Origin of the sequence: Companilactobacillus miaonis (assembly GCF_036913615.1) — a bacterium.
Lineage (GTDB): Bacteria > Bacillota > Bacilli > Lactobacillales > Lactobacillaceae > Companilactobacillus.
The window spans coordinates 57,672-173,014 of record NZ_JAYKTX010000007.1; the positions used below are offsets into that span (position 1 = coordinate 57,672).

Sequence of the window (115,343 nt, forward strand, 5' to 3'; positions counted from 1 at the left end):
AGACGCATCTTAACAGTCGTTTCTGGTAAATTATGTTCGTCCTTTTCGTAACGCTCGAACAAGGTTTCCACTTGTACACCAGTCAGGCGCAAAGAAAGAAATTCATTGAGGGTCACTTGTCGCATATTTCGTTCGCCCAAACTAGGTAGGACTTCGGAAATATAATTACTGAATAATTTATTAGGAGAGAACAAAACAATGTTGTCAGCATTCATTGTTTCTCGGGAGTGATAGAGCAAGTAAGCTACTCGCTGCAGGATAGCTGAAGTTTTACCTGACCCTGCAACACCTTGGACTAGTAAAATATCGGAACGGGTGTCACGGATGATAGTGTTTTGTTCATGCTGAATTGTTGCAACGATATTCTTTAAATATTCGTCGCTATATTCACTTAGAACTGACTGTAAAATTTCGTCGCCAACCGTTTCATTGGTATCGAACATATTGCGGATTTTGTTGTGAACGATTTGAAATTGGCGTTTTTTCTTGAGTTCAACTTCAGCAGTTCCGTTAGGAGTTGGATAGGTCACTTTTCCTAAAGTTCCGTTGTAATAAATTCCGGAAACAGGAGCTCGCCAGTCATAGATTAAGAAATCTCCATCGTCATCTTGTAAAGTCGAAGTTCCGATATAAAGTGTATCGAGCTCACCATCTTCCACGATATCGATACGACCAAAGTAAGGTGAACCTTGTAAGTTTTCTAGTTTTAATTTATTGGAATTTAAAATGTTTTCATTTTCGACAGCCAAGGCAACCAATTGTTTCTGTTGTTGAACAGAAGCGTTAGTTTCCATTTGGTCATCGACTTCAGTAGTATTGACCTTAGTATTTTCACCGTAGTTTCGTTCGATCCGGTGAGTTTCTTTGTGAGCTTGATCAATACTCTGTGTAATTTTTTCGATTTTGTCGTCAATTTTTTCGGCAACAATATCAACGCGTTTTTGTTCGTCTTGTTTAGATTGATTAATCGTCATTAAAAATACCCCTCGTTGACAATTTGTGGTTTTTTCATTATGCTAATAGCAATTAGAGTACATTAAAGCATAATCATTTTTAAGTACTAATTCAAGTAGTTGCTTTCAGAGAATAGCTTCTAGGCTGTAAGAGCTATCGACCTTGTTTTAGGAAATGGATACGGGTAGCTCCCTTAGCGCCAAGAGTGGTAGAAAAATTTCTACAAAACAGGTGGCACCACGTGCAAGCGTCCTATTGTAATACAATGGGCGCTTTTTTTGTACCCAGATTTTGTTTTAGTGAATCAATGGAGGAAAAGACATGAAAACAAATACAATTTTAACAGGTGATCGTCCCACAGGTAAGTTACACATTGGTCACTATTTAGGTTCATTGAAAAACCGTGTTAAGTTACAAAATGAGGGTAAGTACAAGATGTTTATCATGATTGCTGATATGCAGGCTTTGACTGATAACGCTCGTGACCCTCAAAAAGTTCGTAACAGTTTGATTCAAGTTGCACTCGATTATTTGTCAGTCGGTATCGACCCAAGCAAAACTAATATTTTGGTTCAATCACAGATCTCTGCTTTGAACGAATTAACGATGTATTATCTTGATCTTGTCAGCGTTTCTCGTTTGGAAAGAAATCCAACTGTTAAATCAGAGATTAAGCAAAAAGGCTTTGGTCAAAGCATTCCAGCCGGATTCTTAACTTATCCAGTCAGCCAAGCAGCCGATATTACAGCTTTCAAGGCCGATACTGTTCCAGTTGGTGACGACCAAGAACCAATGTTGGAACAAACTCGTGAAATCGTTCGTACTTTCAACAACACTTATGATGTTGATACTTTAGTTGAACCCGAAGGAGTCTTTCCACCAAAAGGTCAAGGACGTCTTCCTGGTATCGATGGCAATGCTAAGATGAGTAAGTCATTAGGTAATTGTATCTACTTGTCAGATACAGCCGATGAAGTGACAAAAAAAGTTATGTCAATGTACACTGATCCCAATCACGTACACGTAGAAGATCCTGGTAAAATTGAAGGCAACACTGTTTTCACATATCTTGATGCCTTCGGTACTGATAAGGAAAAGATTGCTGAACTAAAGGAACACTATCAAGCAGGTGGTTTGGGTGATGTGAAAGTTAAACGTTATCTAAATGATGTTTTACAAGAAATCCTTGAACCAATTCGTAATCGCCGTGCTGAATACGAAAAAGATATTCCTGGTGTTTACGATATTCTTAAAAAAGGTAGCGAAAATGCCAATATTGTTGCTAACCAAACTTTATCTGAAGTTAGAAAAGCCATTGGTGTTAACTATTTCGACTAGTTTCTGAAAATTAAAAACGCTTTTACAGAAAAATGCTATACTTAACTCTTGATTTTATCAAGAGTGGGGTGTAGCATATTTTTTGTTCTAAAATATCAAAAGTTTTTTTAAAGAAAATGAGGTGAAAGAGTGGACGATTATAACTTGGTTGGTTTTGCCATGCGTTACACGATGGTCAAAAAGCGAATTGCGGCTAGTTATTTGAAAAAAGAGGATTTGAATACTTTTGAAAGTATCCTTTTGGCAATTGTGTTTAAACGCGGTAAATGTACCCAAGATAAGCTCGGTGAAATCACTTTGTTCGATGGTGCAAGCATAGCTCGTGCTTTAAAAAAACTAGAGGATCGCGGATTTGTATCCCGGCAAGCTGATCCTAACAATCGTCGTAAGAAAATCGTAACTATTACTGACGCAGGCTTGAAACTTTATGGTGAAGTTCGTGAAGCTTTTCAAGATAGTAATGACATGATTTTTAAAGGCATAACTTCTGAAGAACAAAAAGAATTAGATAGTATTTTGATGAAGGTTTACAAGAATCTTGATGATATTGAAATACCAACTAAATAAATTAAGAGAAGAGGAATATTGTTATTATGGCGAATAATAAAGCAATTGTGGATGCACACGGGAAACCCTTTAACCGTAATCTATTGGTTCTAGTGCTTCTTGTGGGTACATTTTGTACGGTCTTAAACGGTACAATTTTAACTACAGCTTTTCCAACCTTGATGAAAGAATTCAACGTTACAACTTCTGATGTTCAATGGTTAACAACTGGATTCTTGATGGTCAACGGAATTATGATTCCCGTTACCGCTTGGTTGAGTAATAATTTCAGTACAAAAATTTTATATATTATCGCAATGTCGACGTTCTTAGTCGGTACGATCATGGCCTTTGTGGCTCCAACATTTTGGGTGATCTTGGCTGGACGTTTGATTCAAGCGATTGGTGTTGGTATTACCATGCCTTTGATGCAAGTGGTAATGCTGTCGATTTTCCCGGCTAACCAGCGTGGTGCAGCCATGGGATTAGGTGGTCTAGTTATTGGGTTAGCCCCAGCGATTGGACCAACATTATCAGGTTTCATTATTGATAACTTTGAGTGGAGAGCTCTTTTTGGAATGATCATTCCAATTGTTATTTTAGTTTTGATTTTAGCATTTTTCTTCATGCGTCCTGTTATTCAAACACATCGCACTAAGTTAGATGTCTTGTCACTAGTTGAATCAACACTAGGTTTTGGTGCTATCCTTTATGGATTCTCATCCGTTGGTGATAACGGTTGGGGTTCAATGACTGTTATTGCTTCAATCATTGTTGGTGTTATTTTTATTCTCTTGTTTGGTTACCGTCAATTACACATGGACAAACCATTCTTGGAATTACGTGTCTTTACTGAAAAGAAATTTGCGATTGCCGCTGCCTTGTCATCAGTTACTAACATGGCGATGGTTGGTGTTGAAATGGTCTTACCACTTTACCTTCAAATCGTGAAAGGGATGTCAGCTTTCCACTCTGGATTGACTTTGCTCCCTGGTGCTTTGATGATTGGTGTTATGAGTCCAATTACTGGTAATGCATTTGATAAGTATGGACCAAAAGACTTAGCTCGTATGGGAATGTTCCTATTAACAGCTGGTACGATTCCATTCTTGTTCTTAACAAAACAGACACCAGTTTTAGACATCGTTGTTCTTTACATGATTCGAATGTTTGGTATTTCTATGGTCTTGATGCCTGTTACAACTGATGGTATGAACGCTTTGCCATTCAACTTGATGAGTCACGGTACAGCCGTTAATAACACAGTTCGTCAAGTCTTCAGTTCCATGGGTACAGCTATTTTAGTCAGTGTCTTGACTAACGTAACTAACAATTTGAAACCCGGACAATCAGTTCTAAAAGCTACTCCATTGGCTTACCAAGATAAATTCTTCAGTGCTACATTGAGTGGTTATCATGCAGCCTTTGGCGTTGCCATCTTCTTCTGTTTAGTCGGATTCTTGATCACATTTATGGTTAAGAACAGTGCTAAGTCAAAAGAAATTAAAATCGAAAAGACAGAATTGGCAGGTGAAGAATAATGGTCTTAATTTCAATCCTAATTTGTGCAGGACTAGCTTATTTCTTCGCTGTCTTCCTCAAAAATAAAAAAGTCGGTTATGGTCTAAGTTTTACCTTCATCGCTTTGTTCATTGTCGGTTTAGTAATGTTGATTTCAAATGAGTACAATCATTTTGGAATGGAAAAAGTTACGACTGAAAAGACAGAACAAATCCAGTCAGTTCAAAAGAGTGCTAGTTTGTTATTGAGAAAAGATTTGGGCACGAGTGGTAAAGAGAACGTTTATGTTTACCGTACTCCAGCAACAGCCAAAGCTAAGAAACCTCAAACAACAAAAGCTGATTTACACGTGAAAAATATTGTTAAAACAGGCGATTATTCATCAGCAACGTTGACGAAAAAAACAACACGCTGGGAATATAAGAATGGATTTTACTCTTTCTTGTTTGGAATTTCAGACAACAACAAGGAATTCGTTAAACAGACGAACACCTTCAAAGTTGGTCAAGACTGGTTAGTTCTTTCGACTACCCAAGCTAAACAGCTCCAAAAGAAAATGAGTAGTAAATCATTCAAGCAACAAATGAAACAAGAAGGCGAAGCTTACGTTAAGGCAGCAGTAGCTAAAGCAATGCAAGCTAATCCTGCCATGACAAGCAGCCAACAAAAACAAGTTATGCAACAAGCCCAAAAAGAGTTCCAAGCTCAGGCTCAAGCAAAACTAGTTGAAGAAATTACAAAATAAAGAGATAGAGTCAAATACGTTAAGTGTTTGGCTCTTTTTTTGTGGTGTTTGATGCCGTTTCCCAGAGCTGTTGTTCCAGACTGGATTCGGATCTATGCAGTTGATTTGGTAAATTCTGAAATGGATACGATTTTATTTTTAATAGGGAGATGAATAACGTTGATTAAAATATCAAATTCCAAATCAGAATAGAATTGATATTTCTAAATGAACAGAAAGCAAATAACAAAAGGAACTAAAATTCAGTCCGGAATAGCAAAGCCGATTTGGCTCAGTGGTGAAATTTTGACTTGGCGCTTTAGCGCCTAGCCAAAGGTCGAGCTTGGAGACTTTTTCCGGTCTTGAAAAAGGCTTCAAGTCGGCCCACCGCATTCCACAAAATCAGCTTTGCTATGGGGGACGGCATACTTCCCCCAACAAAAAATAGTATTCAATTTTTCATATTGAATTTTAATGTAAACTCTCTCATAATTGTTTTCGAAAGGGGATATTATGGGGATTAAAAAACAATTACTTTTTGCAACTTTGTTTGCATCTAGCTGTCTATTGTCAACAACAGTAGTTAAAGCTGATACGACAACTGTTCAAGAAGAAACTCAACCAACACAACAAGTACAACAACCAGTTTCACAGGCTACACAGGCAAAAACTACATCGGGGGATGTTGTTGAAAGTAGTTCAAAGACTGAGACAGATCAGATTCAGGGTCAAACCAGTGTTCAAGAAAATAAACAAAATAACACTCAAAATGTCTCTACACAGACTGAACAATCTCAAACTGCTTCAGACAAGACACAAGTGGAACAAAGTGCAACTACACAAGCTACTCAGGTTCAAAATTCATATCAAGATACAGCGGTGAATGGTGTCTTTACCATTGGTAATCAAACAGTCACTTTATATGACAATAATGGTAATTTGATTACCAACCGTCGTTTGATGGCTAATACTGCATGGCGGGCTGATTATCATCGCGTTGATAATACCAATGGTAAACAATATTATCGTGTGGCTACAACTGAATACGTTGACGCTACAACGGGAACTTATAAGGATTATGCTCAACCATACTCCGGAGTTGTGACAGTGGTTTATAAAAAAGGTGCCAGTGTTCATGATTTTCAAGGCTATGGAGATAAGGCAGTATATTTAGGAAATACTTTACCAACTGGAAGTAGTTGGAAAGTAAACAGTAAGGCCTAATTTGGTGGTAAGAATTGGTATCAAGTTGGTAAGGATACTTGGGTACCACAAGATTATGTCATTGAAGCAAATGCTCAATATAAACAGGCTGATTGGATCTCGGGTGTTCCTTTGATTTCACAACGACCAGAACTACCAAACGGATGTGAAATTACTGCCGTTACTATGATGTTGCAATATGCCGGTGCGAAAGTTAATAAAATGCAAATGGCTAGAGAAATGCCTCGTAGTGGGGATCCAAACTATGGTTACATCGGACAACCTTGGGACGGAACAGGAATTACAATTTTTCCATCAGCATTGATGAGTCTTGTGGAAAAGTACGCCGGGTCAGCCAAAGATTTAACTGGACAAACTTTTAATGCCGTTAAATATCAAATCAATATCGGCCATCCCGTCGTAACTTGGAATACGCTCCATGGTTTTCCATATCACGCTTTAGTGGTAACGGGTTACGATAAAAATTACGTTTATTATAATGATTGCTGGACAAATCAAACGACCCAAATGGGTATCAACCAGTTTATCAATAATTGGAACACTCAAAGACGACGTGCTATCAGTTATTAAAAAAATGCAGGCACAAGTTGTCTGCATTTTTATGTAAGCTAATAAATAGATTTCATGCAAAGTAATTGTGATAATGATTAGTCGAGAATGATTATAGAGGTGATATTGTGGAAAAAGTTTTTGAGATACGTGATCTATCTTATTCAGTTGGGGATAAAAAAATTCTTAAGCACATCAACTTAGACATTGAAAAAGGAAAATACATTACGATTATTGGACCATCAGGTAGTGGTAAAAGTACTTTGATGAGAATTTTGGCTTCGATGATTTCAGAAACTTCGGGGGAAGTTTTGTTTAATGGTCGAAAAATTGAAACTTACGAACCGACTAAATACCGTCAGCGTGTTTCTTATGCTTTTCAACAACCAACCCTGTTTGGTAAAACAGTACGAGAAAATTTAAATTTCCCGTTTGAAGTTAGGAATCAAGAATTTGATGAAGCTAAAGTTAAAGAATATTTACAGATGGTTAATCTAGATGAAAGCTATGTCGACAAAAGTGTTAACGATGTATCTGGTGGAGAAAAACAACGGATTGCATTGATTAGAAATTTGATTTTTCCACCCGAAGTGTTGATAACTGATGAAGTTACTGCTGGGCTAGATGTGGAAAACAAGACAATAGTCCATGAAATGTTACAACGATTTAATCAGCAAGGAGTAACAATTTTGCGTGTGACTCATGATGAATCAGAAATTGAAGCCTCACACGATACGATTACGATTAAAGATGGGATGGTGCAAAATGTCTAATTTAACAGTGTCTAATTCTACTTTAATGTTAGGTTTTGTTTTGGTTTTAGTAGCTTTGGTAATTGGTTACATTGAAAAATTGCAAATTAATAAAGATATTTTAATAGGTGTCGTTCGTGCTATTGTCCAATTATCAATTGTTGGTTATATTTTAAAATTCGTGATCAAAGCAGACGATATTTGGTTAACCGGAGCTTGCTTTGTAATTATTGTGCTCAATGCGTCTTATAATGCTGGTAAGCGTGGCAATGGTATTCCTAAGGCCTTTCAATCCTCACTACTAGCAATTTTTGTAGGTACCACGATAACGTTAGGAACGTTGGTGTTAACTGGTTCGATTAAATTTATCCCTGAACAAATTGTGCCAGTCACCGGAATGATTGCCAGTAACATCATGGTCGCAATCGGACTCTGTTATCGCAATATGAAGCAGACCTTTACTGACCGTCATCAACAAATCCTTGAGAAATTAGCTTTAGGTGCTGATGTGAAATTAGCGTCACTCGATATTTTACGAGATAGTATCAAAAGTGGTATGCAACCGACGATCGATTCAATTAAAACCTTAGGATTAGTCAGTTTACCGGGTATGATGTCCGGCTTGATTTTTGCGGGTGTTGATCCAGTCAAAGCTATCAAATACCAAATTATGGTCACTTTTATGCTTTTGGCTTCAACTGGTCTAGGTTCAATAATTTCTTGCTATCTGGGCTATCGTCAGTTCTTTAATGAACGAAAACAATTAAGAAATGAACTAATTTCTTAGCTATGTGAAAATAGGTCTACTATGTAGGCCTATTTTTTTATATAATTGATACAATGGGATGTGATGTAATTTGAAGTTAGCAGTTATCGAAATTGGATCTAACTCCATTAGAACATCTGTGTATCGATCTTCGAAAAAGAATCGTTTTAAAACGTTGGATCGTTGGCGTGAACCGGTTAGACTGGGCAAATCTATTACCCAAAGCCGACTTTTGACCAATGAACAGATTGAAGAAACAATCGATGTTCTAAAGAAATTTCAAACACGAATCGAAAGGTACCAAGTAGACCGAACTAGTTTGATTGCTACGGCAGCAGTCAGAATGGCCAAAAATCAAGAACAACTGATTTTTGCCGTTTTAAAAGAAACCGGTCTCCAATTAGAAATCATCAATGAGCAGGAAGAAGCTTATTATGACTATGTGGCAGTCAGAAGCACGATGCGAATTAAAGACGCACTGATTGTCGATGTTGGTGGCGGTAGCAGTGAAATTAGTTTGGCCAAGAAGGGACGCTTAAAGCATGGCTTGAGTATCCCAATCGGAGCCATTTCAATTTCTGATTTGTATTTAGCGAGTGATCCAATTAAACAAGAAAAATTGAAGGCAGCTCGAAAAGATATTAATGAACGACTAGATCGACTAGGCTGGATGAATACTAATGCGACTTTTGTTGGTTTGGGCGGTACATTGCGAGCTGTTACGAGTATTTTGAATCGTGAAAACAAGAAAAAAAAGACGCTTCACAATTCAGTGATCACTACCAAACAAATTGATGAACTTTTCAATAAATTGATTCATTTGTCAATTGAAAAACGTAGTCAGATCAAAGAATTGAGTGATGGACGCTATGAAGTTATTTTAGGAGGGATTTTGATAATTTCTGAAATCATCAAAAAAACCCCCTCGACCGAAATTCGTTTTTCAAACTTCGGCGTTCGAGAAGGCTATGTCTTTAACTATTTTCACAAGATGCATTTAAAAGAGTGAATTAAGCCCGACTTGGAATGGTTATTTGAGCAGAACTCAAGACGTGACCATCCATTTTGTGCAATAATTCATTCATCCAGAAACCATTTTCCAAATCAAGATTATCATCTAGTGCGAACACTTTGAGAATGTAATCATGGGTTTGATCTGGTGGATTTGGACCGTTGTATCCAGTTGGAACATCGGATCCATCAAGCAGAGGACTAGCAGAACTATTCTTCCCTTGAACGACTGGGCTTTTAGCTAACTGACTGAAGTTTTCGGGAATATTGACTTGAGAACTAGGAATGTTAGCAGTAGTCCAGTGAATCCATTCAAATCCACAGACGGGAATTGAATCAGGATCAGTAAAAGTCAAAGCGATAGTTTTTGTTTCTGCTGGAAGATTAGATAATTGGATTGGGAAACTGATAATAGGTTTCCCATTTTTTATTTCTTCAGGAGCAGCGTATTTGCCATATTTATCGGGCAACAAATTATTGGGTAAATCAACTTTGATATCCATATAAAAATCTCCTTTGAATGAGGTGTAGTAAATGAAACAAATAGATAATAACGACCTATCTACTAATATTGTAGAACAGGTACAAAAGATTGAACAAGCTAATAATAAGAAAATCAGTATCTATTCTGATTATTCAAATCAAGATTTCTTAACACTTGATCAAGCTAGTCATGAAATTAAAGGTGACACAATTAAGATCATTATTACGAACGAAAAATTCCGTGATTTTGTTTTAGCACATGAGTTGTATCACATTGATCTAGAATTGTCAGATGAGCCAAGTATTAGTTGTGCCGTGACTTCAGGTAAGCCAGACTACGATGGACGAATTTTGGCCATTGCCAATTCAGTTTTTGAAACATTGGAACATGTCTCAGTTTTGAAGTCACAACAAGCTGACGGAACATATAATGATGAGACTAAGGCGGAATTTTTGAAGGGCATCGATGTCGCTTTGAAGCCTAAGGTACAATTAGATCTGGCTAATATGCGATTCTATCGGACTTTAATTATGTTTGATGGCATTATTTTTAGTGAGCATGCTAAAGATAGTGAATGGAAAGATGAATTTCCTACATCATATAAATATGCTAGCCGGTTGGTCAAAATTGCGGAAGCTAATGACTTATCGGATCCATTCCACTTTAGAAGAGCTTTAGTGAACGCACTTGATACTTATAATGAAGTTATTTTAGAGAACGGTTATGAAGGATTGGGGTACCACGAATTTTTGAATATTACGCCGGTACTTTCAAAGCGCCAATTGCGTTTGGAATTGAATCAGGTTTATCAAGTTAAACATTCAGCTTTCAAAAACCGTGCTACTGGTAAGGATGCCTTTGTTCTATTAGGTATCAACGATGGGCAAAGTGTAACGACATTAGATATTGATCCTAACAAAGTGACACCAGAGTTTTATAAAGCATTCTATCAATATAAAATTGAAGATGTTTTCAAGAAAGAAGAGGTCAGATTCTTAACTAGATAGGAGGAGTTTTTGTGCAGAAGATTGAGGAATTTAAACAATTATTGAAAGAGGCAAAGTTTGTAACATTTCTAACTGGTGCAGGAGTTTCAGTTCCGTCAGGAATTCCTGATTACCGTTCGAAAAATGGGCTCTATAAGCGGGAAAAATTTAATTTTCCGCCAGAGTATATGTTGAGTCACGACAATTTGATCAAGCATCCGGATGTTTTTCACGACTTTGTAGTTCATAATATGTACTTTCCTGATGCACAACCGAATATCATTCATAAAAAAATGGCAGAGATCTCTAATCAAAAAGGTGCAATTGTGACGCAAAATGTTGATAAATTGCATACTAAGGCTGGAGCAAAAAATGTCATAGAATTTCACGGCAACTTGTACGATAATATTCATTGCTTAACTTGTGGCAAAGAGTTCGATTATAAGCAATATTTGAAGGATTATCGACATCACGAAGATAACGGAATTATTCGTCCCGGTACAACTGTCCTGTATGGTGAAAATATTAACCCTGAAAACTTTCAAAATGCCGCCTTGGCGGTTCAAAAAGCTGATCTATTGGTTGTGGTTGGAACTAGTTTCAAAGTTTATCCATTTGCTGGCTTACTAGAATACAGTTCACCAAAGGCTAAATTAGTTGCAATCAATAAGGAAGATTTACATATGGATTCAACAGGTTTAATGATTACAGATGATGCAACGAACGTTTTTTCACAAATATAAAAAAATGCTATACTTAATATCAATTTGAAAGCGGTGGAGGTTAATATATTGACTGAAGATAAAAAAACATTTTACATAACAACTCCCATTTATTACCCATCAGGTAAATTAACAATTGGGAACTCATATACAACGATTGCAGCGGACACATTAGCTCGTTACAAGCGCAATGAAGGCTATGACGTCTTTTTCTTAACAGGAACTGACGAACATGGTCTCAAAATTGAACAAAAAGCCGAAGAAAAACACATGCAACCACAAGAATATGTGGACATGATGGCTAAAGGTATCAAAGAACTCTGGAAGAAATTGGACATTTCCAACGACAAGTTCATTCGTACCACTGACGAATATCACGTTAAGGCTGTCCAAAAAATTATTGAACGTTTAATTAAACAAGGCGATATTTATTTAGGTGAATATGCTGGTTGGTATTCAGTTGATGATGAAGAATACTTTACTGAATCACAATTGGCTGAAGTTTACCGTGATAAGGATGGCAATGTTACTGGCGGAAAAGCTCCATCTGGACATGAGGTTCAACTAGTTAAGGAACCTTGTTATTTCTTTAGAATGAACAAGTACGCTGATCGTTTGTTGCAATATTACAAAGACAATCCAACCTTCATCCAACCAGAAATTAGAAAGAATGAAATGATCAACAACTTCATTAAACCAGGTCTTGAAGATTTGGCTATTTCAAGAACTAGTTTCAACTGGGGTGTTAAGATTCCAAGTAATCCTGAACACGTCGTTTATGTTTGGGTCGATGCATTGTTGAACTATATTACAGCTTTAGGTTATGGCAGTGATGATGATTCACTCTTCAAGAGATACTGGCCTGCTAACGTCCAATTCGTTGGTAAAGAAATTGTTAGATTCCATACAATTTATTGGCCAATTATTTTGATGGCACTAGATTTGCCACTTCCAAAACAAGTCTTTGGCCACGGCTGGTTATTGATGAAAGACGGTAAGATGTCTAAGTCTAAAGGTAACGTCGTTTACCCTGAAATGTTAGTTTCAAGATACGGCCTAGACTCACTTCGTTATTACTTGATGCGTGCTATGCCATTTGGTAATGATGGGGTCTTCACTCCAGAAGATTATGTTGACAAGATCAACTATGACCTAGCTAATGACTTAGGAAATCTTTTAAACAGAACTATTTCAATGATCAACAAGTATGACGATGGCAAGATCGTGACAACAAAAGCTGTTACTGACTTGGATAAGGATTTAGAAAAGACTTATGCTGATACTTTGGCAGAATATCGTCAACACATGAATAAATTTGAATTTCCTGATGCTTTAGCTAGTGTTTGGGCTTTCATCAGTCGTGCTAATAAGTATATTGATGAAACACAACCTTGGGTTCTAGCAAAAGATGACAGTAAGAAAGCTGAATTACAATCAGTCCTTGGTCACTTAGCTGAATCACTTCGTTTGATTGCCTTGTTGATCAGTCCTGTAATGACTCAAGCACCAGTCAAGATGTTTGCTCAATTGGGATTAGATTATGACAAAGATAAGTCACTCGATTTTGGTGAAACAGTTGTCGGTAAGACTGTAACGAAAAAGCCAGAACCAATTTTCCCAAGACTAGATGCTCAAGAAGAAGTCGATTATATCAAGGGTAAGATGGCTGAAGAACAAGCTAAGCATGGTGCTGGTAAGTTGAGTAAATCCGCTCAAGCTAAAGCTAAGGCTCAAAAGGCTGAAGATGATGGTTTCCCAGAAGAAATTCAATTCGATGACTTTGCTAAAGTTAAGATGGTCGTAACTGAAGTTCTAGATGTTAAACCAGTTGAGAATTCAGATAAATTATTACAATTTAAACTTGATGATGGTACTGGTGTTGATCGTCAGATCCTTTCTGGAATGCACAAGTATTATCCAAATTACAAAGAATTGATCGGTAAGAAAATCTTAGCAGTCGTTAACCTCAAACCTCGTAAGATGGTTGGTGAATGGAGTAATGGAATGTTGCTTTCAACTGAAAAAGGTGACGAAGTTAAACTTGCTATTGTCGACAATTCACACAAGAATGGAGCAATCTTAGGTTAATCTATGAAAATATTTGATACGCACACACATTTAAATGACGAAGCATTTGCCGGTCAGACGCAACAGTTTATCGATAATGCCAAAGAACTAGATGTTGTGGAAATGGCAATCATTGGCTCAAATGAAGAATTCAATATTGAGGCAATTCGTCTAGCTCAAAATTATCAACCACTGCATGCTGTTGTTGGTTGGCATCCCGAATTTGCTAAGGAATACAATGAAGAACAGCTCGTGAATCAAATTCAATTGCCTGAAGTAGTTGGTATTGGAGAAATTGGTTTAGATTATCACTGGGAAGAAGATCCTGAACCAGAAATTCAAAAGAAGGTTCTAATTCAACAATTAGATGTGGCTAAGCAATACAATATGCCAGTTTCTATTCATTGCCGTGACGCTTTTGATGACATGTATCAAATTTTGAAAAATCATGATATGTCAAAATCTGGTATCATCATGCACAGTTTTAATGGTGATGTTAATTGGTTGAATAAGTTCTTGGACCTTGGATTGTGGATTTCATACAGTGGTGTGGTTTCGTTTAAAAATGCACCTGAAGTTCATGAATCGGCTAAGAACACTCCTTTGAATCGACTATTGGTGGAAACTGATGCTCCATATTTGACACCGGAACCTTATCGTGGGCATCAAAATCAACCTGCTTACACGAGATATGTGGTTGATGCGATTGCTAAATTGAAGGATATTGATCCATCGGTTGTGGCAGAAGAAACCTTTAATAATGCTCACAAAGTGTATAATTTATGAAAAAAATAAAAGAAATTATTGTCGTTGAAGGCAAGTCTGATACTAATCGTCTGAAAGATTGTTTTGGGGATGTTGATACGATTGAAACGACTGGATCAGCTTTGAATGAAGAAACGATTGAACGAATCAAAATTGCACAAAAAACGCGGGGCGTGATTATCTTTACTGACCCTGATTTTAATGGCAATCGATTGCGGACAATTATTTCTAAAGCTGTTCCCAATGCATTGCAAGCCTTTTTGCCAAGAAACCAAGCCACCCCTAAAAAAAGTGATGGTAGTTTAGGAATTGAACATGCCAATAACGCCGATATAAAAGCTGCTCTTGAGGCGGTTTACACGAAGAGTGACACCAATTTCCAAAATTATGACCATGATGATTTGGTCAACTTGGGCTTGACGGGATTAAGCGATTCGCAGCAAAGACGTGAATTTGTTGGTTCAGAGTTAAAGATTGGTTACACGAATGCAAAGCAATTTTTGAATCGATTGAATATGTTTCAAATCAATCCCGAAGATTTAGTTTCAGCAGTTAAAAAATTTGATGAAGGAAGTACTAATGACACAAAATAGATTAAGTATCGCCGATCCTATTCGGACCAATGACATCATGCGAAAGTACAAGCTGCGTGCCAAGAAAAGTTTAGGACAAAATTTTTTAACGAATGAAAAAGTTTTGGACGGAATTGTTGATGCCAGTGGTTTGCAAGCTGATGAAATTGCCATCGAAATTGGACCTGGTATTGGTGCTTTAACGGAAAAATTAGCGCAAGTGGCACAAAAAGTTTATGCGTTTGAAATTGATGAAAATTTGATTCCAGTTTTGGCTGACACTTTGCAATATTATGACAATATCGAAGTTATCAATCAGGATATTCTAAAAGTTGACCTTGATCAATTTGTCAAAGATCACGGGTTGGAAGGTAAGACTATCAAGGTAGTTGCTAACTTACCTTATTACATTACAACCCCAATCATGTTGAACCTTATCAACAGCGACTATCCATTCCAATCATTAGTTTTGATGATGCAAAAGGAAGTTGCAGAACGAATCACAGCAAATCCAGGTCATCGTGAATATGGTTCATTGACAATTGCGGTTCAAACACAAATGAAGGCGAGAATTGATCGAATCGTTGGACGGAATTCATTTATTCCTAGACCTAAGGTTGATTCAGCGGTAGCAGTCTTGGATCGTTTACCAAAAGAACAAGTTGATATTGCTGATCCTGTCTTCTTCAACAAAGTAGTTCGTTCGGCTTTTGCTCACAAGCGTAAGAGTTTGATGAATAATTTGTTGAATTGGCAAGGCCGGACTGATGAAAGTCGTGAAAAAATCAAAGCGATTTTTGAAAAATGTGGCATCGCTGAGAATGCCCGTGCAGAGCAAGTTTCCATCGCTCAATTCAAACAAATGGCGGAAGAATTTCAAAAATAAAAAACTTGTAAATGAAGATAATCCTTGAAATTTTCAATAAAACGTGGTAAAATTTCACTCCTAAGGAGTGATTATTATAATGCCAACATCATTGAAGACAATCAAGAGTCGTTTAGATTCACACTTAGGTGAGAATTTAACAATTGTCGCACAAGCAGGTCGTAAGAAAGTAATCCGCCGTCGCGGAACTTTGTCAGAAACGTTTCATTCAGTATTTGTTGTAGATTTGGATCAAAATGAAAACTCTTTTGAAAGAGTTTCATACAGTTATGCTGATCTATTAACAAAATCAATTGATATTCACTTTGATAGTGAAGAACCAGCTGAAGAATCAGAAATGGATTCAGAAGCAGAAGCCGAATAATAAGAACTCGTTAGTGGGTAATAACCCAACTTTAAGAAAACAAGCTCTACAAAATAAACCTAAGGCAATCGTATTTTGATTACCTTGGGTTTATTTTTTGGCGTTTTGGTGTTTTGGTGAAGTATGCCGTCCTCCGCAACAAAGCTGATTGGGCTGGAACGCCCTGGGCACGACTTGAAGCTTTTTCAAACCCGGAAAAATCTTCAAGCTCGGCCTTATTCTAAGCAATAAATTGCTAAGAATAATTTCCATCAGCTTTGTTGCTCCGGTGCTGAATAACGGATCTATGTTTTGATTATTTTCCATTTTTTTTAGAAATTGATGTTCTATTGGGATTAACCTATGTTCTTATTTTTATGGAAATGGAATTCTAATTGGTGTCACGCTATTTTTGAAAATGGTTCTTGAAGGATTGGAATAGAATTTCTGTTCTTAAAAAAATTCCTCAATTAATTATGAAGGACAAAGATCCAAACTGGATTCAGAATAGAACGTGATATGCAAACCCTATAAGTTATTACCTCAATAAAAAATAGAATTGTTCTATAGTCTGGAGCACAAAACCTGTGTCGGCAGCGTTTCAGTCCATCACAGGTTTTGTGCGGAAGACGGTAATTAACCACTATCGAAAATAAGTAATAAATCAAAAAAACTTGTTTCACGTTTATAAAGTTAGTAGAATGATACTGTTTACATTCAAAAAAATATGAATTGTTCATTGTTTTGCTTTATAATCTTGTAGAGAGATACGTTTTAGGAGAAAAAAAGATGAAAACACGAAGAAGCGAACGTTTAATTGATATGACTCGCTATTTACTCGAACGACCACATACGCTAATTTCATTGGCGTTTTTCGCTGACCGTTACGAATCAGCTAAGTCATCGATATCTGAGGATTTAGGAATTTTAAGAAGAACCTTTATGATTCGAGGTATTGGAGTTTTAGAAACATTGCCAGGTGCTGGCGGTGGGGTGATTTTTACACCGGGAATTTCTAAAAAAGAAGCGACTGAATTTGTGGAGGAAACTTCAAAGAAGTTAGTTGAACCAAATCGGATTTTGCCAGGAGGTTACTTATATTTAACTGATTTATTGGCTGATCCAGAATTGCTAAGAAATGTCGGTCGAATGATTGCTACACAATATTCGCAAAGTTCAATCGATGTTGTCATGACAGTGGCTACTAAGGGGATTCCAATTGCCCAAAGTGTTGCTAATTTCTTGAACATTCCATTTGTAATCGTCCGTCGTGATTCTAAAATCACTGAAGGTTCAACAATTAGTGTCAACTATGCATCAGGGTCAAGTGACCGGGTAGAAAAAATGGAACTTTCCAAACGTAGTTTGAAGGAAGGCTCCCGCGTTTTAGTAGTTGATGATTTTATGAAGGGCGGCGGTACGATCAATGGTTTGCGTAGTTTGATCTCAGAATTCAACGCAATCTTTGTTGGTGCTACAGTCTTTGCTGAAAATATTAATATCAACAGTCAATTTGGTGATTCAGATGTTACTTCAATCTTTAAAGTAACTAAAATTGATACTAAAAATCGAATTTTAAACGTTGAACCAGGAAATTATTTGACAAATACTGATTTTAGTTATTTTGAATAAATTCTTGATTGAGCAGTTATGTATAATAATGCTATTATATATAAGGATATTTGAATGACTGAAGGGAGTTTCTGATGTCGAATCGTTATGTAATAATTCTTGCAGCCGGAAAAGGCACAAGAATGAAATCGAGACTATACAAGGTATTACATCCTGTTGCAGGTAGAGCTATGGTTGACCATGTTTTGACTCAAGTTGAAAAAATTGAACCCGACTTGATTGAAACAATTATCGGTAATGGTGCTGATAAGGTTAGAGATCTACTTGGTGATAGAACGAAGTATGCTTTACAAGAAGAACAACTAGGAACAGCTAATGCTGTGATGCAAGCTGAAAAAGATTTGGGAAATAAAGAGGGAATCACGCTAATCGTAAATGGTGATACACCACTTTTCACTGCTGAAACTTTTGAAAATTTGCTTGATTATCACGAAAAGCAAGAAGCTGCTGTTACAATTTTGACAGCCCACGCTGACAATCCATTTGGTTACGGTCGTATCGTCCGTGATAATGGTGGCAACGTCGAAAAAATTGTTGAACAAAAAGATGCTTCAAGAAGTGAGCAAGAAATTCAAGAGATTAATACTGGTGTTCTCTGCTTTGACAACAAGTTGCTCTTTGAAAACTTGCACAAGGTTAACAATGACAATGCTCAAGGTGAATACTATTTACCAGACGTGATTTCTCTTTTGAAGGAACAAGGTAAAAAAGTTGCTGCTTATGAGATGGCTGATCTCAGTGAATCACTTGGTGTCAATGACCGTGTTGCTTTGTCACAAGCTGAGAAGATTATGCAAAGAAGAATCAATGAAAGTCATATGCGTGATGGTGTCACAATCGTTGACCCAGATAATACATACATTGATATTGATGTTGAGATTGGTAACGATACTGTTATCGAACCTAATGTTAAGATCTTTGGCAAGACGACAATTGGTTCAGAATGTGTAATCGGTTCAGGCTCAAGAATTTCTGATTCTGAGATTCAAGACAATGTTGAAGTTATTAGTTCAACAATTGAAAGTGCCATTATGCACAAGGGCAGCAACATTGGCCCTAATTCACACTTGCGTCCTAAGGCAGAAATTGGCCGTGATGTTCATATCGGTAATTTCTGTGAAGTTAAGAATGCCAAGATTGGTGATAGAACTAAAGTAGGTCATTTGACATACGTTGGTGATGCAACGCTTGGAACTGACATTAACGTTGGTTGCGGAGTTGTCTTCGTTAACTATGATGGTGTTAAGAAGTGGCACAGTACCATTGGTGACCATTCATTCATTGGTAGCAATTCAAATATTATTGCACCAGTAGAAATGGCTGACCACTCGTTTATTGCAGCGGGTTCAACTATTACAAAAGATATTCCAAAGCATGCGATGGCTATTGCGCGTCAAAGACAAACAAACAAAGAAGATTTTTGGGATAGATTACCACTATCAAAAAGTGAAGAATGGAAATAAGGGTGAATAATTAAATGTCATTTGAAAATAATGAACGACGTATGAAAATTTTTGCATTGAACTCAAACAAGCCATTGGCAGAAAAAATTGCTAAGACTGTTGGAGTACCACTTGGAAAGTCATCAGTTACACGTTTCAGTGATGGTGAAATCCAAATCAATATTGAAGAAAGTATTCGTGGAGCAGAAGTCTTCTTAATTCAATCAACTTCAGCACCAGTTAACGACAACTTGATGGAACTTTTGATCATGGTTGATGCACTTAGACGTGCTTCAGCTAGTGTGATCAACGTTGTGATTCCTTATTATGGTTACGCTAGACAAGACCGTAAGTCTCGTTCACGTGAACCTATCACAGCTAAACTAGTTGCTAACATGTTGCAACGTGCTGGTGTTGATCGTGTGCTTGCACTTGATCTTCATGCTGCACAAATCCAAGGATTCTTTGATATCCCAGTTGACCATTTGATGGGTGCTCCATTATTGGCTGACTATTTCCTAACAAATCATCTTGAAGAAGATGCCGTAGTTGTTTCACCTGACCACGGTGGTGTTACTCGTGCTAGAAAGTTAGCTGAATTTTTGAAGACACCAATTGCTATTATCGATAAGAGAAGACCTCGTGCCAATGTTGCCGAAGTTATGAACATTATTGGTAATGTTAAAGGCAAGCGTGCCATCATCATCGATGATATGATCGATACAGCTGGTACAATTTCACTTGCATCACAAGCTTTGATCGATGCTGGTGCAACTGAAGTTTACGCATGTTGTACACACCCAATTCTTTCAGGCCCTGCTATCGAGAGAATTGAAGCCTCACCAATTAAGACATTGGTTGTAACAGATTCAATCAATCTCCCTAAAGAAAAAGTTATCGACAAGATGGTTCAAGTTTCAGTTGGACCACTTATCGGTGAAGCAATCAAACGTATTTACGACAATGAACCAGTTAGTCCATTGTTTGACACACGTTTCAAGAGCAAGAACTAGAAAGAGAGTGGAACAAGCCGGTTAGGTTCAGACAGATAGCCTAATTTCACGAATTGCACGCCGGTTTTGCGTGTGATTTGGGAAATGTAGCTATATGGCTGAACCTGGCTTGTGTAACTCGTTTAAGTTAGAGAGTGAAACAAGCCTGGCTTGGGTAACTCATTTTAGAAATGTTATAAAAAGAGTCACTTTGTAAAAAGTGGCTCTTTTTTGCTGCTGTTTTTGATTTAAAGGCCTATAAGTTCGTGATATTATGAGCAATAGAAAGGGCCGATTAAGACCAGTGGGAGTGATATTTATGAAACAATACAAAATTATCGTTTGGGGCTTAGGAAACGTTGGTAGAGCAGCCATCAGAATGATTCAAGAAAAAGAATCTCTGAAATTAGTTGGTGCTGTTGATGTTGATCCTAAGAAAATTGGTAAAGATGCCGGTGAGATTTTTGATTTTCCAAAGACTGGTATCACTGTAACTGATAATATTGATTCAGCTTTAAAGCTGGATGCTGATGTAGTTTTAGATTACACACCTTTGGTAAGAGATGAAAAAGGCGGCTTTACTCCAAGTGCAGAAGATATTTGTAAAGTTTTAAAGGCAAAGAAGAATGTAATTACAACCTTGCCAATATATTATTCACAAGCAACGACTCCAGATTTGTATAAAATGATCAACGATACAGCCAAGGAAAATGGTGTTTCGTATTTGCCAACGGGATTATTACCGGGAGCATACGCTTCATATATTCCGACTGTTTTGGCAGGTTTAATGGGTCGAGTTGATAAAATTACGGTTCAGTCCGGAGAAGACGATCAACACAACTATTCTAGCTGGGTCAAAGTTTTCGGTTATGGCATGGATCCTGAGAAATTTCCTCAAGATAAATTAAAGTTAGGAATCGCCTCATACTATATCTCAGGAGTTTACGAGATGGGTGATCGCTTAGGCTTCAAGTTTGATGATATGCAGATTGAGCATACGTGCTATACCGCTCAGGAAGATTTGCATCCAATTTTTGGTACGGTCAAAAAAGGTACCATTGCGGGACACAAATTTGTTATGAGTGGCATGGTCAATGGTGAGGCCAAAGTCAGTTTGATTTATGTACATAAGATTTGTGATGATGTTAATAAGACCCCAGCCATTGACAATAAGATCCATATTGAAGGTATGCCGAAATCACTCGACATAAGTATCAATGGGATGATGCCACTAGACGAAAGTTACGTAACAAGTGCTGCGCCAAGTGTTAATGTAATTCCAATGGTAGTCGATGGTCAGAGCGGATTTTTACAAGCTTTGGATTTGAAAGTTGTTACGCCACTGAAATAAAGCAAAATAAAAACAGAGATTTATTTTATGACGAAAGTCTTAATAAATCTCTGTTTTTTTAGTTAATAACGATTGTTGTTGTTATGTCTTTGTTGATATCTTAGTAAATCACGGATTTGTTGTAAGTATTCAGTTTGTGGATCAGGTATTTCCTCACCATTTTGGTCAAACTTACTACGAGAGCCATCACGACGCATGCGGTTCATCATTTTAACGATTAAGAACACGACGAACATGATGATTAGGAAATTGATTATGGCATTGATTAGGTCACCGATTAAAAAGGTTGCGCCTAATACTTGAAACTTCATGTCAGACAAGTCAATTTGCCCAATGATGAGTCCAATTAGCGGATTCAAAAGATAGGTGGTGATTGCTGATACTAAACTATTAAAAGCCGCACCAACGATAACACCGACAGCTAAGTCAACAACAGTACCACGGGAAATGAACTCTTGAAATTCCTTTAACATTCGACTGATCTCCTTCATTGATTTTTACAAGTACAAACTTCACTTTACTATATTTTGAAAAAAATGAAAGAGTAATTTTATTTTTATGATTTTTAAGGATGCCGTCCTCCATAGCAAAGCCGATTTTGGCTGGAACGTGGTGGGCCAACACCAACACTACTTAAATAAAGAGAAATACACTAATTCTTTTTATATTCAGCATACTTCTTCTTAATAGCACTCAAATCAGTCAAAGCTAATTTTTGATTGACTTCATCAGTCATTGCTTCCTTAGTGGCGTCATCCCATTGATAGAACTTTGCCATATACTCGATTACATTTGTTTTAATTGATTTCATGTGTTTCAAATCAAATAACATTTGGCTGCTGCGACGTAAGAGAAAATCGATTGGATGCTCGACCATTTCATTTTGTAAGCCATACTCTAACATGGCCCAATCGACTCTTGGTAGGCGTGCTTTGGTATGTGTCTCGGGTAATAATTTGTAAATACTTTCGACGTTTGAACCATAACGTTGAACTAATTTCTCAGCATCTTCACGGTCCAAATCAAAATTGACGATTCCTTCATGAACTTCTTTGTCGAAGAAATTCATCCAGTTTTCACTGCCGCCAACATCACCACCGCCAAGGGTTAAATCTCTTGTCTGAGCAGGTTGGAAATCATAATTGCTTTCAACGCTCAGTTGCTGTGCGACGCGGTCGACAATTTTTTCAGCCATTTTACGATAGCCAGTTAACTTACCACCAGCAATGGAAAGTAGGCCACTGTCTGATTGGAAAATTTCATCTTTTCGAGAGATTTCAGAGGGACTTTTACCTTCTTCTTGAATCAAAGGTCTGACTCCACTCCAGCCGGTTTCAACATCGTCAGGTGTTAAGTACTCTGGTAAATCAAACATTTGATTTGCGGCGGCTAAAATATACGTTACATCGGTAGCTGTAATTGAAGGCTCTTTAGGGTCGTCAGTCCAAGTCGTGTCAGTTGTTCCGATATAAGTCTTGCCTTCACGAGGAATAGCGAACATCATTCTGCCATCGTGGAAAGGAGTATCAAAGTATACAGAATTAGAGATTGGAAACTTTTCGTGATCAATAACTAAATGAACGCCTTTGGTTAAGTGTAGGTGTTTGCCTTTGTCAGAGTCATCCATCTTTCTAATTTCATCGACCCAGGGACCTGCGGCGTTGATAACTTTTTTAGCATGAATTTCACCAATATTACCAGTGATTTGATCTTCAAAAGTAACGCCGACTACTTTGCCAGATTCATATAATAAACCAGTTACTTTGACATAGTTAGCAATTTGAGCTCCCAAGTCGTTAGCTTTTTTCAAAACTTCTAGAGTTAACCGAGCATCATCAGTTCGATATTCGACATAAACTCCAGAACCTTTGAGATTTTCCGATTTCAAATAAGGTTCGCGTTCAATCGTGTCACGAGCGTTTAACATGTATTTTCTTTCGGAGTATTTAACTTCAGCCAAACGGTCATAGACATCCAAACCAATTGCAGTGGTGAAAGGTCCGAAAGTTCCACCTTCGTAAAATGGCAACATCATTTTGACAGGGGTAGTGATTTGAGGAGCGTTGTTATAAACAATTGCACGTTCACTACCAACTTCGTGAACTTCTTTAATTGCAGCCTGTTTTAAGTATCTCAAACCTCCATGAACTAACTTGGTTGAACGGCTAGAAGTACCAGAAGCAAAATCACGCATTTCAAGTAGTCCAGTCTGAATGTGTCGACTTTGAGCGTCTATTGCTATGCCGCTACCAGTAATACCACCACCAATGACTAGTAAATCCAGTTCTTGATCTTGCATAGCTTGTAGGTTCTTTGTTCTTGTTTGATTTGAAAATTCTTTCATGAAATCCTCCAATCGCTCAAAATTGGTTCATTGAGCTAAATAAGAAATACAATTTTGAATACTTGCTATTACTTATTTTAATAAAATTAATGGCCATTTGAAAGCGCTGCAACTTTAAATAATTTTATCATTGTGAATATGCTGTTGAAATTTGTCGTATTCGTCGCTGAAAATGTCGTCTGAGTGCTTGATCAACATGGATTTGGGGAAATAAAAACGTTCATCCCCAGAAATTTTTCCAGTCAGAGCATTTACTAAACGACTGATAGTAGATAATTCGATCAAAGAACCGTCCGCTTGCATGATCTCAATTTGAGTTTTACTTTTGCTGGAATTAGGATTGTAAACGTCATAAGGTAAGTCGTAACTAGTATTAGTGTCAGTATAATAGCGTTTTTGGAAACCAACACTTTCGACGATATCCGCAATTTCAGGTAGTAGATGCTTTGTTTTGTGGTCGTATTTGGCTGATTTAAAAGGCTTTCTCGATAAGAAACGGTAGGCTAAGTCTTTCAGGATTTCATCGGGATAACTTTGCCAAAGCGTGAAGTAAGTATTGAGAATGCCATCGTCTAGTAACAAATAATCATCGATATTGACTTTTTCTTCAAAGAAAGGAATCAATAAACTTGGCATTTCAAAACCATTCATGTGATTGTGCTCATACAAATCCTTGGCCCGTTGCAAAAGTTTCGTCAAAACGACTTCCATACCACGAGAAACCGGGTGGAAATAAACTTGTTGGTACATTTGGAAACGACTTAAAACGTAGTCTTCAACCGCATGCATTCCGTCATAATCAAAGGCAATGCCACCCTTATAAGGACGCATAACCCGTAAGATCCTCGTTAGGTCAAACATGCCATACTTGGTACCTGTGAAATAAGCGTCACGCAACAAATAATCCATTCGGTCGGCATCGATTTGGCTAGAAATCATTTGTACGACTTGGGGATTAGGATAAGTGTGAGAAATAACACTAGCAACTTTCTCAGGAAAATCATCGGAAACTTGGCGCAAAACGTGATTGATTTCTGTTTCTGGAGATGTAATAATTTTTTGAGTCCACATTTCATGATCAGTGTTAAAGATGTGTTCAAAAGTGTGTGAATAAGGACCATGACCGACATCGTGGAGTAAAGCGGCACACAAAGCAACAATGCGTTCGTTGTCGTCCCAAAGCCCGTCACCAGGCTCTTTAGTTGAATAATTTCTTTGGAAGTTATCGCAGATTTGGCGAGTGATTTCATAGACTCCAATACAGTGTCCAAAGCGAGAATGTTCAGCGCCGTGGAAAGTAAAAGATGAGGTTCCTAGTTGCTTGACTCGACGCAAACGCTGAAATTCTTTAGTATTGATCAAATCAAGAATCACTTTATGTTGAACGTGAATGTAATTATGGATTGGATCACGAAAAACCTTTTCGCGTGGTAGCATTTCAATATTGTAGGTCATGATTTTTCCTCCAATTTTTGGTTTCGTTTTAATAGATCGGTTAAAGTATGATTATAAGCGTCTTGATAAGGCTGCGACTTTTGAATAATAAAAAAAGTTTTTTTATCAAGGTCATATTGTTGAGAAATTACGTCTAAAATTTGTTTTTTAGCTTGGTCAATCGATAATTCTTGATTTAATAAAACATCTAAATTTTCCATCGTATGGATATCGATTTCTGGATAAGCGAAGTTAGTAGCTTTAGGGAAGTTGCTAACTTCATAGAAATCTTTCATTAACTGACTACGTTTTTTTTGATCTCCATTGATGCTAATATAGGCCATGATAGCCACACCATTACCGGCACGACGTTGTGAAATTCCAGCAAATTTTTGGCCATTGATACTGAGGTCATAAGTTCCAGGACAGTATGAAGTGGAAATTTCACCCGTTTTAACTTGAGAGGAAAAAGCTTTCTTGAGGACTGTAAACATTTTTTCGTAAGCATCATCTATCAGAAGATTGTTCTTATCAGGTAAAAAAATGGTGAAATTTAAAATACCACTGTCAGTCACCACGCCTAAACCTCCTGAGTTGCGAAGGTAATAAGCGTAGTCTAAGTCGTTGAATAATTTTAAACCGGCTTGAAGGTTCTTGAGACGATTGTCTTGCATCCCTAAAATAACTGTTGGTGGTGTGACCCAAAAATGAATCACGGGTTGATTAGTGGCAGAGACAAATTTTAAAATGGCTCCGGTATCAGAAAAAGGTACGAGCATATCTTTATTTGAGCTAATTGTTTGGTCGTATAATATAATAGTATTGTTCACTTAATCACTTCTTTTAATTAATTAATATAATTTTATCATGTAGAGGCGGCAAGGATTGGAAAATAATAGTATTGATATAAATGTAAATTTGAGTATCGAAACTTTTCAAGAGGGTAATTTAACACATACAAAAATTGCCGAGCCCGGAAAGTTTACTCAAATTGGAAATTCGATTTATTTACGTTTTAATGAAAGCTTGGAAAATAATGCCACAGCTTCAATCTTGGTTAAAGTTGGTGGCGATGGTGAAATTCATGTCAAGCGTGTTGCTAAAGATACCAAATTATCATCACTCTTGTATTTCACGCATCAAAAGCACAACACCGGTCAATTGGAAACTGAATATGGCGTTTTGCCATTAGATACTTTTACCAAAGATTCTAAAGTTGAAATTGTTAGTAAACCACTTTCTGGTAAAATAAATATTGATTATGACTTGGTTTACGATAATAATGTAATAGGTAATTACAAGTTTAGATTGATTTTTGGCGTATAGGTAGATATGATTATAAGTAAGACGCTGCGAAAGGACGTGTACACGTTTGAAGTTTGATAAATTCAAGGATCAAAATAAAGACGAACTCTCATTGATTGAGGTAGCATACGAGATTCTTAACGAAAACAAGAAGGAAGTTATGAACTTTTCTGATATCGTTAATGAAATGCAAGACTACTTGGGCAAGTCAGATGAAGAGATCAAGGAAGCACTTCCACAATTCTATACTGATTTGAATAATGATGGTAGTTTCCTTTCATTGGGTGAAAATGTTTGGGGACTTCGTAAATGGTATCCATACGATTCTGTTGACGAAGAAGTAAACCACCCTGAAGATAACGGAACAGAAAATGCTCATAAAGCTGCTCAAAAGGTTAATGCCTTCTTGAGTGACGATGATGAAGACGATGACGTTGTTGATTATGATGACGATAGTGATTTAAATGTATCTGATATGGACGATGATGATGACAGTGATGGCTCAGATAATGGTCCTGACTTGTCTAAATTCACTAATTCTGATTTAACATCTGTTGATGGCGATGACGATGATGCCCGTGATGAAGGTTTAGATGACGGTATCGAAGGTCAATTATCTGAATTTGACGCTGATGATGACGATGAGGATATCGATCTCAGTGACGACGATGACGATGATGATGAAGACGACGATGACGAAAATTAATTAAAAAATTGAATTAAAAGTTTGACGACTCGAACATATCACGGTATTATATAGTTCGGGCTCTATTAGATAGACAACTTTAAGTTCCCTGTTCATGCTGAATAGGGGACTTTTTTATTTTTGTGAGTAAGAAATCCCTAGAATTAATATGTGGAGGAAGTTATGACTAAATACATTTTTATTACAGGTGGAGTAGTTTCATCATTAGGTAAGGGAATCGTTGCCGCATCCCTTGGTAGATTATTAAAGAACCGCGGCCTAAAAGTTACAATGCAAAAATTCGATCCATATATCAATGTGGATCCTGGAACAATGAGTCCATACCAACACGGTGAAGTTTTTGTTACTAACGATGGTACAGAAACTGACCTTGACCTTGGACATTATGAAAGATTCATCGATAACGATTTGAACAAGTATTCAAACGTTACAACAGGTAAGATTTATTCCGAAGTAATTCGTCGCGAACGTCGTGGTGATTATAACGGTGCAACTGTTCAAGTAATTCCACATATTACAGATATGATCAAACAAAAGATCATGCGTGCAGCTACAACAACTGATTCAGACGTTATCATTACTGAAGTTGGTGGTACTGTTGGTGATATCGAATCACAACCATTCTTAGAAGCATTACGTCAAATGAAAGCAGAAGTTGGTTCTGAAAACGTAGTTTACATTCACACTTCATTAGTTCCTTATTTAAAGGCAGCCGGTGAAATGAAGACTAAACCTACACAACACAGTGTTAAAGAATTACGTGGAATTGGTATTCAACCTAACATCTTAGTAGTTAGAACAGAACTTCCAATGCCACAAAGTATGAAAGACAAGATTGCATCATTCTGTGACGTTGATCCTGAAGCAGTTATCGAATCACGCGATGCTAAGTCATTGTACGATGTGCCTTTGAACCTTCAAGCACAACACTTTGATGACATCGTTTGTCGTTACTTACATCTAAATACACCAGAAGCTGATATGTCAGATTGGCATAAGTTGGTTGATCGTGTAAACAACTTACAACATAAGACAAAGATCACTTTAGTTGGTAAATATACTAAGTTACAAGATGCTTATATTTCTGTTACCGAAGCTCTTCGTTCAGCAGGTTACGCATACAATACTGAAATCGAAATCGAAAAGATCTCAGCTGACTTGATCAATGACGACAACGTTGCTGATTACTTGAAAGATTCAGACGGAATCCTTGTTCCTGGTGGATTTGGAAGTCGTGGACTTGAGGGTATGATTGCTGCTATCAAGTATGCTCGTGAAAATGACGTTCCATACCTTGGACTATGTTTAGGTATGCAAATGGCAAGTATCGAATTTGCTAGAGACGTTGCTGGTATCAAGGATGCTACAACTGGTGAAATTGATGAAAATGCTCCACACAAGATCATTGATATCATGGCAGACAAAAAGGATATCGAAGATCGTGGAGGTACTTTACGTTTGGGTGCATATCCATGTAAACTAAAACCAGGTACAAAAACAGCCGCTGCTTACGGTAATCAATCAGTTATTCAAGAAAGACATCGTCACAGATATGAATTTAACAATGAATATCGTAAACAATTTGAAGACCTTGGTTTAGTATTCTCAGGTGTTTCACCAGATAATCACTTGGTTGAAGTTATTGAAATCCCTGAAAACAAGTTCTTCATTGCCGCTCAATACCATCCAGAATTCTTATCAAGACCAACTAAGCCAGAAGGCTTGTTCAAAGGCTTTATCGGTGCAGCTTCAGGACTTGACGAAGATAACATGTAGTCTGTTTAGTTAAATATAGTTAGGAAAAAGCTTATGCAAAAACTTGTAATCAACGGTGGAAAGAAATTATCAGGTGAAGTAACAATTGGCGGGGCTAAGAACAGTACCGTAGCCTTGATTCCAGCTGCTATTTTGTCTGAGACACCAGTAGTGTTAGATTCGGTACCACAAATTAGAGATGTAAAAAATTTGTGTTCAATTTTAAAAGATATGAACGTTACTTCTGAAATGAATAATGATGTATTAAAAATTGATCCAACAAAAATCCAATTTGCTGAATTACCTAGTGGAAAAGTTAGTAGTTTAAGAGCTTCGTATTACTTTATGGGGGCAATGCTAGGTCGTTTTGGCAAGGCTGTCGTTGGTTTTCCGGGTGGGGATGACATTGGTCCACGTCCAATTGATCAACACATCAAAGGATTTGAAGCACTTGGTGCACACGTTGAGAACAGACACGGGCAAATCATTATCACAACTCCTGAAGAAGGTCTTAAAGGAGCCAAGATTTTCTTAGATATGGTTTCAGTTGGAGCAACGATCAACGTTATTCTGGCAGCTGTAAAAGCTAAGGGAACAACGATTATTGAAAATGCTGCTAAAGAACCAGAAATCATTGACTTAGCAACATTCTTAAATAACATGGGTGCTGTTATTCGTGGAGTCGGAACGGAAACTATTCGTATTGAAGGTGTTGATACGCTTCGTTCCAACAATGCTCATACAATTATTCCTGATCGAATTGAAGCAGGAACGTATTTAAGTTTGGCTGCTGCTAATGGCGGCGATATTTTAGTTAAAAATATTATTAGTGAACATTTGGATGCCTTTTTAGCTAAATTGGATGAAATGGGCGTTAATCTAGAAGTTGGCGAAGATAGTATTTACGTTAAACCATCACCACATTTGAAAGCAGTTAACATCAAAACGATGCCATATCCAGGTTTTGCTACTGATTTGCAACAACCTATTACACCGTTGTTGATGAAAGCTAGTGGTGAGGCAATGATTATCGATACGATTTATCCTAAACGAGTAAAACACATCGCCCAATTAACTAAAATGGGTGCCAATATTACTAGTGAAAACGACCTGATTTTTGTACATGGTGGAACACACTTAAAAGGTGCCAATGTTTCTGCTGAAGAAATCAGAGCTGGAGCTTGCTTGATGATTGCCGGACTTCTAGCTGATGGACAGACCGTTATCGATCATGCAGAAAACATTCTGCGTGGTTATGATCAAGTTGTTTGGAAATTGCACTGTTTAAATGCCGATGTTAAGCTAATTGGCAAAGATGATTTAGTTTAGTCTTGACTTTCTGAATTTAAGTTGGTAATTTATAAGTAATTTAATACGAGAAAGGAAGTGCGCCGTTGAGAAATTAAGTTAGAGTTTTAAATTATACAAATATAGAAATATATGGTGTGTAGTTTAGCTCGGCTTAAATTCTCAACAGTGCTTCCTGTAAAAAGGGAGGACGCTGTTTAGCGTTCTTTTTTTGTGCGCTTAAGTCGACTAACTGACACCTTGTGAGGTGTTGTTTTATGGGAACAATTCAAATAGAAAATGTAAGTTTCAAATATGATCAAATGATGGACAATCTCTTCAATTCCCTGAATTTGAAAATCGATGAGAGCTGGAAACTTGGTTTAATTGGTCGAAATGGCCGCGGCAAGACAACCTTGTTGAAAATGTTGTTAGGTCAGTTGAAATACAGTGGACAAATAATTTCCAACCTGAATTTTTATTATTATCCACAGACCGTTGTGAACAAAGATTTATTGACCGTCGATGTGGTAAAAGAAATCACGCAATTAGAAGACTATGAACTTTGGAGAATAGAAGTCGAATTAGGCAAGTTAAAAGTCGACCAAAGCGTTCTAAAACAGCAGTTTTCAACCCTAAGTCCTGGGGAACGGACCAAAGTCTTATTGGCGATTCTCTTCATTGATGAATCAGGCTTTCAACTGATCGACGAACCAACTAATCACTTAGATATTGAGGGACGTCAAATTGTTGCCGATTATTTAAAGAGTAAAAAAGGTTTTATTGTCATTTCTCACGATAAAAGTTTCTTGAATCCAGTCATCGACCACGTTATTTCTATAGATCGAAATGACATTTCAGTCTACAAAGGAAACTTTGACACTTGGCAAACGCAATGGGAACGACAAAATCAACATGAAGCGGATGAAAAAGAGCAATTACAAAAAGACATCAATCGTTTGCATGAGATGGCTGTTAAACGTGAAAACTGGTCACGTCAAACTGAAGCACATAAGAACCGTAAACAGTATCATGAAAAAGTCCATCTCGATAAAGGTTTTATCGGAACCAAAGCGGCCAAGATGATGAAAAAAGCTAAGACGGCTGAGAATCGAGTTAATTCTGCAATCGACGAAAAAAAGGCACTATTAAAAAATATCGAGATTGAAGCACCACTAGAATTAAATTACGAAAAAAGAAATCATCCTGACGTGTTTGTTCAAGTGGAAAATTTAATTTTAAAACATGATGAAATAAAAACTCCCAAAGTGAGTTTTAAAGTTAAACGAGATCAAGTGGTTGCGCTGACTGGACCAAATGGGATTGGTAAGACGACCATTTTTAGACAAATCCTCGGTTTACCACAACCTTTTACACAGACAGGCAGTATTAACGTGGCAAATAATTTAAAAATTTCTTATTTGCGACAAGACAACGAATTAAAAGGAACCATCCGTCAGTTGGCGGAACAAAAACAAATTGAACCTGAATTAGTTTTTTCAAATCTGCGAAAATTAGGCTTTGAGCGCTATCTCTTCGAACAGCCAATTGAACAGATGAGCCAAGGACAAAGACGTAAAGTTGCCTTAGCAGTCAGTCTTTCAGAAGAAGCCAATCTCTATTTCTGGGACGAGCCGTTGAATTATTTAGACGTCATCACTCGTCAACAGATTATCGAGGCAATAAAAAAACAACACCCAACGATGTTGTTGATCGACCATGATCAGGACTTGATTGATTCAGTTTCTAGTAAAAGGATTGAACTACATAAATAATTATGTGGAAACGAAAGGGGATTTTAAAGTTGAGAAAAAAATTCTTTAATTCATCATATAAATTTATGTAGTCCAAGTAAATTCTTGACTACATCGGGGGTATTTTTCTTGTGGGAACAATACAAATAAAAGATGTTAGTTTTAGATATGATCAAATGGCAACAGATCTTTTCAGCAAAATTAATTTGAAAATAGACGAGTCGTGGAAATTGGGTCTGATAGGTCGTAACGGCCGAGGTAAGACAACCTTGTTAAAGATGATAATGGGGCAATTAGATTTTTCAGGTGAAATAATTTCTAACCTGAACTTTTATTATTATCCACAGACGGTTGTTGATAAGAATGTGCTAACTATTGAAATTGTTAGGAATTTAGCACATTTAGAAGATTACGATCTTTGGAAAATTGAAATTGAATTAGAAAAGTTGCAACTGAATGCCGATATTTTGCAACGAAAATTTTCTAATTTAAGTCCTGGTGAACAAACTAAAGTGTTATTGGCTATTCTGTTTCTCGATGAATCAGGTTTTCAATTGCTTGATGAACCGACGAACCATTTAGATATTGAAGGTCGAAAAACAGTGGCCAAATACTTAAAGGGTAAAAAAGGATTTATAGTTATAAGCCATGATAAAAGTTTTTTAAATCCAGTGATCAATCACGTAATATCAATTGATCGAAACGAAATTTCGGTTTATAAAGGAAATTTTGATATTTGGCAGCAGCAAAAAAATTATCAGGATGAACGAGAGTTATCTCAAAAGAGACAGTTGCAAAAAGATATTAATCGTTTAAAAGTTACGGCGAATGAACGAAGAAATTGGGCATTGGAATCGGAGGTTAATCCTGATAGTACTGCTAGAAAGATGATGAAGAAGGCCCAACATGTTCTGAAACGAATTGACAAATCAGTAAGTGAGAAGCAGTCTTTATTGAAGAATATTGAAATTGAAGATCCATTAAAATTTAATTATCAAGAATTAAAGTATCCTAAGGTTTTTCTGCAAGTAATTGATTTATCTTTAGAAAAAGGTGAAATAATTGTTCCTAAAGTCAATTTTAAAATAGAAGTGAATCAAGTCGTTTCACTTATAGGACCCAATGGAATTGGAAAAAGTTCAATTGTCAAAAATATCTTAGGATTGTCTCATTTTTTTGAACAGAGTGGAGATGTCCAATTAGCCAAAGGCTTAAAAATTTCTTATTTGCGACAAGACAATGAATTGCAAGGAACCATCCGTCAGTTGGCGGAACAAAAACAAATTGAACCCGAATTAGTTTTTTCAAATCTGCGAAAATTAGGCTTCGAACGCTATCTCTTTGAACAACCAATTGAACAGATGAGCCAAGGACAAAGACGTAAAGTCGCCTTAGCGGTCAGCCTTTCAGAAGAAGCCAATCTCTATTTCTGGGACGAGCCGTTGAATTATTTAGACGTCATCACTCGTCAACAGATCATTGAGGCAATAAAAAAGCAACATCCAACGATGTTGTTGATCGACCATGATCAGGACCTGATTGATTCAGTTTCTAGCCTGAAAGTCAACTTGCATTATTAGAAATGGTATTGAATAATTAACAAACTCATGATATTATTAAACACTGTTAGTAATTTAATCTATATTTCCGTAATGGACTTATGGCAAAGGAGCGACATAGAATGAAACAAGGAATTCACCCAGATTACCATGAAGTTGTTTTTATGGACTCATCAACAGGTAAGAAGTTCTTAGCTGGTTCAACAGTTCAATCAAAAGAAACAACAGAATTTGAAGGTAAAGAATACCCATTGATTCGTGTTGAAATTTCATCAGACTCACATCCTTTCTACACTGGTAAACAAAAGTTTGCTCAAGCAGATGGACGTATCGATCGTTTCAACAAAAAATATGGTTTGCAAAACAAGTAAAAAAATTCAGTCATCCATTGGATGGCTCTTTTTTTTGCTTTATTTTTTGGTGAAGTATGCCGCTCCTCCGCAACAAAGCTGATTGGGCCGGAACGCCCTGGGCACTATTTTGAGCTTTTGCACAGTTCGCAAAATCTCAAAACTAGGCCTTATTCTAAGCGCTGAAGCGCTAAGAATAATTTCAGGGCTGAGCCCATCAGCTTTGTTGCTCCGGTGCTGAATATTGGATCTATGAATTAGGTAATTTCCGTTCTTATAGAAATAGATATTCTATTGGAATTAACCTATGTTCTTATTTTTATGGAATTGGATTGTTGATTTTGTGTCACGCTATGTTTGAAAACGTGTCTTTGAGGACGAATCAAATCAGCCTTGTTATTCCGGACTAAATAACGGAGTTATTAATTATTTGCTTTTCATTTATTGAAAGAATAGTAATTCTATTCAGATTAATGTTTTTGTATTGTACCCCCTTATTTAAAATTGGGATAAAAACGGCAAAAGAAAGAGGATCTTACTTATTATTGCAGCAATTTACTGCAGTTTTAGTAAGATCCTCAATTATTTTTCTATTAAATCAATTAAAATATTGAAATCTAATAACGTATTCAGACTAAAAATAATTTCCCATTAATCTTGAATAGAACTTATATCCAATTCAGAATCCATTGAAATAACGCATAGATCCGCACTCTAGTCTGGAGCAACAGCTCTGGGAAATTCAGCTGCGAAATTCTTGTTAATGCTTTAGCATTTACAAGAAGACCAATCTTGGAGACAATTCCCGCTTTTGGAATTGGCTTCAAGTTGCGTCCACCGCGTTCCAGCGTTTCCCAGAGCTGTTGCGGAAGACGGCATCTAACCACTAACCATCATATCTTATAATTTTTTCTTTCGTGAATGTAAATGCGTGAATACCCAAATGAAATTGATCAACGCCAATCCACTTGTACTGATGAAAACAGCTGAATAACTCAACGCACTGGTAATGTACGAGCCAAGCAGTGGCCCGCAGACGTTACCGACTGATTGGAAGGACTGGTTGTAACCAAAAATTCGACCAGTGTACTTAGAATCAGTGTACTTCGCTAAAATAGTTTGCACTTGCGGAACTAGACAGGCATCAGAAATACCGACTAAGAAACGCAAGATAGCTAGCTGCCAAACGTTAGTAACAAACGCCTGAGGAATATAAACCAAAATGGCAAAAATTAATCCGCCGACTAAAATCTTTCCCGTACCAATTTTATCGCCCAAAGCCCCAAATCTTGGAGCGGCAATAATATTTGCGATACCAGGCATCGCAGCAATCACCCCGGCAACTAAAGTGACTTGACTCGAATTGTGCATCAGCTGTTTGACGTACAAACTGATGATCGGGTTGATTGAGTTGTTAGAAGTTTGAATAATCATAGTTGTAACAAACATTGCTAAAATTAAATTGGGATTTTTCAACTTGTGGAAAATTTCTTTGGTTGATTCTTCCTGTCCCTTAGGAATAGGCTTGAAGTTTTCTTTGATGAAAATTGTGACCAAAATAAAAGCAATGAAAAGTAGTGAACCGGTTATCATGAATGGAATTCGATAACCAAAATATTGTGCGATAACCCCGCCGACCAGTGGTCCTAATAATGTTCCGGAAATTACGCCGGTATTCAAGGTACCCAAGGCTTTTCCACTTTCAGATCTGGGAGCTGTTGAGGCAATTAAAGTATTAGCATTACTAACGAATCCTGAGAAAACACCTTGCAGGAGTCGTAAGACAACTAATTGCCAAGGAGCAGTTACGAAGGCCTGTAGGAAAATAACAATCGCCATACCTAGTGAAGCTCGAATCAGCATTAACTTCCGACCTTTTCGATCAGCAATCTTCCCCCAAATTGGCGAGATAATTGCCATGACTAAGAAGGTCGATGAAAAAGCAATCCCGTTCCAGATCACCAGTTGACTTTTTGTGAAATTACCTAACTGGTTAATGTATAATGGCATAAAAGGTGTTATCATACTAAAGCCAATACCTGATACGAAGGTACTAAACCAAAGAACTATCAGATTTTTTCTCCAATAATTATTCGGTTCGGGAGTATCACTTGTACTAGATGTCATATACATCAAATCCTTTCTAAGTATTTAAGTATACTCTTTTTTAGATGTACTTTTAAAAAATAATTTTTCAAAATTAAGGAAGTTTATTTATGAAGATGAAGTTAAGGGAAGTTTATTCCGCATTAAAAATTCAAAACGAAAACGTGGCTGACGTTGAAATCACAGGGGTTTGTTTCGACAGTCGTAAAGCTAAGAGTGGTGATTTATTTTTCCCACTAAAGGGTGAACGTGATGGACATGAATTTATCAATAGTGCGATTGAAAATGGAGTCAGTGCAACTATCTGGCAAAGTGATCACGAAATTCCTAATGACAAAATACCTTATGTAGTAGTAGAAAATGTTTCAGAGGCCTTTGAAACTTTAGCTAAATATTATTTGCAAAAAGTCAATCCAAAAGTTGTTGCTGTGACGGGAAGTAACGGTAAAACAACTACTAAAGATATGATTGCAAAGATTTTGAGTACAAGCAATAATGTTGCCAAAACACCACAAAACTTCAATAATGAAATCGGTGTGCCATACACAATTTTGAATATGCCAACTAATACCGAGGTACTAGTTGTTGAAATGGGAATGGACCGTTTTGGTCAAATCGATCACTTAAGTAACATCGCCCATCCCGATATTTCCGTCATTACCATGATTGGCGAAGCGCACATCGAATTCTTTGGTACTAGAGACAAGATTGCTGACGCCAAAATGGAAATTACCAATCACTTGAATGAAGACGGAGCTTTCGTCTATAACGGTGATGAACCATTGTTGTTAGAGCGTGCGAAGAAAGTAAATCAACGTCAGATGACATTTGGCAATCACGCAACTAATGACCTGTATGCTACCGAAATCACGCCAGGTAAGACAACGACTCATTTCAGAGTCAATCTCTGGCCGGAACTTGATTTTGAGATCCCAATGATGGGTGAATACAACGTCAGTAACGCTCTAGCCGCCATGGAAGTTGGTCGGCTCTCACACATTAAGCCTGCAGCAATGCAACAAGCTTTAAGTGAACTATTTGTGACTGCCAATCGGACCGAATGGCTCAAAGCTAAAAATGGAGCTGATATTTTAAGTGATGTCTACAATTCCAACCCAACTGCTGCAATTGAAGTTTTGAACAGTTTGAAAGACATCAAGACTGGTCGCAAACTAATTGTTTTAGGTGATATGTTGGAATTAGGCGATGCTTCTAGAAGACTCCACGAATCATTAGCCGACTCAATTGATCCAGAAAACTTCAGTAAAGTATATTTGATTGGTGATTATATGAAGTTTTTGCAAGCCAAGTTGAGTGACAAGTATGATTCAACTAATTTGTTTTGGTACGAAAAAGACCAACTTAGTGAATTGACAGCAGATTTAAAGAAAGAATTACAACCAAATGACACCATTTTATTAAAAGCAAGTCATGGAATTCACTTAGAAAACGTTTTACATGAACTAATTTAGTCGTGTCAATTGAGATTGTTCATGAAACATGGTAGAGTAGGTAGATTGTTATTTTATCGTGTTTTAAAAAATGGAGGACATTTGTGAAATTTAAAGAATTAGATTTAGATCCCAGATTACTGAGCGCTATCAATGAAGCCGGTTTCGAAGAAACAACACCCATCCAAGCTCAAACTATTCCACTAGTTATGACTGGAGCCGACGTAATTGGTCAAGCTCAAACTGGTACAGGAAAGACGGCAGCCTTTGGTTTACCAATTTTAAATGCCGTTGATACTCAATCAAGCAACATTCAAGCATTGATTATCTCACCAACTAGAGAATTAGCTATTCAAACACAAGAAGAACTTTACCGCTTAGGTAGTGACAAGAAGGTTAAGGTTCAAAGTGTTTATGGTGGATCAGATATTAGAAGACAGATCCGTGCCTTGAAGAATCACCCTCAAATCGTGGTTGGTACTCCCGGAAGAATGCTTGACCACATTAACCGTCACACCTTAAAACTTGGCAACGTTAAGACAGTTGTACTTGACGAAGCTGATGAAATGTTAGATATGGGATTCGTTGAAGACATCGAAAGTATCCTTTCTAACGTACCGAATGAACATCAAACATTGCTCTTCTCTGCTACAATGCCAAAGCCAATCATGAAGATTGCTGACAAATTCATGACAGATCCTAAAGTTGTTAAGATTAAGTCAAAAGAATTAACTGCTGACAAGATCGAACAATACTTTGTTAAAGCAAAAGATTTTGAAAAGTTTGACCTAATGACAAAACTCTTCGACGTTCAAGCACCAGAACTTGCTTTGATCTTTGGTAGAACAAAACGTCGTGTTGATGAATTAACACGTGGTTTAAAGGCTCGTGGTTACAACGCTGAAGGTATCCACGGTGATTTATCTCAAGACAAGCGTACTAGCGTATTGCGTAAATTCAAAGCTGGTAAACTTGATTTTCTAGTTGCTACTGACGTGGCAGCCCGTGGATTGGATATTTCAGGTGTATCACACGTTTATAACTATGATATTCCTCAAGATCCTGATTCATACGTTCACCGTATTGGACGTACAGGACGTGCTGGACATTCTGGTGTGTCAGTAACTTTCGTTACACCAAACGAAATGGGTTACTTACGTACAATCGAAAACTTAACGAAGAAACGTATGGAACCACTTGCTCCACCAACTGATAAAGAAGTTCTTAAAGGACAATTAGAATCAGTTAAGCAAGATATCAAAGATACTTTGGAACATGACAAACACTTGGATCGTTTCGATTCAGCTGTAAAAGAATTGTTAGCAGAGTATTCACCAGAAGATATTGCACGTATTTTCCTAAGTGAATCAATTAAGGACGCTCAAACTGTTCCAGTTAAGATTGCTCCTGAAAGACCACTTCCATCACGTAAAGTTAGTCATTCAAGATCTGGTCATGGCCGTCGCGGTAAGTACAATCACCGTGGTGGCGATAACCATCGTCGAAGAAGAAATGATCGTCGTGATAATCATGGTGAAAAACGAGATGGCAAGAGACGCGAACACGACAATAAACGTAATGGTCGCAGTAAGAAGTCATTCAAGATCAGAACAAATCTATAATATAAACTATAATTATTGAAAATATAATAATTATTATTGAGGCAAGGTAAATCAGTTTACTTTGCCTTTTTTGTTACAGTAAAATAACTAGAGATAGGCTTTTTGTTTGTGGTGTGGAGTAGTTCTGTAGTTTGGGTGGTGTTGGATTGCCGTCTTCCGCTCGGCTTTGTGGACGCTGGAACGCTGTGGGTACAACTTGAAGCCAATTTTTAAGCCCGAAAATTGTCTCCAAGATTGGCCTTCTACGTAAGCGCTAAAGCGCTAAGTAGAATTTCACGGCTGAGCATCCACAAAGCTGTCGCTACAGACTGGATAACATTACTAATGTTGTATCTCAGTAAATTCCAAATTGGAGATAGTGGGAATGATTTTCTATTTTTTTGGTTATGGGCTCATTCTTTTATTTGTGTGGATCTGAAGTATCAAACAAAATTAGGTGTTAAATTTGTAAAGTTGAACTTCAGTTGAGATGATGGTTCTTTTGTTATCTTGCAATAAATTCAGAATTTGAATAGTGAGATGGTGTTTCCTTACTTTGACTAGTGGTTGATTAATATATATATAAAGGAATGCCATAAAAGCCAAAAAAGTATTCGCCAATCGAAATAGAGAATACTATTTCTAAAAGAATGGAAAGCAAATAATTTATAGATCCGTTATTCAGCCCGGAATAGCAAAGCCGATTTGGCTCAGATGTGAAATTATTCTTAGCGCTTTAGCGCTTAGAATAAGGCCAAGCTTTGAGATTTTGCGCACTTTGCAAAAGCTCAAAGTTGTGCCCACATCGTTCCAGCCAAAATCGGCTTTGCTATGGAGGGCGGCATACTAAACCTCCCCAAAAAACCACCAAATTCTATATTTTTTATAAATCAGACTGCAAAAAATTGAAAACTGTGCTTTACTTCAGTTGTAGTCTTTTCAATTTATTGTTTTGAAAAAATTATTCTGAGAGGTAGATATGATTAAAGGAATAGGTATTGATATTGCTGAAATCAGTAGAGTAGAACAAATTTACGATCGTCATCCGCGCTTTTTGGAGAAAATTCTCAATGAAGATGAAATTGAAGTTTTCAATAATCTGCGAACTCCTAAAGCCAAAATGACTTATTTGACCGGTCGATTTTCTGTAAAAGAAGCCTTTACTAAGGCCATGGGCACCGGTTTGGTTGGAATCGGTTTTCATGATTTGAGCGTTTTGAACCATGAATCCGGACAACCATACATTAAAACAGAGCTCTTTAAAGGTAATATTCACGTATCAATTTCTGATACAGATGAACTAGTAATAACAGAAGTTATTCTAGAGGAGGAAAATTAAACATGTTACCATCAATCCATCGTCCAGCATATGTGGAAGTAAATCTAACTAACTTAAAACAAAATTTGCAAAATGAATTAAATGCCGTACCTAAAGGGACAAAAGTCTTTGCGGTGGTAAAGGCTAATGCTTACGGTCACGGATTGGTAAAAGTGGCTAAATCAGAAATTGAGTTTGGCGCTGCTGGACTTTGTGTTGCAACTTTAGATGAAGGCCTAGAAATTCGAAATAGTGGCGTTAGCGCACCAATTCTAGTTTTGGGTATAGTTCCCGTCGAATATGCTAAAGTGGCCGCACGAGCCGATATTTCGTTAACTGTGGGCAATTTAGATTGGCTAGAGGTCGCTGTAAAGTTACATGTAACCAATTTGAAAGTTCACTTAGGAATTGATAGTGGAATGGGTCGAATTGGTTTTCAAGAAAAAGCTGATTTGGTTGAAGCTTGCAATTTTTTGAATGACCATCGGGATGCCTTTATTCCAGAAGGTTTATTCACACATTTTGCTACAGCCGATAGTCCTGATGAAAAATACTTTGAAAAGCAAGTTCAAGATTTCAAGGAAATGACTAGTGACTTACCTACCAAATTTACTTATGTTCATTGTGCAAATTCGGCAACAGCTCTTTGGCATCAAGATCTGGCTGTCAATATGGTTAGATATGGCTTAGCTCTGTACGGATTGAACCCATCGGGAACTGATATTACAAAATTACCATTTAAGTTAGAACCCGCATTGAGCCTTTATTCAGAATTAGTTTTCGTGAAAAAAATCAAAGCTGGCCAAAGTGTTGGTTACGGTGCAACGTATACTGCTAAAGAAGATGAATGGATCGGTACGATTCCAATCGGTTACGAAGATGGTTGGTTAAGAAGAATGCAAGGCTGCGACGTCTTGATCAATGGCGTCCGTTGCCAAAGCGTCGGTCGAGTTTGCATGGATCAATTTATGGTTCGTTTGCCAAAAGAATTACCAGTTGGCACCAAAGTAACTTTGATTGGTAAAGATGGCGACGAGGAAATCACCGCAACTGATGCGGCTAAGTATGCTGATACCATTAGTTATGAAATTCTTTGCTGCTTGAGTGAAAGATTACCAAGAGTTTATAAATACTAAAAAATCACAATATAAAAAATGACTCAAAAAGTCCGTCACGCTTAGAGACGGGCTTTTTTTGATAACTTGAGATTATTTTTTATGCATGATATGATATATTATATTGATAAAAAAATCACAAATCAAGGGAGGACTGTTTTTTATGCAAGTTGGTATACCGAAAGAACTAAAGAACCAAGAAGAAAGAGTGGGTGCAACCCCTGATGGAGTTGCTAGTCTAGTTAATTCTGGCAATAAAGTCTTAGTCGAAGATGGTGCTGGAATAGGTTCAGGATATACTAACCAACAATACATTGATGCTGGAGCAAGTATTGCGAGTGTTGAGGATGTTTGGAAATCAGAAATGATCATTAAGGTCAAGGAACCGATTGCTTCAGAGTATAAATACTTCAGAGAAGATCAAATTATTTATACTTATCTACATTTGGCAGCTAATAAGCCACTAACAGAAGCACTTTTGAAGAGCAAAACTACTGGAGTTGCTTATGAGACAATGGTTGGTGAAAATGGTGGTTTGCCATTACTTTTCCCAATGAGTGAGATTGCTGGTCGAATGGCTGTTCAAGTTGGAGCACATTTCTTGGAAGAGCCACATGGTGGAAAAGGTTTACTGCTGAGTGGTGTTCCAGGTACTAGAAAAGGTAAAGTAACCATCATCGGTGGTGGGACAGTTGGTGTCAATGCCGCTAAGATTGCTATTGGTATGGGGGCCGATGTGACACTACTAGATATTAATGTTGATAAATTAGTTGAAATTGAAAACATTTTTGACGGTAAGATCAAAACAGAGATGTCTAATGAACAAAACATAGCTAACTGCGTGAAGGAATCTGATTTAGTAGTCGGAGCCGTATTGATTCCTGGCGCTGCGACACCAAAATTAGTTACCGAAGAGATGATTGCTTCAATGGAACCAGGTTCGGTCGTAGTTGATATTCCAATTGACCAGGGTGGTTTGTTTGAAACTTCAACTCATGCAACGACCCATGAAGATCCGGTTTACGTTAGTCATGGAGTAGTTCATTATACAGTTGCCAATATTCCTGGTGCTGTTCCTAAGACCGGTACTCAAGCTCTATCAAGTCAAACAATTCCTTATGCAATAGAAATTGCTGACAAGGGTATCGTCAATGCATCAATTAATAAAACAATCAGAACTGGTGTAAATACTTATCAAGGTAAATTGACTGAAGAAGCTGTCGCTGACAGTTTAAATATGGAATATACGCAATTGTCAAATGCCTTATAAAATAAAAAAAGTCGACCTGGCGGTCGGCTTTTTTATTTGGGTAAAAATTACAATGTGCTCTTGTCGAGAATTTTACCGGATTTCAAATCATCAATTTCTGAAACAACGAAATTCTTCTTTTCTAGACGTTTGATGATTTCCTTTAAAGTATCGATGCTAGTTCCTGAAGGGAGCGTGAACAAAGTCCGACGCACAACTTCATTTGATTTAGCATCCAAGGTCATACAAGCGGCTACAGAAACGTATTTAGCAAAGATTTTTGACATCTTTTCCAAGTCCCCACGATCGCCTGAAGAACTGACTGTTAGAACATAACTACTGATGTCGAGGTTCCAAGCGTCAGACAACATGCTCAAAAGTCTGGAGTGAGTTAAAATTCCGTAGAATAAATTGTTTTCATCGAGAACCGCGATGTAAGGCAAGTCCTTGATATTGAAGAAGACTTTGAAAAATGGTGAGTCAACGCTAATAGTTTTTGTTGCGTTTTTCATCAAAGTAGTTACTGGTAAATTCATATCGCCACCACGTGACTTATGACGATAGATGTGCATCTTGTAAATGTTACCCCTGAAGATTTGTCCACTCTCATCTAAAATTGGCACACAACGAAAGCCTGAGTCCTCTAGAACCTTTAAAGCTTCTTCAAGCGTGACAGTTTCTTTGACAGTTGTGAGTTTCTCTTTTTTTAACACAAGTGATTTAACTAACATATAAACACATCCAATCTATCTCTAGTTGAATTAATAATACAGTAAATCGGCATAAAAAAAAAGGCTGAGGCAAGCGCCTCAGTCCTTTTTTACTAACAAGTTTGAAGATTATTGACGACCTTCGATACCTGTAGCTTTGAAACCATCTTTAAGAATTTTTTCAAGTTCTGCAGCTGATTTCTTCATTTGTGCTGATTCTTCATCGTTTAATGGAACTTCGATGATTTGTTGTAGACCTTTACGGTTGATGATAGCAGGTGAACCGATATAAATATCAGAAACGCCGTATTGACCAGTCATCATATTTGATAATGGAAGAACTGTGCTTTCATCAGCAAGCAAAGCTTTACAGATTCTAGCAAGAGCAGTACCGATACCATAGAATGTAGCACCCTTAGTATTGATAATGTCGTAAGCTGCGTTAACAGTCTTCTTGTAGATCTTGTCTAGTGTATCTTTTGTGATTTCTGGGTGTTTTTCCATCCATTCTGCCATTGTAACGCCACCAACAGTTAAGTGTGACCATGCAGCAAATTCTGAATCACCGTGTTCACCCATGATGTAACCATTAACTGAACGAGGGTCAACGTTTAATTCTTCACCAACGAATTTTTGTAGTCTAGCAGTATCTAGTGATGTACCTGAACCGATAACACGTTCCTTAGGGAAGCCTGAAAGTTTCCAAGTAGCGTATGTCAAGATATCAACTGGGTTAGCAGCAACTACGAAGATACCATTGAATCCTGATTCAACGATAGGATCAACGATTGTCTTCAAGATGTTCAAGTTCTTGTTAACAAGGTCAAGTCTTGTTTCACCTGGTTTTTGTGGAGCGCCGGCTGTGATAACAACGATATCAGCATCCTTAGCATCTGAATATTCACCAGCGTGAATGTTCTTAGGATATGAGAATGGAATTGCATCAGCAAGGTCCATTGCGTCACCCTTAATCTTGTCTTTAGCGATATCGCAGATAACTAATTCTTGAGCAATACCTTGTAGTGTCATTGCGTAAGCAAAAGTTGAACCTACGGCACCGTCACCAACTAGAAGTACTTTTTGATGGTTCTTTTCGTTTGTTGGAGTTGTCATTATAAAATATCATCCCTTCGAAAATAATATGTTCCTGACCCATTATACAAATAATTAAGGTAAATAAACAAGCTTGTTGTGAAAAAAGTGAAAATTTAGTATTTTTATCATGATATAATGTAAGTTCGAAATGAGGTATATAAGATATGAAACTAATTGTCGGCTTAGGAAATCCAGGTAAAAAATACGATCGTACCAAGCACAACATGGGCTTTATGACCATTGATCGATTGATGGATGAATACGGCCAAACACAAATGAAAAAAGATTTTGAAGCGCAATACTGTAAATTTAAGGTTGACGGCGAGACAGTTTTCTTAGTTAAACCTCTCACTTTTATGAATGAATCTGGACGAGCTGTAAAATTCTTGATGGGTTATTACCAAATCAGAAATGATGAATTGATGGTGATCCAAGATGACCTAGATATGGCAATCGGTAAAGTTAGATTGAGAACTAAGGGTTCAGCTGGTGGTCACAATGGTATTAAGAGTATAATCTCTTCTATAGGCACTAAAGACTTCAATCGAATTAAGATTGGTATACAACATCCAGATAGACAAACTGTCGTTAATTGGGTTTTGACACCATTCAACAAGGATCAAGAACCAATTGCACTAAGTGGAATTGATAAAGCTACAGAAATGGTCAAGGATTGGGTTAAAGGTAGTTCTATTGATCAATTAATGAATAAATATAATTAAAATTAAAGGGGGCAAAAATTGAATCTAATAAATTTCATCAACAGCAAATTGAACTTAGGGGAATTTATTAATCAAGTTAAGCCGGAAACAAAGAATTTGTTGACAGGGTTGACGGGATCAACGATTTCCCTTTTTGCATTGGAAACCTTAACTACTACTAAGAAAAAAGTTTTAATCGTTGAAAATACTAATTTTCACGCGAACAAACTTTATGATGACATAAATTTATTGAATAGTGACGCCGTTCATATTTTTCCCGTCGAAGAGTCAATTTCGACTGAGTTGGCAACTAGTTCACCTGATGAACTGGCACAGCGCTTAGATACGTTGAGCTTTTTGTGCAGTGACCAACCAGGAATCGTCGTAACGTCGGTAGCCGGATTAGAATATGAACTCTCAAGTCAGGAATTATTTCAAACAGCGCAATTAAAAATTGCTGTCAACGAAGAATATGACCTTGAAGATTTAAATCGTCAGTTTGTACAAATGGGATACAGTAAGGAAAAATTAGTCGCTAAACCCGGGGATTTCGCCATCCGTGGGGATATTGTCGATATTTATCCTTTGACAGTTGATGACCCAGTTCGAATTGATTTCTTCGGTAATCAAGTTGAAAAAATCAAATACTTCGATACGGAAACGCAACGAAGTATCAGTGAATTAAAGGAAATTGAAGTTTTGCCAGCTAGTGATCGAGTGGTCACAGATGAACAAGTCCACGTCGGTTTGAAAAAGTTACAAGACAGTTATCAACGACAATTAGCAGCGGCAGATAAAGAAACCAAAGATAATTTAGAAATCACTTTTGGTCAAACAATTGCTGAATTAACTGAAGGAATGCGTCCTGACAATATTGGTCGTATTGCTGATTATTTGTTTAAGAATCCTAGTAGTTTAGTTGATTACTTAGGTAGCGATGATATTTTGATCTTTGATGAATACAATCGCTTAGTCGAGCAGTCAAATGATAGTTTAGCTGAGAACCAGTCTTGGTTAGCAAGTCAATTGGAATTTGGCAAGGCTTTGCCAGAGCAAAAGATTCGTCAGAGTTTTGTTGATGTGACTAAAAATTGTAAATTAGCAGAGATTTATTTATCGGCTTTTCAACAAGGAATGGGACATATTCGTCTCAATCAATTACAAAATGTACCGGTTCGCACGATGCAACAATTTTTCAGCCAAATGCCACTATTAAAATCAGAAGTTGAGCGTTGGCAAAAACAAAATTACACAGTTTTATTAGCTATCAGTAATGAAAAACGAATCAATGCTATTAATAATACGTTGACTGACTTTGGCATCAAAGCAACTTTAGTTAAAGATAATGTCATTGAAAATCAGACGCAAATTATGAATGCGACGCTCAGTGCTGGTTTTGAAATGCCAGAAGAAAAATTGGCTGTAATTACAGAAAAAGAGCTCTTTAATAAACAACCCAAGAAACGTCGTCATCAAACTTTGGCAAATGCCGAACGTCTCAAGAGTTATAACGAATTAAAACCTGGCGATTACGTTGTTCATGTCAACCACGGTATCGGTAAATTTATCGGGATGCAGACGATGGAAGTCGACGGCAAGCATCAAGATTACATTACGATCGAATACCGTGATGACGGAAGACTCTTTATTCCGGTTACGCAATTGGACATGGTCCAAAAATATGTTTCAGCTGAAGGTAAATCACCTAAGATCAACAAACTTGGTGGAAACGAATGGCAAAAGACTAAGCGCAGAGTTCAATCAAATATTGAGGATATTGCTGATGATTTGATTGATCTGTACGCTAAACGTGAGGCTGAAAAAGGTTTTGCTTTTCCTAAAGATGATTCAATGCAAACGGACTTTGATAACGCCTTTCCTTATCCAGAAACACCGGATCAATTAAGGTCAGTCCAAGAAATCAAGCGTGATATGGAAAAACCTCATCCAATGGATCGGCTTTTAGTTGGTGATGTTGGATTTGGTAAAACTGAAGTTGCATTAAGAGCAGCTTTTAAAGCAGTTGAGGCCGGGAAACAAGTTGTTTTCTTAGTTCCAACAACACTGTTAGCCCAACAACACTATGAGACAATGAAGGAACGGTTCGAAGGTTTTCCAGTTGAAATCGGGATGTTGTCTCGTTTTCAAACACGAAAACAGAGTAAAGAAATCATTGAGAAATTAGAAGATGGTTCGATTGATATCGTTGTGGGAACGCATCGGCTGTTGTCTAAAGATGTGAAATTCCACGACATTGGGCTTTTGATCATCGATGAGGAACAACGTTTTGGTGTTAAGCATAAGGAAAAAATCAAGCAATTGAAGAGTAATGTTGATGTTTTGACGTTGACCGCTACTCCGATTCCCAGAACTTTGAATATGTCGATGCTTGGTGTACGTGATTTATCTTTGATCGAAACAGCTCCAAGTAATCGTTATCCAGTTCAAACCTATGTTATGGAACAAAATTATCAGGTGATTGCTGGCGCTATCAAACGAGAAATGGCTCGAGGTGGTCAAGTCTTTTATCTACACAATCGAGTTGATGATATGGACCAAGTCGCTAGTCAATTACAGGCAATGGTACCGGATGCTAGAATTGCTACTGCTCATGGGCGAATGAACGAAACGCAAATGGAAGGTGTCATTTCTGATTATTTAAATGGTGAGTACGACGTCTTAGTTACGACGACCATTATTGAAACTGGTGTCGACATGCCAAATACCAATACTTTGATTGTGGAAAATGCTGATAAATATGGTTTATCCCAGCTTTATCAAATTAGAGGACGTGTCGGAAGATCTAATCGAGTCGCCTATGCTTATTTGATGTATCGACCTAATAAAGTTTTGACCGAAGTCGGTGAGCAACGTCTGGAAGCTATCAAGAACTTTACGGAATTAGGTTCCGGCTTCAAAATTGCTATGCGTGATCTCTCAATTCGTGGTGCCGGGAATTTGCTTGGTAAACAGCAGCACGGCTTCATTGATTCAGTTGGATTCGATTTATATACACAGATGTTAAATGATGCGGTTGCTAAAAAGCGTGGTCATACGAAAGCTGAAAAGACTAACGCTGAAGTTAATTTAGCGTTGGAAGCCTACTTACCAGAGGATTACATTAGTGATCAACGTCAAAAAGTTGAGTTATACAAACGAATTCGTCAGATCGACTCATTGGAAAATTATCAAGAAGTTCGTTCAGAATTATTGGATCGTTTTGGTGAGTATCCTCAAGAAGTTGCTAATTTGTTAGACATTAGTCTATTGAAGAATTCATTCGATGAATCTTTAGTCAATAGTGTCGTAATGCGAAACAAGAAAATCACTATTAAGTTTTCGAAGAAGGCTAATGATTACCTGACGGGTGATTTGGTGTTTAAATTCTTAGGTAATACGACTATGAAAGCCAAAGTCAACGACCGCAATGGTGAATTCATGATGACTTTAGATGCTGACAGTGTTGGCAAAGATTGGTTCGAACAATTGAAAGTCTTTGCTGAAAAGATGGCTGAAGGTTTTGATAAATTAAAGAAAGAAAAAATTAAAAATTAATATGCAAAAAGAAGTGTCGAGAGCGATTAAGGGGACATGGATTTTGACAGTAGCCTCACTGTTCTCAGAACTGTTGAGTGCGGTCTATCGAATTCCGTTGCAAAATATTGTAGGTGATCGGGGATATTTCATCTATCAACAGGTTTACCCAATCTATGGTATTTTTTCCGTATTGGCATTGTCGGGACTACCGGTGGTCATTTCCAAAACGATTGCCCAGCAAAAAAGTGTAGGAGCCAAAAGTAATCTCTTGAAAAAGACTTTTTGGCTGTTGATGATTGCGTGTCTAGTAGTCACGGCACTACTTTGGATGTCTTCAAAATACTTAGCATTTCTGATGGGCGACCCAGCACTTTATTTAGAAGTTCGGGCAGTGGCATTGACCTTTTTGTTAGTGCCGTTTGAAGCTAGTTTAAGAGGTTACTTTCAAAGTGATCTCTTAATGACGCCGAGTGCAGTTTCACAAGTTTCGGAACAATTTTTAAGAATCGTCATTATCATCATCAGTGCGTTGTTATTTGGACATGGTGTGATCGATGTGTATAAGATGGGAACGCTAGCTAATTTAGGCGCGTTTATCGGTGGACTTTTGGCAGTCTTTATTTTAATTAGAACTTTTATCAAAAATAAACCAGACGCAAAAGTAAGTGACAAAATCGAATTAGAACATGGTTTAGCTTTAGAAATTGTCTTGATTGTTGTCTTCACAGGTATTACGATTTTTTACCAATTTATCGATTCGTTTTCCGTCTTGCGTTTACTGATGCATTCAGGAGTTTCGTTGCATCAAGCAGAAATTTCTAAAGGCGTTTTCGATCGAGGCCAGCCGTTACTGCAATTAGGAATTGTAATTTCATTGTCGTTTGTTTCAACGATCATGCCGCAATTAAAAGAAACCAATCGTCTGAAGAATCAAGCGACAATCGCCAAAATGGTACGAGTTTGCTTGTGGTTGTCAGTGGCGGAATCCGCCGGTTTGATTGCTTTGATGCCGCAGATCAACACGATGCTGTTTACTAATACGAGTGGTTCGTCCACGCTGAGCATTTATATGTTATCAGTCGTGATCGTGTCGTTTATTAATTTGTTAATTGCCATAACCAGTGGTGATGATGAGAAAAATTTACACAAGTTAGTTTTATTTATCATGTCACTCATTGCCAAAGTGGCGCTGAATGTGATTCTGGTTCCAAGTTTTGGAATCGCTGGGGCAGCCCTGGCGACAATTTTGAGTGAATGCGTAATTTTATTTGGAATCTTGATTATTTATGATTTTAATCGAGATTTCTTATCATTAGATAAATCGTTTATCGTCAATTTAATCAAGGCTGGGTTAGTGATGGCTATTGTCGTCAAAATACTAGTCGGCTTGTTATCGATTGGAAATGATTTGACTCGTTCATATAGTATTTTCTTGAATGTGGTTGCAATTCCAATTGGTGCATGGATTTATTTGCGTTTATCTAAGAAATGGCAAATGTTAACTATTGCTGAGTGGGAAATTTTGCCGCTGGGCAAGTACTTAATTAAGTTTATGAAGATAGAGGAGAAAAAATGAGATTAGACAAATATTTAAAAGTTTCTAGAATTATCAAGAGAAGAACTGTTGCCAAGGAATTTGCTGACAATGGTCGAGCAACTATCAATGGTCATGTTGCTAAATCGTCTACTGATGTTTCAATCGGGGATGTGATCGAGTTACATTTTGGTGAGAGAACAATGAAGGTCAAGGTTCTCAATATCAAGGAGACAACTAAAAAGAATGATTCTATGGATATGTATGAAGAAGTTTAGGTGAATTTATTAGAATAAGATTAAAATTGCCAAGTTTATTATTCAAATAATTGCTTAAACTTGTTATACTCAAGGTAATCATTTCTAGGGGAGTAGTGGTATGGAAGTACATAAACTTAATTCCAATGTTTCAGTTCTACAACCAAAACAAACACAGCCGCCTAAGAGCCCCAATAACTATGTTAAGAAGGTTCATCGCCGGCGTATGGCATTGATCGGAATAATTTTTGCGATCATTGTGGTTGTATTTGGCGTTCAAATTTTTAGTGCCCATCAAACGTATGCGAACACTGTGGAACAAATTGAAATTAGTAAGAAGAAGTTGAACTCACAAAAAGAGATTCAAAGAGATCTAAAGCTTGAGGTAAATCAACTTCATGATACGAACTATATTGAAAAATATATTCGCGAAAAGTATATGTATAGTAAGCCAGGCGAACAAATTTATAATTTACCTAGCGACGTTAAGACCACTACGATTCAAAAATAGGGAAAGGAATATTTTTTTAATATAGATGACAGTCGAAGTAGGAGCTAAAACAGAAGGTAAGGTTACTGGAATTACAAACTTTGGGGCATTCGTTGACCTAGGAGAAGGACAAAGCGGAATGGTACATATCAGTGAAGTTGCTGATGGATACGTCAAGGATATTCACGATGTGCTCAGTGTCGGAGATACCGTAAAAGTTTTAGTTCTTAATGAAAAAAATCATAAGATTGCACTTTCAATCAAACAGGCTAGTGCTAAACCTAAACCAAAGTACCAACGTCACGAACATCGTGACTTTAAGAAACCTCATAAGACAGAAAGCTTTGATGATATGATGGCTGGTTTTATGAAGGAAAGCGAAGAACGCTTAAGTACTATTAAAAAGAATACTGAAGGAAAACGTGGTGGCCGTGGCGGTCGTCGTGGTTAAATTCAGTTTTAAAATTTAATTTTGCAGATCCCGACCAATTTAAAAATAAAGATTGGTCGGGTTTTGACGTTAAAGTGGGAGGATAAATGGAATTAGATCAAAAAGTTAGTGATACTGTCAAAAAAGTTTTAAAGAAATATCATGCTAAAAGAATTCTCGTGGCAGTTTCGGGTGGAGTTGATTCAATGGTCTTGTTACACATCATTGATCGACTTTTACCAAAAACTTCATTTGGAGTGGTCAATGTTGATCACAATTTGCGGCCAGAGAGTGCTAGCGAAGTGGCTTTTGTTCAAGATTTTTGTGTTGAACGTGGGATTCGATTCTTTACTACTAAATGGATGGATCAGCCTAAAGATGACATTGGTATGGAAGCAGCAGCTAGAAAATTTCGTTATGATTTTTTCAAACAGATCATGCAAGAGAATAATTTTGATACTCTAGTAACTGCTCACCATGCCAACGATTTAGCCGAGAACATGTTGATGAAGATGATCCGTTCCGGCAATGCCTATGAAGTAGTTAGCTTAAAAGAACAGCGCCCGTTTGCTAATGGTCAAATTGTTCGACCACTGTTGAAGTTTGCCAAAGCTGATATCACAGTTTTAGCCGATATCCATGATATAAATCATGTTCAAGATCAAACGAATTTTGATAATATAACGATGCGTAACCGTTTAAGAAATAATATTTTCCCTGAATTACAACAGGAGAATGGACAATTGTTGCACCACTTTGGTTTCTTCGAACAACAAATTCTGGCTTTGTTAAAACTAGCTCAGGAAAAATTTGATGAGATCGAGTCACAAATGCAGCTAAAGACCAAGCCAATCAGTGGTTTGTTAAGTCCAGTGTTGCAGTTAGATCGACAGCAGCAAACGCTGTTTTGGGGGAACTTCTTTACTAAGTTACAATTAGGAATCAGCGTCAGCAATCGCCAAATTGCATCGATCATTGAGGTGGTCACTAATGACGATGCCAATGCTTCAATCGATTTAGCGGATTCGTGGCAATTTATTAAGAGCTATGATAATTTTGTGATAAAGCAAGTTGAACCGCAAAAAACTTCAGAGGTAGCTATCACGCTTGGCCAATCAGTGAAATTTTTGAAGCGTGATTTCACTTTAGATACTAGTGAATCTGATTTCAACTTAACAGTCGATTTTGTCCCGAAGACGATAACGTTGAGAACTAGACGGACTGGTGATAAGTTGTTATTATCTAATGGCTTTCATCAAAAATTGAGCAAGCGATTTATAAATGAAAAAATTCCTGAATATAAACGTGATGATTATTTAGTTTTATTATTTGATAATCAGATAGTTTGGGTTGAAAAAATTTATAATATGAGTGATTATTTAAAAAAAGGTAGTAAGCATTACAAAATAAAACTTGATTGAGGTAAAAGAATGAATTCAGATATTGAAAAGGTTTTAGTCTCCGAAAAGGAAATTGACGAAACTATTCAACGTTTAGGAAAAGAACTAACGCAAGAATATCGCGACAAGAATCCATTGTTCGTATGTGTTTTACGTGGTGCCGCTATGTTTATGATGGACCTAGTAAAGAGTTTAGATTTTAAGATGGAATATGACTTTATGGATGTTTCTAGTTATGGTGGAGAAAATACTACTACGACTGGGGATGTTCGAATTATTAAGGATTTGGATACATCAGTGCGTGATCGTGATGTTGTGATCGTTGAAGATATTATTGATACTGGCTACACACTTGATCGTTTAGTAGAACTTTTTGAATCAAGACATGCTAAGTCAATTAAATTGGTATCTTTCTTAGATAAACCAGCTCGAAGAGTTAAGCACGTTGATGTTGATTACATTGGTGTAAAAATTCCTGACGAATTTGTGGTCGGTTATGGGATGGATTATGATGAGCATTATCGTAATTTACCTTATGTGGGTGTTTTAAAACCAGAGGTATATGCTACAAAATAATTAAGATAGAGTTACAATTATTATTGTGTTACTGTTCACCAATGTTACAATATGTAACGTCTAAGTAATTTAGGAGGAAATGTATGAAAAATAATCGAAATAGGTTAATTAATAATAGCCTGTTTTACATCTTGCTCTTTGTTGTTTTGGTTCTTGCAGCAAGTTGGTTTGCTGGTGGTCAATCCTCAGACCAATCTAAGACGTTAAGTCAAGACCAATTCATCTCACAATTGAAGCAAGGCAAAGTGAAGAGTTTCAAATTAGAGCCAATTGGTGGCGCTTACCAAGTAACTGGTGAGTATAAAAAAGCTCAAAAAGCTGATACAACTCGTTCCGTATCACTCTTTAGCCGTGGCCAAAGCACTGGTTCTAGTGAGGTAACTTCATTTAGTTCAACTGTTTTGCCTAATAACGATACGTTAAAGAGAATTAATAACGCAGCGACTGCTAAGGGAGTTAAGACAACTGCAGCTCCTAAGTCACAATCTGGTCAATGGATCTCATTGATCTTAACGGTTATTGTTCCATTCGCATTGTTCTTCTTTATCATCTTTGCAATGATGGGCCGTGGTGGCCAAGGTGGTGGCGCAAACCGTGTCATGAACTTTGGTAAATCTAAAGTCAAACCAGAAGATCCTAAGAAAAATAAAGTTAGATTTTCTGATGTCGCTGGTGCCGAAGAGGAAAAACAAGAACTTGTTGAAGTTGTTGAATTTCTAAAAGATCCAAGAAAATTCGTTTCCTTGGGTGCTAGAATCCCAGCTGGTGTGCTTCTTGAGGGCCCTCCCGGGACTGGTAAAACTTTACTAGCTAAGGCTGTTGCTGGTGAAGCTAAAGTTCCGTTCTATTCAATTTCTGGTTCTGACTTCGTTGAAATGTTCGTCGGTGTCGGTGCATCTCGTGTGCGTGATTTGTTCGAAAACGCTAAAAAAGATGCTCCTTCAATCATCTTTATTGATGAAATTGATGCCGTCGGTCGTCAACGTGGTTCCGGTACCGGTGGTGGTAATGATGAACGTGAACAAACACTTAACCAATTATTGATTGAAATGGATGGATTTACTGGTAACGAAGGTGTTATCGTTATGGCTGCTACTAACCGTTCCGATGTGCTTGATCCAGCGTTACTACGTCCAGGTCGTTTTGATCGTAAGATTTTGGTTGGTAGACCTGATGTTAAGGGTCGTGAAGCTATCTTGAAAGTTCACGCTCGTAACAAACCATTTACTGATGATGTTGATTTACACGCTATTGCGCAACAAACTCCAGGATTTGCTGGTGCCGATCTTGAAAACTTGCTAAACGAAGCTGCCTTAGTTGCTGCTCGTCGTGGTAAGCAAAAGATTGACTCAACTGACTTGGATGAAGCCGAAGACCGTGTTATTGCTGGTCCTGCTAAGAAGAACCGTGTTATTCCTGAACAAGAACGTCATACGGTTGCTTACCACGAAGCTGGACATGCTTTGATTGGTTTGGTCTTGAGTGATTCTCGAGTAGTTAGAAAAGTTACTATCGTACCTCGTGGACGTGCTGGCGGTTACGCTATCATGCTTCCTAAGGACGATCAGAATCTTGCAACTAAGAAAGAATTGAATGAACAAATTACTGGTTTACTTGGTGGACGTACAGCTGAAGAGTTGATTGTTGGCCAACCATCATCCGGAGCTTCAAATGACTTTGAACAAGCAACACAAATTGCTCGTACAATGGTTACTGAATATGGTATGACAGATAAACTTGGTACAGTTCAACTTGAAAAGAATGGTCAACCATTTAGTGGTGGTAACTATCGTCAATTACCTTCATATTCTGAAGCAACTGCTAAAGATATTGATGAAGAAGTTAAACGTATTATTGACGAAGACCACGAACGTGCTCGTGAGATTCTTCAAACACACAAGGAACAACACAAGATTATTGCCGAAGCCTTGTTGAAGTATGAAACACTTGATGAAAAGGAAATTTTGAGCTTGTTTAAGACAGGTAAGATGCCTGCTAATGATAAGAATCAAGAATTCCCAAGTGAAAGTGCTGCTACTTTTGAAGAAGCTAAGAAGGCCGTTGAGGCAAAAGATGCTGCTAAACAAAAGACTGAGGGAGCAAACAAGGATGAAGTTAAGTCAGATGAAGGTCTTGACGAAACTACTTATCCTTCAGAAAAGAATGAAGCTAAATCAGACGATAATGCAACTGACGAAAAGTCAACTCCAGAATCAACTGATGAAACTAAATCTGATAATCCTGAAGACTCAAATAACAGTGATGATACAGACAATAATAATGATAAGTAATAAAAAAGAGCGACTCGTTTGAGTCGCTTTTTTGAACGGAGGAAATTATGGCTGATACTTTAACAAAATCAGTTTCAAAGGATGGTAAATTTAGAGTTTACATTATCAATGCTACTCAAACCATCCAGGAAGCTCAACAAAGACATGACACTTGGAGAAATTCCAGTGCCGCTTTAGGTAGAACAATGATTGGTTCAATCTTGGTAGCAACGTCAACTTTAAAAGAAGACGAAATTTTAACTACTAGAATCCAAGGCGATGGACCAGTTGGAGCTATCGTGGTAGATGCTGATGCTAAAGGTAATACAAAAGGATATATCACTAATCCGCATGTAGCTTTAAAAGCTCGTGAAGATGGACATATCGATGTCAAAGCGGCTGTTGGTACGAATGGTACTTTAAGTATTACTAAAGACTTACATTTGAAGGAACCATTTACCGGTGAAGTTCCTTTAGTTTCTGGTGAGATCGGCATGGACTTTGCTTACTATATGGCTAAATCTGAACAAATTCCGTCAGCTATTGGAGTTTCAGTTTTTGTTGAACCGAATGAAAAAGTTGGCGCTGCTGGTGGTTTCTTAGTTCAAACTTTGCCTGGTGCTACTGATAAAGATATTGATCAAATTGAAGCTAATTTAAAAGTTATTCCTAATTTGTCAACTTTACTTAATGAAGGTTTGAGTAACGATGACTTATTAAAGAAGATCATGAATGGTGTTGAGATGAAGGTTCTAGATGAGATGCCAATTCAATTTAAATGTGATTGTTCAAAAGATAAATTTGCTAAGTCATTGACAACTTTATCTAAAGATAACTTGCAAAAGATGATCGACGAAGATCACGGTGCCGAAGCTGTTTGCAAGTTCTGCAACAACAAATATAAGTTTACTGAAGCTGACTTGAAAGAAATTATTGCTGAAAAAGAATAAGCAATATTTGCCAGGTGAATAGAGTTTTTGTTATTATTGCAAGTTGTAGTTATAAAATCAGAGGTATAAAGTATGGAGTGGAAAATTGGCAATGTTGTGATTCCTAAACAAGTTGTGGTAGCACCAATGGCGGGAATTACTAATTCAGCTTTTCGAGTCACGGCGCGAGAATTTGGTGCTGGTTTGGTTGTTTGTGAAATGGTCAGTGCTCAAGGTATCAAGTATCACAATGAGAAAACTCTGGGTATGACTTTTGTCGATCCAAATGAACATCCAGTCAGTATCCAAATTTTTGGTGGCAGTACGCAGTCACTAATTCAAGCCGCGCAATACGTTGACCAACATACTGGAGCGGATATCGTCGATATCAATATGGGCTGCCCAGTTAAAAAGGTTACTAAAACGGGTGCTGGTTCATATTGGTTGAGAGATCCGGATAAGCTCTACAAGATGGTCAAAGAGGTTAGTTCAAGTATAAAAAAGCCTTTGACCGTCAAAATGAGAACTGGTTGGGATAATGACCATATCTTAGCAGTCGAGAATGCTTTAGCTGCTCAAGAAGGTGGTGCTAGTGCGATTGCAATGCATGGCCGAACCAAGGCTCAGATGTATGAAGGACACGCTGATTGGGATATTTTACACACCGTTGCCGATAGTCTGTCGATTCCTTTCATAGGAAACGGCGATATCAAGACGCCACAAGATGCTAAAACGATGATTGAAGATGTGGGAGCAACTGCTGCAATGGTCGGTCGGGCTGTGATAGGTAACTTATGGCGTTTGAATGCTATGAACCATTATTTAGAAACTGGAGAACTACTCCCTGAACCAAGTGTTGCAGAAAAAATTAATATAGCTAAACTTCAGTTGCAACGTCTGGTAGACTTAAAAGGTGAGCATGTTGGTGTTCCAGAATTTCGTCAACAGGCAGCATATTATCTAAAGGGGATTCCCCATGCAGTTAGAACACGTGCCAGAGTAGTGAATGAAAATTCAATGCAAGGTGTGTTTGATGCATTAGATCAATTTGTTGAAAGTTACGAAAAAAGAGAAGCGAGATCTTCAAAAATTTCGTAGACAGGGGGAAAAATTTTGAGTAACGAAAATAAGAAAAAGCAACCAACAAAAGAAGATATTAAGAAGAAGAGAGTCATGAATGACCAATTGCGGGTCAGACGTGAAAAATTGCAAGAATTATATGATGAAGGAATCGATCCATTCGGTTCTCGATTTGAAAGAACTGCTTTAGCTCAAGATATCCACGATAAATATGGTGACGAAAGTAAGGAAGTTCTTGAAGAACAAGACTTGCCTTGTGTTATTGCTGGTCGTATGATGTCAAAACGTGGTAAAGGTAAAGTTGGTTTTGCTGATATCCGCGATAGAAGTGGTAAGATTCAAATTTATGTACGTAAAGATGAAGTAGGTGAAGAGAACTATCACATCTTCAAACGTGCTGATATTGGTGATCACCTAGGAATTCATGGTGAAATCATGAAAACGGATATGGGTGAGTTAACTGTTAAGGCTACCCATGTAACAATGCTTTCTAAGTCATTGCGCCCACTTCCAGATAAATTCCATGGTTTAACAAATGTTGAACAAATCTATCGTCAAAGATATTTGGATTTAATTGCTAACCAAGACAGTTTTGAACGTTTCAAGAAGCGTACTAAGATTATTTCTGCGGTACGTGAATACTTGGATGGCGAAGGTTTCTTATCAGTTGAAACTCCTGTTTTGAATACTCAAGCCGGTGGTGCTAGTGCCCGTCCATTTATCACACATCACAATGCTTTGGATATGCAAATGTATCTTCGTATCGCTTTGGAATTGCCATTGAAGAGATTAATTGTTGGTGGATTCGAACGTGTCTACGAAATTGGTCGAGCTTTCCGTAATGAAGGATTGGATACACAACACAATCCCGAGTTTACTTCACTAGAATCATATGCTGCATATTGGGATATGACAGATGTTATGAAAGAAGTCGAAGGAATCTTTAGACATGCTGCTCAAAAAGCTAACGGTACACAAATCGTTACTTATCAAGGCGAAGAAATCGATCTAAGCAAGCCTTTCAAACGTATTAAGATGGTTGATGCAATCAAAGAACAAACCGGCATTGACTTTAGTCAAGATATGACATTGGAAGAAGCTAGAAAATTAGCTGATGATAAAGGTGTCCACTATGAAGAATTCTGGGGAGTTGGTCATATTATTGCTGAGTTCTTTGAAGAATTCGTTGAAGATACTTTGAAAGAACCAACATTCATTTATGAATATCCATTGGAAGTTTCACCATTAGCTAAGAAGAACAAGGAAAACCCTAACTTCACGGACCGTTTCGAAGTTTACATCCTCGGTCACGAATATGGAAATGCTTTCTCAGAATTAAATGATCCAATCGATCAAAAGGAACGTTTTGAAGCTCAAGCTAAAGAACGTGAAAATGGTAATGACGAAGCTGAACATATCGATAACGATTACGTTGAAGCCATGGAATATGGTATGCCACCAACAGGTGGACTAGGAATTGGTATCGATAGATTGGTAATGTTATTAACAGATGCACCATCAATTCGTGATGTCATCTTGTTCCCAACTATGAGACCAGAAGATAATTCAGAAAACGAAGAATAATAAAAAACAGTGTAGTAAATCTGAAAAAGATTTCTACGCTGTTTTTTTGTTTTGCCAATTACCATTGTCATCCCTGCAATGAATCAGTTAAGAAGTGTCTCTTGAAAAAAAGCTAAAATTAAACTATATTTAATCTAATTAGGGGGGTTCTAATGATATTAAAACATATAAAGACCCGTTATATAGTTAGTTTTTTAATTCTTTCTTTTCTAAAATCATTGCGGGTGGTATTCATTGCACTGATTAGTCAACAAATGATCAACTGGATCACTGACCCCAAGCTTAATTATTTGTTAATGTTGGTTGTAATAGCATTTGCAGGTTTAGTTTTATTTTGGATAATAGGAATTTTATATGAAAAAATGTATTTCATCGTTGTAAAAACAGCAAAAACAAAGAATTGAAATTGCCCGGGTGTTATATTTCAAGCGACCATTTTTATTAGCAGATGAAGCCACAGCCTCATTGGACCCTGATCTCTCTAAGAAAATCCATGATACTTTACTAAAAAATTATTCAGGCACGGTAATTGAGGTAGCTCATCACAGGGCTTGTGCGGAAGACGGCATCCTTCACCACCCCCCGAAAAAAGAATTAAACTATTCGAAAATTTTTGTTGACAGTTTTTGTAATCAATAGGTATAATAATATAGTTGTTTCAAGCAAGAAACATTTTGGAGGATTAGCTCAGCTGGGAGAGCATCTGCCTTACAAGCAGGAGGTCACAGGTTCGATCCCTGTATCCTCCATTAAGCATTATCGCTTAATGGTTTTTAGTTTTTTGCGGGTGTGGCGGAATTGGCAGACGCGCTAGATTTAGGTTCTAGTGTCCAGTGGATATGAAGGTTCAAGTCCTTTCACCCGTATTAAATTGGTCTTGCAAAAAGATTGATTTATGTGTATTATGTTAAATGTCGTTTGGCATAATGCCGACTTAGCTCAGTTGGCAGAGCATCTGTCTTGTAAACAGGGGGTCGGAGGTTCGAATCCTCTAGTCGGCATAGTCATAATGCGGAAGTAGTTCAGTGGTAGAACATCACCTTGCCATGGTGGGGGTCGCGGGTTCGAATCCCGTCTTCCGCTTAGAGAAAATGATTTCGGGAAATAGCTCAGCTTGGTAGAGCGTCACGTTCGGGACGTGAAGGCCGCAAGTTCAAATCTTGTTTTCCCGATATCAAGACTAAGTATAAAAGGGTAATTAATTCTTAATGGATTGATTGCCTTTTTTCGTTTCTCTAAAAATATTTGGACGATAAACTAATATGAGTATATAACGGAGTTGAATGTGTTAGGATTCTAATTGAAGTAGTTAATGATTTAAGTTAATTCTCTTTTAATAAGATGAATTAATTGCTTTTTTTAAAAACACATTTATACTTTCTAAACAGACACTTGAAAAGTAGAGGTAACATAATGGACAAAGTATTTACCGAAAGCGCCAAAAATGCACTAGTTTTAGCACAAGAACAAGCCAAGGCATTTCACCATAATGCTGTTGGCACAGAACACATTCTACTTGGACTAGTAATGGAAAATGATGGTATTGCCGGTATTACTTTGAGGGATCTAGCTGTAAGTGATCGAGATGTTGAGGAAGAAATTGAACATCTGACAGGTTATGGGGATGTCTCATCTAATACTGCTAAGGGAATCTATTTGCCTTATTCTCCAAAGGGACAGATGATTTTGAGCAATGCCCAAGAAAACTCGAATCTTTATAAGTCCAATCGAATTGGAACAGAACATATTTTATTAGCAATTTTAGATGATGCTGACAATTTGGCTAATCGCATTTTGGTCAATTTAGGTTTAAGTTTATCTAAGACCAAATCACTTCTTTTAAGTAAGATGGGAATGTCGAATAAAGCTGCCCGCCGCGGGTTTGCTAATAATTTAAGTAAGCAAAAAAGTCAACAACAAACACAGGGCACACCGACATTGGATTCATTGTCACGTGACTTGACTAAACTTGCTGCGGATAACCAAATTGATCCAGTTATTGGGCGTCAAAAAGAAGTTGAAAGAACAATTCAAATTTTGAGTCGTCGGACCAAGAATAATCCGGTTTTAGTTGGTGAACCCGGTGTAGGTAAAACTGCTATTGCCGAAGGTTTAGCTATTGCTATTGTTAAAAAAGAAGTTCCACTTGATATGCAAAATAAACGAATCATGATGCTTGATATGGGTTCACTTGTAGCTGGTACTAAGTATCGTGGTGAATTTGAAGACCGTTTGAAGAAAGTTATTAAAGAAATTTATGAAGATAAGCACGTAATTCTCTTTATTGATGAGTTACATACTTTGATTGGAGCTGGTGGTGCTGAGGGTGCTATTGATGCTTCCAATATTTTGAAACCAGCATTGGCTCGTGGTGAATTGCAATTGATTGGTGCAACTACATCAAACGAGTATCAAAAGTATATTGAAAAAGATACAGCTTTGGAACGTCGTTTTGCTAAGGTTTATGTTGAAGAACCAAGTGCTGAAGATTCAGTTAAAATTTTGATGGGCTTGAGACCTAGATATGAACAACATCATGGCCTAAAAATCTCTGATGAAGCTGTTGAAGCGGCCGTACGTCTCTCGACACGTTACTTAACGAACCGTTTCTTGCCTGACAAGGCAATTGATTTAATGGATGAGGCTTCAGCTAAAGTTAGAATCCACAATGTTTCAAAAAATAATAAACTTGAAGAATTGACTAATAAATCTATGAAATTGATGGATGACAAGAACAATGCCATCCTAGATCAAGATTTTGAAAAAGCTGCTAAGATCCGTGAAGAGGAACAAGCGCTTCAAGTCCAGATTGCTAAATTAAAAGATAAGCAATCAAATCAAAAAAAGGCTGTTGTTTCTGCTAATGACATTGCCGAAATAATTGCTGAATGGACTGGCGTACCGGTTAAACAAATCACTCGTAAGGAAAGTGAGAAGTTACTTAACCTTGAAAAAGAGCTTCACAAGCGGGTTATTGGCCAAGACGATGCTATCAATGCTGTTTCTCGTGCTATCCGTCGTGCAAGAAGTGGTATGAAAGATCCAAATCGTCCAATCGGTTCATTTATGTTCTTAGGACCTACCGGTGTAGGTAAGACTGAATTGGCTAAATCAATTGCGGAAGTTATGTTTGGTTCTGAAGATAATCTGATTCGTGTCGACATGTCAGAATACATGGAACAATACAGTACTTCTAAATTGATCGGTTCAGCTCCTGGTTACGTTGGATTCGACGATGGCGGTCAATTGACAGAAAAGGTTAGAAATGAACCTTACTCAGTTGTTTTGCTAGATGAAGTTGAAAAAGCTCATCCAGATGTCTTCAATATCTTACTTCAAGTATTAGACGATGGTATTTTAACTGATGCTAAAGGTCGTAAAGTTGATTTTAGAAATACGATCATCATTATGACTTCTAACCTTGGTGCAAGATCACTTGAAGAAGACAAGTCAGTCGGCTTTGGTGCTAAAGATGTTCACGACGATTTCAAAGAAATGCAAGAACGTATCAATACTGAATTGAAACGTTTCTTCCGTCCTGAATTCTTGAATCGTGTCGATGAAACTATCGTCTTCAAATCACTCAATAAAGAACAACTCAAAGAAATTGCTAAGATCATGAGTAACAATTTGAGAAAACGTCTTGCTGAGCGTGAAATTAAGTTGGTCATCACACCGACAGCTTATAACGATTTAGTTAAAGATGGTTATAATCCTGAATACGGTGCTCGTCCAATGAGAAGAACGATTCAACGTGAGATTGAAGATCCGGTCAGTGAACAATTACTAATGGGTAATGTTAAAGCAGGGGATTCAATCAAAGTTGGTTCGAAGAAAGGGAAGTTAACTGTGACAGTTGACAATCCTGATAAAAAAGATACTTTAACTCATCAAAAATAATAAGCTTGACTATTGACATGAATAGTGCATAAGTGTATTATTTCTTCTGAGATTCATAGTTCAAATTGCAAATTGCGATCTATTGTCCGTGATTATGCGTAAATAAAAAAACAAAAATAGATTTTAGTTTCTATTTTTGGTTTTTTTTTGCCTAAAAATGGGTTTTTAAACCGTTTTCATGCAAATTGTAATCAAATTGTAATATTTCTAATTTGAGTTTGGACTTGGACAAAATATATGTTGAGGTGAAAAATTTGACTTATCATAACGTTAATTATGGTGCACACCGTGTTCGTCGTAGTTATGCAAAGATCAAGGAAGTACTTCCACTGCCAAATTTGATTGACATCCAAACAAATTCTTATAAGTGGTTCTTAGATGAAGGACTTAAAGATATGTTTGACGACATTATGCCAATCGATGATTTTGCTGGTAACCTTTCTTTGGAATACGTCGGCTACAAGTTACTAGAACCAAAATATACTGTTGAAGAAGCAAGACAACATGATGCTAACTTCTCAGCACCATTGCATGTTACATTGAAATTGACTAATCATGAAACTGGTGAAATCAAGACACAAGATGTTTTCTTTGGTGATTTCCCAATCATGACAGATGAAGGAACTTTCATCATCAACGGTGCCGAACGTGTTATTGTTTCTCAATTAGTACGTTCACCTGGTATTTATTACAATCAAGATACAGACAAAAATGGTCGTGAAAATTACGGTACAACAGTTATTCCTAACCGTGGTGCCTGGTTGGAATTTGAAACAGATGCTAAGGGTCTAGGCTATGTAAGAATCGATAGAACTAGAAAGCTACCTATTTCTGAATTAGTTCGTGCTTTAGGCTTTGGTAGTGATGCTGAAATTCTAGATATCTTTGGTGAAAACGATACTCTGAATTTGACTCTTGAAAAAGATGTTCATAAAGATACTAACGATTCACGTGTCGAAGAAGCTTTGAAAGATATTTATGAAAGACTCCGTCCTGGTGAACCAAAGACAGCAGATAGTTCACGTTCATTACTATATGCTAGATTCTTTGACCCACGTAGATATGACTTAGCACCAGTTGGTCGTTACAAGATCAATAAGAAGCTAAATCTTAAGACTAGACTTTTGAACAAGACTTTGGCTGAAACACTAGCTGATCCTGATACAGGTGAAGTTGTTTTAGCTAAGGATACATTAATTGATCGCGATGCTATGAACAAATTGGCTCCTTATCTTGAAAGAGATGATTTCAAGACAGTTACATTGAACCCTTCAGAAGAGGGTGTCTTGACTGACCCAATTACTGTTCAAATTATTAAGATCTACTCAGAAGCTGATAACGAAAAAGTTGTTAATATCATTGGTAATGGTCATATTCCAGAAGAAAATCGTACTATTACACCAGCTGACATTTTGGCAGGTATTAACTATTTCTTAAACTTGAAGGAAAACATCGGTACTACAGATGATATTGATCACTTGGGTAACCGTCGTATTCGTTCAGTCGGTGAATTGCTACAAAACCAATTCCGTATTGGCTTGTCACGTATGGAACGTGTTGTACGTGAAAGAATGTCAATTCAAGACTCAGCTACTGTTACACCTCAACAATTGATCAACATCAGACCAGTTGTTGCTTCAATTAAGGAATTCTTTGGTTCATCACAATTGTCACAATTCATGGATCAAACTAATCCACTTGGAGAACTAGAACACAAGCGTCGTCTATCAGCCCTTGGACCTGGTGGTTTGACTCGTGACCGTGCCGGATATGAAGTTCGTGACGTTCACTATACACACTATGGTCGTATGTGCCCTATTGAAACTCCTGAAGGTCCTAATATCGGACTTATTAATAACTTGGCTTCATACGCTATTATTAATAAATATGGTTTTATCGAAACACCATATCGTCGTGTTTCATGGGATACTCACAAGGTAACTGACAAGATCGATTACTTAACTGCTGACGAAGAAGATAACTATGTTGTTGCTCAAGCTAATACACCATTAAATGATGATGGTTCATTTGCTGACAACACAATCTTGGCTCGTCGTAAAGATGATAATATTGAAACAACTCCAGAAAAAGTCGATTACATGGACGTTTCTCCTAAACAAGTAGTTTCCGTAGCTACTGCATGTATTCCTTTCTTGGAAAATGATGATTCAAACCGTGCCCTAATGGGTGCCAATATGCAACGTCAAGCTGTTCCATTGATCAATCCACACGCTCCACTTGTTGGTACTGGTATGGAATACATTGCTGCTCATGATTCTGGTGCTGCTTTGTTGGCCGATCATGATGGTGTCGTTGAATATGTTGATGCTAAGAAGATCACTATCAAACGTGATGAAGATGGCACAACTGATGACTACAAGGTAACTAAGTTCCGTCGTTCAAATAATGGTAAGAGTTACAACCAAAGACCTATCGTTCACAAGGGTGAAGAGGTTAAGAAGGGTGACATTATCGCCGATGGTCCAGCAATGGAAAATGGTGAATTAGCTCTTGGTCAAAACCCACTTATCGCCTTTATGACATGGAACATGTATAACTATGAAGATGCGATTGTTCTTTCAGAAAAATTAGTTCGTGAAGATGCTTATACTTCGATCCATATTGAAGAATATGAATCAGAAGCACGTGATACTAAACTTGGACCTGAAGAAATTACACGTGAAATTCCTAACGTTGGTGAAGATTCATTGAAGGATCTTGACGAATTCGGAATCATCCGTGTTGGTGCAGAAGTTCGCGATGGCGATATCTTAGTTGGTAAAGTTACACCTAAAGGTGTTACAGAATTATCAGCCGAAGAACGACTATTGCACGCTATCTTTGGTGAAAAAGCTCGTGAAGTTCGTGATACATCACTTCGTGTACCTCACGGTGGTGGCGGTATTATCCAAGACGTTAAGGTCTTCACTCGTGAAGCCGGTGACGAACTTGATCCTGGTGTTAACATGCTGGTTCGTGTTTACATCGCTCAAAAGCGTAAGATTCAAGTTGGTGACAAGATGTCTGGTCGTCACGGTAATAAGGGTACTGTTTCAATCGTTGTACCTGAAGAAGATATGCCATATATGCCAGATGGTACTCCAGTAGATATCCTATTGAACCCAATGGGTGTTCCATCTCGTATGAATATTGGACAAGTTCTTGATCTTCACTTAGGTATGGCTGCTAGAAAACTTGGTATCCACGTTACAACACCTGTTTTCGATGGTGTAAGTAATGATGAACTTTGGGATATTGTCCGTGAAGCTGATATGGATTCAGATGGTAAGTCAATCCTTTATGATGGACGTACTGGTGAACCATTTAAGAACCGTGTTGCTGTTGGTGTCATGTACTACTTGAAACTAGCTCACATGGTTGATGATAAACTTCATGCTCGTTCAATCGGACCATACTCACTAGTTACTCAACAACCACTTGGTGGTAAAGCACAATTTGGTGGTCAGAGATTTGGTGAAATGGAAGTTTGGGCTCTTGAAGCTTATGGTGCCGCTTATACATTGCAAGAAATCTTGACATACAAGTCTGATGATATCGTCGGCCGTGTTAAGACTTATGAAGCTATTGTTAAGGGTGAAAGTATTCCTAAACCTGGTGTTCCTGAATCATTCCGTGTTCTGGTCAAAGAACTACAAGCTCTTGGATTGGACATGAAAGTTCTAGATGCACATAAGAAAGAAATCGAACTTAGAGATATGGATGACGATGAAGATACAGTTAGTGTCGACGCTCTATCTAAGTTTGCTAAACAACAAGAACAAAAACGTGCTGAAGAAGAAGCTAAGAAGCTGGAAGCATCAAAGGATTCAACTGAAACTAGTACGAAATCAGAAAACTAGTTAAAACTTTAGGGAGGTTACCTTTTGATAGACGTTAATAAATTCGATAGTATGCAAATTGGTTTAGCTTCTCCTGATAAGATTCGTAGTTGGTCTTATGGGGAAGTTAAGAAACCAGAAACTATTAACTACCGTACTTTAAAACCAGAAAAAGATGGTCTATTCGATGAAAGAATCTTTGGACCAACTAAAGACTGGGAATGTGCCTGTGGTAAGTACAAACGTATCCGTTATAAGGGTATTGTTTGTGACCGCTGTGGTGTTGAAGTTACTCGTTCAAAGGTTCGTCGTGAACGTATGGCTCATATCGAACTAGCAGCTCCTGTATCACATATCTGGTACTTTAAAGGAATCCCATCACGTATGGGACTTGTCTTGGATATGAGTCCAAGAAACTTGGAAGAAGTAATCTACTTTGCATCATATGTAGTTATCGACCCAGGTGATACTGATCTAGAAAAGAAACAACTATTAACAGAAACAGAATACCGTAAAAAACGTGAAGAATTTGGCAACAAGTTCGTTGCTGAAATGGGTGCCGAAGGTATCCGTGATCTTCTAAGACAAGTTGATATGGATTCTGAAGTTAAAGAATTACGTGATACATTGAAGTCCGCTCAAGGACAAAAACGTACACGTGCTATTAGACGTTTGGATATCCTTAGTGCTTTCCAAAAGTCTGGTAACAAACCTGAATGGATGGTAATGGAAGCAATTCCCGTAATCCCACCTGATCTTCGTCCAATGGTTCAACTAGAAGGTGGCCGTTTCGCTACTTCTGACTTGAACGATTTGTACCGTCGTGTTATTAACAGAAATAACCGTTTGAAGAGATTGTTGGATCTACATGCTCCTAATATCATCGTTCAAAACGAAAAGAGAATGCTCCAAGAAGCTGTTGATGCGTTGATTGATAATGGTCGTCGTGGCCGTCCTGTTACAGGTCCTGGTAATCGTCCATTGAAGTCACTTTCACACATGCTTAAAGGTAAGCAAGGTCGTTTCCGTCAAAACTTACTTGGTAAACGTGTTGACTACTCAGGCCGTTCTGTTATTGATGTTGGACCAACACTTAAGTTTTACCAATGTGGTCTTCCACGTGAAATGGCTTTGGAATTGTTCAAGCCATTCGTAATGCACGAATTGGTTAAGAGAGAAATCGCTTCTAACGTCAAGAATGCTAGAAGAAAGATTGATCGCCAAGATGACGATATCTGGGATGTACTAGAAGACGTTATCAAAGAACGTCCAGTACTACTTAACCGTGCCCCTACACTTCACAGACTTGGTATCCAAGCCTTTGAACCTGTTTTGGTTGATGGTAAGTCAATTCGTTTGCACCCACTTGCTTGTGAAGCTTACAATGCCGATTTTGATGGTGACCAGATGGCTATCCACGTGCCACTATCAGACGAAGCTCAAGCCGAAGCTCGTATGTTGATGCTTGCTGCTCACCATATTCTTGCTCCTAAAGATGGTAAGCCTATCGTTACTCCTTCACAGGATGTTGTTTTAGGTAACTACTATCTAACAATTGAAACAAGACATATGACTGGTGAAGGTAAGATCTTCATGGATGCTAATGAAGTTCAAACAGCTCTTCTAAATGGTGATGTTCATTACCATACAAGAATTGGTTTAGCTGTTTCTTCAATGCCTAACAAGCCATTCAAGGATGAACAAAGAGACAAGGTTATGATTACTAGTGTTGGTAAAGTAATCTTTAACGAAATTCTTCCTGAAGACTTCCCATACTTGAACGAACCTTCAGATGATAATTTGAAGAATGGTGTTCCTGACAAGTACTTCTTGGGTAAAGGTGAAGATATTCATCAACGTTTGGACGAAATGGATCTAGTAGACCCACTTAAGAGTGGTTATCTATCAGATATCATCGCTCAAATCTTCAAGATCTACCGTGTTCAAAGAACATCATCACTTCTTGATGATATGAAGGAATTAGGTTACACAATCTGTACACTATCTGGTTTAACAGTTGGTGTTACTGATGTTCCTAACTTAACTCAAAAACCTGAAATCATTGAAAAAGCCCATAAACAAGTTGCTTCAATTTCTAAGCAATTCCGTCGTGGACTTATCACCGATGATGAACGACATGATCGTGTTATTAGTGTTTGGAACGATACAAAGGACGAAATTCAACAATTGTTGATCGACTCATTTGATCCTACTAACCCTATCTCAATGATGTCTGATTCCGGTGCCCGTGGTAACATTTCAAACTTTACTCAGCTAGCTGGTATGCGTGGACTTATGGCTGCCCCTAACGGTGGTATGATGGAAATCCCTGTTATTTCTAACTTCCGTGAAGGACTATCTGTCATGGAAATGTTCATGTCAACCCACGGTGCTCGTAAAGGTATGACCGATACAGCCTTGAAGACTGCTAACTCTGGTTACTTGACACGTCGTTTGGTTGATGTTGCTCAAGATGTTATCGTACGTGAAGAAGATTGTGGTACTGACCGTGGCCTTGTTGTAAGTGCCATTATGGAAGGTACAGATTTGATCGAACCATTGTATGATCGACTTGTTGGTCGTTATACACAAAAGACTGTTAAAGATCCTAAGACAGGCGAGGTTCTAGTACCTCGTGGTGTTCTAATGGATGAAGCAATTGCCCAAAAGGTTGTTGATGCAGGTGTCACACACGTAACAATCCGTTCTGCATTTACATGTGATACAAAACATGGTGTATGTAAGAAATGTTACGGTCGTAACCTTGCTACTGGTGAAGAAGTTGAAATTGGTGAAGCAGTTGGTACTGTTGCTGCTCAATCAATCGGTGAACCAGGTACACAATTGACTATGAGAAACTTCCATACCGGTGGTGTTGCTGGTGGCGATGATATTACTCAAGGACTTCCTCGTGTTCAAGAAATTGTTGAAGCTAGAAATCCTAAAGGTCTTGCTGTTATTTCTGAAGTTGATGGTACAGTTACATCAATCGATGAAAACCCAGCAGAACATACTAAGGAAATCACTGTTGAAGGTGACATTGACTCTAGAAGTTATAGTGTTCCTTATACATCAAGTGTTGCGGTTGCCGAAGGTGACCATGTAAAACGTGGTGGTAAGTTGACACAAGGTTCAATTGATCCTAAGGAATTGATCAAAGTTACAAACGTCCTACATACAGAAAACTACTTGCTTGCTGAAGTTCAAAAAGTTTACCGTATGCAAGGTGTTGATATTTCTGATAAGCATTTCGAGGTTATGATCAGACAAATGCTCAGAAAGATTCGTATCCTTGATCCTGGTGATACAGATGTCTTACCTGGTCAATTGATGGATATTTCTCAATTTACTGACCATAACCGTGAGACATTGTTCAATGGCGGAGTTCCTGCTACTGGACGTCCAGTTCTACTTGGTATTACTAAGGCTTCTCTTGAAACTAATAGTTTCTTGTCAGCTGCTTCCTTCCAGGAAACAACAAGAGTTCTTACTGATGCTTCAATTCGTGGTAAGAATGATCCACTTCTTGGACTTAAGGAAAATGTTATTATTGGTAAACTTATCCCTGCTGGTACTGGTATGGCTAAGTACAACCATATGGAACCTAAGAAAGTCGGTCCAATGGCAGACAATTCGTTAAATGGTGCCTATACAATTTCTGATATAGAGGCCCAAATGAAGGCTGAAGAAGCTAAGAGTGAAAAATAATTGATATTTGTTAGAAAGACGACCATTTTTGGTCGTCTTTTTTTTGTATAATAGAAGTATCGAGATTAATTTGGAGGTTAGAATTTTGCAAAAGCAAGAATTAGCTTATCAAGATACCAAATTTACTTTAGATACTTACTGGTTGGATCCAATTTCTGATTTTGATGAACCAGTTGAGCATCCGCTAGCAATTATTTGTCCTGGAGGTGCTTTTAAGTTTCATTCAGACCGTGAAGCACAACCAATTGCTATGAAATTTAATTCAGAAGGGATGCATGCTTTAGTTTTGCATTACCAATTAGCTGAAAACGGAAAAAATGTTTATCCTTTAGCGCTACAAGAAATGGCTACGACTTTGAATTGGTTGAAGAGTCAACAAGAAACTCACAATATTGATTTGAGTAAGGTTGTATTGATTGGTTTTTCTGCCGGTGGACATGTTGTTGCCGACTTTAATTCCATCATGTTAGACCCAGAACAAAGAAAGGATATTTTTGCTGATGATTTGGAAGTTGAACCAGCTGCTAATATCCTCGGTTATTCAGTAATCGATATGACACTAGGTTGGCCTAAAGAAGAATCCTGGTCTAAACAAGTAGCACCTGATGAATCATATTGGCAAGCTCAAACTCATTTAACTGAACATGCTAAGCCAACATTCATCTGGCAAACAGTTACTGATGACACTGTCCCTGTGATGAATTCAATCGTTTATGCACAAAAGTTGAACGACTTGAAGATTCCATATGAAATGCACCTCTTTGGTTCAGGTGGACACGGATTGTCACTTGCAACTTATGTCACAAAGCACCCAAATGGTGGAGATTACAATATTTATGATTATAAATGGTGGGAATTAGCTGTTAACTGGCTAAAACTTCAAAGAATCCTACCTGAAATTTAATTAAAAATGAAGAGATCACGAAGACAAGTCCTGTAGCTATACATAAATAAGGGATGAATCGAAATGATCTCTTTTTATTTATCATGAAATTACTAAGACAAAGAAAACACGCTACGATCATTATTAGTAGAAAAAGCTGTAAGTTAAAAACTAAAGCCAGGATCGAGATTATCTCCACATCACCCAAACCAATTAAATGTTGCCTGTTTAATAACAAGAGTGACAAGTATACTAAAAGGCTGATCAATAAATTTTTACCCGAGAAGTGCCACAAAATCGTCGGTAAAAAGCCAAAATAAAAAATTGGGTAGACGTAACCGAAAAATGAGTCGCAAAAAGCTAAGAAAATTAACGTTGTGAATAGTGGCAGGTAAGATAAGCTATTGAAATAATAAGTAGAGAGGATCAAGAATCCACCGCAAAATTCTTGAAGGGGATTTAAAAAATTAATTTGATTTTTGCAAGTTGAGCATTTACCATTAACTATGAAATAGCCCAATATAGGGATGATTTCATACCATCTTAAGATCCTATGACAGTAATCGCACTGAGAACGCCTGGTGTTGATTTGTGGGTAATCTTGTGCGAAAACCTTTAGAAAGGAGATAATGCAAGCTCCTAAAATGAAGATTAGTAGTTGTAAAAGATATTCCATTATTTTCACCTCGTTTAAAATTACGAAGCATTTTGGGGAAACTTTTTAGCAATGTCACGTTGACATGGCTTTTTATAGATGGTATTCTAATAGACGTGCTTTTATTGGCAGCAATATTAGTTTGTTTATTTAAATATAAGCTCATAACGTACGCCACTAACGTGGTTTATTATTTTACAAAATTATGAACCACCTGGATGTGTGTACTTAAATTATTAGGAGGAACTTTGAATGCCAACAATTAACCAATTAGTTCGCAAAGGCCGTAAGTCACAAACTTCAAAGTCCGATGCACCTGCATTGAACTACGGCTACAATAGTATGAAGAAGGTTGCTACAAAGAACCCAGCTCCACAAAAACGTGGTGTCGCAACTCGTGTCGGAACAATGACACCTAAGAAACCTAACTCAGCCCTACGTAAGTATGCCCGTGTTAGATTATCAAACCTTATTGAAGTAACAGCATATATCCCAGGAATTGGCCACAACTTGCAAGAGCATAGTGTTGTTCTTGTCCGTGGTGGACGTGTAAAGGATCTACCTGGTGTTCGTTATCACGTTGTTCGTGGTGCCTTAGATACAGCCGGTGTTGATGGACGTATGCAAAGTCGTTCAAAATATGGTGCTAAGAAGCCTAAGAAATAACAATAAATAATCATTCTTACTTAATGAAATAATGTAATAACGGAGGAATTTTTTTATGCGTAAAGGTAGAGCTCCAAAACGTGATGTTTTGCCAGATCCAATGTACAACTCAAAGCTAGTAACTCGCTTGATCAACCACTTGATGTATGATGGTAAAAGAGGTACTGCTTCAACAATTTTATATCGTGCTTTCGATATTATTAAGGACAAGACAGGTAACGAACCATTGGACGTGTTTGAAGAAGCAATGAACAATGTTATGCCTGTACTTGAAGTTAAGGCTCGCCGTATCGGTGGTTCTAACTATCAAATTCCTATCGAAGTTCGTCCAGATCGTCGTACAACTCTAGGACTTCGTTGGATCACAAGTTATGCTCGTCTACGTGGTGAACATACTATGGACGAACGTCTAGCTAATGAAATCATGGATGCAGCTAACAATACTGGTGCTGCTGTTAAGAAACGTGAAGATACACATAAGATGGCCGATGCTAACCGTGCATTCGCTCACTATCGCTGGTAGGATCTAGTTTTAAAACTAGTTAATTTGAGAGGAGAAACAATTTTTCATGGCTAATAAACGTGAATTTCCACTAGAAGATACCCGTAATATTGGTATCATGGCCCACATCGATGCCGGTAAAACTACAACTACAGAACGTATCTTGTACTATACTGGTAAAATCCATAAAATTGGTGAAACACATGATGGTGCTTCACAAATGGACTGGATGGCTCAAGAACAAGAACGTGGTATTACTATCACATCAGCTGCTACAACTGCTGAATGGAAGAACAACCGTATCAATATCATTGATACTCCAGGACACGTTGACTTCACAATCGAAGTTGAACGTTCACTCCGTGTTCTAGATGGTGCTATTACAGTTCTTGATGCTCAATCAGGTGTTGAACCACAAACTGAAAATGTTTGGCGTCAAGCCTCAACATACGGTGTTCCAAGAATCGTCTTTGTTAACAAGATGGATAAAATCGGTGCTAACTTTGACTACTCTGTAGAAACATTGCATGAAAGACTAGATGCTAACGCACATGCTATTCAAATGCCTATTGGTGCCGAAGACCAATTCGAAGGTGTTATCGACTTGATTGAAATGAAAGCCGATCTATACGACGAAGATGAATTAGGTACAAAATGGGATACAGTTGATGTTCCTGAAGAATATCGTGCTGAAGCTGAAAAGAAACGTGCTGAATTAATCGAATCAGTTGCTGATGTTGATGATGACATCATGGACAAGTATCTTGAGGGTGAAGAAATCAGCAATGATGAAATCCGTGCTGCTATCCGTAAAGCAACAATCAATTTGAAGTTCTTCCCAGTTCTTGCAGGTTCTGCCTTCAAGAATAAGGGTGTTCAAATGTTGATGGATGCCGTTGTTGACTATCTACCATCACCACTTGACGTACGTCCTTATAAAGCTACAGATCCTAAGGATGAATCAGAAGTTGAACTTATGGCTGATGACAGCAAACCATTTGCTGGACTTGCATTTAAGATTGCTACTGACCCATTCGTTGGACGTCTAACATACATTCGTGTATATAGAGGTTCACTAGAATCAGGTTCTTATGTTTTGAACTCATCAAAAGACAAACGTGAACGTGTTGGTCGTTTGCTACAAATGCATTCTAACCACCGTAAGGAAATCCCTGAAGTATTCTCTGGTGATATCGCTGCCGTTATCGGTTTGAAGAATACTACAACAGGTGATTCTCTAACAGATCCAGATCACCCATTAATTCTTGAATCATTGGATATTCCAGATCCAGTTATCCAAGTATCTATCGAACCTAATTCAAAGGAAGATAGAGATAAGATGGATGTTGCTATCCAAAAACTTTCAGAAGAAGATCCTACTTTCCAAGCTGAAACAAATCCTGAAACTGGTGAAACATTGATCGCCGGAATGGGTGAATTACACTTGGATATCATGGTTGACCGTATGAAACGTGAATTTAACGTTGCATGTAAGGTTGGTGAACCTCAAGTTGCTTACCGTGAAACATTTACACAACAAACAAGTGCTCAAGGTAAGTTCGTTCGTCAATCTGGTGGTAAAGGTCAATATGGTGATGTTTGGATTGAATTCACACCTAATGAAGAAGGTAAAGGCTTCGAATTCGAAGATGCTATCGTCGGTGGTGTTGTTCCTCGTGAATACATCCCTTCAGTAGAACAAGGATTGAAAGAATCAATGGAAAACGGTGTTCTTGCTGGATACCCATTGATCGATGTTAAGGCTAAGTTGTATGATGGTTCATACCACGAAGTCGATTCATCTGAAGCTGCCTTCAAGATTGCTGCTTCATTGGCTCTACGTAATGCTGCTAAGTCTGCTGGTGCTGTAATTCTTGAACCTATTATGAAGGTTGAAATTGTTACACCAGAAGATTACTTAGGTGACGTTATGGGACAAGTTACTGCTCGTCGTGGACGTGTTGAAGGTATGGAAGCACGTGGTAATGCACAACTTATCAATGCTTTCGTTCCACTTGCAGAAATGTTTGGTTACGCTACAACACTTCGTTCAGCAACACAAGGTCGTGGTACATTTACAATGACAATGGATCACTACGAAAAAGTTCCTAAGTCAATTCAAGCTGACATCATTAAGAAAAATGGTGGCAACCCTGACGCTGAATAATTAATGACAAAATTAAAACCGTAACAGTTTAATCTGTTACGGTTTTTTTGTGTTATGAAATTGTAAAATAATTTGAATCAGAATGATTGCGCCGATAAACTGCAATTAACAATCCCAATGCGATTGCAATAAAAATTAAAGTTTCAACGACAGTAAAAATATTTTGTAAGTTAGTTACCTTACCAGTCATGACTTCACCCGAAGTAGTAAAAGCTAAGGCATCGAGCAGAGTATGAAAAATCACTGGAATAAAAAACATGTCAGAATACAAATAGAGACCACACATCAATAATCCCATCCCGGTAGCAAAAACTACTTGGTTGATCGTATTAGGAAGATCTTGTCCGGCTGATAAATTACTTAAGTGCAATAATCCAAAGCAAAGACTGCTAATAAAGCTAGCAAAGAAAATTTTCCAACGGAAATTTTTAAAAGCCGCTAATAAAATAGTTAGAAACATATATCTAAATAAAACTTCTTCGGCAATTCCGGCCTCTAAACCGCTCAATAAATATTCAATTCGGAATTTAGCATGTGAGAAATCAAAAGTATAAAGTGAACTCAAGAAATCTTTACCTCCGCTGAAGGCATTCCACATCGTGAACCAAAAACATAATAATAGTAGAAAAAATAAAATTATGTAATTGATGTGACGTGATGGGGCCATGTGAGGGTAAGGGTAACCCCATTTTCTCATCATTACTAAAGCCATGACCAAGAAGACAAGTGCTCCCATGAATCTAGTGTCACTCAATCTTGCTATTAGTGGGTTGAAATCAAGAATAGTGCTGTATGTAACGATACTTAATGATCCCATAGCGATAAATTCAAAAGAGAAAACACTTAGTAGTAACTGCACAAATTTATTTTCAAATGGTGTTAAGAAAACTACGACATAGGGAATATACATGACTAAAACTGAAACTAAAAACAATATTAATGAACTAGGTAAATTCCAGTCATAGTACTTGGTACTAAAAGTTATTAAGTAGAAGTATGATTCTGCAATGATAAATACTTGTAAAAATAGCTGAAAGACAAAATTAAGCCGCTCAGAAATTTTTTGTGGTCTACTTTTGACCTTCAATGCTAAAAGATTTAAAAATATAGGAATGAATAAGTAAAGATTTTTAGTCATAGCACTGAAGGTGAATATAATTAGGGCATTTAAAATTACCTGTCCTTTAAAAATATATAGATACATTTTATCTTTATTATTTGGTGAAAACCTGTTATTATAACTAAATCCGTAATTGTTCAAAATCCACCTCCACTTTTATTAGAGTATAGTTTAAAATCTCTATTTTAGAAAGTAACTTTTATTTTGAAAAATGCTCGATTAGGCTTGAAAATCCGGAGGTCATCGTGTAGTATTATAAGAGTGCTTATTTCTTGGAGAAGTATGTACTTAAATAGATATTTAAATATATCGACGGCTTAGAAGTGAGAGGTTGCGACACACCCGGCCGCTTTGCCACGGCAGGGCTGGCGGATATTTTCACGGAGCCGGTCATCTTGAAAGAGACAAAAAGGAGGTAACCCCATGGCAAGTCAAAAAATTCGCATTCGTTTAAAGGCTTATGAACATCGTATTCTAGATCAATCAGCTGACAAGATTGTGGAAACTGCAAAAAGAACTGGTGCTACAATTTCAGGACCAATTCCTTTGCCAACAGAGCGTTCACTATATACAGTGTTAGCTTCACCACACAAGCATAAGGATTCTAGAGAACAATTCGAAATGCGTACACATAAAAGACTTATCGACGTTGTTAACCCAACAAAGAAGACGGTTGATTCACTTATGAAGTTGGATCTACCATCAGGTGTTGACATTGAAATTAAATTATAATTATTACAAATAAATTATTGGAGGTGCAAACATGGCCAAAAAAGGAATTCTTGGTAAAAAAGTCGGAATGACTCAAATTTTTACTGACAATGGTGAATTAGTTCCCGTTACAGTTGTTGAAGCAACACCAAATGTTGTTATGCAACTTAAAACAGTTGAAAATGATGGTTATGAAGCCGTACAACTAGGCTTGGATGACTTGCGTGAAGTATTGTCAAACAAACCTGCCAAGGGTCATGCACAAAAGGCAAATACAACTCCTAAACGTTACATTCGCGAATTCCGCGATGTTGAAATGGGAGACTACGAATTAGGTGCTGAAGTTACAGTAGATACATTTAATTCTGGTGATATTGTCGACGTTACAGGAACAACTAAGGGACACGGAATGCAAGGTAACATCAAGAGATTCGGTCAAGCTAGAGGACCTGAAACTCACGGTTCTAGATATCACCGTGTTGCTGGTTCAATGGGTGCTATCATTAACCGAGTATTCAAAGGTAAGATGCTTCCAGGTCGTATGGGTAACAACCGTGTTACTACACAAAACCTAGAAATCGTTAAAGTTGATGCTGAACATAACGCAATTATGATCAAGGGTAATGTACCCGGAGCAAACAAATCATTAGTTAAAATCCAAACAGCTGTTAAAGCTAATCAAAAATAGGAAGGAGGAAATGAGTTATGACAAAAATCACAGCTTACAAAGATAACGGTGCTGAAAACGGTGCTGTAGATGTAAAAGACGAAGTTTTTGGTATTGAACCAAACGACAGTGTTGTTACAGATGCAGTTATTATGCAACGTGCATCAATGAGACAAGGTACTCATGATGTTAAGAACCGTTCCGAAGTCCGTGGTGGTGGAAGAAAGCCATGGCGCCAAAAAGGTACTGGTCGTGCTCGTCAAGGTTCAATCAGATCACCTCAATGGGTAGGTGGTGGTGTCGTATTCGGCCCTACACCAAGATCTTATTCATATCACCTTCCAAAGAAGGTTAGCCGCTTGGCATTGAAGTCTGTTCTTTCACAAAAGGCTGCTGACAGTAACCTAATCGTTATTGACTCAATTTCATACGACAAACCAAGTACAAAAGCTTTCGCACAATTACTAAACAAAGTAGGTGTTGACAACAAAGCTCTTGTAGTTGTTGAAGATGGTAACGACAACGTTGCTTTATCAGCAAGAAACATTGATAAAGTTAAGGTTGTTGCTCCAGAAGGTGTTAACGTGCTTGACGTTATTAACGCAAACAAGTTAGTTGTTACACAAGCAGCACTTTCTAAAATTGAGGAGGTGCTTGGATAATGAACGCAAGAGACGTAATTATTCGCCCCGTAATCACTGAAAGCTCAATGGATGCTATGAGCGATAAGAAATATACTTTCGATGTTGCTTTAGATGCTAACAAAGTTCTTGTTAGACAAGCTGTTGAAGAAGTTTTCGGTGTAAAAGTTAAACAAGTAAACATCATGAATGTTTCTGGTAAGAAGAAGCGCCAAGGTCGTTATGTTGGTTTTACAGCAAAACGTCGTAAGGCTATCGTTACTCTTACAGCAGATTCAGATGAAATTAAGATTTTCGAAGACGAGAAATAAATAAGGAGGTCAAATAATGGCGATTATCAAGTATAAACCAACCACAAACGGTCGTCGTAATATGACAGGTTCTGACTTTTCAGAAATTACTAAGACAACTCCTGAAAAGACACTTTTAGAATCACAAAGCCATACAGCTGGTCGTAACTCATACGGTCATATTACAGTTCGTCACCGTGGTGGTGGACACAAACAAAAGTACCGTGTTATTGATTTCAAACGTATCAAAGACGGTGTTAAAGCTACAGTAAAATCTATTGAATATGATCCAAATCGTACAGCAAATATTGCATTGCTTCACTATTCTGACGGTGTTAAGTCATATATCTTAGCTCCTAAGGGCCTTGAAGTAGGGCAAATCGTTGAATCTGGTAAAGATGCAGATATCAAACCTGGTAACGCACTTGCACTTGCAGATATCCCTGTTGGTACAGTTCTACACAACGTTGAATTGAAACCTGGTAAGGGTGGTCAACTAGGCCGTTCCGCTGGTACATCTGTTCAATTATTAGGTAGAGATGGTAAATACTCACTATTACGTTTACCTTCTGGTGAAGTTCGTATGATTCTTTCAACTTGCCGTGCTACTGTTGGTTCAATTGGTAATGAACAACATGAACTTATTAAGATTGGTAAAGCTGGACGTAAGCGTTGGTTAGGTATGAGACCTACAGTTCGTGGTTCAGTTATGAACCCTAACGATCACCCACACGGTGGTGGTGAAGGTAAAGCTCCTATCGGTCATCCATCACCAATGTCACCATGGGGTAAGAAGACCTTGGGTAAGAAGACTCGTTCATCACGTGCCAAATCTGAAAGACTTATCGTTCGTCATAGAAAAGGTAAGTAGACTATTCATTAGAATAATATAAGGAGGACATAAGATGAGTCGTAGTTTAAAAAAAGGACCATTTGCTGATGCACACCTTCTAAAGAAGATCGATGCTCAAGCAGACTCTGATAAGAAGTCAGTTATCAAAACATGGTCAAGACGTTCAACAATTTTTCCTAGTTTCGTAGGATACACAATCGCAGTTCATGATGGTCGTAAGCACGTTCCAGTTTATATCCAAGAAGATATGGTTGGCCACAAGTTGGGCGAATTCGTTCCAACACGTACATTCCACGGTCATGCTACTGATGACAAGAAGACAGTTAAGAAATAAGAAGGGAGACTTAAATGATGGCAGAACAAGAAATTACATCTGCAACAGCTAGAGTTACTAACGTACGTATTGCTCCTCGTAAGGCTCGCCTTGTTATTGATCTAATCAGAGGCAAGAATGCTGCTGAGGCACTTGCAATTTTGCAATTCACACCAAGAGCAGGCTCTCCAATTATTGCTAAAGCTCTTAAGTCAGCAATTGCAAACGCAGAACATAACTTTGATTTAGATGCACAAAACCTATTCGTTAGCGAAGCATTCGTTGACGAAGGACCAACTCTAAAACGTTTCCGTCCTAGAGCTAAGGGTTCAGCATCACCAATTAACAAGAGAACAAGTCACATTACAGTTGTAGTAAGTGAAAAAGAATAGTATTGGAGGTAACTTGAGTGGGTCAAAAGATTAATCCAGTCGGATTCCGTGTCGGTGTTATCCGTGACTGGGATGCCAAATGGTATGCAAACAATAAAGACTTTTCAACATTTTTACATGAAGACCTTAGAATTCGTAAGTATATTGAAGACAAACTTTCAAATGCTTCCGTATCAAGAATCGAAATTGAACGTACTGCAAAGAACGTTACAGTTTCAATTCATACCGCTAAACCAGGTATGGTTATCGGTAAAGGTGGTTCTGAAGTTGAAAAATTACGTAATGAACTAAATAATTTAACTAACAGAAACATTCACATCAACATCATCGAAATCAAGAAACCTGATTTAGATGCAAAATTGGTTGGTGAAAGCATTGCTCGTCAACTTGAAGCTCGTATTGCTTTCAGACGTGCACAACGTCAAGCAGTTCAACGTTCAAGACGTGCCGGTGCTAAAGGTATCAAGGTACAAATTTCTGGTCGTTTAAACGGTGCTGATATGGCTCGTCGTGAATGGCATACAGAAGGAACTGTTCCTTTGCACACATTGCGTGCAGATATCGATTATGCTTGGGTTGAAGCTAAGACAACTTATGGTAATTTAGGTGTTAAAACTTGGATTTATCGTGGTGAAATCTTACCTGCTAAACCACAACATGATGATCAAAAATCTGAAGGGAAAGGAGAATAATCTATGCTAGTACCAAAACGTGTAAAACACCGTCGTGAATTCCGTGGAAAGATGCGCGGAGAAGCTAAAGGTGGAAAAACTGTTACATTTGGTGAATATGGTTTGAAGGCACTTGATTCAAGCTGGATCACAAATAGACAAATTGAAGCATCTCGTGTTGCTATGACTCGTTATATGAAGCGTGGTGGTAAGGTTTGGATTAAAATCTTCCCTCATAAATCATACACTGCAAAAGGTGTAGGTGTTCGTATGGGTAATGGTAAAGGTGCTCCAGCTGGATGGGTAGCTCCTGTTAAACGCGAAAAGGTTTTGTTTGAAATCGGTGGCGTTTCAGAAGAAGTTGCTCGTGAAGCATTGAGACTTGCATCACACAAACTACCTGTAAGAACTAAGTTTGTAAAACGTGAGGAAGTAGGTGGCGCTGATGAAGGCTAGTGAAATCAAAGAGCTTACTGCTGCTCAATTGCAAGACAAAGTTAAAGAATATAAAGAAGAACTATTCAACTTGCGTTTCCAACAAGCTACTGGTCAATTGGAAAACACTGCCCGTCTTAAGGCCGTAAGAAAGAACATCGCAAGATTAAGAACAGCTCAAAATCAAAAGAATAACGAAAAATAATAAACAGGAAGGGGATATCAAGTTGAGCGAAACACAAACTCGTAACCATCGTAAAGTATATCAAGGACGCGTCGTTTCAGATAAAATGGATAAGACAATCGTTGTTGTTGTTGAAACTTACAAAACACACCCAGTTTATGGCAAGCGTGTTAGATATTCTAAGAAATATTACGTTCAAGACGATAACAACGAAGCTAAAGTTAACGATATTGTACGTATCATGGAAACTCGACCTTTGTCAAAGACAAAGCGCTTCCGTTTATTAGAAATCGTCGAAAAAGCAGTCAAGATTTAGACTATAACTGATGAGAGGAGGGCCAAAACATGATTCAACAAGAAAGTCGTCTAAAAGTTGCAGATAACTCTGGAGCCCGTGAAATTCTAACAATTAAAGTTCTTGGTGGTTCAAACCGTAAGACAGCTAACATCGGTGATGTTATTGTTGCTACAGTCAAACAAGCAACACCAGGTGGCGTTGTTAAAAAGGGTGATGTTGTCAAGGCAGTTATCGTAAGAACTGTATCAGGAGCTCACCGTGCAGATGGTTCTTACATCAGATTTGATGAGAATGCTGCAGTTATTATTAATGCTGATAAAACACCTAGAGGAACTCGTATTTTCGGACCTGTTGCTCGTGAACTACGTGATAACGATTTTATGAAGATCGTATCTCTAGCACCAGAAGTGCTATAAAAAGATCAATATAATTCAGGAGGTGCTGAATAGTGTTTGTAAAAACTGGAGACAATGTCAAAGTTATCGCTGGCGATGCCAAAGGCAAAACTGGTGTAGTTAAAAAGGCTATGCCAAGTGTCAACAAAGTTATCGTTGAAGGCGTAAATGTTGTTAAGAAACACTCTAAGCCAAGCAATGCTCAACCCCAAGGTGGAATTGTTGACGTTGAAAGACCTATTAGCGCAACTAACGTTAAAGTTGTAAGTAAAACAACTGATAAAAAAGAAGATAAATAAGAAAGGAGAAAACTAAATGGCTAACGCTTTAAAAGAAAAGTATGATAGTGAAATCACACCATCAATGATGAAGAAGTTCAACTACTCATCAATCATGGAAACACCTAAATTAGACAAGATCGTTCTAAACATGGGTGTTGGTGATGCCATCGCTAACTCAAAGAACCTTGATGAAGCTGTTGAAGAACTTGGCTTGATTGCTGGTCAAAAGCCACTAATCACAAAGGCTAAGAAATCAATCGCTGGTTTCAGACTTCGTGAAGGTATGTCAATCGGTGCTAAGGTTACACTACGTGGTGACCGTATGTACGACTTCCTTGACAAATTAATCAACATTGCTCTACCACGTGTTCGTGACTTCCGTGGTGTAAGTACTCGTTCATTTGATGGCCGTGGTAACTACACACTAGGTATTAAAGAACAATTGGTTTTCCCAGAAATTGACTACGATAAGGTTAACAAGATTCGTGGATTGGACATCGTTATTGTTACAACAGCAAATACTGATGAAGAATCACGTGAACTATTAACACAAATCGGTATGCCATTCGCAAAATAAATTAGGAGGTAAATTCATTGGCTAAGAAATCACAAATCGTACGTAATCATAGACCCGCAAAGTTCTCATCACAAGCTTATACACGTTGCGAACGCTGTGGACGTCCACATTCTGTATATCGTAAGTTCAAGCTTTGCCGACTTTGCCTTCGTCAATTGGCTCATGAAGGTCAAATCCCTGGTATGAAAAAAGCTAGCTGGTAAGATTTTAATATAATAAAGGAGGTAAATTAAATGGTCATGACAGATCCTATTGCGGATTACTTAACACGTATTCGTAACGCTAACATGGTTAAACATGAATCTCTAGAAGTGCCTGCTTCAAACATTAAGAAGAGCATGACAGAAATTCTAAAAAATGAAGGATTTATCAAGGATTACGAAGTTATTGAAGACAACAAGCAAAACGTACTTCGTATTTTCTTAAAATATGGTAACGATCAACAACGCGTTATTTCCGGCTTGAAACGTATTTCAAGACCAGGTCTACGTAGTTATGTTGATTCAGATAACGTACCAAAGGTTCTTAATGGATTAGGTATCGCTATTCTTTCAACTTCAAAAGGTGTAATTACTGACAAACAAGCTCGCGCACAACACGTGGGTGGAGAAGTAATTGCTTACGTTTGGTAATACATTTAAATAAGTAAGGAGGTGCACGAATTTGAGTCGTATCGGATATAAAGTAATTGAAATTCCAGAAGGTGTTACAGTTACTCAAAATGGCGAAAATATTACTGTTAAAGGCCCTAAGGGTGAATTAACAAGAGAATTTAATTCTAAAATCAAGTTAAGTCTTGAAGGCAACGAAGCTAAGTTCACACGTGAAAGCGACAATGACAAAGCTTTACATGGTACAATGCGTTCAAACCTTAACAATATGGTTATCGGTGTTACAAAAGGCTACGAAAAGAAGCTTGAACTAAGAGGTGTTGGTTACCGTGCACAAGTTAAAGGTAATACACTTACACTTACAGTAGGTTTCTCACATCCTGTAGTTATGGATGCACCAGAAGGTATCAAGATCGAATCACCTTCAAATACTGAAATCAACATTTCTGGTATCAGCAAGCAAAAGGTTGGTCAATTTGCAGCTGTTATCCGCGATGTACGTCCTCCAGAACCTTATAAGGGTAAAGGTATTCGTTATGTTGACGAATATGTACGTCGTAAAGAAGGTAAAACTGGTAAATAGTAAATAAATCTATGAGGTGAAAATTGTGATTACAAAACCAGACAAAAACAAAGCACGCCAAAAGCGTCAAAGACGTATCCGTGCAAAAATCTCTGGTACTGCTGAGCGCCCACGCTTAAACGTATTCCGTTCGAATAAAAACATTTACGCTCAAATTATTGATGACGTAAAGGGTGTAACGCTAGCAAGTGCCTCAACTCTTGATAAAGACATTAAAGACGGTTCAAAAGTTGAACAAGCTCAAGCTGTTGGTGCTTTGATTGCCAAAAGAGCTCAAGAAGCAAAAATCAGTGAAGTAGTATTTGATCGTGGCGGATACCTCTACCATGGTCGTGTACAAAGCCTAGCTGAAGCAGCTCGTGAAAATGGATTAAAATTCTAGAAGGAGGAAACCAAATTTATGACATATATCGATCCATCTCAATTAGAATTAGAAGATCGCGTTGTCTCAATCAACCGTGTTACTAAGGTTGTTAAAGGTGGACGCCGTCTACGTTTTGCTGCTATCGTTATCGTTGGTGACAAGAATGGTCACGTAGGTTTCGGTACTGGTAAAGCTCAAGAAGTTCCAGAAGCTATTCGTAAAGCTGTCGAAGATGCTAAGAAGAACCTTATCAACGTTCCTATGGTTGGTTCAACAATTCCTCATGAAGTTATCGGTACTTACGGTGCTGGTAGAATCATGTTGAAGCCTGCTGAAGAAGGTTCTGGTATTGCTGCTGGTGGTGCTGTTCGTGCCGTTATCGAATTAGCTGGTGTTGGTGATGTTACAAGTAAGTCACTTGGAAGAAACACACCTATCAACGTAATTCGTGCAACAATCGAAGGATTAAAACAACTTAAAACTGCTGAAAGCGTTGCTGACATGCGCGGTATCTCAGCTCAAGAATTGCTTAACTAGAAGAAAGGTGCGTAATAATGGCTAAACTTAAAATTACTCTAATTAGAAGTGCAGCTCACCGCCTTCCTGCTCAACGTAAGACAGTTAAAGAATTAGGACTCGCAAGAGTTTCAAGTTCTGTTGTTAAGCCGGATGATCCCGCAATTCGTGGTGCTGTACGTAAAATCGCTCATTTAGTAAGCGTTGAAGAAGTTAAAGATTAATAAAATATTCAAAGATTAGGAGGTGCAATAATGGAACTAAACGAACTTAAGCCAAGTGCAGGCTCAAGACATGCTAGAAAGCGTCTAGGTCGTGGTACTTCAAGTGGTACTGGTAAAACTGCTGGTCGTGGACAAAAAGGTCAATTAGCTAGATCAGGTGGTAAGACACGTATCGGTTTTGAAGGTGGACAAATGCCTTTATTCCGTCGTATGCCAAAACGTGGTTTCAATAACATCAACCGCAAGGAATATGCTATTGTTAACCTAAGCGATTTAAGCAAATTTAGCGATGGTGCTGAAGTTAATGTTGAAACATTGAAGGCAGCTGGAATCGTTAAAAAAGAATATAATGGTGTTAAGTTGCTTGCTAACGGTGAGGTTAGCGCTAAGTTGACTGTTAAAGTTGCCAAGGCATCTGAAGCAGCAACTAAAGCAATTGAAGCCGCTGGTGGCACTGTAGAGGTGATCTAATGCTTGGAACTATCAGAGATGCTCTAAAGGTAAAAGAAATTCGTAAGAAGATTCTGTTTACCTTGATGTTACTTGTTATATATCGTTTGGGATCACAAATTACAGTGCCCGGCGTTAATGCCGCAGCAATGGACAAAGTTGGTTCTACAGGGTTAGTTCCCCTATTGGATACTGTAACCGGTGGTGGTCTTTCAAACTACTCTATTTTCTCAATGGGTGTTTCACCATTCATCACGGCCCAAATTGTTGTTCAACTTCTACAAATGGACATTGTTCCCAAATTTGTAGAGTGGAGTAAACAAGGTGAAGTTGGTCGTAGAAAGTTAAATCAAGTAACGAGATATTTGACGATTGTTTTAGGTTTTGTTCAGTCAATCGGTATTACAGCCGGTTTTAACACTTTAAGTGGTTTAGGATTGGTTAAATCTCCTAACGTGAGAGCTTTTGTTACCATTGGTATTATCTTAACTGGTGGTACCATGCTTTTAACTTGGATCGGTGAGCAAATCACTGATAAAGGTTTGGGTAATGGTGTTTCTGTAATCATCTTCGCTGGTATTATTGCCAGATTCCCAAGTGGAATCAAGGAAATTTACCGTGATTATATTACAAACTCTAGTTCTGCTGATCTTGCTAAGAATATTGGATTCTTGGTTGCTCTAGTAGTAATCATTTTGATTGTTGTGCAATTTGTTACATATGTACAACAAGCAAATAGAAGAATTCCTATTCAATACACAAGACGTGCAGCAGGTAGTGGTAGTGAAAGTTTTCTACCATTGAAGGTTAACGTTGCTGGTGTTATTCCTGTTATCTTCGCTAGTTCATTTATTGTTACGCCTCAAACAATTTTGATGGCGTTTCAAGCAAATCACAGTGGAGATCAATGGTATCAAGTATTAACCGAAATATTCAGTATGCAGACTACTACAGGTTCTCTTCTCTATACATTGTTGATTGTATTGTTTACTTTCTTCTATGCATTTGTTCAAGTAAATCCTGAAAAGCTTGCAGAAAACCTACAAAAACAAGGGGCTTATATCCCTGGGATTTGGCCTGGTAATGAAACAATCAAGTTCATGTCAGGTGTACTGATGAAATTATCAACTGTTGGATCTGTATTCCTTGGTTTAGTTTCATTACTTCCATTGTTAGCTGCTAACTTGTTCAATCTACCTCAATCCATCGGATTAGGTGGTACGAGTTTATTGATCATTGTTGGTGTTGCTTTGGAAATGGATCGTCAATTACGTGGTCTTTTGATGAAGCGTGAATACGTTGGATTTATTAGATAATTGGAGATGTGACAATGAATATTGTATTGATGGGATTACCTGGTGCTGGTAAAGGTACTCAAGCTGAAAAGATTGTTGAAGATTTTAAAGTTGTTCATATTTCAACAGGTGACATGTTCAGAGCTGCGATGGCTAATAAGACAGAAATTGGCCTAAAAGCTAAAGGGTTCATCGATAAAGGTGAACTTGTTCCTGATGATGTTACTGAAGGAATCGTTCAAGATCGTCTATCTGAAGAAGACGTTCAAAAAGACGGATATATGTTAGATGGATTTCCGAGAACTCTTGAACAGGCTAACGCTTTACAGACAATTGCAAAGAATGTAAACAAACCTATAGATGCTGTCATCTATATTGATGTTAAGCCTGAAACATTAGTTGATCGCTTATCTGGAAGATATATTTGTTCTAAGTGCGGAGCAACTTATCATAAGATTTACAATCCTACTAAGGTTGAAGGAACATGCGACGTCTGTGGCGGCCATGACTTCTATCAACGTGAGGACGATAAACCAGAAACTGTTAAGAATAGATTAAAAGTTAATATTGAAATGAATACACCATTAATTGATTTTTATGACAAGTTGAACTTGTTATACAAGATCAATGGTGAACAAGAAATAGATGAAGTTTATAACGAAGTTAAAAAAGTTTTACAAAGTCTGTAAGACTTTTTGCTTTGAATGTTTACATATATGGAAAATTATTGTATAATTCGCCAGTATATGCATAATAATTTCATCCCGTATGGAGGTTAATATCTTTGGCAAAAGAAGATGTCATTGAAGTAGAAGGTACAATTTCAGAAACATTGCCCAATGCAATGTTTAAGGTAAAGCTTGAAAACGGGGCTACAATTTTAGCTCATGTGTCAGGTAAAATCCGTATGCACTACATTAGAATTTTACCCGGTGATAAGGTTACCGTGGAATTATCCCCTTATGATTTAACCAAGGGAAGAATTACATATAGATATAGATAATAAGTTTTTTAATGGAATGGAGGTTCCACAATATGAAAGTAAGACCATCCGTTAAACCTATGTGCGAACACTGTAAAGTAATTAAGAGACGCGGTCGCGTCATGGTTATTTGCTCTGCAGATCCAAAGCACAAACAAAGACAAGGATAATTTAATAGGAGGTGCATTGATTAATGGCTCGTATAGCAGGTGTAGATTTGCCTCGTGATAAGAGAATTGTTGTTGCTTTAACATACATTTTTGGTATCGGCAATACAACAGCTCAAAAGGTATTGAAAAATGCCGATGTATCAGAGGATATTCGTACAAGAGACTTAACTCCTGATCAAGAAGAAAAAATTCGTGCAGAAGTTGATAAGATTCGTGTCGAAGGTGACTTACGTCGTGAAGTAAGTATGAACATCAAGAGACTACAAGAAATTGGCTCATATCGTGGTATGAGACACCGTCGTGGTTTGCCAGTTCGTGGACAAAACACAAAGAACAACGCAAGAACTCGTAAGGGCAAGAAGACTGCCATTGCAGGTAAGAAAAAGTAATAAGAATAAGATAGGAGGTTAATCATGGCACAAACTAAAGGTCGTAAGCGCCGTACTAAGAAGCATATTGAATCTGGTGTTGCACATATCCACTCCACATTCAACAATACACTTGTTATGATCACTGATGTTAACGGTAATGCCGTTTCATGGTCATCTGCTGGTGCATTAGGATTCAAAGGTAGTCGTAAATCAACACCATTTGCTGCACAAATGGCTGGTGAAGCTGCTGCTAAAGAATCAATGGAACATGGTATGAAGACAGTTGAAGTAGCTGTTAAGGGTCCTGGCTCCGGTCGTGAAGCTGCAATCCGTTCATTACAAGCAACTGGTTTGGAAATCACTGCTATTCGTGATGTTACACCAGTTCCTCACAATGGTTCTCGTCCTCCAAAGCGTCGTCGTGTATAGAATGGTTGCATACCCATATGAACTAAGCTACACACATTTCGTTTTGAAAGGGGAACTAACCGAATGATCGAATTTGAAAAGCCAACCATTACTTCTGTTGAAGAAAGTAAAGATTACGGCAAGTATATTATCGAACCGCTTGAAAGAGGTTATGGTACAACTTTAGGTAATTCATTACGTAGAGTTTTATTAGCATCGTTACCCGGAACAGCGGTATCTGATATTCAAATAGATGGTGTATTGCATGAGTTTTCAGCTGTTGATGGCGTAATTGAAGACGTTACACAAATTGTGTTAAACGTTAAGAAATTAAAATTAAAATCCTATGCGGATGATAGTTTGAAAGCTGAAATCGACGTTGTCGGTCCAGCCACAGTTACTGCTGAAGACATTAAAGCTGATGATGATTTAGAAATCCTCGATCCAGAACAATTTATTTGTACTGTTGCAGAGGCTGGACACTTCCACATGCAAATGACAGTTATTAATGGTCGTGGATATACTCCTGCAGAACAAAATAAGACGGACGAAACACCTATTGGTGTTCTTCCAGTTGACTCAATTTTTACACCCGTAGAAAAAGTTAACTATCAAGTTGAAAACACTCGTGTGGGTAAGAGAAACGACTTCGACAAATTAACAATCGATATCTGGACAAATGGTTCAATTGGACCACGCGAAGCTATTAGTTTGTCAGCTAAGATTTTAACAGAACATCTTACAAGTTTTGTTAACCTTACTGAAGAAGCTAAGAGTGCTGACATGATGATCGAAAAAGAGGAAACTCAAAAAGAGAAGAAACTTGAAATGACTATTGAAGAACTTGACTTATCAGTTCGTTCATATAATTGTTTGAAGCGTGCCGGTATTAATACTGTGCAAGAGCTTACTGAAAAATCCGAAGCAGATATGATGCGTGTCCGTAATCTTGGACGTAAGTCACTCGTTGAGGTTAAAGAAAAGCTTGCTGATCTTGGATTATCATTAAAGCAAGAAGACTAATTATATCAAATTCAAACAGGAGGTATAGACATGGGCTACCGTAAATTAGGACGTAACAGTTCACAAAGAAAAGCAATGTTGCGCGATTTAACTACTGATTTAATCATTAATGAACACATTGTAACAACTGAAACTCGTGCTAAAGAGATCAGTCGTACAACAGAAAAGATGATAACCTTAGGTAAACGCGGAGATTTACATGCTCGTCGTCAAGCTGCTGCTTATGTTAGAAACGAAGTTGCTAACATTTCAGAAGAAGATGATGCAGTTGTTGTTCAATCAGCTCTTCAAAAATTATTCAGTGACATCGCACCTCGTTACAAAGAACGTAATGGTGGATACACACGTATTTTGAAGACTGCTCCACGTCGTGGAGACGCAGCACCAATGGTTATTATTGAATTAGTTTAATAATAATTGTTTATTAATCATTAAAAAATCAGTCATTCTGATAAATTAGTGAGTGTTAAGATGATGGTTGTTTCAACCAAGTCTATCTCTGAGATCTCTTTAACAGGGGACACTAATTTATCGAATGATTTTTTTTTACGCTTTTTTTGTTTTTTTACGTATTGATTTTAGTTATTATATATGTAACACGTTTTGAGGAGATAAGCCTTGGAGAATATTATTTCGATCAAAAACTTAAATTACACTTATCCAGAAGCTAAGACTCAGGCTATCAAAGATGTCTCATTAGATATTGAAAAGAATCAGTGGGTTTCAATCGTTGGGAAAAATGGTAGTGGCAAATCTACTTTAACTAAATTGATTGATGGTTTAATTGAAGCTGATTCAGGTAGTATTGAAATTGATGGACAAATTTTGTCTGAAGAAAATATTTGGAATATTCGTTCAAAAATTGGAATCGTTTTTCAAAATCCAGATCATCAATTTGTTGGGGCAACGGTTGAAGATGATGTTGCCTTTGGATTGGAAAATCAAGGTATGCCCAAAGAACAAATGGTTAAAGAAGTTGATCATGCATTGGAATTAGTAAAGATGATTGATTTCAAGAAGCGTGACCCGCAATCGCTATCTGGTGGACAGAAACAAAGAGTGGCAATTGCTGGGGTATTAGCGACTAGACCTCAAATAATTATTATGGATGAATCAACTAGTATGTTAGATCCTGAAGGACGACAGACTGTTTTAGATCTGGTGAAGGATTTACGGACCAAACAAGATTTGACGATTCTTTCAATTACCCATGATATTTCTGAAACTGAATTGTCTCAAAGAATAATAGTCTTGAATTCTGGACAAATAGTTGAAGATGGAGATCCAACAACTATCTATAACTTGGGGTCTGATTTAACCCATTTTGGGCTTGAGGAGCCATTTTCCAGTAAATTGATGTCTCAGTTAAGAGATTCACTGAAGTTGCCTACAGGCTATTTAAATGAAGAGGAGCTAATGGATAAATTATGGAAATTACGTTCAAACAAGTAACACATTCGTATGATGTTAACAGTCCAGTAGCAAATCTTGGTTTGGATGATGTTTCTTTGAAGATCCAGGATAAGAAATTTACTGCTATAGTTGGTCAAACCGGTAGTGGTAAGTCGACCTTAGTTCGGCACATCAATGCTTTATTAAAACCGACTTCTGGAACGATTACAGTGGGTAAACGAGTAATTACTCCTGAAACGAATAACAAGAATCTAAAACCATTACGTAAAGATGTTGGTATGGTATTTCAATTTCCTGAAAGTCAGTTATTTGAGGAGACTGTGGAAAAAGATATTATGTTTGGCCCAATGAATTTTGGCGCGACTGAGGATGAAGCAAAAGCTGCTGCCGAGGAAACGATAAAATTAGTCGGAATGGACGCAGATTATTTGCAAAAGTCACCCTTTGATCTGTCAGGTGGACAAATGCGGCGAGTGGCAATTGCAGGAGTTTTGGCAAGTCGTCCGGAAACGATTATTCTAGATGAACCGACAGCTGGCTTGGATCCAGTTGGACGTCGTGAAATCATGGATTTGTTTAAGGGGTTGAACGAAGATGGCAGAACGATTATATTAATTACGCACAATATGGATGATGTCGCTGATTACGCAGATGAGATGGCAGTCATGAACCAGGGTAAATTAGTCGGCAGTGGAAAACCAGTCGACGTGTTCAATAATCAAACATTGCTAGATAACGATTGGTTGACACTACCTAAGAGCGCTCAATTCGCTCAAGATTTGGCCAAAAAAGGATTTGCTTTTTCAAAGTTACCAATAACTGTCACGCAATTGGCAAGTGAGATTAAACAACAAGTGAGGTAGACATGAATAAACTAATTATGGGACGATATTTGCCCGGGGACTCTTTAATTTATCGTTTGGATCCTCGTGGTAAATTTTTATTAACATTCTATTTTGTTGGAATCGTGTTTCTGGCAAATAACGTGGCTTCATATGCGTTTCTCATGGCTTTTGTATTATTTGCAGTCTACTTATCGAAGATCAACCTAGGCTTCTTTATTAAAGGCCTTAAGCCAATTATTTGGCTGATTTTGTTTACAGTTTTGCTGCAACTATTCTTTACGCCGAGTGATCATCCGCTTTGGCACTGGGGGATTTTGACTTTATCCAAAGAAGGTATGGTCATTGCTTCTTATATTTTTATTCGGTTTATTTTAATTATTTTTATCTCGACTCTGTTAACACTGACAACGACCCCAATCGAGATTTCCGACTCAATCGAGAGCATTTTGAAGCCCTTGAAGAAGGTCAATTTTCCAGTTACGCAAGTAGCTTTAATGTTGTCGATTGCTTTAAGATTTGTGCCACTGTTAGTTGATGAGACAACTAAAATTATGGATGCCCAAAGAGCTCGTGGGGTGGACTTTGGTGAAGGTGGATTGATTAAACGAATCAAGTCATTTGTACCAATTTTGATACCTTTGTTTGTCAGCAGTTTTTCAATTGCTTACGATTTAGCCATTGCTATGGAATCACGTGGTTATAAAGATGGTGAAGGTAGAAGTAAGTATCGAGTGTTGAATTGGGACAAGCGTGATAATATTACAGTCTTATTCATGGCTGTTGTAACGATTATTTTATTATTGATTCGGAGTTATTGATTTATGACGACTAGATACAAATTAACGATTGCTTATGATGGAACGAAGTTTCATGGTTTTCAAAAACAAAAAGATTTACGGACAGTTGAAGGTGTTCTAGAAAAAGCTATTACAAAAATCGCTGCCACAGGTGAAGAGATAAAAGTTTTTGCTTCAGGCAGGACCGATGCTGGTGTTCACGCTTTGGGACAAGTGGTTCATTTTGACTATCCTAGAGAACTTGACCCCGACAGTATGTTGCGGGCGATTAATACTTTGATGCCGCTAGATGTTTTAGTGAAAAAGTCTGAAATTGTCGATTCAAATTTTCATGCTCGTTTTAACGTTAAGAAGAAAACTTACATGTATCGAGTGGATCTAGGTCACTATACTGATCCATTCAAACGGTTTTACACAGGCCATTATCCATATCCAATCGATGTGGAAAAAATAAAAATTGCGTTGCAGGATGTTGTGGGAGAACACGATTTTACTAGCTTTGCGGCTGCTGGTGGCGTGATCGATTACAAAGTTAGAACTATCTATTCAGCAACAGTTGAGTATAATAAAGAGAACAATGAATTAGTTTTTGAGTTTACAGGAAATGGCTTCCTATATAATATGGTTCGAATTCTCGTCGCTACCTTACTGGAGATTGGTAATGGTCGTCGTGATGTTCATGACTTTCTGCGATTATATGAGGTTAAGGATCGTCAACAAGCTAGAGGGACAGCACAAGCCAGTGGCTTATATTTGAAACAAGTTTTTTATTAAATAATCTGTGGATAATTATTGACTTGGAGGTAGAATCCAAGTATTATTGTAACTGGTATTGTTTGCCCCACGATAAGCCCCGGAAACTTATTGAGTTGTCAAACAGACGTAGAAACTGGAGGAAATTATGCGTACAACACCATTAGCAAAAGCAAGTGAAGTTGAACGTAAATGGTATGTAATTGACGGTGAAGATGTTGTCTTAGGTAGACTTTCATCTGTTGTTGCTTCTATCTTAAGAGGTAAGAACAAACCAACTTACACACCTAACGTTGATACTGGTGACAATGTTATTGTCATCAATGCAGATAAAGTTAGATTAACAGGTAAGAAAGCTAAGAATAAGATTTACTATTCTCATTCAGATCACCCAGGTGGGTTGAAGAGCATTAGTGCCGGCGAAAAACAAGCTACAAAGCCTGAAAAATTCGTTGAAGATTCTATTCGTGGCATGTTGCCTAAGAACACTCTTGGTCGTCAAGAAATCAAGAAGTTGCATGTATATGCAGGTTCAGAACATGGCCATCAAGCACAAAATCCAGAAATGTTGGATATCAACAAACTAATTTAAGGAGGAAAAGAATTTGGCACAAGTATCATACGCCGGAACAGGTCGTCGCAAGGATTCAGTTGCTCGTGTACGCCTAGTACCCGGAAACGGAAAGATTACTATCAACAAACGTGATGTCAAAGATTATATTCCTTTTGACAATTTGATTGCTGATATGAAACAACCTCTAGATGTTACTGAAACAGCAGACAGCTATGACGTTATTGCTAACGTTAACGGTGGAGGCTTCTCAGGACAAGCTGGAGCAATTAGACATGGTATTGCTAGAGCTTTACTTGATGTTGATCCTGATTTCAGACCATCACTTAAGTCAGCCGGCTTCTTAACACGTGACCCTCGTATGAAGGAACGTAAGAAACCAGGTCTTAAGAAAGCTCGTAAAGCTTCACAATTTTCAAAACGTTAATATTATTATTTCCAGTTTTGGATTCCAAAAACATCTCTCAAATCGAGGGATGTTTTTTTGTTATATAATTTAATTAATTGAGGGGTGATAATATGAATCCACAAGATTTTTCGAGTAAGTATACGGTTAGACGACTCGTTACTAAGGATACAGAGATTATTTTGAAGCTTAATCAGAGTAATCCACTTTACTTCAAGTATTGTCCACCAGCAATTTCTCGGCCGACAATCAGACACGATATGACGGTTGTTCCACCAAATAAAAGTAAAGACGATAAATATTATCTCGGCTTTTTTGATGGCGATAATTTAGTTGCGATGATGGATCTGATTGCTAAATACCCAGATGATATAACGGCCTGGATTGGACTTTTCATGGTTGATGCAAAATATTCTGGTAAGGGAATCGGAACTAAAATTTTCAAAGAAGTTCTGAAAACTTTGAAAGATGATGGTTTTAAGCAAGTTGAATTGGCTTATGCAAAGGGAAATCCTCAAAGTGAACATTTCTGGGTCAAAAACGGTTTCTTCAAAACGGGACAAGAAGAAAAAGAAATCAATCACGACTATACGGCTGTAGTGATGGGACGTTTTTGTAGAAGGAGAAATAAAAATGAAGATTGCGGTTATCCAAGAAACTACTCAAATGAGTAAGAATAAAGCTTTATTTAAAGCGACTGAATCGGCAGCTGATAAAGCAGATGAGGTCATTAATTTTGGGGTTTTCCAAGGTGATCCGATGTTATCTTATGTTCAAGTATCGATTTTGGTAGGCTTATTATTGAATTCACAGGCAGTCGATTATGTAGTGACCGGCTGTAGTTCAGGTAACGGGATGGATATTGCTTGCAACAGTTTGCCTAATGTAACTTGTGGCTATCTACCAACACCGAGTGATGCCTTTTTGTTTGGCCGAATCAATCATGGAAATTGTGCTTCAGTTCCTCTAGGATTAAATTATGGTTGGTCAGGTGAATTAAATTTGAAGTACACTTTGGAAAAATTATTTGATGGTCCGATGAATGTTGGTTATCCACAGGATTCAGCTGATAGAAAGCAAAGGGATACTTTGATGCAGCAAAAAATCAAACAAATTGCCCAAACTAATATGGTTGATATTCTAAAAAAATTACCAACTGAATTTTTAAAAGGTGTATATATGAAAAAAGATGTTTTAGAATATATTTTTAAAAATGGTCAGAATAGTCAGCTGGTAAATTTTCTTCAAAATAATCTTTAAGAGAGATATGTTTGGTACAATAACTAAAAAGACATGGGGGAATGCAGATGTTTTGGATTTTATTAATTGCCATCGTATTAATAAATTTTTACTTTTACACTCACCACGGAAAAATAAGTCGGCAAAAAGTTGCCAATATTTTAAATGATAAGAGTATGGTAGCTGATATTTTAGAATTAGTTCGTAATCACACTGACACCAAACAAATATTAACTTTGTTGCGCAATAAGTACCTTTTGAATACTAAAGAGGCTACGGCGGTTTTGAAAGGTATCAAGGAAAGATAGTGAAAAGTTATTCACATGTTAATAACTTTTTTGCTAGTTAAAGTTAAATATACAATCGTATTAACGCAATTGTCCTAAAATGGATGATTGCTTTTTTTGTGAAATTGAAGAAACCGTTTACAAAAGATACTTAATTTGATATCATGAACTCATTCGAACGAGTACTCATTCGAATGAGTAGCAAAATCTGAAAGGAGGATTTATTGTATGGTGTCACCGAAGCCAACCAAAGAGTTAAGCGGAGGGCAAAAATTGAGTCTAAAGAGTATGTATTTTAATCGCTATTTGGTTTTCCGATATCTCACCGCAGTTTTTTTCTTTACGAACTTATATTGGTTAATCATCTCAATTGGAACTGGTGGTTACACTTGGATCATTGCGGCTAGTTTACTGTTTGGGGCAGGATTAGTTACGATTGAACAAGTGAAAAAATATTGGAAACCAGATAATACTCTGACCATTACACACATTTATTATTGGGCCCAAATCGTGGTTAATTTGCTTTTGATTGTCAGTGTGGCACTTGGTCAACGGACTTGGTTCTTTCCATTCTTAACTGATCAGAGTAACGGCTGGTTAATGGGATTTTTAGCTATGGGGATAGCTATTAGTGCCTTACTAGAATATCGAATTTACCTGATTGAACACAACCGTGATCGCTATTTACAACGTATCAAACAATTTTCGGCAAGTTTATAAAAGGGGTGTAGATTTCCATGGATGACAGTAACAACAAGCTATTTCAATTTTTAAACAAGCATTTGATGGGACCAATGGGGAAACTAGCGCAATTTAGAATCGTTCGCGGAGTTATGGCTGCTGGTATGGCAACAATTCCTTTCACGATCGTCGGTTCCATGTTCTTGATTATCAGTGTTCTACCACAAAGTTTTCCTGCTTTGACAGGATTCTTCAGCGTAACATTCGATAAAATTACGCCATTATACATGCTAGCTAACCAAGCTACAATGGGGATTTTGTCACTTTATTTCTGTTTAGTATTCGGATATGAATATACTAAGATTCAAGCACAAGAAGAAAAGATTTCCATCAATCCATTAAACGGGGCACTACTTTCAATGATGGCCTTCTTCATGTGCCTACCAGAATTAGTTTTCAAAGATGGAGCAATGACACTTGTAAATATCATCAATAAGGATACGAAAATTATTGATGGATGGGAAATGGCAGGTGGTGTCACGCGTCTAGGTACTACAGGTATCTTTACAGCTATCATCATGTCCATCATCGCTGTTAAATTGTATGCACTTTGTGTTAAACGTAACTGGACAATTAATATGCCAGAAACCGTTCCAGCCGGAGTAGCCCGTTCATTTACCGCTTTGATTCCAACTGCTGTAATTGCTTTAACAGTTATTATAATCAATGGTGCTTTAGTAGCCATGAACACCGACATTTACAAAGTTGTCGCAATTCCATTCGGTTTTGTTACTAACTTAGCTAATACTTGGGTCGGTTTACTAGTTGTTTACTTCTTGATGCACGCACTTTGGATCGTTGGTATCCACGGAGCTACCATCGTTACATCGTTCTTAACACCAATTGTTCTATCAAACATGGTTGTTAACCAAAAAGGTGGTAACATTCCATTCGCTGGTGAGTTCAACAACTGTTTCGTAACTATCGGTGGTTCTGGAGCAACATTAGGAATGGTAATTTTCATTGCTTTCTTTGCTAAGTCAGCTCAATTAGGAGCTTTAGGAAAAGCTAGTATCGTACCAGCATTCTTTAACATCAATGAACCGATTTTGTTCGGTATGCCAGTAGTGTACAATCCATATACAGCCATTCCGTTTTTCTTAGCACCAATGGCTTCAATGTCAGTCGCATACTTTGCCATTAAAATGCACATGGTAAATCCACCGATTGCACAAGTTGCTTGGCCAACTCCACTTGGTCTATCTGGCTTTATCGGTTCCGGTGGTGATTGGCGAGCCTTTGTTTTAGCTATCATCTGTGCTTTGATAGCTTTCTTGATCTGGTTCCCATTCATCAAGTTTTATGACAACAAACTTTACACAGAAGAACAAAATGCAGCTGTTGCTGCTTAATAAATAATAGGAGGATACATTTTTATGACAGGATTTCCAAAAGGATTTTTATGGGGTGGCGCCGTTGCCGCTCATCAATTAGAAGGGGGCTGGGATGCCGGCAATAAAGGAGTTAGTATTGCAGATGTGATGACCGCTGGTGATAACGACACTGCCCGTGAGATCACTGATGGAATAATTCCCGGCAAAAATTATCCTAACCATGAAGCAATTGATTTTTATGGACATTACAAAGAAGACGTTAAATTATTCTCAGAACTCGGTTTGAAGTGTTTTAGAACCAGTATTGCCTGGAGTCGAATTTTTCCAAATGGGGATGAGGATAAGCCTAATGAAGCTGGTTTGAAATTTTATGACGACTTATTTGATGAGTTACACAAATATAACATCGAACCAGTCATCACTTTGTCCCACTTCGAGATGCCTTATCATCTTGTTAAAGAATACGGTGGTTGGCGTGATCGGAAGATGATCGACTTTTTCGTTAAATTTGCCAAAGTCGTTTTCAAGCGTTACAAAGACAAAGTTAAGTACTGGATGACTTTCAACGAAATCAACAACCAAACTGGTTTGAACGAATGGGGATTATTCACAAATTCAGGAATATTAGTTCAACCAGGTGAAGACGCTGAAAAATTGATGTACCAAGCTGGTCACTACGAATCAGTCGCCAGTGCAATGGCAGTTCAAATTGGACATGAAATCAATCCTAATTTCAAAATTGGTTGCATGTTAGCCATGGGACCAACTTATCCCGCAACACCAAGTCCAATGGACAACCTCAAAGCTCAACGCGCCATGCAAGCTAACTACTGGTTTGCGGACGTGCAATGCAAAGGTAAATATCCTAACTGGTTGAAGAAATATTTTGAACGTAAGAATTTTGATCTGGATATCACGCTTAGTGATTTGGATGTCATAAAAGCGGGTGTGGTTGATTACATTGGCTTCTCATATTACGCCTCACACGTGATTGAAGCTGACAAGAACGAACCAGCTGACTTGATGACACCAACTAAGAATCATGAAGTTAAGAATCCAACCCTAGAACGTTCTGATTGGGGTTGGGAAATCGATCCGGTTGGCTTGAGATACGCCTTAAACTGGTTCAGTGAAAGATACGATTTACCACTCTTCATTGTTGAAAATGGTTTGGGAGCCTTTGATAAAGTTGAAGATGGTAAGATTCATGATCAATATCGAATTGATTATTTGAGAAAACACATTGAACAGATGCGTTTGGCCGTTGAAGTCGATGGAGTTGATCTGATGGGCTATACTCCTTGGGGCTTTATCGATTTAGTCTCGGCAGGAACTGGCCAAATGGATAAGCGTTACGGTATGATTTACGTCGATAAAAACGATGCTGGAGAAGGTACTTTGAAACGCTCCAAGAAAGATTCGTTCGATTGGTTCCATAAAGTGATCGAAACTAATGGTACAGACCTTTCTTAATGTTGTATCATAATAATGATTATTAAAGCGTATCCTCAATTAATAATGGGATGCGTTTTTTATTTGGAAAGGAAAATCAAGTAATGCCAAAGAAGTTGGATACAAATACTTTGATTAAAAAAATTATTACTGAAATCGAATCTGGCGTTTTAGTAGATAACAATCGGAAATTGCCTTCAGAGCCGGTGCTAATGGAAAAATTCGACGTTACTCGTTACACTTTGCGTCAAGCTTTAAAACAGTTGAGTGAGATGGGTTACACATATCAAGTCCACGGTGTTGGTACCTTTGTTCGTCATCAACAATCTAGTGACTCCATTGCCTTGGAACACGAAGGTGGTCTGTCAGCGGAAATGAAACGAATCGGTCGTGACTTGAAGACGGACAAGGCTTCTGAAAGAATAATTCCAGCCTCAGAAGCAAATTTTCTACCACGAGCCCATCATTTCAGGGATGATGAAAAATTAATTGATATCAAACGTTGGCGGTCATTAGATGGTGAGCCTTATTTGATGGAACATTCGTATTACTTACAATCGATCATTAAAGAAATTCCTCAGGAATCACTTTATGGTTCAGTTTTTGAATATTTTGAAAGAAGTCGTAATACGCAAATTGGCTTTATCGATCAAACGATTATGGGAGCTCCATTGCCTCAAGAAGCAGCTGAATTTATGGATATGCCAAGTGGGTCACCAAGTCTGTTGATGAATGATGAATCGTATTTAATCAACGGCGAATTATTAGCTTTTTCAAGACAGTATTATAACTACAAGATGACGAAATTATTCTTGATCAAAAAAATTCATTAAAGGTAAGAATTATTTGATAGCTATGCTCAACAATTTAGTGAAGTAACTGGTTATTCTTACAATCAAAACAAAGCTAAACGAATTGTGATTTACACTAAGCGAAAATTATCGTAAAAAAAGAGCTTGGGACATAACTATTTTTTACTACTAAACTTGCAGTATAAACGCGGAACATAACATAGCTTTTCCGCTTAAAACAAATAGCACCGAGTAATCAAGAAAGATTACCCGGTGCTATTTGTCTTAATACTCGAATGACCCTGTTATGTCCCGCTCTTTATTTGGCCATAATATTTGTATAGATAGTAATAGCAACCATCAATAAAGTGAGAAGAAGGATAATTGAAATGACAATCATATGTCTCTTCTTGTGCATCAGTAGGACGGCTACGAATTCACGGATCAAAGCATTTGGTAGAAAATAAAATCTAGTTGGTGCACCGACCCCATTTGCGGCAATTCCGGCTAATTTGGCATACAAGCCAGCTCTAAAAATATGATAGTTATTACTGAAGAATTTGATTTTAGCTGAATTTGAACCAAAATCTTCTTCGATAATTGCCTTTGAGAACTGCATGTTTTGTAAGGTGTTCTTTGATTTGTCTTCTAAGATAACGAAATTTTTGTCCCAACCGTGTTCGATTGCGTAATTGGACATGGCTTTGGCTTCTGACAGTTTCTCATCTTTTCCCTGGCCACCGGAGAAGACGATCTTTGGTCGTTTTCGGCCTTTAGCAACTTGTTTATCCGCAAATTTCATGGCGGCATCGATTCGGTTTCCCAAAAGTCGTGATACGGTATCGCCATTGATCAAGCCAGCTCCTAAAACAATTAAATAGTCGGCTTGGTATCCTTTGGGGAAGAATTGGTACAAGAAGACGTTGACTAAGAAATTATATGAACAAAGAATCAAATATGCACCGATGAATGGTAGACCACTGATTAAAGTATTGAACCAATCTGGTAAAAAGGTACTGTGTCGACTAATGAATAAGTTTGCAAACCAGAGAATAACTAGAAAAATACCTAAGAACAATGTCAACATATTGGATAAGGTGTGACTTTCCCGTTTCCAAACGATGAAGGCGTTCCACAGTAATAAAATCCACATCGAAATCATAATTAGAAATATTATCCCTAGGATAAATAAAAAGATAAGTCCCATCACGATGATGAAAGGTTGATTGGCGGTACTGAAGATTAGGACTGCTAGCTCGAGTAAAAAGCTAAAGAAAAAAATTGAAAAGGTAATGCCATTGATTAAACGCCGTGGTTCCCGTAACCACATGAACAAGAAAATCCCCAACATGACTAAGGTTACGACTCCCCAATATGCAGAAGTTTTCTGCAACGCGTTTAAATAAAAAGCCTCATTCATTAAACCACCTCTATAATATAAATATTCCCATACAATCAGACTAATTCTATCATAGCTAGAAATTTATTCAGAATGTAAAGCGCTTTAATTACTATGTTATCCTTAAAGAAGGTGGTGAAAATAATGGCAGTGAAATTGATTTTAAGTGATATTGACGGAACGATATTAGATGATCAAAACAGAATCGACAGTAATTTGAAAGATTGTATCAAACAATTGAATAAAAAAGGAATTCCCTTTATCTTGGCTTCAGCACGTTCACCCCAAGGAATGTTGGCGCTGGCTAAAGAATTACAAGTGTTGGACAATCCAATAGCTTGTTATAACGGTGCCTTAGTCGTTAAAGATTTACAGGAGAATGACTATACTACCATTTTGAGCCATGAATTAGACCGTACAGAAGTTGAAAATATTTATGAATTGTTGAAACAGAGATTTCCTCAAATTTCAGTTAATTTGTATTCTGGAGCAACTTGGTACGTGGAAAAAATCGATAAATGGGTTAAAATTGAAGCAGATATTACTAAGTTAGTACCTATTGAAGCCGATTTAAAAAATATTATCGTAAATTCAGAAATTCCAATTCATAAGTTACTTTTGATTGGTGACACTGATCAAATTACGAGTGTTTTAAAATTTTTCCAAGCAAGGTTTTCTGAGAGTGCCTTTTATTTATCAAAAGATAATTATATGGAAATCACTAATAAACAAGTTTCTAAAGAGATGGCTCTGCGCGAATTAGCAAATTTTTACAATTTAACTTTGAGTGAAACGATGACATTAGGAGATAATTTCAATGATGTGCCAATGCTTGATTTAGCAGGTCTAGGTGTGGCAATGGAAAATGCTCCAGCTGGGGTCAAGAAGTTTGCACAAGTGGTGACGAATAGTAATAATCAGAATGGAGTTTCTTATGCGATTAAAAAATATGCGTTGAAGGAGGAATAGAATTGTCTAAAGTTACGATTATTCGGGCGGATATTGCTAATTTGCCGTTTCGAGTTGATGCAATTGTTAACGCTGCCAATAATAGATTAATTCCAGGTGGTGGCGTCGATGGGGCATTAAATAGAAAAGCTGGTCCTAATTTGAAAAAAGATATGTTGGCTTTTAATGGCACCCCAACAGGAACAGCGGTTTATACGAATGCCTATAATTTAAAAGCGGACTATGTTATTCATGCGGTAGGCCCCCGTTATGTTGATGGTCATTCCGGAGAAGAAGCACTGCTGACGAGTGCATATAAAGCAGTGATGGTTTGGGCTAAAAGGTTGAAGCTTTGGACGATTGCCGTGCCATTTTTGAGTACTGGAGTGTACGGTTATCCTCTATATGAAGCTGTTTGGATCGCCATTGAAACGATAAAAAAATCAGATGCGGATACCGAAGCATTTTTGGTGGCATTTGATAGTCGGACGGAAGATATTGCTAAAAGCATTTTGGAAGAAAATTAATTGATAATGAAGTAAAATATAATGGTACGAGAAGAAGATACCTAATTAATATCTTCAACCACAAGTTTGAAGCTGACCAGTAATGGTTGGCTTTTTTATTAAGAGAAAGTGATAGGCACTAAAAAGTACGTACTAGTCAAAAATATCTATTCGTCTTATATTATGAATACAAATTACATTTTGGAGGATAGATAATGGATCTTCATTTGACACATAAGTTAGCTTTGATCACTGGTTCGACTAAAGGAATCGGTAAAGCAATAGCTACGGAAATGGCGCGTGAAGGAGCTGACGTGATCATCAATGGTCGAAACGCCCAAGAGGTTATTAAAGTCGTAGCGGAATTGCAGCAACAATTCCCACAAACTAATCCTCAAGGTGTGGCTGCTGATTTGGCTAAAGCAGCTGACCGTGAAAAAGTTTTTGCAAAATTTCCAAAAATTGATATTTTGATCAATAACATGGGGATTTTTCAACCGATGGATTACTTTGATATTAATGATGACACTTGGGAGAAATTTTTTAGGGTCAATGTTTTGGCTGGAAATTCCTTGGCAAAATTCTATTTACCTAAAATGCTTGAGAAAGATTTTGGTAGAATCATCTTTATCGCTAGTGAGGAGGCAATTATGCCTTCTGGAGAGATGCCTCAATACAGTATGACAAAATCGATGAATTTATCATTGGCAAAGAGTTTGTCAAAATTAACGGTTGCTAGTCACGTGACAGTTAATACCATCATGCCGGGATCTACTTTGACCGAAGGTGTTGAAAAAATGTTGGAGGATATGTACGGCAACAGCAATCTGCCTAAGGAAAAATGGGAAGCAGATTTCATGAAGCATCATCGTTCCCGTTCACAGATTCAGCGTTTGATTCGTCCGGAAGAAATTGGTCGCTTCGTCTCGTTCGTAGCTAGTCCAGACGCCTCATCATTTTCAGGTGAAGCTTTGAGGTTAGACGGAGGCCTAGTTCCAACTATTTTTTAAAGTAATGTTATGATGGACTTCTTAGGAGGCGTCGAAATGGTTTGGCTTTGGACACATTTATTAACGTGGATCGTAATGGCAATCATGATTTTGTTAGCTATCTTTACCAGCACGCACACAAAAATTTACGAAATGATCACCCGACTAGCTTATGTTGTGATAATCGTAACAGGAATAAAACTCGGAATTAGAGCTTGGTCAGTTGAACCGACCTTATTAATAATAAAGATCTTGGTAGCTTTGGCCTTTATTGCTTTAGTAGAAATTGCTTTTGCCAAAAAGGACCAGAAAAAATTATCTAATTCATTGATAGTGACAGTGATAGTATTATGCATAATTGTAGCGGTGTTAGGTTTCTTCTTAGCCGGATGGTATCCATTTGTACGACATTAGAAAAATAATATTTAATACAAAAACAGCATCTTTTCCCGATGTATATGAATTTTAACCACATATATATGGGAACAGATGCTGTTATTTTTGTTATTGAATTTATTCAAACCCCGAATAGTTTTGATTTTATTATGAATAGAAATCCTATCCATTTAATGATTTACGATATTAACTGCAAAGAAACGGAGGACGTCAATCAAACACCAAAATTAGTTTACCATTTGTTCATTAACATATTGCGCATACAAATCGTGTTTTTGCATTAACTCTTTATGGGTGCCGTGGCCAGTAACTTGACCATGTTCGATGAAGTAAATTTGATCTGCGTCAATGATTGTTGAAAGTCGATGTGCGATAACTAGAGTAGTTCGACCAATCATCAATTGATCTAAAGCACGTTGAACTTTTTCTTCAGATTCTGAATCTAAACTTGCGGTAGCTTCGTCTAACATCAAAATTTTTGGATCTCTTAAAAAAGCTCGGGCGATGGCGATTCGTTGCTTTTGACCACCAGACAATTTAACACCACGTTCGCCGATTTGTGTTTCAAGCTGCTCTGGAAAATCTTTGACGAAACTGTCAGCGTAAGCTAGTTCTAAACCATGCCAGAGTTGTTCGTCGGATAATTTTTCAGATAATCCATACTGTAAATTGTCACGAATCGAGCCAGCAAAAACGGCACTATCTTGAGACACATAACCAATCTGTTTTCGCCAATTGGCAATTTGAACTTGGTCGATATTAGTTTCACCGATACTGATCTGACCACTGTCTGGTTGATAAAAACGCTCTAGTAACGAGAAAATAGTTGATTTACCGCCACCACTTGGACCAGCAAAGGCAATAACGGTGTTAGGTTTTGCCGTAAAGGAAACGTCGCGAAGAATTTGGTGATCTTGGTCGTAACTGAAATTCAAATTGTTAGCTGTCAAAGTCTTTCCTTCGACGTCGAGTTTTTCACCATGGTTGACTTCGGGCTTGGTATGAAGGATTTCTTGGATTCTTTGTGTAGAACCCATCGCTTTTTGAACTTGGGAGAAGAAAGTTGCAAAGCTTGCCACGGGTGTGATGATGTTGAATAAATATAGTAGAAAAGCGACTAGAGAACCACTACTTAATGTACCTTGTTGAATTCGAATGGCTCCGTAACCTAGAATTCCGACAAAAACTCCCAGCATAACGGTAGTCATGATTGGCTGAAGAATAGCTTCAATTTTGGCATCTTTGATACCAACTGTAAAAATTTTCTCAATGAAAGATCCGCCGGTCACTTTTTCAAAATTTTCACCATTGCTGGCTTTAATCAAACGGACTTCGGATAACTTTTCACTGACGTCAGCATTAAAATCTGCAGTTGCAGCTTGAAGTTTACGTCCCAATTTGGACATGATGCGGCCAATCGATAGCAAAATTAAGACAACGATGGGGACGATACTAAACATCAACGAAGCCATTTTCCAGTCCATAAAAAACAAAATAACCATTGAACCTACTAATTGAATCGCTCCAGTGATGAAATTGGGAAATTGAGCGGTGATCAAGTCTTTGATAACACTAGTATCATTGACGAGTCGGGATGAACTCTCTCCTGATTTGTGGTCATCGAAGTAGTTGACAGGGAGTTTTAAAAGATGTTCCCAAAGCTTTTCACGTAGAGTTTTGACGGAGCTTTCACCGACATAACGGAGAATAAAGCCCCCAATCGTACCAAAACCTAGTTGAATGATGAACATCAAGATTAAAATGATTAACATTTTGCTATTGAATTTGGAAAGTCCACTGGCATCGACTAAATTTTTAGTCAATTGGGGGACAATCAGACTGGCACCACTGGTGATCAAACTGAGCAACATTCCTAAGAAAAACAGTACTTTTTTTGGATTAACACTATTGATCAACTTTAAGAAATCTTTGAAATTGAAGTTTTCCTTTTGCTTAGGTGTTTCTAAATCATTTTGCATATTTTAACCTCAGTTTTTAAAAGTTGTTTCCAAATCTAAAATCACGGCGAAAATTATTGCGGTGATCGTGTCTGTGTGGGGAACAGCCAAAAGGCATCCCGTGCATATTTTCACGCATATCATGTCGCATTTGAGCAATTTCTTCAGGGGATAAGTCGTGATCGGCATGCATCATTTGGTCACGCATTTGCATCATGGCTTTGAAACGGTCGGTTGGATCGACAAATTTGTCAGCGTTTTGCTTGAAGTCATCGTCCCATCCGTCGGAAATTTTTTGTAAATATTGACTGAATTGAGCTTTTTCTTCATCATTTAAGCCTGCTAAGAATTTCTCACTATAACTAGCGTTTTTTAAAGCTGCATTCTCAAGCGCTTGTTTTTTCCCTAATTCAGTTAGGTAAACTAATTTGCTTCGTTTATCGTTAGGATCTTCTTGGCGTGTGATCAAATCTTTTGTTTCCATTTTTTTCATTAATTCAGCGACTGAACTTGGGCGTAGATCCAAGATATTAGTTAAATAGTTTTGAGTTAGACCATCTTCTAATTGGAGAACGGCTAGGACACGTTGTTGACCAGTTAGCTTTTGTTTCTTCTGGCTCATGAAATAGTTGGCAGCTTCACTGATATAGCGTAATTGTTTCATTAAATCATCTGTAATTTGACTCATAATTAAATTCCTCATTTCTGTATTTTAAAATTGTTTCGGTACCGAACTTTATTTATGAATTGAATTATAGTTCGGTACCGAAACATTGTCAACTGTTTTTGAAAGAAATATTTTTATGCCAAAAGTTAATTTGATTGACTTTCTTGCAAAAGTTATTTAGTATGTAAATGGTAAAAATTATCATTTGTGACGATAAAATAAAACAGCATTATAAATTTTTATTAAAGAGGCTATATTATGGCAAAGAAATCAAAGATTGAAAAAAACAAGCGTCAAGAAGAATTAATCGCTCGTTATGCTAAATTACGTAAAGAATTGAAGGCTAAGGGTGACTACATCGCACTTTCTAAATTGCCTAGAGATTCTAGTCCAGTTAGATTAAAGAATCGCGATTCACTCGATGGACGTCCACACGCATACATGCGTAAATTTGGTATGTCACGTTTGAACTTCAGAAAACTCGCACATGCTGGTCAAATTCCAGGTGTCAAGAAAGCTAGTTGGTAAAATAATGGAAAAAATGAATTTGGCAACTGCCTATCGTAATTTAAAGAGTCCTAACTTGAAGACTCGCAAGCGCGCTTTGAGAGCAATTAAGGATAGTAAGAAGAAAAATTAGAAAAATAATGTAGTTAAAGGTAAACGCTTTCTTTCTCTGATATAATTAATTGGTAAAACACTTAATAATGGGAAAGAGAGGGGACAGACATGGCTGGTACGAAGAAGAAAAAACATAGTTTTCCGTCTGCGTATACTGTTATCGTTATTGTTCTAATTTTAGTTCAAGCTCTGACATTCTTTATTCCATCAGGTAAGTACAGTACTTTGGAATATGACTCAGGAGCTGATAAGTTCGTCATTACTGAAGCATCTGGTAAGACGAAAAAAGAAAGTGCGACACAAAAGACCCTTGATAAATATAAAATTAAGATCAAGGTCTCAAAATTTAAAGATGGTACGATTTATCGCCCAGCTGCGATTCCGAATACCTATCACCAAATCAAAAAACCAAAACGTGGAGTATTAGGAACGATTAATCAGTTCTTAACTTCACAAGTTCAAGGAATCGTTGACAGTGTTGACATCATCGTCTTTGTTTTAATTCTCGGGGGAGTTATCGGAATCGTTAACGCTACCGGGGCAATGGATTCAGGGATGATGCGCCTGTCCGAAAAACTGAAAGGAAAACAAAAATGGTTGATCGTGATTGTTACCTCACTGATTGCTTTAGGTGGAACGACTTTTGGTTTAGCTGAGGAAACAATTGCCTTTTATCCAATTTTGATTCCAATCTTCTTGCTGGCGGGGTATGATACCTTGACGGCAGTCGCGGCAGTGTACCTAGGAACGGCAATCGGGTCGATGAGTTCGACTATCAATCCGTTCTCAACTGTTATTGCTTCAAACGCTGCCGGAATCAATTTTACTGACGGTTTGCCAATGAGAGTGTTGATGTGGTGTGCGGCTGTCGGTATCTCAATTGTTTACACGATTCATTATGCTGAAAAAGTTCGTAAGGATCCTTCCAAATCACTAGTTGCTGATCAAGCAAAGGAAGATAAGGAACGTTTCTTAGGAGATATGGACTTATCGACCAAGAGTGATTTCTCAATGCGTCAAAAGCTCTCACTGATTGTTTTTGCACTTGGCTTTGTAGTCATGATTTATGGAGTTCAGCAATTAGGTTGGTACTTTACGGAAATCGCGGTCGTCTTTTTAGCCGTAACTTATATTTTGATTTTCATTGCTGGTTTATCGGAGTCCAAGTTCGTTGATAGTTTTGTTAACGGAGCTAGAGACTTGCTCGGGGTTGCTCTGACAGTTGGTTTAGCTAGATCAGTTGGTATCGTGATGGAAAAGAGTTTCGTCAGCGATACGATCATGAATTACTTTAGTGACAAGATCAGTGGCATGAATAGTGTATTATTCATTTGTGTATTGTTCTTCGTCTACATCGTGTTAGGATTCTTTATCCAATCGTCATCAGGTTTAGCGGTACTTTCAATGCCAATCATGGCGCCACTTGCTGATGTGGTTGGAATCGACCGGGCCTTGATCATTAATGCTTACAACTGGGGTCAAGGTTTGATTGGTTTGATTGCACCGACGGGACTTATTTTAGTTTCACTGTCGATGGTAAATGTTGGCTTTGATAAGTGGATTAAATTCGTGACGAAACTGTTGATTATGATAGTTGTCCTAATTTTAGTATTTTTAAGTGTTGGTGTTTTATTATAGAGAGTGAAACAAGCCGGTTAGACTCAGACAGATAGCCTGACTTGTGTAACTCGTTTTGATTAGAGAATAAATTAAAGTCGTTGGTAAATTTTGCCAGCGATTTTTTTGTTTGCAAAGAGTTAGTCCGCTATAATTAAACTAACAATTTTGGTTTGGAGGAAAATTATGTCAGATTATCGAATTGAAGAAGATACCTTGGGAGCTGTAAAAATCCCGGTAGATGCACTCTGGGGGGCGCAAACACAACGAAGTTGCAATAATTTTTCTACTGGTGCAAAAATGCCTTTGGAAATCATCAAAGCGCTTTTGCAAATAAAAAAGGCCGCTGCTATTGCTAATAAGCAGGCCGGCGCACTCAGTGCAGAGAAATCTGATTTAATCGTCCAAAGTATTGATCAACTATTGAAATTGCGTGATGGGGATTTAAGAAAAGACTTCCCATTAGTAATTTATCAAACGGGTTCGGGAACACAGACGAATATGAATGTGAATGAAGTTGTTGCTCATGTGGCTAGAAAGATCAATCCTAAATTAGAGATTTTACCTAATGATGACGTCAATCTTGGTCAAAGTTCAAATGATATTTTTCCAACAGCAATGAATATTACAGCTGCCTTGGCAGTGGATAAGTTGGAAGAATCTTTGTCACATCTAATTTCTGAATTGAAACAAAAACAATCTAAATATTGGCGAGTTGTCAAAATTGGTCGCACGCATTTACAAGATGCTACTCCACTAACTTTTGGACAAGAGGTCAGTGGCTGGGTCAGTATGTTGGAGCATGACTTGGATTATTTGCAAAAATTGAATCCAACGTTAAGTGAATTGGCAATTGGTGGTACTGCTGTTGGAACTGGCTTAAATGCTGCTCCAGGTTTTGCAGATATGATTGCAGATAAGATGACGACGGTTTATCAACATGAATTTACTGCCAAAACTAATAAATTTTATGGATTAGCCGCACACTCAGGTCTGAATGTAGTTCATGGTGCAATTAAGACTTTGGCGAGTGATTTAATGAAAATTGCTAATGACGTTAGATTTTTGGCTAGTGGACCAAGATCTGGTTATGGTGAATTGAATATTCCTGCTAACGAACCCGGCTCATCAATCATGCCAGGAAAAGTTAATCCAACACAAGCCGAAGCTATTACTATGGCCGCAGTTCGTGTGATGGGGAATGATGTTGTAGTTAACGTTGCTTCCAGTCAAGGAAATTTTGAAATGAATGTTTATAAGCCAGTTTTGATCAGTGCCTTTTTGGAATCGGCTGAGTTATTGAGTGGCACAATTTTAGGATTCTCGGACAAAATGATTGCCGGATTAACTGTTAATGAAAAACGAATGACCCAATTAGTTGATCAATCACTGATGACCGTTACGGCTTTGTCACCACATATTGGTTATCATGCGAGTGCTGAAATTGCCCAGCTTGCTCAACGTGATGGCACAACTTTAAAAGCTGCCGCGGTTAAGTCAGGCTTTGTGACTGCTGAGCAATTCGATCAATGGGTCGTGCCAATTGATATGACAAATATTGAGGAGAAATAAAATGGCGAAGAAATTTATTTTTACACCAACTAGTTTGGATCAATTAAAAGAAAAATATGATGTGATCATCATCGGTTCTGGAGCTACTGGTTTGACAAGTGCAATTCAAGCTTATGAGTTGGGACTGTCACCAGTGATTTTAGAAAAAATGGATAAATTAGGTGGTAATACGACGCGGGCTTCTTCAGGAATGAATGCGGCCGAAACTTCTGTTCAATTGAATCATCATATTGTGGATAGTTTTCAAGAATTTTACGATGAAACGTACCTCGGTGGCGGTAAGAAAAATAATCCTGAATTGTTGAAATTTTTCACAGAACATGGTGCCTTAGCCATTGATTGGTTAGCTCAACATGACATTCATCTGGATGATTTAACAATTACTGGGGGAATGAAAGTTATGCGGACGCATCGCCCTAGTTCAATGGCTCCAATCGGGGGCTTTTTGATCACAGAATTGTTGAAATTAGTCGCTAAAGATGAAATTCCTGTCTTCGATAAAGTAAAAGTCGATGAATTGTTAATGGAAAATGGTAAAGTCACTGGTGTCAAAGCATTTGCAGAACAAGAAATTATTATCCATAGTGATGCTGTGATCCTAGCTACAGGCGGATTTGGTGCTGGCAAGGACCTCTTAGCTAAATATCGCTCGGATCTATTGAAACTACGTACGACTAACCAACCAGGTGCGACGGGTGATGGGATTGAATTAGCACAAAAAATTGGTGCCAAATTGGTCGATATGGATCAAGTTCAAGTTCATCCAACTGTGCAACAGGACACACCACATGCATATTTGATTGGTGAAGCTGTTCGTGGTGAAGGTGCTATTTTGGTCAATAATTCGGCTATGCGTTTTGTAAATGAATTAGATACTAGAAAGAATGTTACTAAAGCGATTGATGATTTAGGTGGAACTGGAGCTTTCTTGATTTTTGATAGCCAGATTCGTCAAAGGGTGAAAGCTATTGAATTTTACGATCACGTTGGTTTAGTCAAAACTGGCCAAAACTTATTGGAATTAGCTGAAGAAATAAAGGTTGATCCACAAACTTTACAAATGACGGTGGATAAATGGAATTTTGCGTTGGATAAGAAAACTGATGTCGACTTCAAGCGAACTACCGGAATGGAACGTGGAATTAAAACTGGTCCATTTTTTGCAATTCATATTGCTCCAGCGGTCCATTACACAATGGGTGGCGTTGCAATCAATGCTAAGACACAAGTATTGAATGAGAAAAATCATATTATTAAAGGCTTGTTTGCTGCTGGAGAAGTAGCTGGTGGTTTGCATGGAAATAATCGTATTGGTGGCAATTCAATTGCTGAAACGGTCGTTTTTGGTCGTCAAGCTGGTCAACAAGTTTTCAAATATTTAAATAAGTAATTGATCAATTGTGGGATGAATTAGGTATTTGCCTGATTTATTCTGCTTTTTTGTTTTTTCGACTAGTAGTAGAATGGATTGTAATTAATTTATTAGGGGGATTTAAATGGATTTTATAGGACCGCTGTGTTTGATTTTAGTTACAACGACGATTGCTGGGCATTTTTCTAATCGAATTGGTATACCTGCTGTAATAGGTGAATTACTGGTTGGAATAGTGCTTGGGCCAGCTATGCTCAATTGGGTCAGTTTAAATCAATTAGTTAGCGCCTTTGCGGATATTGGAGTAGTTATTCTGATGTTTTTAGGTGGTTTGGAAAGTGATTTGAAATTATTGCAAAAATATTTGCGACCAGCAATCATCGTGGCAATTTCTGGAGTGATTTTGCCAGTCGTAATCATGGGTGGCGTTACCTATTTGTTTGGATTCTCATTTTTGGAAGCTTTGTTCATTGGAGTCGTTTTTTCAGCCACGTCAGTTTCAATTTCAGTCGCTGTTTTGAAACAATACAAAGCTCTTTCAACTCGTGAAGGGGCAACAATTTTGGGAGCAGCGGTGGCTGATGATATCATTGGTGTCTTGTTGTTGTCGTTAATGATAAGTTTGTTAGCTAGTCAAGGTATTCACGCGGGAGGTTCACAACCAGGAATCTTGTTCGTGTTGTTAGAACAGTTAGCCTTTTTCTGTGGCGTCTTCTTGCTAGTGAAGTGGGTTGCACCATATTTGATGCATTTAGGTGAGCGTTTGATCTTGCCATCTAGTGTTACCATCATGTCGATGATAATTTGCTTGAGCATGGCGTGGTTAGCTAATTTTGTCGGTTTAAGTGGAGCTATCGGTGCTTTCTTCGCTGGAATTGCAATTGCCAATACACCATACAAAAATTTGTTGGCCGATCACGTTGAACCGTTAGGCAATTCGATTTTTATTCCGGTATTCTTCGTCAGTGTTGGTTTGAATATGACTTTGAATAACTTCTTCAAAAATTTAATGTTGGTAGTTGTTTTGGTTATTTTAGCTGCTTTAACAAAATGGTTCGGTTGTGGAATCGGTGCAAGGATTAGTGGTTTTAATAATTTAAGTAGTTCTGTTATTGGGACTGGGATGATTGCCCGTGGTGAGATGGGATTGATCACAGCTCAAATTGGGCATCAAGCAGGGTTGTTGAATAACACTGATTATTCAGCCGTTATTTTAGTAATTATTTTAGTAACCTTGATTTCACCATTGTTGTTGAAACAGACTTTAAACAAATCTTTGGCATAAAAAATTGAGAGTGGACATAGGGGTCATTCGAGCATTAAAACAAATATTCCCGAGTAATCAAAAAAAGATTACTCGGGAATATTTGTTTTAAGAAGAAATTACTATGTTACGTTCCATTCTCAATTTTTTTGCATTCAATTAGTCATTTTGAGTGGAGTAAGTTGTGGATTTCTTAAGGAATTCTTCATCATCAGGATCAGCTCCGACACGTTTGTCACAATCGAGTTTAGCAATTTGTTCCATTTCATCAGAACTTAATCTGAAATGATAGTCGAACAAATCGATATTTTCCTTAATTCGACTTTCATGGGTTGACTTAGGGATGATTACTTCACCGCGTTGTATGTGCCAACGTAAAATAATTTGAGCAGGTGATTTTTGATGATTTTCAGCAATGGCTTTGATTACAGGATTATCTACTACTTTATTGATTCCACCACCAAGTGGACTCCAAGATTCGTGAATGATGTGATGATCTTTCAAGTACTGATGTAAGTCGTTTTCTTGAAGATATGGGTGAGTCTCGATTTGATCTACCATTGGAGCAATCGTAGCTGTCTTCATCAGCTGGTCAATATGGTGTGATTTGAAATTAGATACACCGATAGCTCTAATTTTTCCTTGTTTGTAAAGATCTTCCATTGCTCGCCAATTTTCTTCAAATCCAGCTGCTGGCCAATGGATT

At 37.7% G+C, this 115,343-nt stretch carries 119 protein-coding genes, 5 tRNA genes and 1 pseudogene (2 of these 125 cut by a window edge); 110 read left to right on the plus strand and 15 right to left on the minus strand.

The features are described from left to right. Positions 1-974, minus strand: partial view of an RNA polymerase recycling motor HelD gene (gene helD / locus U8521_RS07205; RefSeq protein WP_334352323.1) — the 5' portion only. The gene continues 1,300 nt to the left of window position 1, outside the view; 974 of the gene's 2,274 nt are visible here — the first part of the coding sequence; the start codon lies at positions 972-974; its stop codon lies beyond the left edge, outside the window. A gap of 301 nt (positions 975-1,275) precedes the next feature. On the opposite strand from helD, the gene trpS reads away from it, so the two are divergent. The 9 genes from trpS (at position 1,276) to U8521_RS07250 (ending at position 9,383) form a co-directional block, all read left to right on the plus strand. Then, positions 1,276-2,292, plus strand: coding sequence for a tryptophan--tRNA ligase (gene trpS / locus U8521_RS07210; protein WP_334331781.1), 1,017 nt, complete (start codon positions 1,276-1,278; stop codon positions 2,290-2,292). A 129-nt stretch (positions 2,293-2,421) separates the two neighbouring features. Then, positions 2,422-2,859, plus strand: coding sequence for a MarR family winged helix-turn-helix transcriptional regulator (locus U8521_RS07215; RefSeq protein WP_334331780.1), 438 nt, complete (start codon positions 2,422-2,424; stop codon positions 2,857-2,859). Positions 2,860-2,885: 26 nt separating this feature from the next. After that, positions 2,886-4,379: an MDR family MFS transporter gene (locus tag U8521_RS07220; RefSeq protein ID WP_334352324.1), complete on the plus strand. Its 1,494-nt coding sequence runs from the start codon at positions 2,886-2,888 to the stop codon at positions 4,377-4,379. Next, entirely contained in the window at positions 4,379-5,104 is a 726-nt protein-coding gene (locus U8521_RS07225) for a DUF4811 domain-containing protein (RefSeq protein WP_334352325.1), read from the plus strand. Before U8521_RS07220 ends, U8521_RS07225 begins: the two co-directional genes overlap by 1 nt. A gap of 492 nt (positions 5,105-5,596) precedes the next feature. After that, complete coding sequence (locus U8521_RS07230) at positions 5,597-6,307, plus strand: hypothetical protein (protein ID WP_334352326.1); 711 nt, start codon at positions 5,597-5,599, stop codon at positions 6,305-6,307. Positions 6,308-6,418: 111 nt separating this feature from the next. Then, entirely contained in the window at positions 6,419-6,877 is a 459-nt protein-coding gene (locus U8521_RS07235; RefSeq protein ID WP_334352327.1) for a C39 family peptidase, read from the plus strand. A gap of 107 nt (positions 6,878-6,984) precedes the next feature. Further along, complete coding sequence (locus tag U8521_RS07240; protein WP_334352328.1) at positions 6,985-7,629, plus strand: ABC transporter ATP-binding protein; 645 nt, start codon at positions 6,985-6,987, stop codon at positions 7,627-7,629. Beyond that, positions 7,622-8,395 (plus strand): ABC transporter permease, encoded by a 774-nt coding sequence (locus U8521_RS07245; RefSeq protein ID WP_334331775.1) that lies wholly within the window; start codon positions 7,622-7,624, stop codon positions 8,393-8,395. The genes U8521_RS07240 and U8521_RS07245 overlap by 8 nt, the downstream gene beginning before the upstream one ends. A gap of 70 nt (positions 8,396-8,465) precedes the next feature. Further along, the gene (locus tag U8521_RS07250; protein ID WP_334331774.1) at positions 8,466-9,383 is read left to right on the plus strand and encodes a Ppx/GppA phosphatase family protein; all 918 of its coding nucleotides are present in this window, start codon (positions 8,466-8,468) and stop codon (positions 9,381-9,383) included. Position 9,384: 1 nt separating this feature from the next. On the opposite strand, the gene U8521_RS07255 is transcribed toward U8521_RS07250, so the two are convergent. After that, on the minus strand, positions 9,385-9,888 hold the full coding sequence (locus U8521_RS07255) for a YbhB/YbcL family Raf kinase inhibitor-like protein (protein WP_334352329.1): 504 nt from the start codon (positions 9,886-9,888) through the stop codon (positions 9,385-9,387). A 31-nt stretch (positions 9,889-9,919) separates the two neighbouring features. On the opposite strand from U8521_RS07255, the gene U8521_RS07260 reads away from it, so the two are divergent. From U8521_RS07260 to U8521_RS07310, 11 genes are all read left to right on the plus strand, one after another. Then, on the plus strand, positions 9,920-10,876 hold the full coding sequence (locus U8521_RS07260; RefSeq protein ID WP_334352330.1) for a hypothetical protein: 957 nt from the start codon (positions 9,920-9,922) through the stop codon (positions 10,874-10,876). A 20-nt stretch (positions 10,877-10,896) separates the two neighbouring features. Then, positions 10,897-11,598 carry an NAD-dependent protein deacylase gene (locus tag U8521_RS07265; RefSeq protein WP_334332000.1) on the plus strand — a complete coding sequence of 234 codons (702 nt, stop codon included), beginning with the start codon at positions 10,897-10,899 and terminating at the stop codon, positions 11,596-11,598. A 48-nt stretch (positions 11,599-11,646) separates the two neighbouring features. Beyond that, entirely contained in the window at positions 11,647-13,665 is a 2,019-nt protein-coding gene (gene metG / locus U8521_RS07270) for a methionine--tRNA ligase (protein WP_334352331.1), read from the plus strand. A gap of 3 nt (positions 13,666-13,668) precedes the next feature. Then, positions 13,669-14,430, plus strand: coding sequence for a TatD family hydrolase (locus U8521_RS07275; RefSeq protein ID WP_334331771.1), 762 nt, complete (start codon positions 13,669-13,671; stop codon positions 14,428-14,430). Continuing rightward, positions 14,427-15,002 (plus strand): ribonuclease M5, encoded by a 576-nt coding sequence (rnmV, locus tag U8521_RS07280; protein WP_334331770.1) that lies wholly within the window; start codon positions 14,427-14,429, stop codon positions 15,000-15,002. The genes U8521_RS07275 and rnmV overlap by 4 nt, the downstream gene beginning before the upstream one ends. Then, positions 14,989-15,867: a 16S rRNA (adenine(1518)-N(6)/adenine(1519)-N(6))-dimethyltransferase RsmA gene (gene rsmA, locus U8521_RS07285; RefSeq protein WP_334352332.1), complete on the plus strand. Its 879-nt coding sequence runs from the start codon at positions 14,989-14,991 to the stop codon at positions 15,865-15,867. Before rnmV ends, rsmA begins: the two co-directional genes overlap by 14 nt. Positions 15,868-15,946: 79 nt before the next feature. Further along, entirely contained in the window at positions 15,947-16,231 is a 285-nt protein-coding gene (locus U8521_RS07290; RefSeq protein ID WP_334352333.1) for a Veg family protein, read from the plus strand. Between the two features lie 768 nt (positions 16,232-16,999). Then, positions 17,000-17,842 carry a pur operon repressor gene (purR, locus tag U8521_RS07295; RefSeq protein WP_135372301.1) on the plus strand — a complete coding sequence of 281 codons (843 nt, stop codon included), beginning with the start codon at positions 17,000-17,002 and terminating at the stop codon, positions 17,840-17,842. Between the two features lie 74 nt (positions 17,843-17,916). After that, positions 17,917-19,305, plus strand: coding sequence for a bifunctional UDP-N-acetylglucosamine diphosphorylase/glucosamine-1-phosphate N-acetyltransferase GlmU (gene glmU, locus U8521_RS07300; RefSeq protein ID WP_334352334.1), 1,389 nt, complete (start codon positions 17,917-17,919; stop codon positions 19,303-19,305). A gap of 14 nt (positions 19,306-19,319) precedes the next feature. Continuing rightward, positions 19,320-20,297, plus strand: coding sequence for a ribose-phosphate diphosphokinase (locus U8521_RS07305; protein WP_334331766.1), 978 nt, complete (start codon positions 19,320-19,322; stop codon positions 20,295-20,297). Between the two features lie 298 nt (positions 20,298-20,595). After that, a complete protein-coding gene (locus U8521_RS07310; RefSeq protein WP_334331765.1) occupies positions 20,596-21,627 on the plus strand; it encodes a hypothetical protein in 1,032 nt (343 codons plus the stop codon). Positions 21,628-21,689: 62 nt separating this feature from the next. Here the strand turns inward: U8521_RS07310 and mscL are convergent, their stop codons facing one another. The 4 genes from mscL to U8521_RS07330 form a co-directional block, all read right to left on the minus strand. Continuing rightward, the gene (gene mscL / locus U8521_RS07315; RefSeq protein WP_135372293.1) at positions 21,690-22,100 is read right to left on the minus strand and encodes a large conductance mechanosensitive channel protein MscL; all 411 of its coding nucleotides are present in this window, start codon (positions 22,098-22,100) and stop codon (positions 21,690-21,692) included. 179 nt (positions 22,101-22,279) lie between these two features. Then, the gene (locus tag U8521_RS07320) at positions 22,280-23,971 is read right to left on the minus strand and encodes a glycerol-3-phosphate dehydrogenase/oxidase (RefSeq protein WP_334352335.1); all 1,692 of its coding nucleotides are present in this window, start codon (positions 23,969-23,971) and stop codon (positions 22,280-22,282) included. 114 nt (positions 23,972-24,085) lie between these two features. After that, complete coding sequence (locus U8521_RS07325) at positions 24,086-25,426, minus strand: HD domain-containing protein (protein ID WP_334352336.1); 1,341 nt, start codon at positions 25,424-25,426, stop codon at positions 24,086-24,088. Continuing rightward, positions 25,423-26,235 (minus strand): lipoate--protein ligase family protein, encoded by an 813-nt coding sequence (locus U8521_RS07330; RefSeq protein ID WP_334352337.1) that lies wholly within the window; start codon positions 26,233-26,235, stop codon positions 25,423-25,425. The genes U8521_RS07325 and U8521_RS07330 overlap by 4 nt, the downstream gene beginning before the upstream one ends. A 55-nt stretch (positions 26,236-26,290) precedes the next feature. On the opposite strand from U8521_RS07330, the gene U8521_RS07335 reads away from it, so the two are divergent. The 7 genes from U8521_RS07335 to U8521_RS07365 all read left to right on the plus strand — a co-directional run bounded on the left by U8521_RS07335 (position 26,291) and on the right by U8521_RS07365 (position 34,142). After that, on the plus strand, positions 26,291-26,731 hold the full coding sequence (locus U8521_RS07335) for a YwiB family protein (protein ID WP_334352339.1): 441 nt from the start codon (positions 26,291-26,293) through the stop codon (positions 26,729-26,731). A 46-nt stretch (positions 26,732-26,777) separates the two neighbouring features. Beyond that, on the plus strand, positions 26,778-27,416 hold the full coding sequence (gene rpoE / locus U8521_RS07340; protein ID WP_334352340.1) for a DNA-directed RNA polymerase subunit delta: 639 nt from the start codon (positions 26,778-26,780) through the stop codon (positions 27,414-27,416). Between the two features lie 162 nt (positions 27,417-27,578). Continuing rightward, entirely contained in the window at positions 27,579-29,192 is a 1,614-nt protein-coding gene (gene pyrG, locus U8521_RS07345) for a CTP synthase (protein ID WP_334331759.1), read from the plus strand. 33 nt (positions 29,193-29,225) lie between these two features. Next, positions 29,226-30,500 (plus strand): UDP-N-acetylglucosamine 1-carboxyvinyltransferase, encoded by a 1,275-nt coding sequence (gene murA / locus U8521_RS07350; protein ID WP_334352341.1) that lies wholly within the window; start codon positions 29,226-29,228, stop codon positions 30,498-30,500. Between the two features lie 236 nt (positions 30,501-30,736). Beyond that, positions 30,737-32,233 carry a ribosomal protection-like ABC-F family protein gene (abc-f, locus tag U8521_RS07355; RefSeq protein ID WP_334352342.1) on the plus strand — a complete coding sequence of 499 codons (1,497 nt, stop codon included), beginning with the start codon at positions 30,737-30,739 and terminating at the stop codon, positions 32,231-32,233. A gap of 110 nt (positions 32,234-32,343) precedes the next feature. Next, complete coding sequence (abc-f, locus tag U8521_RS07360) at positions 32,344-33,792, plus strand: ribosomal protection-like ABC-F family protein (RefSeq protein WP_334352343.1); 1,449 nt, start codon at positions 32,344-32,346, stop codon at positions 33,790-33,792. Between the two features lie 101 nt (positions 33,793-33,893). After that, a complete protein-coding gene (locus U8521_RS07365) occupies positions 33,894-34,142 on the plus strand; it encodes a type B 50S ribosomal protein L31 (RefSeq protein WP_334331756.1) in 249 nt (82 codons plus the stop codon). An 879-nt stretch (positions 34,143-35,021) separates the two neighbouring features. Here the strand turns inward: U8521_RS07365 and U8521_RS07370 are convergent. After that, positions 35,022-36,248 carry a multidrug efflux MFS transporter gene (locus tag U8521_RS07370; protein WP_334331755.1) on the minus strand — a complete coding sequence of 409 codons (1,227 nt, stop codon included), beginning with the start codon at positions 36,246-36,248 and terminating at the stop codon, positions 35,022-35,024. A gap of 89 nt (positions 36,249-36,337) precedes the next feature. Here U8521_RS07370 and U8521_RS07375 point away from each other — a divergent pair, with 89 nt between their 5' ends. From U8521_RS07375 to ald, 5 genes are all read left to right on the plus strand, one after another. Beyond that, the gene (locus U8521_RS07375) at positions 36,338-37,699 is read left to right on the plus strand and encodes a UDP-N-acetylmuramoyl-tripeptide--D-alanyl-D-alanine ligase (protein ID WP_334352344.1); all 1,362 of its coding nucleotides are present in this window, start codon (positions 36,338-36,340) and stop codon (positions 37,697-37,699) included. An 83-nt stretch (positions 37,700-37,782) separates the two neighbouring features. Continuing rightward, positions 37,783-39,300 carry a degradosome RNA helicase CshA gene (cshA, locus tag U8521_RS07380; RefSeq protein ID WP_334331753.1) on the plus strand — a complete coding sequence of 506 codons (1,518 nt, stop codon included), beginning with the start codon at positions 37,783-37,785 and terminating at the stop codon, positions 39,298-39,300. 958 nt (positions 39,301-40,258) lie between these two features. After that, positions 40,259-40,618, plus strand: coding sequence for a holo-ACP synthase (gene acpS, locus U8521_RS07385; RefSeq protein ID WP_334331752.1), 360 nt, complete (start codon positions 40,259-40,261; stop codon positions 40,616-40,618). A gap of 2 nt (positions 40,619-40,620) precedes the next feature. Beyond that, a complete protein-coding gene (alr, locus tag U8521_RS07390; protein ID WP_334331751.1) occupies positions 40,621-41,733 on the plus strand; it encodes an alanine racemase in 1,113 nt (370 codons plus the stop codon). Positions 41,734-41,875: 142 nt separating this feature from the next. Next, positions 41,876-42,982 (plus strand): alanine dehydrogenase, encoded by a 1,107-nt coding sequence (gene ald / locus U8521_RS07395; RefSeq protein ID WP_334331750.1) that lies wholly within the window; start codon positions 41,876-41,878, stop codon positions 42,980-42,982. Between the two features lie 47 nt (positions 42,983-43,029). Here the strand turns inward: ald and cbpA are convergent, their stop codons facing one another. Both cbpA and U8521_RS07405 read right to left on the minus strand, forming a co-directional pair. Then, the gene (gene cbpA / locus U8521_RS07400; protein ID WP_135372605.1) at positions 43,030-43,692 is read right to left on the minus strand and encodes a cyclic di-AMP binding protein CbpA; all 663 of its coding nucleotides are present in this window, start codon (positions 43,690-43,692) and stop codon (positions 43,030-43,032) included. 108 nt (positions 43,693-43,800) lie between these two features. Then, entirely contained in the window at positions 43,801-44,784 is a 984-nt protein-coding gene (locus U8521_RS07405; RefSeq protein ID WP_334331749.1) for an L-lactate dehydrogenase, read from the minus strand. A 146-nt stretch (positions 44,785-44,930) separates the two neighbouring features. On the opposite strand from U8521_RS07405, the gene pth reads away from it, so the two are divergent. The 23 genes and pseudogenes from pth to U8521_RS07520 all read left to right on the plus strand — a co-directional run bounded on the left by pth (position 44,931) and on the right by U8521_RS07520 (position 71,905). Further along, positions 44,931-45,488 (plus strand): aminoacyl-tRNA hydrolase, encoded by a 558-nt coding sequence (gene pth, locus U8521_RS07410; RefSeq protein WP_334331748.1) that lies wholly within the window; start codon positions 44,931-44,933, stop codon positions 45,486-45,488. A gap of 18 nt (positions 45,489-45,506) precedes the next feature. Beyond that, positions 45,507-49,022 (plus strand): transcription-repair coupling factor, encoded by a 3,516-nt coding sequence (gene mfd, locus U8521_RS07415; protein WP_334331747.1) that lies wholly within the window; start codon positions 45,507-45,509, stop codon positions 49,020-49,022. 1 nt (position 49,023) lies between these two features. Continuing rightward, complete coding sequence (locus tag U8521_RS07420; protein WP_334352345.1) at positions 49,024-50,580, plus strand: putative polysaccharide biosynthesis protein; 1,557 nt, start codon at positions 49,024-49,026, stop codon at positions 50,578-50,580. Then, positions 50,577-50,816, plus strand: a complete 240-nt coding sequence (locus U8521_RS07425; RefSeq protein ID WP_135372611.1) for an RNA-binding S4 domain-containing protein — start codon at positions 50,577-50,579, stop codon at positions 50,814-50,816. The genes U8521_RS07420 and U8521_RS07425 overlap by 4 nt, the downstream gene beginning before the upstream one ends. Positions 50,817-50,916: 100 nt before the next feature. After that, positions 50,917-51,306 (plus strand): FtsB family cell division protein, encoded by a 390-nt coding sequence (locus U8521_RS07430; RefSeq protein WP_334331744.1) that lies wholly within the window; start codon positions 50,917-50,919, stop codon positions 51,304-51,306. A 25-nt stretch (positions 51,307-51,331) separates the two neighbouring features. After that, positions 51,332-51,736: a S1 domain-containing RNA-binding protein gene (locus U8521_RS07435; RefSeq protein ID WP_334331743.1), complete on the plus strand. Its 405-nt coding sequence runs from the start codon at positions 51,332-51,334 to the stop codon at positions 51,734-51,736. A gap of 86 nt (positions 51,737-51,822) precedes the next feature. Beyond that, a complete protein-coding gene (gene tilS / locus U8521_RS07440) occupies positions 51,823-53,136 on the plus strand; it encodes a tRNA lysidine(34) synthetase TilS (protein ID WP_334352346.1) in 1,314 nt (437 codons plus the stop codon). Between the two features lie 9 nt (positions 53,137-53,145). Then, positions 53,146-53,691: a hypoxanthine phosphoribosyltransferase gene (gene hpt / locus U8521_RS07445; RefSeq protein ID WP_334331741.1), complete on the plus strand. Its 546-nt coding sequence runs from the start codon at positions 53,146-53,148 to the stop codon at positions 53,689-53,691. Between the two features lie 83 nt (positions 53,692-53,774). Further along, the gene (gene ftsH, locus U8521_RS07450) at positions 53,775-55,982 is read left to right on the plus strand and encodes an ATP-dependent zinc metalloprotease FtsH (RefSeq protein WP_334331740.1); all 2,208 of its coding nucleotides are present in this window, start codon (positions 53,775-53,777) and stop codon (positions 55,980-55,982) included. A 47-nt stretch (positions 55,983-56,029) separates the two neighbouring features. Continuing rightward, positions 56,030-56,911, plus strand: a complete 882-nt coding sequence (gene hslO, locus U8521_RS07455; RefSeq protein ID WP_334331739.1) for an Hsp33 family molecular chaperone HslO — start codon at positions 56,030-56,032, stop codon at positions 56,909-56,911. A 72-nt stretch (positions 56,912-56,983) separates the two neighbouring features. Next, the gene (gene dusB / locus U8521_RS07460; RefSeq protein WP_334352347.1) at positions 56,984-57,988 is read left to right on the plus strand and encodes a tRNA dihydrouridine synthase DusB; all 1,005 of its coding nucleotides are present in this window, start codon (positions 56,984-56,986) and stop codon (positions 57,986-57,988) included. A gap of 75 nt (positions 57,989-58,063) precedes the next feature. Next, positions 58,064-59,554: a lysine--tRNA ligase gene (lysS, locus tag U8521_RS07465; protein WP_334331998.1), complete on the plus strand. Its 1,491-nt coding sequence runs from the start codon at positions 58,064-58,066 to the stop codon at positions 59,552-59,554. Between the two features lie 152 nt (positions 59,555-59,706). Then, positions 59,707-59,958 carry a hypothetical protein gene (locus U8521_RS07470; protein ID WP_334331737.1) on the plus strand — a complete coding sequence of 84 codons (252 nt, stop codon included), beginning with the start codon at positions 59,707-59,709 and terminating at the stop codon, positions 59,956-59,958. Then, positions 59,942-60,193 (plus strand): annotated as a pseudogene (locus U8521_RS07475) (hypothetical protein); the annotation flags it as partial. The gene U8521_RS07470 and the pseudogene U8521_RS07475, both read left to right, overlap by 17 nt. A gap of 37 nt (positions 60,194-60,230) precedes the next feature. Further along, a tRNA-Val gene (locus U8521_RS07480) sits at positions 60,231-60,303 on the plus strand. Positions 60,304-60,337: 34 nt separating this feature from the next. Next, positions 60,338-60,420 (plus strand) — tRNA-Leu (locus U8521_RS07485). A gap of 62 nt (positions 60,421-60,482) precedes the next feature. Next, positions 60,483-60,555: transfer RNA gene (locus U8521_RS07490), tRNA-Thr, on the plus strand. Positions 60,556-60,565: 10 nt separating this feature from the next. Continuing rightward, positions 60,566-60,637: transfer RNA gene (locus U8521_RS07495), tRNA-Gly, on the plus strand. 15 nt (positions 60,638-60,652) lie between these two features. Further along, a tRNA-Pro gene (locus U8521_RS07500) sits at positions 60,653-60,726 on the plus strand. Positions 60,727-60,967: 241 nt separating this feature from the next. After that, positions 60,968-63,454 carry an ATP-dependent Clp protease ATP-binding subunit gene (locus tag U8521_RS07505; protein ID WP_334352348.1) on the plus strand — a complete coding sequence of 829 codons (2,487 nt, stop codon included), beginning with the start codon at positions 60,968-60,970 and terminating at the stop codon, positions 63,452-63,454. Positions 63,455-63,708: 254 nt separating this feature from the next. Next, positions 63,709-67,314, plus strand: coding sequence for a DNA-directed RNA polymerase subunit beta (gene rpoB / locus U8521_RS07510; RefSeq protein ID WP_334331735.1), 3,606 nt, complete (start codon positions 63,709-63,711; stop codon positions 67,312-67,314). A 24-nt stretch (positions 67,315-67,338) separates the two neighbouring features. Then, positions 67,339-71,001, plus strand: coding sequence for a DNA-directed RNA polymerase subunit beta' (rpoC, locus tag U8521_RS07515; protein WP_334331734.1), 3,663 nt, complete (start codon positions 67,339-67,341; stop codon positions 70,999-71,001). A gap of 85 nt (positions 71,002-71,086) precedes the next feature. Continuing rightward, positions 71,087-71,905, plus strand: coding sequence for an alpha/beta hydrolase (locus U8521_RS07520; protein ID WP_334331733.1), 819 nt, complete (start codon positions 71,087-71,089; stop codon positions 71,903-71,905). Here the strand turns inward: U8521_RS07520 and U8521_RS12760 are convergent. Next, complete coding sequence (locus U8521_RS12760) at positions 71,865-72,560, minus strand: prepilin peptidase (protein ID WP_442886146.1); 696 nt, start codon at positions 72,558-72,560, stop codon at positions 71,865-71,867. The genes U8521_RS07520 and U8521_RS12760 overlap by 41 nt on opposite strands. Positions 72,561-72,791: 231 nt before the next feature. Here U8521_RS12760 and rpsL point away from each other — a divergent pair, with 231 nt between their 5' ends. The 3 genes from rpsL to fusA are packed head-to-tail and all read left to right on the plus strand — an operon-like array spanning position 72,792 to position 75,874. After that, positions 72,792-73,205: a 30S ribosomal protein S12 gene (gene rpsL / locus U8521_RS07525; RefSeq protein ID WP_010018509.1), complete on the plus strand. Its 414-nt coding sequence runs from the start codon at positions 72,792-72,794 to the stop codon at positions 73,203-73,205. Positions 73,206-73,260: 55 nt separating this feature from the next. Further along, positions 73,261-73,728 (plus strand): 30S ribosomal protein S7, encoded by a 468-nt coding sequence (gene rpsG, locus U8521_RS07530; RefSeq protein ID WP_010018510.1) that lies wholly within the window; start codon positions 73,261-73,263, stop codon positions 73,726-73,728. A gap of 46 nt (positions 73,729-73,774) precedes the next feature. Further along, the gene (fusA, locus tag U8521_RS07535; RefSeq protein ID WP_334331732.1) at positions 73,775-75,874 is read left to right on the plus strand and encodes an elongation factor G; all 2,100 of its coding nucleotides are present in this window, start codon (positions 73,775-73,777) and stop codon (positions 75,872-75,874) included. A 52-nt stretch (positions 75,875-75,926) separates the two neighbouring features. On the opposite strand, the gene U8521_RS07540 is transcribed toward fusA, so the two are convergent. Beyond that, the gene (locus U8521_RS07540) at positions 75,927-77,135 is read right to left on the minus strand and encodes a CPBP family intramembrane glutamic endopeptidase (RefSeq protein WP_334352349.1); all 1,209 of its coding nucleotides are present in this window, start codon (positions 77,133-77,135) and stop codon (positions 75,927-75,929) included. Positions 77,136-77,417: 282 nt separating this feature from the next. On the opposite strand from U8521_RS07540, the gene rpsJ reads away from it, so the two are divergent. From rpsJ to U8521_RS07750, 42 genes are all read left to right on the plus strand, one after another. Then, the gene (rpsJ, locus tag U8521_RS07545) at positions 77,418-77,726 is read left to right on the plus strand and encodes a 30S ribosomal protein S10 (protein ID WP_025084408.1); all 309 of its coding nucleotides are present in this window, start codon (positions 77,418-77,420) and stop codon (positions 77,724-77,726) included. 31 nt (positions 77,727-77,757) lie between these two features. Beyond that, positions 77,758-78,393, plus strand: coding sequence for a 50S ribosomal protein L3 (gene rplC, locus U8521_RS07550; protein WP_334331730.1), 636 nt, complete (start codon positions 77,758-77,760; stop codon positions 78,391-78,393). 17 nt (positions 78,394-78,410) lie between these two features. Continuing rightward, a complete protein-coding gene (gene rplD / locus U8521_RS07555; protein WP_334331729.1) occupies positions 78,411-79,034 on the plus strand; it encodes a 50S ribosomal protein L4 in 624 nt (207 codons plus the stop codon). Further along, on the plus strand, positions 79,034-79,324 hold the full coding sequence (rplW, locus tag U8521_RS07560) for a 50S ribosomal protein L23 (protein ID WP_135372644.1): 291 nt from the start codon (positions 79,034-79,036) through the stop codon (positions 79,322-79,324). Before rplD ends, rplW begins: the two co-directional genes overlap by 1 nt. 16 nt (positions 79,325-79,340) lie before the next feature. Next, entirely contained in the window at positions 79,341-80,174 is an 834-nt protein-coding gene (gene rplB, locus U8521_RS07565) for a 50S ribosomal protein L2 (protein ID WP_334331728.1), read from the plus strand. A 34-nt stretch (positions 80,175-80,208) separates the two neighbouring features. Beyond that, positions 80,209-80,490: a 30S ribosomal protein S19 gene (rpsS, locus tag U8521_RS07570; protein ID WP_041501334.1), complete on the plus strand. Its 282-nt coding sequence runs from the start codon at positions 80,209-80,211 to the stop codon at positions 80,488-80,490. 17 nt (positions 80,491-80,507) lie between these two features. Next, complete coding sequence (gene rplV, locus U8521_RS07575; protein WP_010018520.1) at positions 80,508-80,861, plus strand: 50S ribosomal protein L22; 354 nt, start codon at positions 80,508-80,510, stop codon at positions 80,859-80,861. Between the two features lie 17 nt (positions 80,862-80,878). Beyond that, a complete protein-coding gene (rpsC, locus tag U8521_RS07580; protein WP_334331727.1) occupies positions 80,879-81,553 on the plus strand; it encodes a 30S ribosomal protein S3 in 675 nt (224 codons plus the stop codon). A 3-nt stretch (positions 81,554-81,556) separates the two neighbouring features. Continuing rightward, entirely contained in the window at positions 81,557-81,988 is a 432-nt protein-coding gene (gene rplP / locus U8521_RS07585; protein WP_334331726.1) for a 50S ribosomal protein L16, read from the plus strand. After that, positions 81,978-82,172 carry a 50S ribosomal protein L29 gene (rpmC, locus tag U8521_RS07590; RefSeq protein ID WP_010018524.1) on the plus strand — a complete coding sequence of 65 codons (195 nt, stop codon included), beginning with the start codon at positions 81,978-81,980 and terminating at the stop codon, positions 82,170-82,172. Before rplP ends, rpmC begins: the two co-directional genes overlap by 11 nt. 22 nt (positions 82,173-82,194) lie before the next feature. Continuing rightward, positions 82,195-82,467, plus strand: coding sequence for a 30S ribosomal protein S17 (gene rpsQ / locus U8521_RS07595; RefSeq protein ID WP_025084416.1), 273 nt, complete (start codon positions 82,195-82,197; stop codon positions 82,465-82,467). A gap of 29 nt (positions 82,468-82,496) precedes the next feature. Then, on the plus strand, positions 82,497-82,865 hold the full coding sequence (rplN, locus tag U8521_RS07600; protein WP_135372654.1) for a 50S ribosomal protein L14: 369 nt from the start codon (positions 82,497-82,499) through the stop codon (positions 82,863-82,865). A 32-nt stretch (positions 82,866-82,897) separates the two neighbouring features. Further along, the gene (rplX, locus tag U8521_RS07605; RefSeq protein ID WP_057738753.1) at positions 82,898-83,143 is read left to right on the plus strand and encodes a 50S ribosomal protein L24; all 246 of its coding nucleotides are present in this window, start codon (positions 82,898-82,900) and stop codon (positions 83,141-83,143) included. A 16-nt stretch (positions 83,144-83,159) separates the two neighbouring features. Continuing rightward, a complete protein-coding gene (gene rplE, locus U8521_RS07610; protein ID WP_334331725.1) occupies positions 83,160-83,702 on the plus strand; it encodes a 50S ribosomal protein L5 in 543 nt (180 codons plus the stop codon). 17 nt (positions 83,703-83,719) lie between these two features. After that, a complete protein-coding gene (locus tag U8521_RS07615; RefSeq protein ID WP_010018530.1) occupies positions 83,720-83,905 on the plus strand; it encodes a type Z 30S ribosomal protein S14 in 186 nt (61 codons plus the stop codon). 30 nt (positions 83,906-83,935) lie between these two features. Continuing rightward, positions 83,936-84,334 carry a 30S ribosomal protein S8 gene (gene rpsH / locus U8521_RS07620; protein ID WP_334352351.1) on the plus strand — a complete coding sequence of 133 codons (399 nt, stop codon included), beginning with the start codon at positions 83,936-83,938 and terminating at the stop codon, positions 84,332-84,334. Between the two features lie 31 nt (positions 84,335-84,365). Then, the gene (gene rplF, locus U8521_RS07625; protein WP_334331724.1) at positions 84,366-84,896 is read left to right on the plus strand and encodes a 50S ribosomal protein L6; all 531 of its coding nucleotides are present in this window, start codon (positions 84,366-84,368) and stop codon (positions 84,894-84,896) included. 16 nt (positions 84,897-84,912) lie between these two features. Beyond that, positions 84,913-85,278, plus strand: coding sequence for a 50S ribosomal protein L18 (gene rplR, locus U8521_RS07630; protein WP_334352352.1), 366 nt, complete (start codon positions 84,913-84,915; stop codon positions 85,276-85,278). An 18-nt stretch (positions 85,279-85,296) separates the two neighbouring features. Then, entirely contained in the window at positions 85,297-85,797 is a 501-nt protein-coding gene (gene rpsE / locus U8521_RS07635) for a 30S ribosomal protein S5 (RefSeq protein WP_135372664.1), read from the plus strand. Between the two features lie 17 nt (positions 85,798-85,814). Then, on the plus strand, positions 85,815-86,000 hold the full coding sequence (rpmD, locus tag U8521_RS07640; protein WP_135372666.1) for a 50S ribosomal protein L30: 186 nt from the start codon (positions 85,815-85,817) through the stop codon (positions 85,998-86,000). Positions 86,001-86,030: 30 nt separating this feature from the next. Next, on the plus strand, positions 86,031-86,471 hold the full coding sequence (gene rplO, locus U8521_RS07645; protein WP_135372668.1) for a 50S ribosomal protein L15: 441 nt from the start codon (positions 86,031-86,033) through the stop codon (positions 86,469-86,471). Next, positions 86,471-87,766, plus strand: a complete 1,296-nt coding sequence (gene secY, locus U8521_RS07650; protein ID WP_135372670.1) for a preprotein translocase subunit SecY — start codon at positions 86,471-86,473, stop codon at positions 87,764-87,766. The genes rplO and secY overlap by 1 nt, the downstream gene beginning before the upstream one ends. Positions 87,767-87,780: 14 nt before the next feature. Continuing rightward, on the plus strand, positions 87,781-88,434 hold the full coding sequence (locus U8521_RS07655) for an adenylate kinase (protein ID WP_334331722.1): 654 nt from the start codon (positions 87,781-87,783) through the stop codon (positions 88,432-88,434). Positions 88,435-88,529: 95 nt separating this feature from the next. After that, positions 88,530-88,748: a translation initiation factor IF-1 gene (infA, locus tag U8521_RS07660; protein ID WP_025084427.1), complete on the plus strand. Its 219-nt coding sequence runs from the start codon at positions 88,530-88,532 to the stop codon at positions 88,746-88,748. A gap of 32 nt (positions 88,749-88,780) precedes the next feature. Continuing rightward, complete coding sequence (rpmJ, locus tag U8521_RS07665; RefSeq protein WP_010018546.1) at positions 88,781-88,897, plus strand: 50S ribosomal protein L36; 117 nt, start codon at positions 88,781-88,783, stop codon at positions 88,895-88,897. 23 nt (positions 88,898-88,920) lie between these two features. Then, entirely contained in the window at positions 88,921-89,286 is a 366-nt protein-coding gene (gene rpsM, locus U8521_RS07670) for a 30S ribosomal protein S13 (RefSeq protein ID WP_334331721.1), read from the plus strand. A gap of 24 nt (positions 89,287-89,310) precedes the next feature. Then, a complete protein-coding gene (gene rpsK / locus U8521_RS07675; protein WP_025084429.1) occupies positions 89,311-89,697 on the plus strand; it encodes a 30S ribosomal protein S11 in 387 nt (128 codons plus the stop codon). Between the two features lie 63 nt (positions 89,698-89,760). Next, positions 89,761-90,699, plus strand: a complete 939-nt coding sequence (locus U8521_RS07680; protein ID WP_334352353.1) for a DNA-directed RNA polymerase subunit alpha — start codon at positions 89,761-89,763, stop codon at positions 90,697-90,699. A gap of 30 nt (positions 90,700-90,729) precedes the next feature. After that, positions 90,730-91,110 (plus strand): 50S ribosomal protein L17, encoded by a 381-nt coding sequence (gene rplQ, locus U8521_RS07685; protein ID WP_057738774.1) that lies wholly within the window; start codon positions 90,730-90,732, stop codon positions 91,108-91,110. A gap of 207 nt (positions 91,111-91,317) precedes the next feature. Beyond that, on the plus strand, positions 91,318-92,151 hold the full coding sequence (locus U8521_RS07690) for an energy-coupling factor ABC transporter ATP-binding protein (RefSeq protein WP_334331720.1): 834 nt from the start codon (positions 91,318-91,320) through the stop codon (positions 92,149-92,151). Continuing rightward, positions 92,127-92,975, plus strand: a complete 849-nt coding sequence (locus U8521_RS07695) for an energy-coupling factor transporter ATPase (RefSeq protein ID WP_334352354.1) — start codon at positions 92,127-92,129, stop codon at positions 92,973-92,975. The genes U8521_RS07690 and U8521_RS07695 overlap by 25 nt, the downstream gene beginning before the upstream one ends. A gap of 2 nt (positions 92,976-92,977) precedes the next feature. Further along, entirely contained in the window at positions 92,978-93,775 is a 798-nt protein-coding gene (locus U8521_RS07700; protein ID WP_334352355.1) for an energy-coupling factor transporter transmembrane component T family protein, read from the plus strand. A 3-nt stretch (positions 93,776-93,778) separates the two neighbouring features. Next, positions 93,779-94,528, plus strand: coding sequence for a tRNA pseudouridine(38-40) synthase TruA (gene truA, locus U8521_RS07705; RefSeq protein WP_334352356.1), 750 nt, complete (start codon positions 93,779-93,781; stop codon positions 94,526-94,528). Positions 94,529-94,655: 127 nt separating this feature from the next. Then, positions 94,656-95,099: a 50S ribosomal protein L13 gene (gene rplM, locus U8521_RS07710; RefSeq protein WP_334331716.1), complete on the plus strand. Its 444-nt coding sequence runs from the start codon at positions 94,656-94,658 to the stop codon at positions 95,097-95,099. 13 nt (positions 95,100-95,112) lie between these two features. Next, on the plus strand, positions 95,113-95,505 hold the full coding sequence (rpsI, locus tag U8521_RS07715; protein ID WP_010018559.1) for a 30S ribosomal protein S9: 393 nt from the start codon (positions 95,113-95,115) through the stop codon (positions 95,503-95,505). A 92-nt stretch (positions 95,506-95,597) separates the two neighbouring features. Continuing rightward, positions 95,598-96,158: a GNAT family N-acetyltransferase gene (locus tag U8521_RS07720; protein WP_334352357.1), complete on the plus strand. Its 561-nt coding sequence runs from the start codon at positions 95,598-95,600 to the stop codon at positions 96,156-96,158. Further along, positions 96,118-96,744, plus strand: coding sequence for an RpiB/LacA/LacB family sugar-phosphate isomerase (locus U8521_RS07725; RefSeq protein ID WP_334352358.1), 627 nt, complete (start codon positions 96,118-96,120; stop codon positions 96,742-96,744). Before U8521_RS07720 ends, U8521_RS07725 begins: the two co-directional genes overlap by 41 nt. 47 nt (positions 96,745-96,791) lie before the next feature. After that, on the plus strand, positions 96,792-97,031 hold the full coding sequence (locus U8521_RS07730; protein WP_334352359.1) for a hypothetical protein: 240 nt from the start codon (positions 96,792-96,794) through the stop codon (positions 97,029-97,031). Positions 97,032-97,238: 207 nt separating this feature from the next. Then, a complete protein-coding gene (locus tag U8521_RS07735) occupies positions 97,239-97,730 on the plus strand; it encodes a hypothetical protein (RefSeq protein ID WP_334352360.1) in 492 nt (163 codons plus the stop codon). Positions 97,731-97,747: 17 nt separating this feature from the next. Continuing rightward, entirely contained in the window at positions 97,748-99,103 is a 1,356-nt protein-coding gene (celB, locus tag U8521_RS07740) for a PTS cellobiose transporter subunit IIC (RefSeq protein ID WP_334352361.1), read from the plus strand. Between the two features lie 24 nt (positions 99,104-99,127). Continuing rightward, the gene (locus tag U8521_RS07745) at positions 99,128-100,558 is read left to right on the plus strand and encodes a 6-phospho-beta-glucosidase (protein ID WP_334352362.1); all 1,431 of its coding nucleotides are present in this window, start codon (positions 99,128-99,130) and stop codon (positions 100,556-100,558) included. A gap of 83 nt (positions 100,559-100,641) precedes the next feature. Next, entirely contained in the window at positions 100,642-101,370 is a 729-nt protein-coding gene (locus U8521_RS07750) for a GntR family transcriptional regulator (RefSeq protein ID WP_334331709.1), read from the plus strand. A gap of 277 nt (positions 101,371-101,647) precedes the next feature. Here the strand turns inward: U8521_RS07750 and U8521_RS07755 are convergent, their stop codons facing one another. Then, a complete protein-coding gene (locus U8521_RS07755; RefSeq protein WP_334352363.1) occupies positions 101,648-102,748 on the minus strand; it encodes a YdcF family protein in 1,101 nt (366 codons plus the stop codon). Positions 102,749-102,871: 123 nt separating this feature from the next. Between U8521_RS07755 and U8521_RS07760 the strand changes: the two genes are divergently transcribed. The 4 genes from U8521_RS07760 (at position 102,872) to U8521_RS07775 (ending at position 105,584) form a co-directional block, all read left to right on the plus strand. Continuing rightward, positions 102,872-103,696 carry an HAD family hydrolase gene (locus U8521_RS07760; protein ID WP_334352364.1) on the plus strand — a complete coding sequence of 275 codons (825 nt, stop codon included), beginning with the start codon at positions 102,872-102,874 and terminating at the stop codon, positions 103,694-103,696. A 2-nt stretch (positions 103,697-103,698) separates the two neighbouring features. Next, entirely contained in the window at positions 103,699-104,202 is a 504-nt protein-coding gene (locus U8521_RS07765; RefSeq protein WP_334331706.1) for a macro domain-containing protein, read from the plus strand. 194 nt (positions 104,203-104,396) lie between these two features. After that, the gene (locus tag U8521_RS07770) at positions 104,397-105,191 is read left to right on the plus strand and encodes an SDR family NAD(P)-dependent oxidoreductase (RefSeq protein WP_334352365.1); all 795 of its coding nucleotides are present in this window, start codon (positions 104,397-104,399) and stop codon (positions 105,189-105,191) included. Positions 105,192-105,227: 36 nt separating this feature from the next. Further along, positions 105,228-105,584 carry a DUF1516 family protein gene (locus U8521_RS07775; protein WP_334352366.1) on the plus strand — a complete coding sequence of 119 codons (357 nt, stop codon included), beginning with the start codon at positions 105,228-105,230 and terminating at the stop codon, positions 105,582-105,584. Between the two features lie 209 nt (positions 105,585-105,793). Here U8521_RS07775 and U8521_RS07780 read toward each other — a convergent pair whose 3' ends face one another. Further along, a complete protein-coding gene (locus U8521_RS07780) occupies positions 105,794-107,545 on the minus strand; it encodes an ABC transporter ATP-binding protein (RefSeq protein WP_334352367.1) in 1,752 nt (583 codons plus the stop codon). 16 nt (positions 107,546-107,561) lie between these two features. Then, positions 107,562-108,212 carry a MarR family winged helix-turn-helix transcriptional regulator gene (locus U8521_RS07785; protein ID WP_334352368.1) on the minus strand — a complete coding sequence of 217 codons (651 nt, stop codon included), beginning with the start codon at positions 108,210-108,212 and terminating at the stop codon, positions 107,562-107,564. A 237-nt stretch (positions 108,213-108,449) separates the two neighbouring features. Between U8521_RS07785 and rpsN the strand changes: the two genes are divergently transcribed. The 6 genes from rpsN (at position 108,450) to U8521_RS07815 (ending at position 114,658) form a co-directional block, all read left to right on the plus strand. Then, entirely contained in the window at positions 108,450-108,719 is a 270-nt protein-coding gene (gene rpsN, locus U8521_RS07790; RefSeq protein ID WP_135373968.1) for a 30S ribosomal protein S14, read from the plus strand. 4 nt (positions 108,720-108,723) lie between these two features. Next, the gene (locus U8521_RS07795) at positions 108,724-108,831 is read left to right on the plus strand and encodes a putative metal homeostasis protein (RefSeq protein ID WP_167849825.1); all 108 of its coding nucleotides are present in this window, start codon (positions 108,724-108,726) and stop codon (positions 108,829-108,831) included. A gap of 89 nt (positions 108,832-108,920) precedes the next feature. Next, a complete protein-coding gene (locus tag U8521_RS07800; protein WP_334331700.1) occupies positions 108,921-110,450 on the plus strand; it encodes a YfcC family protein in 1,530 nt (509 codons plus the stop codon). Between the two features lie 165 nt (positions 110,451-110,615). Then, the gene (locus tag U8521_RS07805) at positions 110,616-112,001 is read left to right on the plus strand and encodes a class II fumarate hydratase (RefSeq protein ID WP_334352369.1); all 1,386 of its coding nucleotides are present in this window, start codon (positions 110,616-110,618) and stop codon (positions 111,999-112,001) included. A gap of 1 nt (position 112,002) precedes the next feature. After that, entirely contained in the window at positions 112,003-113,391 is a 1,389-nt protein-coding gene (locus U8521_RS07810) for a flavocytochrome c (RefSeq protein WP_334352370.1), read from the plus strand. A 106-nt stretch (positions 113,392-113,497) separates the two neighbouring features. Beyond that, a complete protein-coding gene (locus U8521_RS07815) occupies positions 113,498-114,658 on the plus strand; it encodes a cation:proton antiporter (RefSeq protein ID WP_334331697.1) in 1,161 nt (386 codons plus the stop codon). 138 nt (positions 114,659-114,796) lie between these two features. Here the strand turns inward: U8521_RS07815 and U8521_RS07820 are convergent, their stop codons facing one another. Next, a protein-coding gene (locus tag U8521_RS07820) for an aldo/keto reductase (protein ID WP_334331696.1) crosses the window boundary here: on the minus strand, positions 114,797-115,343 show its 3' portion. The gene runs 323 nt beyond the window's last position; the window shows 547 of its 870 coding nt (coding positions 324-870); its start codon lies beyond the right edge, outside the window; it ends in the stop codon at positions 114,797-114,799.

What these genes read in the sequence shown, in the direction of transcription:
- trpS (WP_334331781.1), top strand. Translation starts at nt 1,276, where the DNA reads ATGAAAACAAATACAATTTTAACAGGTGATCGTCCCACAGGTAAGTTA.
- U8521_RS07220 (WP_334352324.1), top strand. Translation starts at nt 2,886, where the DNA reads ATGGCGAATAATAAAGCAATTGTGGATGCACACGGGAAACCCTTTAAC.
- U8521_RS07225 (WP_334352325.1), top strand. Translation starts at nt 4,379, where the DNA reads ATGGTCTTAATTTCAATCCTAATTTGTGCAGGACTAGCTTATTTCTTC.
- U8521_RS07230 (WP_334352326.1), top strand. Translation starts at nt 5,597, where the DNA reads ATGGGGATTAAAAAACAATTACTTTTTGCAACTTTGTTTGCATCTAGC.
- U8521_RS07245 (WP_334331775.1), top strand. Translation starts at nt 7,622, where the DNA reads ATGTCTAATTTAACAGTGTCTAATTCTACTTTAATGTTAGGTTTTGTT.
- U8521_RS07255 (WP_334352329.1), bottom strand. Translation starts at nt 9,888, where the DNA reads ATGGATATCAAAGTTGATTTACCCAATAATTTGTTGCCCGATAAATAT.
- U8521_RS07260 (WP_334352330.1), top strand. Translation starts at nt 9,920, where the DNA reads ATGAAACAAATAGATAATAACGACCTATCTACTAATATTGTAGAACAG.
- U8521_RS07275 (WP_334331771.1), top strand. Translation starts at nt 13,669, where the DNA reads ATGAAAATATTTGATACGCACACACATTTAAATGACGAAGCATTTGCC.
- rnmV (WP_334331770.1), top strand. Translation starts at nt 14,427, where the DNA reads ATGAAAAAAATAAAAGAAATTATTGTCGTTGAAGGCAAGTCTGATACT.
- rsmA (WP_334352332.1), top strand. Translation starts at nt 14,989, where the DNA reads ATGACACAAAATAGATTAAGTATCGCCGATCCTATTCGGACCAATGAC.
- U8521_RS07290 (WP_334352333.1), top strand. Translation starts at nt 15,947, where the DNA reads ATGCCAACATCATTGAAGACAATCAAGAGTCGTTTAGATTCACACTTA.
- purR (WP_135372301.1), top strand. Translation starts at nt 17,000, where the DNA reads ATGAAAACACGAAGAAGCGAACGTTTAATTGATATGACTCGCTATTTA.
- glmU (WP_334352334.1), top strand. Translation starts at nt 17,917, where the DNA reads ATGTCGAATCGTTATGTAATAATTCTTGCAGCCGGAAAAGGCACAAGA.
- U8521_RS07305 (WP_334331766.1), top strand. Translation starts at nt 19,320, where the DNA reads ATGTCATTTGAAAATAATGAACGACGTATGAAAATTTTTGCATTGAAC.
- U8521_RS07310 (WP_334331765.1), top strand. Translation starts at nt 20,596, where the DNA reads ATGAAACAATACAAAATTATCGTTTGGGGCTTAGGAAACGTTGGTAGA.
- mscL (WP_135372293.1), bottom strand. Translation starts at nt 22,100, where the DNA reads ATGTTAAAGGAATTTCAAGAGTTCATTTCCCGTGGTACTGTTGTTGAC.
- U8521_RS07320 (WP_334352335.1), bottom strand. Translation starts at nt 23,971, where the DNA reads ATGAAAGAATTTTCAAATCAAACAAGAACAAAGAACCTACAAGCTATG.
- U8521_RS07325 (WP_334352336.1), bottom strand. Translation starts at nt 25,426, where the DNA reads ATGACCTACAATATTGAAATGCTACCACGCGAAAAGGTTTTTCGTGAT.
- pyrG (WP_334331759.1), top strand. Translation starts at nt 27,579, where the DNA reads ATGACTAAATACATTTTTATTACAGGTGGAGTAGTTTCATCATTAGGT.
- murA (WP_334352341.1), top strand. Translation starts at nt 29,226, where the DNA reads ATGCAAAAACTTGTAATCAACGGTGGAAAGAAATTATCAGGTGAAGTA.
- abc-f (WP_334352342.1), top strand. Translation starts at nt 30,737, where the DNA reads ATGGGAACAATTCAAATAGAAAATGTAAGTTTCAAATATGATCAAATG.
- U8521_RS07365 (WP_334331756.1), top strand. Translation starts at nt 33,894, where the DNA reads ATGAAACAAGGAATTCACCCAGATTACCATGAAGTTGTTTTTATGGAC.
- U8521_RS07370 (WP_334331755.1), bottom strand. Translation starts at nt 36,248, where the DNA reads ATGACATCTAGTACAAGTGATACTCCCGAACCGAATAATTATTGGAGA.
- U8521_RS07375 (WP_334352344.1), top strand. Translation starts at nt 36,338, where the DNA reads ATGAAGATGAAGTTAAGGGAAGTTTATTCCGCATTAAAAATTCAAAAC.
- acpS (WP_334331752.1), top strand. Translation starts at nt 40,259, where the DNA reads ATGATTAAAGGAATAGGTATTGATATTGCTGAAATCAGTAGAGTAGAA.
- alr (WP_334331751.1), top strand. Translation starts at nt 40,621, where the DNA reads ATGTTACCATCAATCCATCGTCCAGCATATGTGGAAGTAAATCTAACT.
- ald (WP_334331750.1), top strand. Translation starts at nt 41,876, where the DNA reads ATGCAAGTTGGTATACCGAAAGAACTAAAGAACCAAGAAGAAAGAGTG.
- cbpA (WP_135372605.1), bottom strand. Translation starts at nt 43,692, where the DNA reads ATGTTAGTTAAATCACTTGTGTTAAAAAAAGAGAAACTCACAACTGTC.
- U8521_RS07405 (WP_334331749.1), bottom strand. Translation starts at nt 44,784, where the DNA reads ATGACAACTCCAACAAACGAAAAGAACCATCAAAAAGTACTTCTAGTT.
- pth (WP_334331748.1), top strand. Translation starts at nt 44,931, where the DNA reads ATGAAACTAATTGTCGGCTTAGGAAATCCAGGTAAAAAATACGATCGT.
- U8521_RS07420 (WP_334352345.1), top strand. Translation starts at nt 49,024, where the DNA reads ATGCAAAAAGAAGTGTCGAGAGCGATTAAGGGGACATGGATTTTGACA.
- U8521_RS07425 (WP_135372611.1), top strand. Translation starts at nt 50,577, where the DNA reads ATGAGATTAGACAAATATTTAAAAGTTTCTAGAATTATCAAGAGAAGA.
- U8521_RS07430 (WP_334331744.1), top strand. Translation starts at nt 50,917, where the DNA reads ATGGAAGTACATAAACTTAATTCCAATGTTTCAGTTCTACAACCAAAA.
- U8521_RS07435 (WP_334331743.1), top strand. Translation starts at nt 51,332, where the DNA reads ATGACAGTCGAAGTAGGAGCTAAAACAGAAGGTAAGGTTACTGGAATT.
- tilS (WP_334352346.1), top strand. Translation starts at nt 51,823, where the DNA reads ATGGAATTAGATCAAAAAGTTAGTGATACTGTCAAAAAAGTTTTAAAG.
- hpt (WP_334331741.1), top strand. Translation starts at nt 53,146, where the DNA reads ATGAATTCAGATATTGAAAAGGTTTTAGTCTCCGAAAAGGAAATTGAC.
- ftsH (WP_334331740.1), top strand. Translation starts at nt 53,775, where the DNA reads ATGAAAAATAATCGAAATAGGTTAATTAATAATAGCCTGTTTTACATC.
- hslO (WP_334331739.1), top strand. Translation starts at nt 56,030, where the DNA reads ATGGCTGATACTTTAACAAAATCAGTTTCAAAGGATGGTAAATTTAGA.
- dusB (WP_334352347.1), top strand. Translation starts at nt 56,984, where the DNA reads ATGGAGTGGAAAATTGGCAATGTTGTGATTCCTAAACAAGTTGTGGTA.
- lysS (WP_334331998.1), top strand. Translation starts at nt 58,064, where the DNA reads ATGAATGACCAATTGCGGGTCAGACGTGAAAAATTGCAAGAATTATAT.
- U8521_RS07470 (WP_334331737.1), top strand. Translation starts at nt 59,707, where the DNA reads ATGATATTAAAACATATAAAGACCCGTTATATAGTTAGTTTTTTAATT.
- U8521_RS07505 (WP_334352348.1), top strand. Translation starts at nt 60,968, where the DNA reads ATGGACAAAGTATTTACCGAAAGCGCCAAAAATGCACTAGTTTTAGCA.
- U8521_RS12760 (WP_442886146.1), bottom strand. Translation starts at nt 72,560, where the DNA reads ATGGAATATCTTTTACAACTACTAATCTTCATTTTAGGAGCTTGCATT.
- rpsL (WP_010018509.1), top strand. Translation starts at nt 72,792, where the DNA reads ATGCCAACAATTAACCAATTAGTTCGCAAAGGCCGTAAGTCACAAACT.
- rpsG (WP_010018510.1), top strand. Translation starts at nt 73,261, where the DNA reads ATGCGTAAAGGTAGAGCTCCAAAACGTGATGTTTTGCCAGATCCAATG.
- fusA (WP_334331732.1), top strand. Translation starts at nt 73,775, where the DNA reads ATGGCTAATAAACGTGAATTTCCACTAGAAGATACCCGTAATATTGGT.
- rpsJ (WP_025084408.1), top strand. Translation starts at nt 77,418, where the DNA reads ATGGCAAGTCAAAAAATTCGCATTCGTTTAAAGGCTTATGAACATCGT.
- rplC (WP_334331730.1), top strand. Translation starts at nt 77,758, where the DNA reads ATGGCCAAAAAAGGAATTCTTGGTAAAAAAGTCGGAATGACTCAAATT.
- rplD (WP_334331729.1), top strand. Translation starts at nt 78,411, where the DNA reads ATGACAAAAATCACAGCTTACAAAGATAACGGTGCTGAAAACGGTGCT.
- rplW (WP_135372644.1), top strand. Translation starts at nt 79,034, where the DNA reads ATGAACGCAAGAGACGTAATTATTCGCCCCGTAATCACTGAAAGCTCA.
- rplB (WP_334331728.1), top strand. Translation starts at nt 79,341, where the DNA reads ATGGCGATTATCAAGTATAAACCAACCACAAACGGTCGTCGTAATATG.
- rpsS (WP_041501334.1), top strand. Translation starts at nt 80,209, where the DNA reads ATGAGTCGTAGTTTAAAAAAAGGACCATTTGCTGATGCACACCTTCTA.
- rplV (WP_010018520.1), top strand. Translation starts at nt 80,508, where the DNA reads ATGGCAGAACAAGAAATTACATCTGCAACAGCTAGAGTTACTAACGTA.
- rplP (WP_334331726.1), top strand. Translation starts at nt 81,557, where the DNA reads ATGCTAGTACCAAAACGTGTAAAACACCGTCGTGAATTCCGTGGAAAG.
- rpmC (WP_010018524.1), top strand. Translation starts at nt 81,978, where the DNA reads ATGAAGGCTAGTGAAATCAAAGAGCTTACTGCTGCTCAATTGCAAGAC.
- rplN (WP_135372654.1), top strand. Translation starts at nt 82,497, where the DNA reads ATGATTCAACAAGAAAGTCGTCTAAAAGTTGCAGATAACTCTGGAGCC.
- rplE (WP_334331725.1), top strand. Translation starts at nt 83,160, where the DNA reads ATGGCTAACGCTTTAAAAGAAAAGTATGATAGTGAAATCACACCATCA.
- rpsH (WP_334352351.1), top strand. Translation starts at nt 83,936, where the DNA reads ATGGTCATGACAGATCCTATTGCGGATTACTTAACACGTATTCGTAAC.
- rpsE (WP_135372664.1), top strand. Translation starts at nt 85,297, where the DNA reads ATGACATATATCGATCCATCTCAATTAGAATTAGAAGATCGCGTTGTC.
- rpmD (WP_135372666.1), top strand. Translation starts at nt 85,815, where the DNA reads ATGGCTAAACTTAAAATTACTCTAATTAGAAGTGCAGCTCACCGCCTT.
- rplO (WP_135372668.1), top strand. Translation starts at nt 86,031, where the DNA reads ATGGAACTAAACGAACTTAAGCCAAGTGCAGGCTCAAGACATGCTAGA.
- secY (WP_135372670.1), top strand. Translation starts at nt 86,471, where the DNA reads ATGCTTGGAACTATCAGAGATGCTCTAAAGGTAAAAGAAATTCGTAAG.
- U8521_RS07655 (WP_334331722.1), top strand. Translation starts at nt 87,781, where the DNA reads ATGAATATTGTATTGATGGGATTACCTGGTGCTGGTAAAGGTACTCAA.
- rpmJ (WP_010018546.1), top strand. Translation starts at nt 88,781, where the DNA reads ATGAAAGTAAGACCATCCGTTAAACCTATGTGCGAACACTGTAAAGTA.
- rpsM (WP_334331721.1), top strand. Translation starts at nt 88,921, where the DNA reads ATGGCTCGTATAGCAGGTGTAGATTTGCCTCGTGATAAGAGAATTGTT.
- rpsK (WP_025084429.1), top strand. Translation starts at nt 89,311, where the DNA reads ATGGCACAAACTAAAGGTCGTAAGCGCCGTACTAAGAAGCATATTGAA.
- U8521_RS07680 (WP_334352353.1), top strand. Translation starts at nt 89,761, where the DNA reads ATGATCGAATTTGAAAAGCCAACCATTACTTCTGTTGAAGAAAGTAAA.
- rplQ (WP_057738774.1), top strand. Translation starts at nt 90,730, where the DNA reads ATGGGCTACCGTAAATTAGGACGTAACAGTTCACAAAGAAAAGCAATG.
- U8521_RS07695 (WP_334352354.1), top strand. Translation starts at nt 92,127, where the DNA reads ATGGAAATTACGTTCAAACAAGTAACACATTCGTATGATGTTAACAGT.
- U8521_RS07700 (WP_334352355.1), top strand. Translation starts at nt 92,978, where the DNA reads ATGAATAAACTAATTATGGGACGATATTTGCCCGGGGACTCTTTAATT.
- truA (WP_334352356.1), top strand. Translation starts at nt 93,779, where the DNA reads ATGACGACTAGATACAAATTAACGATTGCTTATGATGGAACGAAGTTT.
- rplM (WP_334331716.1), top strand. Translation starts at nt 94,656, where the DNA reads ATGCGTACAACACCATTAGCAAAAGCAAGTGAAGTTGAACGTAAATGG.
- U8521_RS07720 (WP_334352357.1), top strand. Translation starts at nt 95,598, where the DNA reads ATGAATCCACAAGATTTTTCGAGTAAGTATACGGTTAGACGACTCGTT.
- U8521_RS07725 (WP_334352358.1), top strand. Translation starts at nt 96,118, where the DNA reads ATGAAGATTGCGGTTATCCAAGAAACTACTCAAATGAGTAAGAATAAA.
- U8521_RS07730 (WP_334352359.1), top strand. Translation starts at nt 96,792, where the DNA reads ATGTTTTGGATTTTATTAATTGCCATCGTATTAATAAATTTTTACTTT.
- U8521_RS07735 (WP_334352360.1), top strand. Translation starts at nt 97,239, where the DNA reads ATGGTGTCACCGAAGCCAACCAAAGAGTTAAGCGGAGGGCAAAAATTG.
- celB (WP_334352361.1), top strand. Translation starts at nt 97,748, where the DNA reads ATGGATGACAGTAACAACAAGCTATTTCAATTTTTAAACAAGCATTTG.
- U8521_RS07745 (WP_334352362.1), top strand. Translation starts at nt 99,128, where the DNA reads ATGACAGGATTTCCAAAAGGATTTTTATGGGGTGGCGCCGTTGCCGCT.
- U8521_RS07750 (WP_334331709.1), top strand. Translation starts at nt 100,642, where the DNA reads ATGCCAAAGAAGTTGGATACAAATACTTTGATTAAAAAAATTATTACT.
- U8521_RS07755 (WP_334352363.1), bottom strand. Translation starts at nt 102,748, where the DNA reads ATGAATGAGGCTTTTTATTTAAACGCGTTGCAGAAAACTTCTGCATAT.
- U8521_RS07760 (WP_334352364.1), top strand. Translation starts at nt 102,872, where the DNA reads ATGGCAGTGAAATTGATTTTAAGTGATATTGACGGAACGATATTAGAT.
- U8521_RS07770 (WP_334352365.1), top strand. Translation starts at nt 104,397, where the DNA reads ATGGATCTTCATTTGACACATAAGTTAGCTTTGATCACTGGTTCGACT.
- U8521_RS07775 (WP_334352366.1), top strand. Translation starts at nt 105,228, where the DNA reads ATGGTTTGGCTTTGGACACATTTATTAACGTGGATCGTAATGGCAATC.
- U8521_RS07780 (WP_334352367.1), bottom strand. Translation starts at nt 107,545, where the DNA reads ATGCAAAATGATTTAGAAACACCTAAGCAAAAGGAAAACTTCAATTTC.
- U8521_RS07785 (WP_334352368.1), bottom strand. Translation starts at nt 108,212, where the DNA reads ATGAGTCAAATTACAGATGATTTAATGAAACAATTACGCTATATCAGT.
- rpsN (WP_135373968.1), top strand. Translation starts at nt 108,450, where the DNA reads ATGGCAAAGAAATCAAAGATTGAAAAAAACAAGCGTCAAGAAGAATTA.
- U8521_RS07795 (WP_167849825.1), top strand. Translation starts at nt 108,724, where the DNA reads ATGGAAAAAATGAATTTGGCAACTGCCTATCGTAATTTAAAGAGTCCT.
- U8521_RS07800 (WP_334331700.1), top strand. Translation starts at nt 108,921, where the DNA reads ATGGCTGGTACGAAGAAGAAAAAACATAGTTTTCCGTCTGCGTATACT.
- U8521_RS07805 (WP_334352369.1), top strand. Translation starts at nt 110,616, where the DNA reads ATGTCAGATTATCGAATTGAAGAAGATACCTTGGGAGCTGTAAAAATC.
- U8521_RS07810 (WP_334352370.1), top strand. Translation starts at nt 112,003, where the DNA reads ATGGCGAAGAAATTTATTTTTACACCAACTAGTTTGGATCAATTAAAA.
- U8521_RS07815 (WP_334331697.1), top strand. Translation starts at nt 113,498, where the DNA reads ATGGATTTTATAGGACCGCTGTGTTTGATTTTAGTTACAACGACGATT.